The sequence below is a fragment of the Clostridium muellerianum genome (assembly GCF_012926525.1).
Lineage (GTDB): Bacteria > Bacillota > Clostridia > Clostridiales > Clostridiaceae > Clostridium_AM > Clostridium_AM muellerianum.
Map to the genome: position 1 here is coordinate 1 of NZ_JABBNI010000014.1, position 115,343 is coordinate 115,343.

102 protein-coding genes and 2 pseudogenes (1 of these 104 running past the window's edge) are annotated in these 115,343 nt (G+C 28.8%); 66 read left to right on the forward strand and 38 right to left on the reverse strand.

Translation table 11 applies throughout. The annotated features are described in order from the left end of the window. Positions 1 to 330: 330 nt before the first annotated feature. The gene (locus tag HBE96_RS07485; protein ID WP_169297140.1) at positions 331 to 2,043 is read right to left on the reverse strand and encodes a methyl-accepting chemotaxis protein; all 1,713 of its coding nucleotides are present in this window, start codon (positions 2,041 to 2,043) and stop codon (positions 331 to 333) included. A 622-nt stretch (positions 2,044 to 2,665) separates the two neighbouring features. On the opposite strand from HBE96_RS07485, the gene HBE96_RS07490 reads away from it, so the two are divergent. Genes HBE96_RS07490 through HBE96_RS07500 form a run of 3 tightly spaced genes read left to right on the forward strand, consistent with a single transcriptional unit; the run spans position 2,666 to position 5,390 of the window. Beyond that, positions 2,666 to 3,634, forward strand: coding sequence for a GntR family transcriptional regulator (locus HBE96_RS07490; protein WP_169297141.1), 969 nt, complete (start codon positions 2,666 to 2,668; stop codon positions 3,632 to 3,634). Between the two features lie 16 nt (positions 3,635 to 3,650). After that, the gene (locus tag HBE96_RS07495) at positions 3,651 to 4,334 is read left to right on the forward strand and encodes an epoxyqueuosine reductase (RefSeq protein WP_206154857.1); all 684 of its coding nucleotides are present in this window, start codon (positions 3,651 to 3,653) and stop codon (positions 4,332 to 4,334) included. Between the two features lie 33 nt (positions 4,335 to 4,367). Then, positions 4,368 to 5,390: a C40 family peptidase gene (locus HBE96_RS07500; RefSeq protein ID WP_169297142.1), complete on the forward strand. Its 1,023-nt coding sequence runs from the start codon at positions 4,368 to 4,370 to the stop codon at positions 5,388 to 5,390. Between the two features lie 390 nt (positions 5,391 to 5,780). Here HBE96_RS07500 and HBE96_RS07505 read toward each other — a convergent pair whose 3' ends face one another. The 4 genes from HBE96_RS07505 to HBE96_RS07520 are packed head-to-tail and all read right to left on the reverse strand — an operon-like array spanning position 5,781 to position 9,172. Beyond that, entirely contained in the window at positions 5,781 to 6,632 is an 852-nt protein-coding gene (locus tag HBE96_RS07505) for an ABC transporter permease (protein ID WP_169297143.1), read from the reverse strand. After that, positions 6,632 to 7,537 (reverse strand): ABC transporter ATP-binding protein, encoded by a 906-nt coding sequence (locus HBE96_RS07510; protein ID WP_169297144.1) that lies wholly within the window; start codon positions 7,535 to 7,537, stop codon positions 6,632 to 6,634. The genes HBE96_RS07505 and HBE96_RS07510 overlap by 1 nt, the downstream gene beginning before the upstream one ends. A 5-nt stretch (positions 7,538 to 7,542) precedes the next feature. Then, on the reverse strand, positions 7,543 to 8,640 hold the full coding sequence (locus HBE96_RS26835; protein WP_169297145.1) for a zf-HC2 domain-containing protein: 1,098 nt from the start codon (positions 8,638 to 8,640) through the stop codon (positions 7,543 to 7,545). Further along, a complete protein-coding gene (locus HBE96_RS07520) occupies positions 8,624 to 9,172 on the reverse strand; it encodes a sigma-70 family RNA polymerase sigma factor (protein WP_169297146.1) in 549 nt (182 codons plus the stop codon). Before HBE96_RS07520 ends, HBE96_RS26835 begins: the two co-directional genes overlap by 17 nt. A 380-nt stretch (positions 9,173 to 9,552) precedes the next feature. Between HBE96_RS07520 and HBE96_RS07525 the strand changes: the two genes are divergently transcribed. The 9 genes and pseudogenes from HBE96_RS07525 (at position 9,553) to HBE96_RS07565 (ending at position 16,900) form a co-directional block, all read left to right on the forward strand. Further along, on the forward strand, positions 9,553 to 10,554 hold the full coding sequence (locus HBE96_RS07525) for a sodium:calcium antiporter (RefSeq protein WP_169297147.1): 1,002 nt from the start codon (positions 9,553 to 9,555) through the stop codon (positions 10,552 to 10,554). 305 nt (positions 10,555 to 10,859) lie between these two features. Then, a pseudogene (gene larC / locus HBE96_RS07530) lies at positions 10,860 to 11,714 on the forward strand (nickel pincer cofactor biosynthesis protein LarC); the annotation flags it as partial. Positions 11,715 to 11,817: 103 nt separating this feature from the next. Beyond that, the gene (gene larE / locus HBE96_RS07535; RefSeq protein WP_169297149.1) at positions 11,818 to 12,618 is read left to right on the forward strand and encodes an ATP-dependent sacrificial sulfur transferase LarE; all 801 of its coding nucleotides are present in this window, start codon (positions 11,818 to 11,820) and stop codon (positions 12,616 to 12,618) included. Between the two features lie 195 nt (positions 12,619 to 12,813). After that, on the forward strand, positions 12,814 to 13,593 hold the full coding sequence (locus HBE96_RS07540) for an RNA polymerase sigma factor (RefSeq protein ID WP_169297150.1): 780 nt from the start codon (positions 12,814 to 12,816) through the stop codon (positions 13,591 to 13,593). Between the two features lie 95 nt (positions 13,594 to 13,688). Further along, the gene (locus HBE96_RS07545) at positions 13,689 to 14,135 is read left to right on the forward strand and encodes a DUF3795 domain-containing protein (RefSeq protein WP_169297151.1); all 447 of its coding nucleotides are present in this window, start codon (positions 13,689 to 13,691) and stop codon (positions 14,133 to 14,135) included. A 74-nt stretch (positions 14,136 to 14,209) separates the two neighbouring features. Beyond that, complete coding sequence (locus HBE96_RS07550; RefSeq protein WP_169297152.1) at positions 14,210 to 15,061, forward strand: pentapeptide repeat-containing protein; 852 nt, start codon at positions 14,210 to 14,212, stop codon at positions 15,059 to 15,061. A 105-nt stretch (positions 15,062 to 15,166) separates the two neighbouring features. Beyond that, complete coding sequence (locus HBE96_RS07555) at positions 15,167 to 15,694, forward strand: GNAT family N-acetyltransferase (protein WP_169297153.1); 528 nt, start codon at positions 15,167 to 15,169, stop codon at positions 15,692 to 15,694. Positions 15,695 to 15,946: 252 nt separating this feature from the next. Beyond that, complete coding sequence (locus HBE96_RS07560) at positions 15,947 to 16,387, forward strand: NUDIX hydrolase (RefSeq protein WP_169297154.1); 441 nt, start codon at positions 15,947 to 15,949, stop codon at positions 16,385 to 16,387. Between the two features lie 39 nt (positions 16,388 to 16,426). Continuing rightward, entirely contained in the window at positions 16,427 to 16,900 is a 474-nt protein-coding gene (locus HBE96_RS07565) for a GNAT family N-acetyltransferase (protein WP_169297155.1), read from the forward strand. Positions 16,901 to 17,029: 129 nt separating this feature from the next. On the opposite strand, the gene HBE96_RS07570 is transcribed toward HBE96_RS07565, so the two are convergent. Next, positions 17,030 to 17,641 carry a hypothetical protein gene (locus HBE96_RS07570; protein WP_169297156.1) on the reverse strand — a complete coding sequence of 204 codons (612 nt, stop codon included), beginning with the start codon at positions 17,639 to 17,641 and terminating at the stop codon, positions 17,030 to 17,032. Between the two features lie 408 nt (positions 17,642 to 18,049). On the opposite strand from HBE96_RS07570, the gene HBE96_RS07575 reads away from it, so the two are divergent. The 20 genes from HBE96_RS07575 (at position 18,050) to HBE96_RS07670 (ending at position 41,053) form a co-directional block, all read left to right on the forward strand. Then, complete coding sequence (locus tag HBE96_RS07575; RefSeq protein WP_169297157.1) at positions 18,050 to 18,595, forward strand: sigma-70 family RNA polymerase sigma factor; 546 nt, start codon at positions 18,050 to 18,052, stop codon at positions 18,593 to 18,595. Then, on the forward strand, positions 18,595 to 19,914 hold the full coding sequence (locus HBE96_RS07580) for a DUF4179 domain-containing protein (protein WP_169297158.1): 1,320 nt from the start codon (positions 18,595 to 18,597) through the stop codon (positions 19,912 to 19,914). Before HBE96_RS07575 ends, HBE96_RS07580 begins: the two co-directional genes overlap by 1 nt. Before the next feature lie 177 nt (positions 19,915 to 20,091). Further along, a complete protein-coding gene (locus HBE96_RS07585; protein WP_169297159.1) occupies positions 20,092 to 21,615 on the forward strand; it encodes a sensor histidine kinase in 1,524 nt (507 codons plus the stop codon). Between the two features lie 126 nt (positions 21,616 to 21,741). Continuing rightward, positions 21,742 to 22,644 (forward strand): glycerophosphodiester phosphodiesterase family protein, encoded by a 903-nt coding sequence (locus HBE96_RS07590; RefSeq protein WP_169297160.1) that lies wholly within the window; start codon positions 21,742 to 21,744, stop codon positions 22,642 to 22,644. A 275-nt stretch (positions 22,645 to 22,919) separates the two neighbouring features. Beyond that, a complete protein-coding gene (locus HBE96_RS07595) occupies positions 22,920 to 23,582 on the forward strand; it encodes a TetR family transcriptional regulator (RefSeq protein ID WP_169297161.1) in 663 nt (220 codons plus the stop codon). A gap of 19 nt (positions 23,583 to 23,601) precedes the next feature. Further along, positions 23,602 to 24,579 carry an EFR1 family ferrodoxin gene (locus tag HBE96_RS07600; RefSeq protein ID WP_169297162.1) on the forward strand — a complete coding sequence of 326 codons (978 nt, stop codon included), beginning with the start codon at positions 23,602 to 23,604 and terminating at the stop codon, positions 24,577 to 24,579. Between the two features lie 95 nt (positions 24,580 to 24,674). Then, positions 24,675 to 25,541 carry a DUF4037 domain-containing protein gene (locus tag HBE96_RS07605; protein ID WP_169297163.1) on the forward strand — a complete coding sequence of 289 codons (867 nt, stop codon included), beginning with the start codon at positions 24,675 to 24,677 and terminating at the stop codon, positions 25,539 to 25,541. A gap of 340 nt (positions 25,542 to 25,881) precedes the next feature. Continuing rightward, entirely contained in the window at positions 25,882 to 27,999 is a 2,118-nt protein-coding gene (locus tag HBE96_RS07610; RefSeq protein ID WP_169297164.1) for a M6 family metallopeptidase, read from the forward strand. Positions 28,000 to 28,612: 613 nt separating this feature from the next. Beyond that, positions 28,613 to 30,337: a ribosomal protection-like ABC-F family protein gene (gene abc-f, locus HBE96_RS07615; protein WP_169297165.1), complete on the forward strand. Its 1,725-nt coding sequence runs from the start codon at positions 28,613 to 28,615 to the stop codon at positions 30,335 to 30,337. 462 nt (positions 30,338 to 30,799) lie between these two features. Beyond that, on the forward strand, positions 30,800 to 31,729 hold the full coding sequence (locus tag HBE96_RS07620) for a DUF4910 domain-containing protein (protein ID WP_169297166.1): 930 nt from the start codon (positions 30,800 to 30,802) through the stop codon (positions 31,727 to 31,729). Positions 31,730 to 31,920: 191 nt separating this feature from the next. Continuing rightward, positions 31,921 to 33,069, forward strand: a complete 1,149-nt coding sequence (locus tag HBE96_RS07625; RefSeq protein WP_169297167.1) for an MFS transporter — start codon at positions 31,921 to 31,923, stop codon at positions 33,067 to 33,069. 92 nt (positions 33,070 to 33,161) lie between these two features. Next, positions 33,162 to 33,854 (forward strand): GNAT family N-acetyltransferase, encoded by a 693-nt coding sequence (locus HBE96_RS07630; protein WP_169297168.1) that lies wholly within the window; start codon positions 33,162 to 33,164, stop codon positions 33,852 to 33,854. Between the two features lie 267 nt (positions 33,855 to 34,121). Beyond that, positions 34,122 to 35,366, forward strand: coding sequence for a nuclear transport factor 2 family protein (locus HBE96_RS07635; RefSeq protein WP_169297169.1), 1,245 nt, complete (start codon positions 34,122 to 34,124; stop codon positions 35,364 to 35,366). Between the two features lie 29 nt (positions 35,367 to 35,395). Then, entirely contained in the window at positions 35,396 to 36,193 is a 798-nt protein-coding gene (locus HBE96_RS07640) for a class I SAM-dependent methyltransferase (protein ID WP_169297170.1), read from the forward strand. A gap of 17 nt (positions 36,194 to 36,210) precedes the next feature. Further along, positions 36,211 to 36,603 (forward strand): NUDIX domain-containing protein, encoded by a 393-nt coding sequence (locus HBE96_RS07645; protein WP_169297171.1) that lies wholly within the window; start codon positions 36,211 to 36,213, stop codon positions 36,601 to 36,603. Positions 36,604 to 36,692: 89 nt separating this feature from the next. Further along, positions 36,693 to 37,472 (forward strand): hypothetical protein, encoded by a 780-nt coding sequence (locus HBE96_RS07650; protein ID WP_169297172.1) that lies wholly within the window; start codon positions 36,693 to 36,695, stop codon positions 37,470 to 37,472. Between the two features lie 163 nt (positions 37,473 to 37,635). Continuing rightward, positions 37,636 to 38,196: a GNAT family N-acetyltransferase gene (locus HBE96_RS07655; protein WP_169297173.1), complete on the forward strand. Its 561-nt coding sequence runs from the start codon at positions 37,636 to 37,638 to the stop codon at positions 38,194 to 38,196. A 110-nt stretch (positions 38,197 to 38,306) separates the two neighbouring features. Then, positions 38,307 to 39,083, forward strand: coding sequence for a class I SAM-dependent methyltransferase (locus tag HBE96_RS07660; RefSeq protein ID WP_169297174.1), 777 nt, complete (start codon positions 38,307 to 38,309; stop codon positions 39,081 to 39,083). 159 nt (positions 39,084 to 39,242) lie between these two features. After that, entirely contained in the window at positions 39,243 to 40,061 is an 819-nt protein-coding gene (locus tag HBE96_RS07665) for a sugar nucleotide-binding protein (protein WP_169297175.1), read from the forward strand. Positions 40,062 to 40,351: 290 nt separating this feature from the next. After that, positions 40,352 to 41,053 (forward strand): 4Fe-4S double cluster binding domain-containing protein, encoded by a 702-nt coding sequence (locus tag HBE96_RS07670; RefSeq protein WP_169297176.1) that lies wholly within the window; start codon positions 40,352 to 40,354, stop codon positions 41,051 to 41,053. A gap of 861 nt (positions 41,054 to 41,914) precedes the next feature. Here the strand turns inward: HBE96_RS07670 and HBE96_RS07675 are convergent. Beyond that, complete coding sequence (locus HBE96_RS07675) at positions 41,915 to 42,472, reverse strand: nitroreductase family protein (RefSeq protein WP_169297177.1); 558 nt, start codon at positions 42,470 to 42,472, stop codon at positions 41,915 to 41,917. A gap of 755 nt (positions 42,473 to 43,227) precedes the next feature. Between HBE96_RS07675 and HBE96_RS07680 the strand changes: the two genes are divergently transcribed. From HBE96_RS07680 to HBE96_RS07700, 5 genes are read left to right on the forward strand one after another with little or no spacing between them, the layout of a single operon-like run. Further along, positions 43,228 to 44,397 carry an ABC transporter substrate-binding protein gene (locus tag HBE96_RS07680; protein WP_169297178.1) on the forward strand — a complete coding sequence of 390 codons (1,170 nt, stop codon included), beginning with the start codon at positions 43,228 to 43,230 and terminating at the stop codon, positions 44,395 to 44,397. 19 nt (positions 44,398 to 44,416) lie between these two features. Continuing rightward, positions 44,417 to 45,310 carry a branched-chain amino acid ABC transporter permease gene (locus HBE96_RS07685; RefSeq protein WP_169297179.1) on the forward strand — a complete coding sequence of 298 codons (894 nt, stop codon included), beginning with the start codon at positions 44,417 to 44,419 and terminating at the stop codon, positions 45,308 to 45,310. 3 nt (positions 45,311 to 45,313) lie between these two features. Continuing rightward, the gene (locus tag HBE96_RS07690) at positions 45,314 to 46,363 is read left to right on the forward strand and encodes a branched-chain amino acid ABC transporter permease (protein WP_169297180.1); all 1,050 of its coding nucleotides are present in this window, start codon (positions 45,314 to 45,316) and stop codon (positions 46,361 to 46,363) included. Then, positions 46,363 to 47,133 (forward strand): ABC transporter ATP-binding protein, encoded by a 771-nt coding sequence (locus HBE96_RS07695; protein ID WP_169297181.1) that lies wholly within the window; start codon positions 46,363 to 46,365, stop codon positions 47,131 to 47,133. Before HBE96_RS07690 ends, HBE96_RS07695 begins: the two co-directional genes overlap by 1 nt. After that, positions 47,126 to 47,839: an ABC transporter ATP-binding protein gene (locus tag HBE96_RS07700; RefSeq protein ID WP_169297182.1), complete on the forward strand. Its 714-nt coding sequence runs from the start codon at positions 47,126 to 47,128 to the stop codon at positions 47,837 to 47,839. The genes HBE96_RS07695 and HBE96_RS07700 overlap by 8 nt, the downstream gene beginning before the upstream one ends. Before the next feature lie 800 nt (positions 47,840 to 48,639). On the opposite strand, the gene HBE96_RS07705 is transcribed toward HBE96_RS07700, so the two are convergent. From HBE96_RS07705 to HBE96_RS07715, 3 genes are all read right to left on the reverse strand, one after another. Next, positions 48,640 to 49,350 (reverse strand): N-acetylmuramoyl-L-alanine amidase family protein, encoded by a 711-nt coding sequence (locus tag HBE96_RS07705; RefSeq protein ID WP_169297183.1) that lies wholly within the window; start codon positions 49,348 to 49,350, stop codon positions 48,640 to 48,642. A 110-nt stretch (positions 49,351 to 49,460) separates the two neighbouring features. After that, positions 49,461 to 50,939, reverse strand: coding sequence for a S8 family peptidase (locus HBE96_RS07710; protein WP_169297184.1), 1,479 nt, complete (start codon positions 50,937 to 50,939; stop codon positions 49,461 to 49,463). Positions 50,940 to 50,982: 43 nt separating this feature from the next. Next, on the reverse strand, positions 50,983 to 52,581 hold the full coding sequence (locus tag HBE96_RS07715; protein WP_169297185.1) for a hypothetical protein: 1,599 nt from the start codon (positions 52,579 to 52,581) through the stop codon (positions 50,983 to 50,985). 243 nt (positions 52,582 to 52,824) lie between these two features. Here HBE96_RS07715 and HBE96_RS07720 point away from each other — a divergent pair, with 243 nt between their 5' ends. Further along, complete coding sequence (locus tag HBE96_RS07720) at positions 52,825 to 53,814, forward strand: glutamate cyclase domain-containing protein (protein ID WP_169297186.1); 990 nt, start codon at positions 52,825 to 52,827, stop codon at positions 53,812 to 53,814. Positions 53,815 to 54,458: 644 nt separating this feature from the next. Further along, positions 54,459 to 56,357: a type I glutamate--ammonia ligase gene (locus HBE96_RS07725; RefSeq protein WP_169297187.1), complete on the forward strand. Its 1,899-nt coding sequence runs from the start codon at positions 54,459 to 54,461 to the stop codon at positions 56,355 to 56,357. Positions 56,358 to 56,479: 122 nt separating this feature from the next. On the opposite strand, the gene pepI is transcribed toward HBE96_RS07725, so the two are convergent. After that, positions 56,480 to 57,361, reverse strand: coding sequence for a proline iminopeptidase (gene pepI, locus HBE96_RS07730; RefSeq protein WP_169297188.1), 882 nt, complete (start codon positions 57,359 to 57,361; stop codon positions 56,480 to 56,482). A gap of 458 nt (positions 57,362 to 57,819) precedes the next feature. Here pepI and HBE96_RS07735 point away from each other — a divergent pair, with 458 nt between their 5' ends. Together HBE96_RS07735 and HBE96_RS07740 are read left to right on the forward strand one after the other, a co-directional pair. Continuing rightward, the gene (locus HBE96_RS07735; protein WP_169297189.1) at positions 57,820 to 59,589 is read left to right on the forward strand and encodes an HSP90 family protein; all 1,770 of its coding nucleotides are present in this window, start codon (positions 57,820 to 57,822) and stop codon (positions 59,587 to 59,589) included. Between the two features lie 26 nt (positions 59,590 to 59,615). Further along, positions 59,616 to 60,758 (forward strand): hypothetical protein, encoded by a 1,143-nt coding sequence (locus HBE96_RS07740; RefSeq protein WP_169297190.1) that lies wholly within the window; start codon positions 59,616 to 59,618, stop codon positions 60,756 to 60,758. Positions 60,759 to 60,909: 151 nt separating this feature from the next. Here the strand turns inward: HBE96_RS07740 and HBE96_RS07745 are convergent, their stop codons facing one another. Further along, complete coding sequence (locus tag HBE96_RS07745) at positions 60,910 to 61,869, reverse strand: hypothetical protein (RefSeq protein WP_169297191.1); 960 nt, start codon at positions 61,867 to 61,869, stop codon at positions 60,910 to 60,912. A gap of 419 nt (positions 61,870 to 62,288) precedes the next feature. Between HBE96_RS07745 and HBE96_RS07750 the strand changes: the two genes are divergently transcribed. Beyond that, positions 62,289 to 62,603, forward strand: a complete 315-nt coding sequence (locus HBE96_RS07750) for a hypothetical protein (RefSeq protein ID WP_169297192.1) — start codon at positions 62,289 to 62,291, stop codon at positions 62,601 to 62,603. 238 nt (positions 62,604 to 62,841) lie between these two features. On the opposite strand, the gene HBE96_RS07755 is transcribed toward HBE96_RS07750, so the two are convergent. The 5 genes from HBE96_RS07755 to HBE96_RS07775 form a co-directional block, all read right to left on the reverse strand. Further along, on the reverse strand, positions 62,842 to 63,624 hold the full coding sequence (locus HBE96_RS07755; protein WP_169297193.1) for an ABC transporter permease: 783 nt from the start codon (positions 63,622 to 63,624) through the stop codon (positions 62,842 to 62,844). Positions 63,625 to 63,629: 5 nt separating this feature from the next. Then, on the reverse strand, positions 63,630 to 64,424 hold the full coding sequence (locus HBE96_RS07760; protein WP_483416366.1) for an ABC transporter permease: 795 nt from the start codon (positions 64,422 to 64,424) through the stop codon (positions 63,630 to 63,632). Continuing rightward, positions 64,408 to 65,331, reverse strand: a complete 924-nt coding sequence (locus HBE96_RS07765; protein WP_169297195.1) for an ABC transporter ATP-binding protein — start codon at positions 65,329 to 65,331, stop codon at positions 64,408 to 64,410. Before HBE96_RS07765 ends, HBE96_RS07760 begins: the two co-directional genes overlap by 17 nt. Positions 65,332 to 65,593: 262 nt before the next feature. Next, complete coding sequence (locus tag HBE96_RS07770) at positions 65,594 to 66,553, reverse strand: sensor histidine kinase (protein ID WP_169297196.1); 960 nt, start codon at positions 66,551 to 66,553, stop codon at positions 65,594 to 65,596. Positions 66,554 to 66,556: 3 nt separating this feature from the next. Further along, entirely contained in the window at positions 66,557 to 67,252 is a 696-nt protein-coding gene (locus tag HBE96_RS07775; protein ID WP_169297197.1) for a response regulator transcription factor, read from the reverse strand. Positions 67,253 to 67,500: 248 nt separating this feature from the next. On the opposite strand from HBE96_RS07775, the gene HBE96_RS07780 reads away from it, so the two are divergent. From HBE96_RS07780 to HBE96_RS07790, 3 genes are all read left to right on the forward strand, one after another. Then, complete coding sequence (locus tag HBE96_RS07780; protein ID WP_169297198.1) at positions 67,501 to 70,578, forward strand: efflux RND transporter permease subunit; 3,078 nt, start codon at positions 67,501 to 67,503, stop codon at positions 70,576 to 70,578. Then, on the forward strand, positions 70,568 to 71,824 hold the full coding sequence (locus HBE96_RS07785) for an efflux RND transporter periplasmic adaptor subunit (protein WP_169297199.1): 1,257 nt from the start codon (positions 70,568 to 70,570) through the stop codon (positions 71,822 to 71,824). The genes HBE96_RS07780 and HBE96_RS07785 overlap by 11 nt, the downstream gene beginning before the upstream one ends. A 154-nt stretch (positions 71,825 to 71,978) precedes the next feature. Beyond that, on the forward strand, positions 71,979 to 72,446 hold the full coding sequence (locus HBE96_RS07790; RefSeq protein ID WP_169297200.1) for a MarR family winged helix-turn-helix transcriptional regulator: 468 nt from the start codon (positions 71,979 to 71,981) through the stop codon (positions 72,444 to 72,446). Positions 72,447 to 72,507: 61 nt separating this feature from the next. Here HBE96_RS07790 and HBE96_RS07795 read toward each other — a convergent pair whose 3' ends face one another. Then, positions 72,508 to 72,957: a MarR family winged helix-turn-helix transcriptional regulator gene (locus HBE96_RS07795; RefSeq protein WP_169297201.1), complete on the reverse strand. Its 450-nt coding sequence runs from the start codon at positions 72,955 to 72,957 to the stop codon at positions 72,508 to 72,510. Between the two features lie 91 nt (positions 72,958 to 73,048). On the opposite strand from HBE96_RS07795, the pseudogene HBE96_RS07800 reads away from it, so the two are divergent. After that, positions 73,049 to 73,312, forward strand: a pseudogene (locus HBE96_RS07800) (spore coat protein); the annotation flags it as partial. Between the two features lie 58 nt (positions 73,313 to 73,370). Here HBE96_RS07800 and HBE96_RS07805 read toward each other — a convergent pair. Beyond that, the gene (locus HBE96_RS07805; RefSeq protein ID WP_169297202.1) at positions 73,371 to 73,817 is read right to left on the reverse strand and encodes a DUF3788 domain-containing protein; all 447 of its coding nucleotides are present in this window, start codon (positions 73,815 to 73,817) and stop codon (positions 73,371 to 73,373) included. A gap of 275 nt (positions 73,818 to 74,092) precedes the next feature. Here HBE96_RS07805 and HBE96_RS07810 point away from each other — a divergent pair, with 275 nt between their 5' ends. From HBE96_RS07810 to HBE96_RS07830, 5 genes are all read left to right on the forward strand, one after another. Continuing rightward, positions 74,093 to 74,899, forward strand: a complete 807-nt coding sequence (locus HBE96_RS07810; RefSeq protein WP_169297203.1) for an MBL fold metallo-hydrolase — start codon at positions 74,093 to 74,095, stop codon at positions 74,897 to 74,899. A gap of 132 nt (positions 74,900 to 75,031) precedes the next feature. Then, positions 75,032 to 75,856 (forward strand): hypothetical protein, encoded by an 825-nt coding sequence (locus HBE96_RS07815; protein ID WP_169297204.1) that lies wholly within the window; start codon positions 75,032 to 75,034, stop codon positions 75,854 to 75,856. A 390-nt stretch (positions 75,857 to 76,246) separates the two neighbouring features. After that, positions 76,247 to 77,056, forward strand: coding sequence for a hypothetical protein (locus HBE96_RS07820; RefSeq protein ID WP_243186862.1), 810 nt, complete (start codon positions 76,247 to 76,249; stop codon positions 77,054 to 77,056). 148 nt (positions 77,057 to 77,204) lie between these two features. Next, on the forward strand, positions 77,205 to 77,858 hold the full coding sequence (locus HBE96_RS07825; RefSeq protein ID WP_169297206.1) for a response regulator transcription factor: 654 nt from the start codon (positions 77,205 to 77,207) through the stop codon (positions 77,856 to 77,858). Beyond that, positions 77,859 to 79,298, forward strand: a complete 1,440-nt coding sequence (locus HBE96_RS07830; protein WP_169297207.1) for a HAMP domain-containing sensor histidine kinase — start codon at positions 77,859 to 77,861, stop codon at positions 79,296 to 79,298. 164 nt (positions 79,299 to 79,462) lie between these two features. Here HBE96_RS07830 and HBE96_RS07835 read toward each other — a convergent pair whose 3' ends face one another. Next, entirely contained in the window at positions 79,463 to 79,669 is a 207-nt protein-coding gene (locus HBE96_RS07835; RefSeq protein WP_169297208.1) for a hypothetical protein, read from the reverse strand. Positions 79,670 to 79,789: 120 nt separating this feature from the next. On the opposite strand from HBE96_RS07835, the gene HBE96_RS07840 reads away from it, so the two are divergent. The 3 genes from HBE96_RS07840 (at position 79,790) to HBE96_RS07850 (ending at position 81,474) form a co-directional block, all read left to right on the forward strand. Continuing rightward, complete coding sequence (locus HBE96_RS07840; protein WP_169297209.1) at positions 79,790 to 80,641, forward strand: helix-turn-helix domain-containing protein; 852 nt, start codon at positions 79,790 to 79,792, stop codon at positions 80,639 to 80,641. A gap of 67 nt (positions 80,642 to 80,708) precedes the next feature. After that, positions 80,709 to 81,083, forward strand: a complete 375-nt coding sequence (locus tag HBE96_RS07845) for a VOC family protein (RefSeq protein ID WP_169297210.1) — start codon at positions 80,709 to 80,711, stop codon at positions 81,081 to 81,083. Between the two features lie 124 nt (positions 81,084 to 81,207). Further along, complete coding sequence (locus HBE96_RS07850; protein ID WP_169297211.1) at positions 81,208 to 81,474, forward strand: DUF3795 domain-containing protein; 267 nt, start codon at positions 81,208 to 81,210, stop codon at positions 81,472 to 81,474. A gap of 148 nt (positions 81,475 to 81,622) precedes the next feature. Here HBE96_RS07850 and HBE96_RS07855 read toward each other — a convergent pair whose 3' ends face one another. Next, complete coding sequence (locus HBE96_RS07855; protein ID WP_169297212.1) at positions 81,623 to 82,843, reverse strand: BTAD domain-containing putative transcriptional regulator; 1,221 nt, start codon at positions 82,841 to 82,843, stop codon at positions 81,623 to 81,625. A 526-nt stretch (positions 82,844 to 83,369) separates the two neighbouring features. Here HBE96_RS07855 and HBE96_RS07860 point away from each other — a divergent pair. Continuing rightward, complete coding sequence (locus HBE96_RS07860) at positions 83,370 to 84,416, forward strand: PocR ligand-binding domain-containing protein (RefSeq protein ID WP_169297213.1); 1,047 nt, start codon at positions 83,370 to 83,372, stop codon at positions 84,414 to 84,416. Between the two features lie 303 nt (positions 84,417 to 84,719). On the opposite strand, the gene HBE96_RS07865 is transcribed toward HBE96_RS07860, so the two are convergent. After that, on the reverse strand, positions 84,720 to 85,343 hold the full coding sequence (locus HBE96_RS07865; RefSeq protein WP_169297214.1) for a flavodoxin family protein: 624 nt from the start codon (positions 85,341 to 85,343) through the stop codon (positions 84,720 to 84,722). 178 nt (positions 85,344 to 85,521) lie between these two features. Between HBE96_RS07865 and HBE96_RS26645 the strand changes: the two genes are divergently transcribed. The 3 genes from HBE96_RS26645 to HBE96_RS07875 all read left to right on the forward strand — a co-directional run bounded on the left by HBE96_RS26645 (position 85,522) and on the right by HBE96_RS07875 (position 87,552). Next, complete coding sequence (locus tag HBE96_RS26645; RefSeq protein ID WP_281064335.1) at positions 85,522 to 85,653, forward strand: hypothetical protein; 132 nt, start codon at positions 85,522 to 85,524, stop codon at positions 85,651 to 85,653. Positions 85,654 to 85,725: 72 nt separating this feature from the next. Next, positions 85,726 to 86,193, forward strand: a complete 468-nt coding sequence (locus HBE96_RS07870) for a DUF6323 family protein (protein ID WP_169297215.1) — start codon at positions 85,726 to 85,728, stop codon at positions 86,191 to 86,193. A 6-nt stretch (positions 86,194 to 86,199) separates the two neighbouring features. Further along, positions 86,200 to 87,552 (forward strand): DUF6179 domain-containing protein, encoded by a 1,353-nt coding sequence (locus HBE96_RS07875; RefSeq protein WP_169297216.1) that lies wholly within the window; start codon positions 86,200 to 86,202, stop codon positions 87,550 to 87,552. A gap of 161 nt (positions 87,553 to 87,713) precedes the next feature. On the opposite strand, the gene HBE96_RS07880 is transcribed toward HBE96_RS07875, so the two are convergent. Then, positions 87,714 to 88,595 (reverse strand): LysR family transcriptional regulator, encoded by an 882-nt coding sequence (locus HBE96_RS07880; protein WP_169297217.1) that lies wholly within the window; start codon positions 88,593 to 88,595, stop codon positions 87,714 to 87,716. A gap of 103 nt (positions 88,596 to 88,698) precedes the next feature. Between HBE96_RS07880 and HBE96_RS07885 the strand changes: the two genes are divergently transcribed. Continuing rightward, on the forward strand, positions 88,699 to 89,694 hold the full coding sequence (locus HBE96_RS07885; RefSeq protein ID WP_169297218.1) for a YeiH family protein: 996 nt from the start codon (positions 88,699 to 88,701) through the stop codon (positions 89,692 to 89,694). An 88-nt stretch (positions 89,695 to 89,782) separates the two neighbouring features. Here HBE96_RS07885 and HBE96_RS07890 read toward each other — a convergent pair whose 3' ends face one another. Next, a complete protein-coding gene (locus tag HBE96_RS07890; RefSeq protein WP_169297219.1) occupies positions 89,783 to 90,682 on the reverse strand; it encodes a TSUP family transporter in 900 nt (299 codons plus the stop codon). A 442-nt stretch (positions 90,683 to 91,124) separates the two neighbouring features. Between HBE96_RS07890 and HBE96_RS07895 the strand changes: the two genes are divergently transcribed. From HBE96_RS07895 to HBE96_RS07910, 4 genes are all read left to right on the forward strand, one after another. Beyond that, positions 91,125 to 92,117 carry an acyltransferase family protein gene (locus tag HBE96_RS07895; protein ID WP_169297220.1) on the forward strand — a complete coding sequence of 331 codons (993 nt, stop codon included), beginning with the start codon at positions 91,125 to 91,127 and terminating at the stop codon, positions 92,115 to 92,117. A 370-nt stretch (positions 92,118 to 92,487) separates the two neighbouring features. Then, positions 92,488 to 93,750 (forward strand): gluzincin family metallopeptidase, encoded by a 1,263-nt coding sequence (locus HBE96_RS07900; RefSeq protein WP_169297221.1) that lies wholly within the window; start codon positions 92,488 to 92,490, stop codon positions 93,748 to 93,750. An 800-nt stretch (positions 93,751 to 94,550) separates the two neighbouring features. Continuing rightward, positions 94,551 to 94,763 carry a zinc ribbon domain-containing protein gene (locus HBE96_RS07905; RefSeq protein WP_169297222.1) on the forward strand — a complete coding sequence of 71 codons (213 nt, stop codon included), beginning with the start codon at positions 94,551 to 94,553 and terminating at the stop codon, positions 94,761 to 94,763. Between the two features lie 284 nt (positions 94,764 to 95,047). Further along, positions 95,048 to 96,589 (forward strand): transglutaminase domain-containing protein, encoded by a 1,542-nt coding sequence (locus tag HBE96_RS07910; RefSeq protein WP_169297442.1) that lies wholly within the window; start codon positions 95,048 to 95,050, stop codon positions 96,587 to 96,589. Positions 96,590 to 96,654: 65 nt separating this feature from the next. Here HBE96_RS07910 and HBE96_RS07915 read toward each other — a convergent pair whose 3' ends face one another. Beyond that, positions 96,655 to 97,278 carry an ankyrin repeat domain-containing protein gene (locus HBE96_RS07915; RefSeq protein WP_243186863.1) on the reverse strand — a complete coding sequence of 208 codons (624 nt, stop codon included), beginning with the start codon at positions 97,276 to 97,278 and terminating at the stop codon, positions 96,655 to 96,657. 324 nt (positions 97,279 to 97,602) lie between these two features. Between HBE96_RS07915 and HBE96_RS07920 the strand changes: the two genes are divergently transcribed. Beyond that, positions 97,603 to 97,773: a hypothetical protein gene (locus HBE96_RS07920; protein ID WP_169297224.1), complete on the forward strand. Its 171-nt coding sequence runs from the start codon at positions 97,603 to 97,605 to the stop codon at positions 97,771 to 97,773. Positions 97,774 to 98,061: 288 nt separating this feature from the next. Here the strand turns inward: HBE96_RS07920 and HBE96_RS07925 are convergent, their stop codons facing one another. After that, entirely contained in the window at positions 98,062 to 98,859 is a 798-nt protein-coding gene (locus HBE96_RS07925; protein WP_169297225.1) for a hypothetical protein, read from the reverse strand. Between the two features lie 288 nt (positions 98,860 to 99,147). Here HBE96_RS07925 and msrA point away from each other — a divergent pair, with 288 nt between their 5' ends. After that, positions 99,148 to 99,621, forward strand: coding sequence for a peptide-methionine (S)-S-oxide reductase MsrA (gene msrA, locus HBE96_RS07930; RefSeq protein ID WP_169297226.1), 474 nt, complete (start codon positions 99,148 to 99,150; stop codon positions 99,619 to 99,621). An 896-nt stretch (positions 99,622 to 100,517) separates the two neighbouring features. Here msrA and HBE96_RS26650 read toward each other — a convergent pair. The 10 genes from HBE96_RS26650 to HBE96_RS07975 all read right to left on the reverse strand — a co-directional run bounded on the left by HBE96_RS26650 (position 100,518) and on the right by HBE96_RS07975 (position 110,385). Beyond that, complete coding sequence (locus HBE96_RS26650) at positions 100,518 to 100,652, reverse strand: hypothetical protein (RefSeq protein ID WP_281064336.1); 135 nt, start codon at positions 100,650 to 100,652, stop codon at positions 100,518 to 100,520. A gap of 204 nt (positions 100,653 to 100,856) precedes the next feature. After that, positions 100,857 to 101,963: a DEAD/DEAH box helicase gene (locus HBE96_RS07935; RefSeq protein WP_169297227.1), complete on the reverse strand. Its 1,107-nt coding sequence runs from the start codon at positions 101,961 to 101,963 to the stop codon at positions 100,857 to 100,859. A gap of 246 nt (positions 101,964 to 102,209) precedes the next feature. Then, positions 102,210 to 103,310, reverse strand: coding sequence for a GerAB/ArcD/ProY family transporter (locus tag HBE96_RS07940; RefSeq protein WP_169297228.1), 1,101 nt, complete (start codon positions 103,308 to 103,310; stop codon positions 102,210 to 102,212). A 23-nt stretch (positions 103,311 to 103,333) separates the two neighbouring features. Further along, positions 103,334 to 104,437 (reverse strand): Ger(x)C family spore germination protein, encoded by a 1,104-nt coding sequence (locus tag HBE96_RS07945; protein ID WP_169297229.1) that lies wholly within the window; start codon positions 104,435 to 104,437, stop codon positions 103,334 to 103,336. 36 nt (positions 104,438 to 104,473) lie between these two features. Further along, entirely contained in the window at positions 104,474 to 105,595 is a 1,122-nt protein-coding gene (locus HBE96_RS07950) for a Ger(x)C family spore germination protein (protein ID WP_169297230.1), read from the reverse strand. Then, positions 105,582 to 106,679 (reverse strand): GerAB/ArcD/ProY family transporter, encoded by a 1,098-nt coding sequence (locus HBE96_RS07955; protein ID WP_169297231.1) that lies wholly within the window; start codon positions 106,677 to 106,679, stop codon positions 105,582 to 105,584. Before HBE96_RS07955 ends, HBE96_RS07950 begins: the two co-directional genes overlap by 14 nt. A gap of 2 nt (positions 106,680 to 106,681) precedes the next feature. After that, the gene (locus tag HBE96_RS07960; RefSeq protein WP_169297232.1) at positions 106,682 to 107,263 is read right to left on the reverse strand and encodes a Ger(x)C family spore germination C-terminal domain-containing protein; all 582 of its coding nucleotides are present in this window, start codon (positions 107,261 to 107,263) and stop codon (positions 106,682 to 106,684) included. A 50-nt stretch (positions 107,264 to 107,313) separates the two neighbouring features. Continuing rightward, positions 107,314 to 107,793 carry a Ger(x)C family spore germination protein gene (locus HBE96_RS07965; protein WP_169297233.1) on the reverse strand — a complete coding sequence of 160 codons (480 nt, stop codon included), beginning with the start codon at positions 107,791 to 107,793 and terminating at the stop codon, positions 107,314 to 107,316. Beyond that, positions 107,790 to 108,884: a GerAB/ArcD/ProY family transporter gene (locus tag HBE96_RS07970; protein WP_243186877.1), complete on the reverse strand. Its 1,095-nt coding sequence runs from the start codon at positions 108,882 to 108,884 to the stop codon at positions 107,790 to 107,792. The genes HBE96_RS07965 and HBE96_RS07970 overlap by 4 nt, the downstream gene beginning before the upstream one ends. 1 nt (position 108,885) lies before the next feature. Continuing rightward, positions 108,886 to 110,385 (reverse strand): spore germination protein, encoded by a 1,500-nt coding sequence (locus tag HBE96_RS07975; RefSeq protein WP_425350710.1) that lies wholly within the window; start codon positions 110,383 to 110,385, stop codon positions 108,886 to 108,888. Between the two features lie 386 nt (positions 110,386 to 110,771). On the opposite strand from HBE96_RS07975, the gene HBE96_RS07980 reads away from it, so the two are divergent. Continuing rightward, entirely contained in the window at positions 110,772 to 113,012 is a 2,241-nt protein-coding gene (locus HBE96_RS07980) for an ATP-binding cassette domain-containing protein (protein WP_169297235.1), read from the forward strand. A gap of 49 nt (positions 113,013 to 113,061) precedes the next feature. Here HBE96_RS07980 and HBE96_RS07985 read toward each other — a convergent pair whose 3' ends face one another. Both HBE96_RS07985 and HBE96_RS07990 read right to left on the reverse strand, forming a co-directional pair. Further along, positions 113,062 to 114,228: a hypothetical protein gene (locus tag HBE96_RS07985; protein WP_169297236.1), complete on the reverse strand. Its 1,167-nt coding sequence runs from the start codon at positions 114,226 to 114,228 to the stop codon at positions 113,062 to 113,064. Positions 114,229 to 114,581: 353 nt separating this feature from the next. Next, positions 114,582 to 115,343: the 3' portion of an aldo/keto reductase gene (locus HBE96_RS07990; RefSeq protein WP_169297237.1), read on the reverse strand. It continues 315 nt past the right edge of the window; the window shows 762 of its 1,077 coding nt (coding positions 316–1,077); the start codon falls outside the window, past its right edge; the stop codon is at positions 114,582 to 114,584.

Genomic DNA, 115,343 nt, shown 5'->3' on the forward strand with positions numbered 1-115,343 from the left:
ATAAATGAAAAATAATTATTATGAAAGCTGCGCTTTTAATATAATAGGGATAATAGTATATATGTAGACTGAAGTAAGAAGAAACGTTAAGCTGTATGAAGACTGATATATGTTGTGCAGGAACATTAGAACTTCTTAAATGAAGCGAGTGTTCCTGCACAACATATATCAGACGTAATACAGCTTAACGTTTCTTCGGTTACTTACGTCGCAATATGTTTATTTTACCTATTAAGCAACTATTTTTAATAACTCTTTTGGCTAACCTATAATTATAGTCTACATCATTTCTTTTTAAATGGGATCTATGACATAGTTCCAAGAATGTATTTAAATTTTAAATTTAGATACAGTATTTAACAACTTATTAGAACTTTCCCTTGCCAAAGTAGCTTGAGATATTACTTCTTTAGTTTTGTTTACTATAGTTGTTACTTTGTCATTAATTGTATTAGTGCCTTCAGCACCATTTGTAGTTGCAACCACTATTTCATTTAAAGTTTTTAGCATATTATCAATAAAGCCATATAATTCTTCAGAAGTAGTACTAAATTCAGTTGCTAAATTATCTACAAATGAGGCATCTTTGTTATATTGTTCTCCAGTTGTTACTAAGGATTCATAATCTTTTATAACTTTTGAGTCAATAAAGTTTAATACCTCCAAAGAGCCTTTTGAAAGATTTTCTACTGCTAAAATTACTGTTTTTGTAATTTTTTGAATTTCATTTACCTCATTATTGGATTGTTCTGCAAGCTCACGTATTTCATCTGCTACTACAGAAAAACCTTTACCAGCTTCGCCAGCACGAGCAGCTTCAATTGCTGCATTTAATGCTAAAAGGTTAGTTTGAGAAGAAATTTCTAATATAGAATCAGAAAGTTCATTAATTTTTGATACAATTTTAGAGTCTTGTACAGCTTTTTCTAATTTTAGTTTTGCAGAAGAATAAATTTCATGTGCATTCTTTTGTGATGAGAAAGTTATTTTTGTTAAATTTGCTGTTCTTTCATTAATTTCCGATGCCTTAGCAGCGCCTTCTTGTGATCTTCGGGCAATAGACTCAATTGCATTATTAATTTCGGAGGTAGATGCATTCATTTCTTCTGTAGAAGCTGCAGTTTGTTCCATTCCAGAGGAAATTTTCTCAGTAGTTGAAGAAACATCATTTATTTGATTATTTAGCACCTGTAAATGATCTGTTATTTCACTTATACTTTTTATAGTATAATTTGTGTTATTAGTTACTTCTATCATTATATTTCTAAGGGAAGAAAGAAATTTGTTAATTGATAAAGCAAGTTCGCCCATTTCATCCTTAGAGTTTATTTTAATTTCTTGTGTTAAGTCACCACCGTTTTCGGCCAAAATAATTAAATCCCTTTTTAGTGTATTAATTGGTTTGATGATACTTATTATAATAGGAATACCAGCTAATATGGTAAATATGAACGAAATAACTATCATGGTAATTAGAGCATACTTGGAAGAATTATAAAGTTTATTGGTATCTTCAATTGACATATTAGCTTTTTTAGTGTTATTTTTAACCAAATCATCAACATTACTTTTTAGTGCGTTATATATATCTGCACCATCACCTTTAAGTTCACTAAGTGCTAAAGCACTATTTCCACTATTACTAAGAGAGATAAATTTGTTTATGAATTCAATTGATTTTTTTTGATTACTTTTTATAGTGGCTATAGTTTTTGCATCATCGGTACTAGCAAAAGAACTTTCGTATTTAGTCAAATTTGTGTCAAGATTTTTAAAGCTTGTTTGTATACTATTTTCAGTATCTTTAGCTTTATCTGGAGAAGAACTGAAGATAATATATTCATATTGGTATTTTCTCTCTTTTAAAACCTCATTATTAATTGACTGAGCACATTGTAGTGCTGAGAGATTGTTTTTAGAGATTACGGAAAATTTACTATTCATTTTTCCTAAGGCACTTAGACTGTAAAGTCCTATAGATGCTATTACTATAATTAGTATAGTAAGCACAAGTATTAATTTTGTTTTAATGTTTAGTTTCATTGTAGCTCATTCCTTTCTGTTAAGTAGTTATTATTTATAAAACAGCTAGATTATTAATATTATCGGATAAAATGTAAAATTATCAATATAAATAAAATTCAATAAGTTTCAAAAGTGAAGGTTATTAAAGCAACTGGATACATGTATTCATTTAAGACCAATATAGGAAATAGGTTCATTATATGCCAACTACAGACTAATTATACATTGTTTTTGTTACAAATTTGTTACAGTTTTTAATGATCTTTTAGATAAATACATAAGATATTAGATTTGGAAACTAGTGATTTTTAGCTTAAAGTAAAAATAAAATTATCATAGAACTTAAATTACAATGCAAAATAAGATATAGACTTTATAAAAATTACTATTTAAAAAGAAATTTGCCTTGTTTTGATTTACCATAGCAGCACTTTAAAATCATTTCTCTAGGTGAAGAAAAAAACACAAATCTACATTATTTACATTGGAACTTTGCGGTGTTTTTGCAGTAGTTATTGGAAAATAGTATTGACAATGCTTAAAAATTCTATTATTCTATATATAGTTTAATAGTTTAGTATTAAACTATATAACAAAAATATCAATTATGGATAAATAAAAAGTAGAAAGGTGTACTAGAATGAAATTTTGTATTAATAAAAAAGTAGATTTTCCTATATATCAACAGTTAAAAGAACAAATAAAATACTTTTTATTAAGTGACATGTTACAAGCTGGTGAAAAAGTTCCTTCGCCAATAGAATTAGAAAAACTTCTAAAAATAAATCGTAATACAGTAATTTCAGCTTATAAAGAATTAGAAAAGGAGGGATTATTGGTGGGGAAAAGAGGACAAGGTACATATGTTTCTGACAATATTAATGACTATAATATTAAAAGACACAATAAAGAATTATTAACACTTGCGGAGGAAACTATAGAAAAAACAAAACAATTAGGTTTTAAACCAGAAGAATTGTTTACAGTAATTTTTAATTATACTGTTTTAGGAGTAACTGATTCAAAGCAACCATGTTTAAAGGCCTTGCTCACAGAAAGTGCTATTCAAGATTTAGAGTATTTTAGAGATGTTTTAATAAAAGAACTTGGCATTAATATTGATATCTGTCTTTTGTCAGAACTTCAAGATAACATAGATTCAGAGTTAGTAAGAAATTGTGATTTCTTCATAACAGGCTTTAATCATGTTGAAGATGTTAAAGCAATTATCGAGCCTCTAGATAAAGAAGTTATTGGGCTTATGGCTGCACCTCGTATTCATGCTTTTATGCGCATTGCAAAGTTAAATCCTGGTACAAAAGTTGGTATTGTATGTGGAACTACACATGGAGCTTTGAATATGAAAAAAGCAATTGAGGATGCAGGAGTTCAAAATATTACAATTATCACTTGTGGAGCCGAAAATAAGAAGCAATTGTTAGAGATGCTTCAAAAAGTTGATGTTGTTATAACCTCACGAGTAGCTTTCAACACTGTGAAAGCTTTGCTTCCGCAGCAAGTTCAGCTTTTAGAATTTTTTTCGGAACTAGATAGGAATGGCTTACAAATGTTAAAACAATACATTAATAATAAAGCAGCTTTAAAGTAAAAAGAAGGGATAAACAATGATTAATTCTAATGAAATAAAAAGTTTTTTATATGATTTAGGAGCAGACATATGCGGTATAGCTCCTATTGAAAGATTTAAAAATGCTCCAGAGGGGTTTCATCCAAAGGATATTTTTCCTGAATGTAAGTCGGTAGTAGTTTTTGCAAAAAGGGCACCATCAGCAAGTATGCTTAGTGGTAATAGAGTGGTATATACACAGGTTAATATCTCGATTTTTAAGGAATTGGATAGAATATGTGTAAATACATGCTGCTATTTGGATAAACTTCATGTGGGTGCAGTTATGATACCAGCAGATGATCCATATGAATATTGGGATAAAGAGAAAAAGCATGGTAGAGCTATATTATCCTTAAAACATGCGGGGGAATTAGCAGGCATTGGAGTTATAGGCAAAAATACTCTTTTAGTAAATAAAGATTTAGGTAATATGATGTATTTAGGAGCCTTACTTATAGATAAAGAAGCAGAAGGTGATCCGATGATAATGGAACAATATTGTTATGATAAATGTAAAATATGTATTGAAAATTGTCCTAAGAAGGCACTCAATGGTGTAACTGTAGATCAGTTATTATGTAGAAGTAATATAGCTGCACAATCAGATAAAGGAGACTGGTTGTATAACTGTAATAAATGCAGAACTTTATGTCCTAATGTATTAGGACATAAAAAATAATGTAAAATGTTTTTAACTAAGGAGGTTAAAGAATTGAATAAAAAAGCTTTGTCTGTTGTGATTGCTTTAACATTAGTAGCAACAATGAATGGAACTGTTTTAGCGTCACCATTAAGTGATAATCTACAAATAACTCAAGTTCAACAGCAAAAACAAGAATTAGAAACAAAAGTGGAAAAACTGGACAACCAGATAACAGAGATAATAAAGCAAATAGATGGTAATAAAAAAAGTATTGAAAAAACTACAGCTGATATAAAGTTAGCAGGACAGGAATTAGCTAATGCAGAAAGTAACATAAAGGGACAACAAGATGTATTTAATAAGAGAATAAGAACTATGTACATAAATGGAACAGATAGCTATTTAGATGTCATATTAGAATCTAACAATTTAAGTGATTTCATATCAAAAGTGGATACTATTAGAAAAATAGTAGGTTATGATGGAAAAATAATAAATGATTTAAAAGAAAAAAAGGATACAATAGCAAAGAAAAAAGAAGCTTTAATTAATGAAAATAATAAACTTTTAGCTTTAAAAGCAGATAATGAAAAGCAATTAGCAAGCTTTAATAGTACTAGAGGTGAGCAAAAAAATTTAATTGCAAGCTTAGATACCAAAGAACAAGCGCTTAAAGATGTAGATGTTAAAAGTCAGGTTGAAAAATATAGTGCATCTTTACCCACATTGTCAAGGGGAGCAGCATCATCAGCCAGTGCAATAGTTGCATATGCATCAACTTTCCAGGGTGTTCCTTATGCTTGGGGAGGAAATGGTCCAAGCTCCTTTGATTGTACTGGATTTACTTGCTATGTTTTTGCACACTTTGGAATAAGTTTAGAAAGAGTAGCTGATCAGCAACAGCAACAAGGAACTTATGTATCAAGAGACGAACTTCAACCAGGAGATTTAGTTTTCTTTGGATCACCAGCACATCATGTTGGAATATATGTAGGTGATGGATGTATGATTCATGCGCCACATACTGGGGATGTAGTTAAGATTTCTCCATTACATTCTGATTTTAGTGGTGGAAGAAGAGTATTGAAATAGAATACTATTATTAACTCAACTTTCTTTAAATTATAGATGACTAATAAAGCATATGATTACCAATCTGTTGTGATAAATGTGTTCCAATTTTTGTAAGAAGTTTAACTTCTTGCAAAAACTGGAACTTGTTTTGTTGGTATCAACTTAAAGTTCATTAACAATTGTATCGTTTTATTAAAAAATTTTTGAGTAAAGTAAATACCATAATTGAAGTAATTGACAGTTCGAATAAGATAAGGGACAGCTATATTTGTACAAATAAATCACTCCTTTAAAGAAACTTACCATACAATATATGTAGTTTTGATATTAGTGTTACTGAATATAAAAAGTATCGTCATTATATTTAAGTGGCGATACTTTTCTTAATTATGTAGCATTGTTTAAGTTTTACCCAATATCCTTTTTAGAAAATTTTTTAATACTCATAAATATAAAAAATACTAAGTATATACATACATAAATCATCATCCATACACTTGGTGAGGTGGATTTTCCTGGTATAGCGAAGCCTGATATAAGATTAAAGGAGCCTAAGGAAGCAAAAATAGTAGAAATCATTTTTCTGTAAATTACTTCAAAAGGGGAAATTAAACTTGAAATTATTCCAATAGTGGAAAGAGAATCATTATTACTATATGCGCCTATTTGTTCCATTACTCCACCAATTAGTCCAAATATATATATAGACATTATTAATATTCCGTTATTTAAGGTTTTAAATTTAGTGCTTCCATAAAGAGTTAGTGATAATATGGTTAAAGGCTGCAAAATAAAAAATAGGAAGCCCTTAGCTAGTGCTGCTACTCCAAAGGTTTCTATAATGGATATTTTACTTACAGTAGAAATAACAATTACTGCTATGTAAAGAATAGTACTGTATAAAATAGTAAGAATAGCTGTACCTAGGTATTTGCCAAGTATATATTCTCCCCTTTTAATTGGTTTTGTTAAAATGGTCAAAATAGTTCCACTTTCTATTTCAGATGAAACCATCCCTATAGACAGCATTATAGTTAGAAAAGCTGTAAGCATACTTGAGAAATAGAAACCAACTATAGAAATAGTTGAAGAAAGATTTACAATCATATCTATCATTCCGTTACTCTGATGCATATTCTTATTTATAAACTTAAAAATGATGGTTAAAAGGATAAGATATATTATAGTTAATATTCCTATGAAATGAAAAATTTTCTTTCTGTAAATTTCTTTAAAAGTGGAAAGTGCAATGATAAACATTAATTTTGACCTCCTTCAACAAGTTTTATAAATAGGTCTTCAAGACTATTTCTGTGTGGAGTAAGACCATAGAGTTTTCCTCCACTTGATATAATTAATGAAGCAATTTCATGTATTTCATTATTTTCCTTTACATGCATTTTAATATTTTTTCCGTCAAAGGTTACATGTTTATCAATTTTTTTAAGTTTATTTAAAATTTCATTATTTATATTTTCTACATGAATATCTAAAACAGTATTTCCCTTTAAAAGATCATTGATTTTTCCTTGTTTTACAATTTTTCCTTTACTAATAATAGCAGCACTATCACAAATCATCTCTACTTCGCTTAAAAGATGACTATTTAAAAATACAGTTTTATCCATACTTTTTAACTTAAGCATAATATCTCTAACTTCTTTTCTTCCTATAGGATCTAAGGCAGAAGTAGGCTCATCTAAAAAAAGAAGCTCTGGATCGCAAAGAAGAGCACTGGCAATTCCTATTCTCTGCTGCATGCCTTTACTATAAGTACCTATTTTGTTTTTTTCAGCACCTTTTAAATTAACAATTTCAAGAACTTCTTCTATTTTTGCAGAAGAAGTTTTTTTATTAAGTTTATATAATGAGGAGTGGAAAGACAGGAGGTCTAATCCTGTCATCCATTCCTGATATTTAAAAAGTTCGGGCAAATATCCTATTTTTTTTCGTGCGTTCATATCTCCAATAGGTTTTCCCAGCACCTGGGCGCTTCCTGAAGTAGGAAATAGTAGTCCCACAATGGTCTTTATAAATGTACTTTTTCCTGCTCCATTAGGACCCAGAAAGCCATAAATTTCACCTTGAGATACAGATATATTTATATCTTTACATCCTTTATTGTTTTCATACATTTTGGAAAGATTTTCTGTTTCAATTATCAAACTTATCACCTCATAGATTTTGTAATTTCTAGTAGTTCATTTTTGTCTATATTACCAGTAATATTAATTAAAACATTATCCTTAAGCATTAAAATGTTAGAATGCTTTTCTTCTTTATCATTTTGAAAGGTTCCAATAGCCTTGGTTCCATTTATATTCATTTCTTCAAACTTATTTCCTATATTAGGAATATAAAAAGTACTTTTCCAATCCTTCATAGATTTTAACTGTTTTTGCATATCATAGGGAAGTATAGAAAGATCTGAAAGAGCATTGAATATTTCATCAATGTTTGCTTCATCAGGTGAAACAATTTCTGGTAATTTATTTTCTGATATATATATTTTTTTATTAGTTTTAGGATCTTTATAGCTAATATCTATCTTTCCAGGCATATTTAAAGAAAAAGTTTTTCCATCTAAATCTTTAGGAAAAAGTTTTTTCCCGCCTAAAGATTTAAGAACTTGATTTATGTTTTCTACATTTAAAGTAAAATCCATTTTTGAAGGACTATCCATATAAATATCTTTGATATCATTTTGCGATATATTTTCAGGGGTCAATACTGTGAAGGACAATACTTTTTTGGCTTCATCCATGGTTGTATTTTTTTGTTCGCCGCCTTGGTATTTAATCTTACCTATTTTATCAATATTAATATCTGTCTTATGTTTTTCAAGTTCACTTTGGAGTTTTTTTACATCATCTAATGAAAGGTTTACTCCTTTAATATCATTTGCTCTAAAAATTGAAGCAGCATTAATAACTGCTGCTCTTATAGGTTTTACAGAAACACAAGTAGTTATAGCAAGAATTGCGCAAGCAGCAATGGCTACCTTTTTGTATTTTTTCATAATTTTAAATTCTCCTTTTTTCTCTTTTATTTTAATATTCTTATTTCCTGTTTTTATATGATTTATATTAAATTCTTCCTTATAATTTTGAAGCTTATCTACAGCAAAGCTATTTACAGATTTCAATTTCATATAAATTTCTTTACATTTCTTACATTGAAAAAGATGCATTTCTAGTTCTTCTATTTCAATATCACTAAGTTCTTTATCAATATATGCTTGAATGCTTCCTTCACTTAGACACTTCACTTTTATTCACTCCTTTTTCTAAATTTAAGTAGTTTTCCTTAAATTTTGTTTGTGCTCTTGATATAAGTGTACCTACAGAGTTTTTATGAACTCCGATTACCTCTGCAATTTCACTATATTTATATCCGGAAAACTTAAGAAGTAGACACGTACGATCTCTAGGTGAAAGCATATTTAGCACCTGTTTAGTTAAATCTACTTCACAATTATTAATTGCAACATCTTCAATTGAAATTACATTATCCATTTCTTTTTTATAAATCATCTCATTTTTTTCTTCATGAATTTTTTTATCTCTCATATAATTATAGGAAGCATTAGTAGAAACCATATTTAACCATGCAGCAATGTTGTCATGATCAGGTGGCGAATTATATAACTTCATAAATACCTCCTGTGTTAAATCTTCTGCTACATGCATGTCCCCAGTGAGGTATGAGATTCTTTTCAAGATGGTGTCATAATATTTTTTATATGCAGTTTTAAAATTCTGTTCCTGTTTTTTCTTCTTGAAATAACTAATAACACCCATATCTTTAATTGTCTTCCTCCCTCTTTGGTCAACCTTGCTTAAAAGCTTTTGATGAACATTCTAGAATATCTTCAATACCTTTTGTTAAATTTGGTATCTATAATATTAACACATAAGTACTAAAAGTTGTGACACGGATTAGAAAAATATTTATATTAAATTTTATTCAACGGTTAGAGCTAATTTATTGACACTATTAAGTGAATTTAGTATACTTTGTTAATGAAATACATAGATATATACAAAAGGGAGTAGTTTGATAGGTATTGTCAACATATTGGTGAGAAACCTGGCAATATCCACAAAAATGTGAAACGAGACTTTTGGCGTGTTTTTAATGCGCCAAAGGTCTTTTATTTTTTGGTTTAAGGAGGAAAAAGATGATAGTAACAATTTTAATCATGATATTTGCAGCACTTTTAATTTATTTTAGCTGTGAGCTATTTGTAAATGGAATTGAATGGGTAGGTAAAGTGTTTAAGATTTCTCAAAGTGCAGTAGGTTCAATTCTAGCGGCTTTTGGTACAGCCTTACCAGAAAGCATTGTAACATTTATAGCTGTAGTGTTTGGGGCAAATTCAAGTCAAAAGGATATAGGAGTTGGAGCAGCGTTAGGAGGTCCTCTTGTTTTGAGTACACTTGCGTATGCCATTGTAGGTATTAGTATAGTTATATTTAGTAATAGGAGAAAAGTTGGCAGTTGTATTAAGGTTAATAGCGAAAAACTAGCAAGAAATCAGGTTTGGTTTATGGCTATTTTTGTTTTTAAAATAGGATTAGGTCTTGTAGCTTTTTCGATAAAACCCTGGTTAGGACCTTTATTTCTAATAGCTTATGGAGTTTACTTTTACAAAGAAATGAATGCGGAAGCAGTTGCAAGTGAAGGAGAGCTGGAACCATTAAAATTTAGTCCTAAAAGTATAAATCCAAAGAAGGCTTTGATTCTATTGCAAACTATGATATCTCTTATATTTATTTTTATTGGTTCACAAGTGTTCGTACATAATTTGGATACATTAAGTGTTTTGTTTAGAATTCCACCTCATATTGTTTCATTGTTGTTAAGCCCAATTGCAACAGAATTACCAGAAACATTAAATGCACTTATTTGGGTAAGACAGGGAAAAGAGGATTTAGCTTTTGGAAATATTAGTGGTTCTATGATGATCCAGGCTACAGTACCAAGTGCATTAGGAATTATGTTTACTCCATGGATGCTGGATAATTCTCTTATACTTTCAGCAGTAATAACTTTTATATCTATCTTAGTTATATGGATAACCCTAAAAAGAAGATGTTTAACAGCTAAAAGGTTATCATTTAACGTTGTGTTATATACTGTATTTATTGCAGGAATAATTTTTATAAAAGGTACAATGTAATTTGATTTTCAAAGTCAGACCTTTATAGTTTATATTTAAACGATATATCGAATTTTATAGTATAATTAATGTATAGAAAATTTAAGTATAATATTATCTTTGCAAAATTACTAAAAGAATTATAGGGTGAAAATATTATATATACTTGACTTATATATTATATTATTTATATCATAATATAATTAAGTATGATAAATATGAAAATATTGTAAAGCATGAAGATTTTCTAATAAAGTGTAGTATATATTAAGGATTATTAAACATTGTACAAGATATTATTTAGCTTCAGAGGAGGAGTGATGGACATGAAAATATTATATTATGATTGTTTTTGCGGCATAAGTGGTGACATGAATTTAGCAGCACTATTAGATTTAGGAGTTTCTAAGGAATATTTAGTACAGGAACTTTTAAAGCTTAATTTAGATCAAGAATATGAAATAAAAATTGAAAAGGCTGCAAAATTAGGAATAACAGGAACTAGGGTAGATGTTATATTAAAACATGAATTAATTAATAAGGCTGAAGTCTTACATGACCATAATGATAACCACATTCATGAGCATGTTCATGAACAATGTCACAATCATAGTAACGAGCACAGCCATGAAAATCATGTGCATATTAATGAGAGTAATCATGAGCACCATCATAGAAACTTGAAAGATATAGAAAATATAATAACTTCAAGTGATTTAAAATGTAATGTTAAGAAGCTGAGCTTAGAAATGTTTACGAAGGTGGCAGAAGCAGAATCCAAAGTTCATGGAAAAACTTTATATGAAGTAAATTTTCATGAAGTAGGTGCTATTGATTCTATTGTAGACATAGTAGGAGCCGCTATTTGTTTAGATTATTTACAGGTTGATAAGATTATTGCTTCTCCAGTTCAGCTTGGAGGAGGCTTTGTTAAATGTGTTCATGGTATTATACCTGTACCAGCTCCAGCAACTGTTGAAATACTAAAAAATGTACCAGTTAATATTGGAAGAGTGCCTTTTGAAACAACCACACCTACAGGAGCAGCTATATTAAAAACTAATGTTAAAGAATTTACTGAAAAAATAGGTTTTTCTATAAAAAAGGTAGCATATGGAATAGGTCATAGGGATTTGGAGATTCCAAATGTTTTAAGGATTTACTTAGGTGAAATAGAAAGCATTTAAAAAGAAAGTTTTAATAGGCACTAGTAATGAAGAAGTGTAAAATAGATTACAAATAAGTTTTACATTGATGGTATGGATGAAAGGTGGAAGATATATTATGACAAATGATGCTAAATATAAAGAACTAATAAAATATCTTAAAAGTTTAGGAAAAGTAGTTTTAGCCTTTTCAGGTGGTGTGGATAGTACATTTTTACTTAAGGCATCTAAAGAAGCACTTGGTGATAATGTAAAAGCAGTGACAATTTTATCACCATACATTCCAAAGTGGGAAATAGAAGAAGCTAAAGAACTGGTTAAAGAATTAGGTGTTAAACATGAAATCATAGAAGCTCCAATTATTGATTCAATTAAGTTTAATCCAGAGGATAGATGCTATCTTTGTAAAACGGCAGTATTTAACATGATATTATCTATAGCTAAAGAGCAAGGATATAACTATGTAATTGATGGAACAAACTTTGATGACACAAAGGATTATAGGCCAGGTCTTAGAGCATTAAAGGAATTAGATGTAAAAAGTCCACTTTTAGAATGCAAATTAACAAAAGCGGAAATAAGAGCCTTTTCTAAGGAGTTAAATCTTAATACCTGGGATAAGCCGCCATATGCTTGTCTTTTAACAAGAATACCTTATGGAAATGAATTAAGAGAAGAAGATTTTATAAAGATTGAAAATGCTGAAAAGTATATGATGAGTATAGGGTTTAGAGCTATTAGAGTAAGATGTCATGGGGATTTAGCAAGGATTGAAGTAAGTAGAAGTGATAGAAGTAAGCTATTTAATGAAGAACTTTTAGATACTATCGCAAGTAAAATAAAAGAATGTGGATTTAAATATGTAACATTAGATTTACAGGGATATAGAGTAGGAAGTTTTAATGAAACTTTAGGATAGTTAAAATAAGTATAATCTGCATATAATGAAATAAAGTAATTGCTTCAAAATGTGAGCTTTTAACCACTGTTTTATCTATGATTACTATACCTATTACTATTTCATTAACAAATTTTCTTATGAAGTGATTTTATGTGCGTTTGAAGAAATTTTCGTGATATAATTAATAAAAGAATATAGAAATGAAGTGAATTTATGGATATAGAACTACTTATAAATACATATGGAACTTATGTTTTTAACTATGCTTTAAAATTGTCTTGTGATCCATATGTTGCAGAAGATTTAGCACAGGAAACATTTATTAATGCATGGCAGAAAATCGGAACTTTAGAAAATTCAGATGCAATTAGAGCTTGGCTTAGAAAAATATGTTTTAATAATTTTCTTATGAAACAAAGAAAAAATAATGGGTATAATGAATTACTTTATGAAGATATAAATCTTCTTGAAAAAGAAGAACATTTATTTGTGGACAATCTTCCCAGACCTGAAGATGAGGTAATTGTAGAAGAAGCAGTTCGTGATCTACAAAATGGCTGCTTTCTTGCTATGGTAAGGCGTCTTACATTACATCAGAGGATAGCATTTTCATTAGTTGATATGTTTGGATTATCATTAGAAGAAGTTTCAGAAATAATAGGTATATCCAAAAGTGCAACAAAAGGACTTCTTTATCGTGCTCATATGAACTTAGATTCATTTTTTAGTGAACATTGTAATATTTTAGATGTGAATAATCCGTGCAGCTGCAAAGCTTGGATTGAATTTTCTAAAACTCGAGAGAATTTACAAAAAAATTCTCATAAACTAATGACAAAGCTTGATTATACTAAATCAAATTATACTTTTAATAAAAAGGTACGTGGTAAGATAAACTTCTTGTATAAAAATATGCCGGATAGAAAACCTCAAAACCAGTGGTATGAAAAAGTTGTTAATGTAATAAATGAAATGTATATTAATAAAAATTAAATAAAATTTTTATATAAAAACGTGACTTTCTTCTTTTTACTGCATCTATATAAGTGAAAGAAAATATTTTTACGTAAGTAAAAGGAGGAATTGTAATGAATAACTATGAACAAGCTGTAAAAGATTTAGCTCCCTGTGGAAATGATTGCTCTAGGTGTGCAAGCTATGAAAACAGTAAAATAGTAAAATTAAGCAAAGAGCTTAATGAGAGTTTAGAGAACTTTGAAAATATGGCTAAAAAAACAAAGGATTTTATGCCTATATTTAATCACTATGAAGAATTTTTAGCTATTTTAAGGCACTTTTCGAAGGGAAGTTGCCCAGGGTGTCGTTTTAGTGATAAGCCTACCTGTCAATGTAGTATAAACACATGCCACAAAAAAGAAAAAGTAAATTTTTGTTTTGAATGCTCTAAATATCCTTGTAATCCTACAACATATAATGAATCTCTTTCTAGGGTATGGAAAGAAAATAATGATAATATGAAAAACAAGGGTGTAGATACTTTCTATGCTGCACAGAAAGAAAAACCAAGGTATTAATTTAATAATTGGAAATTATATGATATACTTTAAAAGTAAAATTTATTTATATTTTTTAATATGAGGTAATAAACATGATAGATATACATGAACATAAGATTAATAAAGAATTGAAAGTTAATTGTGAAAAATGTTTTGGACTGTGTTGTATAGCATTATATTTTTCAGCTTCTGAAGGTTTCCCCACAAATAAAGATGCTGGTAAACCTTGTATAAATCTACAAGCAGATTTCACTTGCGCTGTTCACAAAAATCTTAGAAGTAAAGGGCTTAAAGGTTGTACTGCATATGATTGCTTTGGTGCTGGTCAAAAAGTAGCTCAAGTTACTTGTGGTGGTCGTGATTGGAGACAGGACACAGAATTTGCTGAAAAAATGTTTCAGTCATTCCTTATTATGAGGCAGCTTCATGAAATGCTGTGGTATCTTAATGAAGCCTTTATGCTGCAAAGAGACAAACATATGAAAGAAAAGCTAAGTTTATTGATAGATGATACTGAAGGCCTTACCATGCTTAACATTGATGATCTATTAGTGGTAGATGTGGAAGAACATAGAAGCAAGGTTAATGCTTTGCTTAGAGATACCAGTGACATGATACGTGCTAAAGCATGCAGCGGAAGAAAACCTGCTTCAAAAGATAAAAAATCTAACTTTAGACCATTAGATTATTTTGGTGCAGACTTAAGAAAAACAAATCTTGTAGGTGCAGATTTGAGGGGAGCGTGCCTTATTGCAGCAAATCTTAGAGGAGTGGATTTAAGTGGAGCTGATTTCATAGGAGCTGATTTGAGAGATGCTGACCTTAGAGGGGCTAATCTTACAGATAGCATTTTTCTTACACAGGGGCAGATAAATACAGCTAAAGGGGATTCACATACAAAGCTGCCTGTGATGTTAGTTCTCCCAAATTATTGGTCAAAGTAATTAATTGTGATTTATATAAATTAGGATATTTTAGAATGTATATATGCATTCTAAAATATCCATTTTCATATTATATAATTAAGGTTGATTGGAGGGGATATACGCATGAATATTACTTTTGATTTAGGAAAAACCAACGATATTGATGAATTAGAACAACTTTATAACGATTTGAATGATTACCTGGCAAAGGGAGTAAACTATCCTGGATGGATAAAGGGAGTGTATCCTGTTCGTCAAAATGCAATTGATGGAGTTAAGCAAGGTAACCTCTATACAGCAAAACATAATGGAAAAATTATTGGTTCTATTATTTTAAGTCATGAACCTGAAACTGCATATTATAAAGCTAAATGGGAGTTTGAGTCTGACTATTCGGATATTTTTGTTGTACATACATTTGTAGTTCATCCGGATTTTTTGAAATGTGGTGTAGGCAAATCATTAATGGATTTTTCTATTGAACATAGCATTAAGGCACAAATTAAATCAATTAGATTGGATGTTTATGAAGGAAATATACCTGCCATTAGGCTATATGAAAAATGTGGCTTTAAATATATTGATACAGTTGATTTGGGCCTTGGAAGCTATGGTTTAAACTGGTTTAGATTGTATGAAAAATTACTGTAATATAATTTTTATGGTTATGTCCAAGATATATTATTCTTAGTAGGTTATAAAAAGCGGATATGAATGTTGAAATACATTTAGATAAAGGTAATTTAAAAACAAATTCTTAATATAAATAGTAAGGAACATCCATAGGTTTATGCAAAGTAGATCTATGGATATTATTTTATAATGAATATAAGATATAGACAAATAGTGTTTTACAAAAGTTTATGATAAGTGATTACAATTCAAAGGAGGGTAACAAAATATATGCTTGAAATAAACTTTTATGATTTGAATACCATAGAAGATAATAAATTATTGTTTGCCGTGATAATGGCAAAATACAATGAAAAGTGGATTTACGTAAAAGTTAAGGGGAGGAACACTTGGGAGATACCAGGAGGACATAGGGAAATAGGCGAAGATATTAATAAAACTGCTTCAAGGGAGTTATTTGAAGAAACAGGAGCAAAAAAGTTTAATATAACTCCAGTATGTGTGTATTCGGTAAAAAGTGATGAACCAATAGATTATACAGAATCTTTTGGACAACTATTTTATTCGAAAATAGAAGAGTTAGATAAGCTGCCTGACTATGAAGTAAGTGAAATTACATTAGTTAATACTACACCGAATAGCTTAACGTATCCTTTAATTCAACCATTTTTACATAATAAAGTATTGGAATTTCTTTATGACAAGAATTAGAAATATAATTATAGATGATTTCTTTAGAAAGGAGAAAACATGAATATAAAAAATATATCTACCGAAAATAGACAACAAGTGAATGATTTTATAAACTCTCATTGGTTTTCTACCAATATGGTTGTTAGAGGAAAAATAGTTGATATGACAACATTAGATGGCTTTGTCATATTTGAAAATGAAGCAATCATTGCATTAGTAACATATGAAATTAAAGATAATGAATGTGAAATTATGTCTTTAGATAGTTTAAAAGAAAAACAAGGAATTGGAACTATCCTTGTAAATAAAGTTAAGGAAATAGCAGTTAAAGCAAAGTGTACAAAAATAAAATTGATTACAACTAATGATAATATTAATGCCATAGCTTTTTATCAAAAGCGTGGATTTGACATGATGCGTATATATCGTAATGCTTTGGATATTGATAGAAAGATAAAACCGTCCATACCAATGATCGGAGAATTTAATATACCTTTAAAGCATGAAATTGAATTTGAAATGAGCTTGTAAGGTTAAGAAATATAATAAGTTAGCATTTGAGAACATGTAAAAAATCTGTGTAAATTTCAATATAGATATAATAGAAATATTTATCTATATTGAAGTTTGCACAGAATTATTTTTAATGAAAAGTCTAAGCTATTTATTCATTAACAATTCTTCTGAGTATGGTAGTGATTTTAATGAATTAATGAAAACCTCTCTCCATTCTGTAAGCTTATGATTTTTTCTTTGAAAGTACATATTTCTAAGCTCTGCATAATTAGTTACAATAGTTCTAGTTTGTTTAAAAGCACTTGGTAAATCCTGAACTATTGCTCTAAAAATAGTTTCCTTATCACTGGAGTTTTCCGTATTTTTATATTTATCTATCATATCATTAAGGTCATTTATTATATTAGTTCTATTTTCACTTTCAAAATCAAATTCAAAATCATCATAAGTTAATGGTCTCGAAGTAATTTTATGCATAGTACTTGTACTATTTTTTTCACAAAACTTGTAAGTATCAAACTCTTTCCACCAGTATAATGGAGCATTGATATCCATATATACAGTAATATATCTCATATACTTACTATGTTCTGTACCTGCTAATATTAATCTTTGCATAAGTCTTAAATCGTTAGTGCCTATTTCAATATTACCATTATAATATTGGCTATCAGATCTATCCCAACTATTCATAGGATTTCTCATCCCTCTTATGGCAGCTTCCCAGCCGAATACTTGTACTTTATCAATTTTCATTACGTTTCCTCCATATCCTTGCAATAAGTATATTTTTGTGTAATTTAGAAATGCTATTTCATTGTTTAAAATTTGCTATTTCATATTTTTTTAAAACTTTCAATTAACACAATAAATTTATTATAACATGAATTATTATTATTTTTTAATAATGTTTGAATTAATTTTTATGCTATTTAAAGTGCATATTTCTATTATTAATTTGATTTAATACATGTATATCTTTGAGGTAATAAAGAAAGAAAACTTACAAGTTTACTGTTATTATCCTTCTTTTTTTGGTTTTATTGTAGTACTATAATTGGAAAAGTAACAAATTTTCAATTATATATGTTAAGTTTTATCCGATAGATTTTATGATTATCTACGTTTATATAGATGAAGGTACCTTTAGAAAGGATGTATAAGATGATAAATAAAGACAATTTTATTGAAGGGCTAAGGCGTAAAGATTTAAAAGCTCTAGATTATTTAGTGGATAACTATTCTGATTTAGGATTAAAGGTTAGTTTCAGTGTTTTAAATAATAGGCAGCTTAGTGAAGAATGTACTAATGATGTTTTACTTAAGGTTTGGGATAACATAGCTTTCTTTAAGGGAAGCAGTGAAGATTTTGGTAAATGGTTTGCAGTTATAACTAAAAGACAAGCAATAGATGTACTAAGAAAAGAAAAAAGACATAGTAATAGCTTGGAATTAAAAGAAGATTTAGCTTATAGTACTTGTGATAATGTTTTTGAAGAAGTACATAAGAAGTTACAGGAAGAAGCTTTAAAGTCTAATCTAGAAATGCTAGATGAAGCTAGTAAAGAAATAATTGTTAGACGCTATTTAAAAGAAGAGAGTTTAGATGAAATAAGCGCTAACTTAGGAATAAATAAAAGTGCCATAAGCAATAGGCTTTTGAGAATTAGGAAAAAGCTAAAACACGTATTTATGGGAGGTAAATTATAATGGCAAATGATTTTATGAATATAGATTTAGAACACATAGATTTAGCAGAATATGATTCTATGAAAATAAGTTTTTCTAAGGAAGAAAAAGAAAATATAAAAAAGAGTTTAAGAAAAAAGATTACAAAGAGAAAAAGTAGGTTGAAAAGAAGTGCTTTAGGAGCTATAGCAGCTTCAGTAGCAATAGCAGCAGTGCTATTTTATAATGGAGGCAGTGTAGTAGCAAAGGTATTACCTGTATTTGATAAAATATATGTAGGTCTAGGATTTAAACCGGAGTATTTACCATCTTCTGCTTACATAGGAAAGACTTATGAAGAGAATGGTGTAAAGGTTACTTTAGAAAATATTGTAGTAACAAAACATGTTATAAAGGTGGCTTTAAAGACGGAGTATGGCGATAAGTGGTCAAAATCAAAGAAGCCTTTAGTGTTCTTTGGTTATAAAATTAATGGAGAAGCTTTAAAAACTGGTTCCTTTGGCGGATCAAAAAATATTGATAAAAATACAGAGCTTAAAGTTCTTAATTTTCCTGAAACAGATAGGGAGTATCCCAGCAAGTTAAACTTTAAAATAGAAGCCACTAGTGATGCTTTTAGTAAGTCATTAGTATGGGACATAAAGGGAGATTTTTCAAAGAATTTTGAGGAAGACATTGAGAAACAGGTAACTATGTCTAAGGATATAGGAATAAATATTAAGCATATTGAAGCCAATCCTTTTGGAGCTATTATTGGCAGTAACAAGTGGATGGATGGTTTTTATCTCAAGATAGATAATAAGATTTATCCTATATTTGGAGGAGGAAGCGGAAAGGATGACAATTTTTATACCTTTGTAGAGAATATAAATTACAATACTATTAAAGATTGTAATAACATTTCAGTTGTAAAGCATACTAAAAAAGAAATAAAAGATGATGTATTTAAGAATATGACAAAGGAAGAAAATATAGCGTACTGTGATAAATTAGAAAAAGAATTTGATAAACTTCCTAAAAAAGAGGATCAAGGCATAATTTATACAAAAGAAACTACCTTTAAGAATGGAAAAAAAGCTGAAATTTATAATGTGGAGAGAAAAGGTGGAAAGCTTCATGTCTATATTAAAGGTGATGATAAAAAACAGGTATTTAGTATGCTTTCACATTTATATACCAGCACAGGTATAGGAGTTCAAAGTATAGAGGACACTGGTGATGGATATTGCATAGAATTTGATGATATATCAAAGGATAAGGTAACAATTAAGATGGAGATTGGTATATTAGATTGTGATGGAGATTATAGTGAAGAAGAGTCAAAACTTATATTAAAATAGATTCAAGGATTTTGGTAATAAAAGCGTGAATGCAAGAGTATAAATTCATTCACGCTTTAATATTTACAAAAACATAGTTGAAGTATTATTATATATTGAATAGATAAAATTTTATATAAAGATAATAATATTTTAAGTACCATTAAGAGCGCTATTATATTATAAGGTTGTGATAAGATGAAAAAAGTGAGTAATTTGGTAAAAGGGAAAAGTTTAAGGTGGAAATTAGTATCTAGATTTATTTTAATATTAGTACTGCTTTTTATTATAATGGAAATATTTCAATATGTCACATTAGAACAATATTTATATGGAAGTAAAGAGCAAATATTAGATGCAAGATTTCATAATATGGATATAAAAACGTTAAAAAGCATAAAAACATCAAAAGATGTTATAGAAAATGCCAATAAACTTATTAATATGACTGTTGATACTAATATGGGTGCAGCAGTTATTGATGTAAATGGTAATTGCATAGCAAGCAGTACAGTTCAAGTTGGTAATAATAGACATAATTCAAATGATTCCTTAGATTTAGGAAGAAGAAGAGGTGAACCTGTATCAAATCCTTTATTATCGCAAAATGAGTATAAGGATTTGCTTAAACAAAAAGGAACCTTAGAAGGATATAGATTGGTTAAAGATGAAAATGGTAATCTACAAATAGTTGGATTTAGAAAGATAGGTAATATTAATTCACCTTTAGGAATAATACAACTAAGTTTATCAGCAAGTCCCATACAAGATTTAATATACAGGCAAGCATATATTTATATAGTAGCATCTATTTTAGTACTAATTATCGGAGCTATAATTGGAGGAAAGGTATTTAAATATACTTTAAATCCTCTATATAAAATGACAGATACTGTGGAGTATATTGATGTAGAACAATTAAATATGCGTTTACCAATAGATAATGGACAAATTGAAATAGATAGCTTGTCAATAGCTTTTAATAATATGCTTCAAAGAATAGAAAGTTCTTTTAATAAAGAACAAGAAATTAAGGAGCAGATGAGACAATTCCTTTCAGATGCTTCTCATGAATTAAGAACACCATTAACCTCTATACATGGTTTTGTTGAGGTATTATTAAGAGGAGCTGCTAAAGATGAGAAAAAACTAGATTTAGCACTAAATAGTATTTTAATGGAAAGTGAAAGATTATCAAAGTTAGTAAATGATTTATTAATGTTAAATAGATTAGATCAGCATATATCACAAAAAATGAATATAGAAGATTTAAGTGATATCGTCAAAGAAATCTCATCACAGCTTAATATATTAGCTAATAAAAGAAATATTAAATTTAATCTAAAAGAAAATATAAATGTAATTGCAGATAGAAACCAAATTAAACAGGTAATTTTTAATTTAGTACAAAATGCTGTGAGACATACAGATGAAAAAAAAGGAGAAATTGTTATTACTGTTGATAGGGTGTTAAACTTTTCAGAAGGTTATGCGATAATTAGTGTTAAGGATAATGGAACTGGAATTTCAAAAGAGTATATTAACAAGATTTTTGATAGGTTCTTTAGAATAGAATCACATAGGGCTAGAGCACAAGGGGGTTATGGATTAGGTTTGTCTATAGTGAAATCAATAGTTGATGCACATAATGGTAAAATTGAAATTGATAGTGAACCTGGAAAAGGAACAACTTTTTCTGTTTATATAAAATTAAAAGATTAAATTAAGATTTTGCTGTTATAATATATATCAAGAGATTTGCATAAATGTAGTCTGTGAATATTTAATTTTATTCATATATAATTTTTTTAATCATTACAACATTAAAGAATATACGGAGTTGATAAAGTGAAAAGTAAATTCTATAAAATTTGTTTAATTCTTGTGATTGTAATGTCAATTACTTCAATTAGCATTAGTGAATATAAAAAGAACTTACAAAAAAATAGTGATAAAACTATTTTAGTTAAAAATGTTTCCAATAAATCAGAAAATAATAAAAATTTTTTAAAAGATACATTAGAAGTTGAAAATGTGAAGGTAATTGCTCATAGAGCACAGTGTTTTGCAGAACCAGAAAATTCTTTAAAAGCAATTCAAAGTTCAATAAACTCTAAAGTGAATTATGCGGAAATTGATGTTCAAGAAACTAAAGATGGAGTAATAGTATTAATGCATGATAGAAATCTTAGAAGACTTACTGGTTTAAATAAAAATGTGGATGAAGTAAATTTCGATGAAATTGAAAAATTAAATATAAGAGCACCTTTTCATAAGGGTGGGGTGGAAAAAATTCCTACGTTAGATGAAGTGATTAAGAAAAGTAATGGCAAGTTAAAGATAATAATAGAAATAAAGCCTTACGGAAATACTGAAGATCTTACTAATAAAGTAGTTAAAATTATTGATGATAATAATTTTGTTAATCAATGCAAGGTTCATTCAGTAAATTATAAAATTTTATTGGATGTTAAAAGTTTAAATCCTAATATACAGACAGGTTATATAGTTAGCAGACCTATGAATAATTTAGATTCACTAAATGTAAATTTTTATAGTGTACAGGAAAATGCTATAAGTAGAAAAATGGTAAGTAATATTCACAGGAGAAATAAAGAGATATATGCGTGGACTGTTGATAGAAAAATGGACATAAATAACATGATAAAATTAAATGTTGATGGAATTATATCAGATAAACCTCCATTGTTATTAAAAATGAAAAAGGAGAATAAAGTTTACAAAATATAAATTAAAAAACGTTGTTTAACTAAAAATTCAAATTTTAGAAAGCTTATTTTATTTTACTAATAGATGTATTAAGACGATAATTTCCAAAGTTTAAAATTTTATTTAATAAACACATAAGATTTTCCTCATCGGGTACATTTACTTTTAATAATAACAACAAACAATATAACAATATTTTTATAAGTATTGTTATATTGTTTTTTTATTACAAATGTGGTATTGTTATTTTAAGATGACTGGTCAAAATAAAATAATTATATATTAGGAGGAAGTATATGCCTAAAGTTGGAATGGAACCTATAAGAAGAAGTCAAATAATTAATTCAACACTAGAGTGTATTTGCATGGTAGGAATAGAAAAAATGTCATTAGGTATGGTAGCAAAAGAAGCTGATTGCTCTAAGGGTGTTGTTAGTTACTATTTTAAAAGTAAGGATAATCTTATTCTTGAAGCTTTTAGAGCATTTTTAAGTTACTATAATACAAAGATAAACAGTGAAGTGAGAAAGGATATGACACCCTTTGAAATTCTTCAAATAGTTCAGAAAAATGCTTTGCCAGAGTATTATAACCTTAATAAGGAAGCTGAACTTAAATTAAATGTATCAGAAATTAATGGAGTAGAGTTGATGCATATACCTCCTGCAAAGAAAGCTAAATTATTTGTAAGTTTTTTTTCAAGAGTAATGATAGATACAAATTTACAGAAAGTTTTACAAGAAGTATATAAAGGTGATTTTAATGGAATTTCATCAATTATTCATTATGGAAATAAAGCTGGTGATTTTAAAGAAACAGATATAAATAAGTCTGCTTATGCAGTAATGGCATTGTATATAGGAATAAGTATGCTTAGAGTAGTTGGTTTTAAACCGGAAGAAGTTAATGATGATATTGATGTATTTTGGAGTGTTGTAAATAGCATGTTTGGTAAATGATGAAAGGAGAGTATTATTCATGTGTAAATATCTTATTCATTATTTTTCAGGAACAGGAAATACCTATCATATGGTTAAAACAATAGAAAGTCAATTAAGAAGTATGGGCTTTGAAGTAGATTTATTAAATATTGAAAAAGATAAGGATGTAAATTTAAATGATTACGAACTTCATATATTTTGTTTCCCTGTTTATGGATTTGGCACTCCTTCAATTATGCTAAAGTATATTTCAAAGATTAAATCTTCAAATGAATGCAAGGCAGTGGTTTTGTGTACCTCTGCTGGAGCTGAGGGGCAATCATTAAGTCACGTTAAACGTATATTAGATAAAAAAGGTTTTAAAGTGTTTTTCACAGATATGGTTGTTTATACTTATAACTTTACTCAAATTTTAAATCCACAAAGTAAAGAAGTAGAAGAACGAGCATTTAAAGATGCAGAAGCTGCCATAATAGAAATAACCAAAAGAATAGTTAACAATGAAGAAAGTTTTAAGAAAATAAATATTATAGCATTAACATTGAGCTGGGTTATTTTTATTATGTTTATTAATTTAGGAAGAAGGATTTTAGGTAAAACATTTATAGCAGATGATGCTTGTATTAATTGTGGTAAATGTGAGAAGGCTTGTCCAGCAAAAGTAATAAGTATGCATAATGGAAAACCTAAATGGAGTAGTAATTGTGAAAGCTGTCAAAGATGTATTAATACATGTCCTAAAAAATCAATTCAGTTATCTATAGTAAAGTTAGCTATTTTCATAATTTCAGAATTAGCACCAATTTTAATAATAATAGATATAAATAATTATATGTATCATTTACCTGTCATAATAAATATAGTCTTATATTGTGCAATGTTTGTAATAAGTACTGTTATAGCAAGTATATTAATTTCTTTAATGGAAAGGTTGCACATATTTAAAAAAGTATTTAACATTAGTTATACTAAAAGATATAGAAGAAATATAGCAAAAGGTTTTAATATTAAGTAAAGTTGATACGGTATTACAAGTATTTACTTGATATACATTTAATGGTGAATTAATGATTTATATAGTATAATTATGTGGGATAGGGGGAGATGGTTTTGGATAAAAATATGTTTAATGCAGAATGTGAAGATAGAATTAAGGTAGCAAAAGAAATTGCTGGTAAATGTTCATTAGAATATGGAAAGGAAATTATTATTGTTGGATCTGTTTCAAGGAATCTTGCAGATGAAAATTCTGATATTGAAATAGAATTTTTAGTAAACGATTTAATACCAGAAGAGGATAGAATTAATTGGATTAAACAAATAGAAGGAACAGATATATATTCATATGGTGCACCAATAGGGGACGGTTCAGTATGGATAATATTTAAGTACAAAGATTATTGGATTGAAGCAGGATGGCAAACTATTATTAGTATGAAAAATAACATAGATTCAATTGCAGTGGGTAAAGTATGTACTCATGATAAACTTATTCTTGCTTCAACATTTAGAGATGCAATTTCTATAAGAGATAATGGTATATTAAGAGATGTACAAGAGCAATTGAAGCTTTATCCAGAAAAGCTTGAAAAAGATATTATACTAAACACAATTAAACCTTGGACTATAGATTTGTCAATAGAAGCTAGAAAGATGCTCTCTAAAAGAGGGGACAAAATGCCATTTCTTGAAAGAATGATACCAGACATTCAAAAGATTTTGAGAATTTTATATGCAGTAAATAGACAGTGGGAACCAGATTGGAAATGGACAAAATATATAGTTAGTAATCTAAAGATAAAACCGGAAAACTTAGAAGAGAGAATAGATTCTATTCTATGTATAAAAGATACTAGAGAAAATTTAAATAATTGTTTTGAATTAATAAGAGACACATTATTTCTTATACCAAAAGAGCTTGAACTAGGTGATATAGTTTCACATATTATAAAAAATATTGATACTAAAATAGTTTAGAATATAATAAAGAGATGCACAACTATTTGAAATTGAATGAGCCTATATCTTTTTAGATTCTAACGAGTGAAACTATATGCCAGGATAAACAATTCATATGTATTTCTAATAGAAAAAGTGAATAGCTAAATCAATATATTATATTTTTTTATTGTATACTAATAAATTTATTATAATCCCTTAAACTTAGGTTTGTGGGATTTTTTTATACTGCTTTGAAATGCTTACGAAGAAAGTCAAGCAAATGGTAAAAAATGGTTGAAATCACAAGGTAAATAATGTAAAATTATAAATGAGCTGTATATTTTTATCACAACAGGTACAAAAAAGGAGGGGGAAAATGAATAAGAAAAAAATTTCAACACTAGTGCTTTCAGGTCTATTAGCTTTAGGCATGATAGTAACGAATGGAGCTAATCCAGTATCGGTAAAAGCCTCTACAAATGATAAATATAATACCAGTAGATATGGTGAAACATTAGATGTAGACCCAATACTTAAAGCACAGGACACCGATCCTAATGGTAGAGCCAAGGTGGAGCAGGACATACTTAACTCTGCAAAAGGTATTAATCTAAATGATACTTCTGCAGCTAAGGCTGATACAAGTAATCCTAATTTTACCTATGATGGAGGAACTAAGTGGTTTTTAGCTTATGATAATGTAAAAGGTGATTATCTTAAAAAATTTACATTAAGAAGTATAAATGATAAGGTTGAAGTTTGGGTAGCTGATGATTTAAGCTTTGGAAAAGGTGACAGTAGACCTGCACATGTAGTAAACCAGGAACAAGTAGATAAGCTTAAAAATGAATTTAGTAATAACATATTGACTAAAGATACGGAGTTCTTTGGTATGCCTAAATCAAGAACTGGTTCTAATGCAGTTTTACCTGGTAAGTTAGGACTTCCTAAGGATTATTATGTGCCTGTAGATGGAAAAGAAAGATTTATGATGCTTGTGGATAACTTTAAAGATGAAAATTATTATGATCCAAGCTATCCATTTTATGTTGCAGGTTTCTTCTCACCAACTTTTGCTAGTTACCTTGATAGAAATATAATTAACATAGATAGTGCAAAATGGGATCAAAGGTTAGCAAGTAATGATATATATGGTACAATAGCTCATGAATTCCAGCACCTAATTCATAATGATAATGATAATGGTGAGGAGACTTGGATAAATGAAGGAATGTCAGATTTTGCACAGTATTTATGTGGTTATGGTCATAATTGGGGACATGTAAATTATTTCTTAGACCATCCAGAAAATTCATTAGTACAATGGGATGAGTACTATAACTCAAAAACTGGTCCTGAAACTTTAGGCGATTATGGACAGGCATATTTGTTCCAATTGTATTTATATGATCACTTTGGCAAAGACTTTATAAAAGATCTTGCTAAAGATACTGATCATGGTATAGTTAGTATGAATAAAATGCTTGCTAAGTATAATACAGGAATAGACTTTGCTGAGTTATTCAGAAGATTTTCTGTAGCTGTTGCAATAGACAGCAAGGACCCTGGAAAAGGAATATATAATTTCAAAAGCATAGATGCAAAAGTTAATTATGCTGCAGCAAAAGAACATGAAAAATTAGGAGTTCCTGCTTGGGGCGCCGATTATATTAAATTAGACGGTGGAAAAGATATAAAAGACATATTATTTAATGGAGTTAGTTTTGTTCGTAATCCTAATCCTTGGCAAGTAGCAAATGATCCAAAAGGATCTTCGGATAAAGTTATATGGGGAAATAAAGTTGATGATAATGATAATAAGATAGCTTTTGAAGCTGATCTTACATCTGTAAAAAATGCAACTCTTAAATTCGATAATTATTATGATATTGAAGAAACATGGGATTACGGTATGGTTCAAGTATCTACTGATGAAGGAAAGACTTGGACTAGTCTAGCTAATAAGAATACAAGAAGTGAATTTAGTACTAACGGCAGAGATTCAATTAAGAAGAACTTACCAGGATTCACAGGAACTAATGGCAGTTGGAATCAAGAACAGTTTGATTTGACACCTTATGTTGGTAAAAAAGTGCTTATCTGCTTCAGATATATGACTGATGATGGTACTACAAAGCAAGGGTGGTTTATAAAAAACATATCTATACCAGAAATAGGATATAAAAATTCCTGCGATAATACCAACAATTTTGCTGATTTAGAAAAGATATTAGGTCAATATGCAGACTATCAGGTTACTTTTATTAATGAGAAACAAGATGCAGATAAAGTTACTAGAATGAGTTATAGAGTTAAATCTTTAAATCCTTTTAGTCTAGAGAGTAGTGATGCTATAAAATTAAAGAAATCCCTTACTGCTCATAACAATTATATGATAATATGGTATGCTGCTCCAACAGGTAAAAAGGGAGTTGCTGACTGTGATTATAAGATAATAAAGAAAGAACCAAAACAAAATAAGACAAATCATTAGAATTCAATTAGGCATCTGAAAGAAAATAACAATTTCAATATGCGACGTATACTTTTTGTAAGACAAGGACACAGGTTCCGCAGATAGTTTAAGCTATCTAAGGGTTCTGTGGACGCAGTATTACAAAAAGTAGACTAGCATATTGACTTGTTATTTTTTTGAAGGTGCCTAAAAACCTGAGATTTACTCAGGTCTTTAATTTTTTTTAATATGTATTTATTTTTATGAAAAGTTTGATATAATAAGTAGTATGAAAAGAAAATTTTGGAGGAATAGTTTGATGAAAATTAATGTTCTTAAATAATTCAATTTAATATTTGTGTAGAAGAAGTGTTATTTGTAGTTAGCTTTATTTAAGTCGCCTTCTTTTTCATTTTGAATTTTAAGAACAAAGGCATTATGTTAGACCTTCATATTTAACTAGTATATTAGCCATGCTCTTTAGCATGGCTTTTATTTTTAAGGTTGCAAATGGGCTTAGTGTTCAGTTGCAGCCTTTTTGTGTTAATTTAATAAAGAAATGTTTTAATAAAATGAAAGAGAGGACTAAAAAAATGAAGATTAAGAATTTTACACAAGTAAGAAATTATAATGAATTGATGGAGGAATTTTTATGGCAATATTATTATCCTGTAGAGAAATTAAAAAAGATTTTGGTGAAACAAATATACTAAATAATATTAGTTTTGATATTACAGTAGGAGAAAGAATTGGTCTAGTTGGTCTTAATGGGGCTGGAAAGACTACTCTGGCAAATATTATAGCTGGAAGAATGTATATAGATAGCGGCAATATTTGCTGGCATAAAAAGTCTGTTAATATAGGTTATCTTAAGCAGGAATCAGGGTATGTAGAGAATTTATTTGATGAAGGTAATATAAAAGATTATCTTTACACTTCAAGTATATTGGCTTTAAAGAAGGTTTGTGATTGGAATGATACAAAGCTTAAGAATTTAAGTGGTGGAGAAAAGACAAAACTTTCTCTTTCGCAAATATGGTCTAAGAATCCTGATTTTTTAATTCTCGATGAACCTACAAATCATCTTGATTATCAGGGTGTTAAGTGGTTGATTAAGGAACTAAAAAAGTATAAAGGTACAGTACTTGTTATTTCGCATGATAGATATTTTCTGGATGAATGTGTAACTAGGATTATTGAAATTGAGAATAATACCTTGCAGGAATACAGTGGAAACTATAGTTTTTACAGAGAAGAGAAAAAAAGAAGATATGAAAGTCAGCTTAATCAATATTTTAGGCAAGAAGAAATGAAAAAAAAGATTAATTATCAAATAAATACCTTGAAGAATTGGTCTGCTAAAGCTCATAGAGAAGCACCTGCAAAGGCAATAGCTGCTGGAAATAAAAAAGGTGGTAAAGAATTTCTTAGAACAAAGGCAAAAAAGATGGATATTCAAATAAAATCAAGAATTAAAAGACTTGAAAAGATTGAAATACAAGGAGTAGAAAAGCCAAAGGAAGAGAGCAAAATAGATTTTAAGTTAAAGTCTGCAGTGCTAAAAGGAAACAGAATAATTGAAGCTTCAGATATTGTTAAGGCTTTTGATGATAAGCTGCTCTTTAAAAAAAGTTCCTTTTATGTTCAAAGAGGTGAGAAGGTTGGAATTTTTGGAGAGAATGGCTGTGGAAAGACAACACTCCTTAAACTTTTAATGGGTATTGAAAAAGTGGATAAGGGAGATATATTTTTTAGCTCATCAGTAAGACTTGGATATCTAAGCCAGGATATTAGACATCTTGATATGAAAAAGAAGGTGCTGGATTACTTTGAGATTTATTCAAGAGAGCAAAGAAGAAAACTTCAAACCATACTATTTAATATGGGTTTTAGTGAAGAAATGCTGAAGCAATCTCTAGGATCTTTAAGCTTAGGTGAACTTACTAGGCTTAGAATTACAGATTTAATAATTAAGGAATGTGACCTTCTTATACTTGATGAACCACTTAATCATCTAGATCTTTACAGCAGGGAGAAATTAGAAGATGTGCTTGTAAACTACAACGGAACAATTCTTTTAATATCTCATGATAGATATATGATGGAGAGAATATGCAATAAGCTTTTAGTTTTTGAAAATAAAAAGGTTAGGAGACAGGAGCTTGGACTTAAAGAGTTTTTAGAAAATAAATATGTTTCTAAGAAGGATTGTCTAAAAGGGTTAAAGGAGAAAAAGATGCTAATTGAAAATGAAATTTCTTATGTATTAGGTGAGTTGTGTAAGCATGATAAGGGAACTTGCGAATATGTGGAAATGGATTTAAGATTTAAAGAATTAATTAATAGAAAAAAGGAAATAGAGGAATCTGAAAAGTAAATGCTAGATTTAATTATGGTGAAAATGTATCAAGTGATTCTTAGACTCAGGTGGAGTTTGCTTGTGAGGAATACCTCTCTACATCTGAGTCTTAGAAGAACTTATCCAGGCGCGTAGCAGTGCTTATCCACCACTTAAAGAAGATGGGGGTATTAGCAATGGTAGCGATCGGATAAAAATATTTCATAAATAATAAGTAAGGATAATACTCAGATAATGAGAATTATCCTTATTTTTTATTATTAGGGTATAGTAACTTAGAAAATCAAAAATATATGGAAATTAATAGAAAAGGTATTACTAAATATGGTATAATTGTAAGTGCTATAACTATAGGTGAAAATAAAATATAAATTAAAGATTACAAAAATTGGCGATATATATTAAGATAATGTAAAAATTCAATTGCTTAGTTAGGTAATATGGAAGAATTAAAAGATAAAATAAGGATGGTTTAATTGTATGTATAATAAAATGATTAAAAGAACATTTAATAGGAAAACATATATAATTTTAATAGTAATATCTTTATTAATATTTTCTCAGGTTTGTGAGGGGTGTAGTTTTTTTAATAACAAAGAAAAATTGACAGCTAGTAACAGTAAAAAAATAACCTTATCAGATGAAAAAACTATGATGGATACTATTAATTCGATATGTACTGTTAGTAGAGCAATTGGTTCAAGTGGTGAGAAAAAAACTTGTGAAGTTTTAAAAAAACAAATACAATCTTATGGATATGAAACTCAAGTTCAAATGGTTCCTTATGAATATCGTGAGCAAGATCAGGAAAAAACAGGAGAAAGTCAAAATTTAATTGCAATTAAAAAGGGTACTTCAAAACACAGTAAAGGTACAATTATTGTTAGTGCTCATTATGATTGTGAAGAAAATTCTATAGGAGCAAATGACAATGCTTCTGGAGTTGCTGTAGTTATGGAAGTAGCTAGGCTATTAAATAAATCATCTAATGATTATGAAGTACGATTTATTCTTTTTGGAGGTGAAGAATTAGCATCTACCGGTTCAAGATACTACATAAGTCAGTTATCAGATAATGATAGAAAAAATATAAAAGCCAATATAAACATAGATTCAATAGCACAAAAAGATCATGTTAACCCATGCATTTTTACAGTAAGTGGTAAGGGTAACTTTGCAACAACATTATTAAAAAATAATTCTAAAAATAAAGATATAATTTTAAAAAAAATGAATCGTGAAAGAAGTGATTATGTTGTATTTGATAAATGTGGAATTCCATCATTATGTATAGGACAAAGTTATGATGAAAATTTGAACATAAATGGACCACAAGATAAAATTTCAATTATAGATAAAACAAAACTTAAATTAGTTGCGGATATGATTATAACAGCAATGAGTAAGTAAATAGAAAACTTAAAATTACTATATATTTGGATATAATTAAATATATAGCAAAATAAGATTGAAAGAATTTAATATTTAAGGAGAGAAATAAATGTATAGACCGATTTAATACACAGTAAAGTTACAATATATTTTTTTAAAACCTTAAAAAAAAGGTTTTTTTGTTGTGTAATTTTGGAGGTGTATTAAAATTGAATAAAAAGGTCAACATTTATTTAATGTATACTATTATATTCTTACAGGGATTAGTTTTTTATGGTCCTGTTGCTACAGTATATAGACAAAATAGAAATTTATCTTTATCTAATATATTCATAATAGAGTCTATATCATGGATATTAATGATTGTTTTTGAAATTCCCTGGGGATGGTTTGCAGATAAATTCGGGTATAAGAAAACACTTGTTATTTCAAATTTTATATTCTTCATATCGAAAATAGTTTTTTACAAAGCTTATTCCTTTGAAATGTTCTTTTTAGAACGAGTGTTATTATCAGTATCTTTAGCGGGAATTTCAGGTTGTGACACTGCTTTGATATATTCATCAGTTAAAGAAGAGGAAAGTGAAAAAGTATTTGGAATATATAATGCACTTTCAAATGTCGGTTATTTAATTGCGTCAATTATTTTTTCAATACTGATTAAGAAGTCTATGGATAGTACTGCATTTTGGACTATTATACCCTATGCAGTAGCAGCAATATTAACTTTGTTTATAAAAGAAGTTAATGTGAAACGTGAAGAAAAAACTAGTTTTAAGCAAAGTTTATTAACTGCTTTAAAAAATAAAAGCATTATAATTTTAGTGGTTTCTTTTGCCTTAATAAATGAAGTGGTTCAGGCAGTTAGTGTATTTTTAAATCAATCACAATATTTGAGAAGTGGAATAAATATTAAATATTTTGGGGTATTAGCAGTTGTTATGCAAATAGCCCGATTAAGTTCATTTAAATCCTATAAATTTAGCAGTAAGTTGGGTAAAGATAGAAGTATTCAAATTTTATATATTATTATTGGCATATGTTGTACAACACTTGTATTTACAGCTAATGCTACAATAACTATACTTTCAATAATTATTATATGTGGCAGTGAAGCTGTAATTTATCCTATGATTTTGGAGATTGAAAACAGAAGTATAAATAATGTTGATAGGGCAACTCTTTTATCAGTATTTGCTGTGTTTGGGGATATAACTGCTGCAGGAGCAAATGTGATTATTGGGAAGACAGCAGATATTTCCGTATCATCATCATTTATAACTTGTGTAGTTATGTGTGTATGTGCTTATATATTATTGTTTGTTTATAAAAATGAAAGCAAAAGATTAAAAGAATAATTAGGTAAAGTAAAAGACACGAATTAAGCTATAACTTTAGCATATACTAAGGTTTTACAATAAGGAAACGTAGGTTTGAAGGTGAGGAAGTAATGAGAGATAGAGCAATTGTATATTTATCACAAAATCCACTGCTTCATATGGGAATGATTGAGGCAATACGCAGAAGTACATCAGATATATTGTATGCTGAAAATGATGGTGTGTTAATAAAAGAAGAAAAAAGTGGTGCATATATGATATCTGTGAAAAGTTTAAAAAAGGGTAAAGAACTGATAAAGCAAATATCAAAATGTAACCTTATAGTTGCACATCAAAAGTATATGGTGGATTGTATATTAAACAAATTCGGGCTAACTGAAAAAATTGAATGTGTTCAAGCAGTGTATATGGATAAAGTTAAGCTTTATATAGGAGAAGAATTAGAAATAAGGCAATTAGAAGAGAATCAAATAAAAGTAGTATTAGAACATTATGATAAACTATCTAATGATGAAATTGAGGAAATTTTGAGAAATGGAAGCTTGTTTGGTGGATATAAGGATGGCACACTTATAGGTTTTGTAGGAAATCATTTGGAAGGAAGTATGGGACTATTAGAGGTATTTCCTGAGTATAGGCATTTAGGATATGGTACAATACTTGAAAGTTTTATAGTAAACAAAACTCTTGAAAAAGGTTTGGTACCTTTCGGACAGATTGAAATAGACAATGAAAAATCAATAGCACTACAAAATAAATTAGGATTTAAAATATCAAAGGATAGATTATATTGGATGTATTAAAGTGGAAGATAAAAAACTTAAAATCTTATTAATATGATATGAGTTATAGGAAAAAGCGCTAATCTTGTGAGGATTGGTGCTTTTTTCTTTATTATCAGTTTTTGTGCGTATCAAAGAAAGTTAATGGAGAACATGGAAGTTAGTAGATGGAATCTAATAAAGTATGATATAATTGTAATTATAGGTAAAAACAGTAAATAAAATAAAGATACTAAAATTGAGCGATTTATTTAAGTCCTATACAGGGGGATAGGGAGGAGTTTAAGAATGGATAATTTTGGAGTACAGTATTCAAACAAACCACCAAGAATAACTTTTGAAAAATATAATACATTACAAAAGCATAATAAGGAGATTTCGGAGATTAAAGAAGTTCTTTGTAGATTACAGGCAGGATACACAAAAAGAGACATAGAAAAGATTGATGATTTTGTTAAAGAACTTTTTATAATGAAAGATGACACCTGTATTATTGGTACTGGAACAGGCGAACTGTTTTTAGGCATTGATCAAGTGAAAACATTGATTAAAAATGATTGGGAATATTGGGGGGACGTTAATCTAGATTTAGAAAATGTACACATTGATTATAAGAATGAAGTTGCTTGGGTTGCTACAACAGGTACAATTAGATATACTTTTGAAGATACACAAGAAAAGTATGATAATTATCTTAATTTTATCAAAAATAAGATTGAAAATCCTGAATTTACACCAAAGCAAAAAATTACCTTTATTAACTGGGTTTTGGCCTTAACATATCATCAACGTTTAGAGAAAAAAAGAGAATACTTATGGTCTTTACGATTAAGTGGAGTTCTCTTAAAATATGATAATAAGTGGAAATTTTCTCATATCCAATTTTCTATGCCAAAAGCAAATTTTCCTGATGAACGTTTTGAAAACTCTAAAGAATATCTTGAAAGTTATAATAAGCAGAATGAAATTGTAGATAAATACTTGGATAATCAGATAGATATAGAAGTAAAATCATTGATGATAAGTTTAGAAAAGGAGTTGGTTGGTCAAAAAGATATTTCAAGAGAATTGGTGAATAAATATTTTGTAACAGAGAATATTCCTTATATTATTGGGCCGGATAATCAGTGGTGTATTGGAATAGATCAAATAAAAGAATTTTTTTCTGTAAACAATAATTCTATTCTTTCCTTAGATTTAGAACATGCTATTGCTTCAAATCAAAGTGGAATTACATGGTTTACTGCTTGTGGTATATTAAAGCAAAACTTAACAGAGGATGAACTTTCTGCACGTGTTTTAGGTGAAATAGAAAGTTTGTTTCAATCGGATCTTACATCAAAAGAGAAACTCTTCGCTATACATAGAAGTGTAGCATATGTACTAAAAGAAAGCGCTACAGGTCAAGATTATACATGTCCTATTAGGCTTACAGCAGTAATTTCAAAATATATGGAAAGACTTGTTTTTCAACAGATTCATTTTTCATTTCCATTCTATTGGATATTTGAAGGGAAAATGGATAGTTTTTAAGTTGATTTTTCTTAGATAGGGGTGAATTTATGAATAATGTTGTAAGTTTTTATGAAAAGTATGATGAGGAAGCTAGACTTACTAGCAACAATGCAAGAAAAGTTGAGTTTTATGTAACGACTACTATTTTAAATCAATATATAAAAGGACATAGTAAAATTCTTGAATTAGGTGCAGGAACAGGAGTTTATTCCTTTTATTATGCAGACAGAGAAAATGATGTTCTTGCTACAGATATAACACCAAAGCATATAGGTATTATTAAGCAAAAATTAAGTAAAAGAAAAAATAGTATTAATCTATCTACAGAAGTTTTAGATGCTGCTAATTTAAGTAATTATAAATCCGAAAGTTTTGATGTAGTATTGTGTCTTGGTCCTATGTATCATCTTACTAATGCATTGCATAGGGAGAAGTGTATTAAGGAGTCTTTAAGAGTATTAAAAAAGAATGGTATATTAGCAATTGCCTACATAAACAAGCATTTTGTACTTAATACAATTATGACGAAAGATAAAAAGTTTCTTACAAATAATTTTATTGAGAAAGTTTTAAATACAGGTGTTATTAAAGAAGGACAAAAAGAGTGCTTTTGGACAGATGCTTTTTTTACAACCCCAATAGAAATGGAATCATTTATTACAAAACTTAATACTCAAATTATTGATCATGTTGGAACTGATGGATTAAGCCCATTCTTGAAAGATTTTGTAGATAATATGAATGAAAAGGAGTATTCTGTATGGCTTAACTACAGTTTAAATAGTTGTAGAGAAAAAAGTATTTTAGGAATGAGCAATCATGGACTATTGATATGTAAAAAGTAAATTTATGGAGGGTTGAAGTGGACACATATATAGGTTGTTCAATAATTATTTATGATAATGATAATAAAGTTTTAATAGCGAGAAGAAGTAGCACAAAGAAGAAATTCCCACTTATGTGGGAAACCATAGGTGGAGCATTGGAAAATAATGAAACAGCAGAAGAATGTATCCGTAGGGAGGTAATGGAGGAAATTAATTGCAACATCTTTGATTTAAAACTGTTTAAATATTATATTATAAATGAAGACAATAGATATATTTTGATTGTATATACGGGTAAAATAAATGAACAAATACAGCATAATTCAGAGATAGAACAAGTTAGATGGATTGATAAATTAGAAGTTGAAAAGTATGATTTTTGTGGGAATGATCTTGAAAAACTATTGGATTACTTCAGTATTAATTAACATATGAGAGATTGAAAATATTCTTATGTGGAAACTCATGTGCAATTTTTGTAAACTAAAACTTGTTTTAAAAGAGGGGGGGAATGATAGTGAAAGAAATTAATATCTATAAATTTGATAATAATGTGAAGGTTCATTATACAAAAAACAAGGTATCATTACATCAAGAGTATCGTGATAATATGGAAATATATTGGAAGTCATTGTTGAAAAGTGGTAAAAAATTTTTTAGAGGAGATGTTTTTACTATTACAAACATAAATTATCATGAACAAAGTATAGATATATATGTGGAATTGACTGATTATGCACACTTTTTATATACCTTGGATAGGGGTATGTTTGATGAGAAGGACTGTAGAGTAATTTATACTTCTGTATTGATAGAAACCTGTGATGGCAAGTTTGTTATAGGTGAGATGAATAGAGATACATTTGCTCCGAAAAAGCTGCAATTTGTAGGAGGTGGAATAGATAAAGATGATATAGATGGAGATTTGCTGGACTTAGAGCATAATATTCGAAAAGAAATTTTTGAAGAGTTAGGTTTAGATACATATGATAAGAATATTACAAAAGATTTTAGACCATATTTTTTAAAAGATGGAGGAAAATCAAATTTTTTATCTGCTGTTTTTAAACTTGATTTGTTTTTGAATGAAGTAGAACTTGTAGACAGATTTCATAAATTTAGCGAAGAATTAATTAGTCAAGGGATAAGTCCAGAATTAAATTCTTTGATATTAATCAAAGCGGAACAAAAATCAGTTGAGAATTTTATTAACAACGATTTAAGGGAAAAAGATGAAAATCTTATTCCAATATTAAAGGCAGCTATTGGGTTATATAACATTAAAAATCTTTATTAATGAAAAATTAGTTTATTAAAACAATGATAAGTCAAGCAATCTTATTAAGAAAAATGCTTTTGAATATAAAGGAATGGAAGAAGATTTTTACTGCTATGCAAGTGTAATTTAAGACGAAGATAATTTATATTAAGTGAATTATGAATTTTTAGGGGGAGTTTTTATGTTAAAACATACTGGAACAAAAATAATAGAAACTCAAAGGCTTATATTGAGACGGTTTAAAAATGAAGATGCTGCGGATATGTTTAATAATTGGGCTTCTGATGATGAGGTTACTAGATATGTTTCCTGGCAAACCCATAGTGACATTGAAGTAAGTAAAAAAGTACTTAAAATGTGGATTGATGAATATAGTAGCCAAGAAAATTATAATTGGGCAATAGAAATAAAAGAAAATGGAAGTGTAGTTGGTTCTATTGCACTTATGAATATAGACAATAATATTGAAAACTGTGAGATTGGTTATTGCATAAGTAAGGCCTTTTGGAACAAAGGGATAACAACTGAAGCTTTTTCTGCGGTGATTAATTTTGCTTTTAACGAAGTAGGGTTTGAACGTATAACCGGACGTCATCATGTTGACAATACAGCTTCTGGACGAGTCATGGAAAAGTGTGGTTTGAAATATGAAGGTACTTTAAGAAAGATACATAGGATTAATACTGGTTCACTAGTAGACTGTAAATATTATTCAATATTAAAAGAAGAATATGTAGATTAGTATAACAATGGTTATATTTTTGATTATTAATAAGTCATGCTTTTCTTATATTGATGAACAATTGTAATTTATAACGTAACTAATAATATGAATAGAGAGGTGTATATAATATGAGTAACTGGGCTGTAACAACAGAGGAAAGTAAAAAGAGATGGGATAAAAATGCTGACTTTTGGGATAAGAAAATGGGGGAACACAGCAATAAATTTCATAGAGAAATCGTTAGACCATCAACAGAAGAATTATTAGAGGTAAGTGAAGGTGAAGAAATATTAGATATTGCATGTGGCAATGGTAACTTTTCAAAAAGATTGGTTGATTTAGGAGCTAAAGTAACTGCGTTTGATTATAGTGTTAATTTAATAGAAAATGCTAAAAAAAGGTGTTCTTTATATTTAGATAAAATTGAATTTAAAGTTATAGATGCAACAAACTATAATCAGCTTATTGAATTAGGGATTGAACATTTTGATAAAGCTGTAGCAAATATGGCCTTAATGGATATTGCTGATATTGAACCGTTGCTTAGCGCAGTTTATAAATTATTGAAGCCAAAAGGAGTATTTGTATTCTCTATTATGCATCCATGTTTTCAATCACCTAAAATGAGAAAAGTTGTTGAAACAGAGGATTTAGGTGAAAAGGTAGAGACTAGAAATTCAATTCAAATATTTAATTACATAACGCCTCAATGCTATGAAGGTAGTGCAATAGTAGGACAACCAGTTTCACAATTATATTATCATAGGTCATTATCAGAACTACTTGAACAAAGCTTTAAAGCTGGTTTTGTAGTTACTGGTGTCAAAGAACCTGTGTTTAGCACAGATGAAATGGATTGGACGGAAATACCACCTGCACTTATTATTAGATTGAAAAAGTATTAAAGACTTATATGATTACAAATAAATTATATAGATTAAATTTAAATTATAATCTTCTTATTTGGCGAACTTATTAATATGATGTTATAAGTAGAAAATAATATAAAAAGAAAAGAGGTGAGTTTTAGTGGGAGTATTATAAATTCTCACTAAAGGTAGTCTATGAACAAGGTTTTAGTTATAGGTGGAAGCGGGTGTGTAGGAAAAGCAATAGTTGCTAAAATGAATAAATGTGATGAATTTGATGTTTATGCAACATACTTTAATAATCCAATTCCATTGAATGAAAATAAAAGCTTTAAACTAAATATTGAAGATGTTAATAACATAAATGATATATTAAACTTTCTAAAACCTAATATTGTAGTATCATGTTTAAGGGGAAATTATGATAAACAATTAATTGTTCATACAAAAATTGCTGAATATCTAAGAAAAAATCATGGTAGATTATATTTTTGTTCCACTACAAATGTTTTTGACAGTGATTTTAGCAGAGCCCATTATGAAGATGATTCGCCAAATTCCATTACTGAATATGGGCAATTTAAAATAGAATGTGAAAACATAATTACTGAAATATTACATCATAACGCTTGCATATTAAGGCTTCCTCAAGTTTGGGGAAAAGATTCTCCAAGAATGAAAGAGTTATTAAATCTACTGAACAATAATGAAAAGAGCATCGTTTATCCTAAGTTAATTATAAATACTATTACTGATGTAATGATAGCAGAGAAAGTATTTTATATAATTAAGTATGATTTAAAGGGGATTTTTCATTTAGCAGCGGAGGATGTAATTAACTATAAAGATTTTTATAATGAGTTAATAATAGGGTTAGGATTCAGTGAAGCTAGAATAGAAGAAAATTTTAAAGAAGAAGGGTACTTTGCAATATTATCAAAGAGAAATAATGGATTTCCTGATCAGTTAAGATTAACAAATAAATCGATGATTACTTATTTAATTAATTCATAGTTTGATATAGATTTTCGAATTATATGCTTTATGTACAATTAAAAAACATTTAAATTATAATAGTTAGGTGAAGCAGGATATTTAAAATATACTACTTTACCTTTGTTTTTAGTAAAGTAGTACTTAAATCTTTTTAATGAAAATTAGGTTGAAAATAAAAAGTTTAAGGAGTATAATACTTACTTTAAAAGTTAAATTATGTTTAATAATATAAATTCGTACAAATTTTTAAGCAAAGAAATTTTGAATTCTATTTATAAACAATTTTAATTGGAAAAGGGGATGTTTTCGTGTTTGAAGAAAGTATACAAAAAATATTAGATAACTTTATGATTGACTATTATGGAGTGGCAGATATAAGTGAATATGAAAGTGAAATTGTGAAATATGGAGGGGAGCTTGTAGCTGGATATCCAAGAGCTATTTCAATGGGAATTGTATTTCCATCTACTATTGTTGAACATTTAAATGATTGTAATAACACTGTTAAAATAGAATATGATCACTGTTATGAAGTTATAAATAATAGGCTAGATAATGTAGCTTCAATAATAAGTTCTTATATAAATAAAGAAGGATATAGGGCTCTGCCAATATCTGCAGCAGAAAGAGTAAATAGTGATTATATAAATGCAGCATTTTCACATAAGATTGCAGCAAGATTAGCTGGACACGGATGGATAGGCAAAAACTGTCTTTTAATAACACCAGATCATGGTCCAAGAGTAAGGTGGATAAGCATATTAACTGATGCACCATTAAGTGTTACAGGCAAAAAAATTGAGCAAAGATGTGGAAGCTGTATGGCTTGTGTGAAAATATGCCCAACTAAATCACTTCATGGTAGAAATTATAAAGAAGGTGAGGAACGTGAAGAAAGATTTGATGTGAAAAAATGTGATAAGTATTTTAATGAAATGAAAAATGATGAGAAAGTACCTGTATGCGGTATGTGTTTATATGTATGCCCTTATGGTAGAAAGAAAGATTAAAAGGGTGTTATTTAGTATATTTTAAAATAATATTTAGAATGAAACTTATTATGAAATGAAAAATTTTAGCTTTTAATTTATAATATTTAATTTTTTTCAGTTATTCATAAAATGTTAAAAAAATGTACATAAACATGCAACAAAAATTACACAAGAATGTAACAATTACTATATATAATAATGAGTATACTAAGGAAATAAAACTTAGAGAAAAAATAGAATATAATAAGTCCCCCTTATTATAGATATATTTTGTTTTAAATAAGCACTGGTGAATAACACTGGTGCTCATTTAATTTGACTATTTGTTTATTTACTTATGATACTTTTAATAATAATCATAAAAATTAAATAGAAATCTTTAAAAAACCAAAAAAGTATACAAGAATAGTTAAAGTAATTGCATAAATAAGTAAGGCCAGCAACTTGGGGTGTTTGTCTAAAGAATTTGTATTAAGTTTTTGAGAATTGACTTGTAGGAACCAATAAAAAATAAAAAGCGGACAAAAACTTAATAATAGGTCCAATCCTGGAATGGTATCAAGTTTTTGTAGTATATAATCTTGGATTGTAACTATAAAACTAATCATAATCCAAAATATAAAAGTGGAAATAACATTATATAAAATATATTCAAATAAATTCAAGTTCCTTTTATCATATTCAAATATCAATAAATATCCCTCACTTTATAATTCAATCTTTATATATTATTATTATGAGCATATATAAGAAATATGATATGAAGGATTAACTAGGGACAAAGTTTTTGTATGCAGCATGACTCTAATCATATATTAAATAACACAGATAGTAAAGTTAAAGTTTGTTTGCTACCTGTGTATAATTGAGTATATTGTTTTATTTGGAAAATATTAAAGGACTTTTTCTTTTTGGTGAAGTTAATTTAGTTTTCATATATCCCATACTCATAGGACAAACTAATTCGAAGTTTTCAGGCACGCCATGTTTTTCTTTAAATTCTTTTGTATTTAAAGTATGTTCTGCAAATCCAATCCAGCAAGTTCCTATGTTCATGCTATTAGCAGCTAGCATAATATTACCTGTTGCAAGGCTGCAATCATAAACATACCAATGAGATTCCGTATTTCCATAAATAATCAGTAAAGTGTTTGCACGATTAAAAATACTATAGCCTGGATTTTTTAACCAGTTCTCATACTGCTGTAAATAAGGGTATTTTTCAAGGTTATTAAGCAAATAATGTTTTGTCATTTCAGATAATGAGTCTATTTCATTTTTATCCTGAATGATTACAAATCCCCATGGTTCCATTCCAGAACCTGTTGCAGCTTTTGTTCCAAGTTCAATAAGATTAGTCAGGGTTTCTTTTGGTATTATATCATCGGTATAGGCACGAACACTCCTTCTACTGTTAATACATTCTAAAATTTCCATTTTTGTAATTCCCCTTTCATCATACGCGTTTTTTATTTTATATATCATTTTCATAATTTTAGATATATCACCTATTCTATCATTTTAATTTAATCTTTTCAAATTTGGATATATCACTAAAAATTTCTCATTTAAAAGTAAAGAAATTTTTAAAATTAAGTTAAGAGTTTTGCTTTTTTTTTAGAATTCATACAAAAATTATAAATATTTAAGATATAAAGTTCTCACTAGAACTGCAGAAAGTGTGATATATTACCAATCCATAAGGCGTGAACTTAATATCAATAGCTTTTATGGGAATATTAGCTTTATTAATGGCAAGGTTTACAGTGCTAATGAAAAATTTTTAAAAGTAAAAAGCAATTTGCAATTTCTTTGCAAGTCACGATTATTATTACATATGTGTATTCTATATGTACACACTTTTTGAACATTAAAACACAAAAAAATGAAAAAACAAGATATAAAAAATTCATTTTCGTTGACAGAAGAAAAATTATAATATACAATACAATATAAATAAATTGTCAATAAATAAAGGTGTTTCTTGACATAATGTTAAAACTTAAAGGCATTTATGAAAAAATGCATCAAAAAAATTGACAGAAGACATTCTAAAGACATTAAAAATGTTAAAGAAAACAAGAAGTGTATTGCATAAATTACATGCATTAATATTCAATACTGAGTTGTTTTCAAAATATATGTCTTTGTATGACACACATTTACAGCTAGAGTTAAGGAGGCTATTTATTATGAAAAAAAAGATTTCTTTACTTTTGATACTGGCAATGTCAACTACTTTGACATTAGCTGGTTGTACTCCTAAATCGGAAGCAAAAGTAAAAGTGGACAGCGATGTGGTGAAAATTGGGGTGTTTGAGCCAATGACAGGAGCCAATGCTGCAGGGGGACAGCTTGAAGTAGAAGGAGCAAAACTTGCAAACAAGCTTTATCCCACAGTACTTGGAAAAAAAGTAGAACTAGTTTTTGCTGATAATAAGTCAGATAAAGTTGAAGCAGCTAGTGCGGCTTCTAACCTTGTTCAGCAAGAAAGAGTCAATGCTATTATAGGAAGTTGGGGAAGTGGAAACTCCATGGCAGCAGGAGATGTTGTTGCAGAAGCTAAAGTTCCAGCGGTTGGAGCATCTTGTACAAACCCTTTGGTAACTGCTGGTAATGATTATTACTTTAGAGTTTGTTTCATAGATCCTTTTCAAGGTACTGTTATGGCAAAATATGCAGCACAAAAATTAAAGGCTAAGAAGGTAGCATTACTTCAAGAAGTTTCTAGTGACTATTCTGTTGGTGTATGTAAGTTCTTTACTGATTCTTTTAAAAAACTTACAGGAGATGATAAAGCTATTATAGCTAAGGCTAATTACAATACAGGAGATCAGGATTTTACAGCTCAGCTTACAAATATAAAAAATAGCAATCCAGATGTAATATTTGCTCCTGGTAACTTTACTGAAGGGGCATTAATTGTAAAACAAGCAAGACAGCTTGGTATAAAAACTCCCATTATAGGGGCAGATACCTGGGAAACTCCAGAATTTGTAGATATAGGCAAAGAAGCAGTTGAAGGTTCAGTTTTTTCTACTTTTTTTGCTAGTGAAAAACCTATAACAGAGGAATCAAAGAAATTCTTAGAGGCTTATAGAAAAGAATACAAAAAAGAGCCAGCAGCAGTTTCGGCTTTATCCTATGATGCTTATTTAGTAATACTGGATGCTATAAAAAGGGCTAACTCTACAGATCCAGTAAAAATAAGAGATCAAATTGCAAAAACTACAAAGTTCCCTGGAGCTGCAGGTGTAATTACTATAGACGAAAATAACAATGCTGTAAAAGATGCAGTTTTAAAAATAGTTAAAGATGGGAAATTTACTTATCTTGATACTATAAAATCAGATGAAAAATAATTAGGTGGTGAAAATTATAATGGACTTTACTACATTTATGCAACACTTGGCAAATGGAATATCACTTGGAAGTTTATATGCACTTATAGCTATAGGTTATACTATGGTTTATGGAATATTAAAACTTATAAATTTTGCTCATGGAGATATTTTTATGATGGCTTCTTACTTCGCGTTTTTCGCAGTAGCTACATTTCATCTTCCTTGGTATTTTGCTTTTATAATAGCTATAGCTTTAACAGGTTTACTTGGAGTTACAATTGAATTTGCAGCTTATAAGCCGCTTAGAAGTGCACCAAAATTATCTATACTAATTTCAGCCATTGGTGTTTCCTTCTTACTTGAAAATTTAGCAGTTGTTTTATTTGGGGGAAGACCAAAGGCATTTCCAACTCCAAAAATATTTACTAATGTAGTTAATATAGGTGGAGTTTCTGTCCAAAACCTTACATTTATAATACCAATAGTAACATTAATATTTTTATTTGGGCTATTATATTTAGTTAATAATACTAATGTTGGTATGGCAATGAGAGCAGTGGCTAAAGATGTTGATACAGCAAGACTTATGGGGATAAATGTTAACAGGATAATTTCTTTTACATTTGCTATAGGTTCAATGCTTGCAGCAGTAGGGGCTATGATGTGGTCTCTTAAATATCCACAAATAGTTGCTCTTATGGGCATGATTCCTGGTATGAAATGTTTTATTGCTGCAGTTATAGGTGGTATAGGTGATATAAAAGGCGCAGTTATAGGTGGATTTATTTTAGGTATTGGTGAAATTATGCTGGTTGCTTTTTGTCCAAGCTTAACTGGATACAGAGATGCTTTTGCTTTCATACTTTTAATAGTAATATTATTATTCAAACCTACGGGAATAATGGGCAAAAATTTAACAGAGAAGGTGTAAAATATGAAGGAGAGAAACAGAATTTTAAATATAGCATTTATTGCAACTGTATTTTTATTACTGCTTGCTGCAAATTATTTTCTAGACTCTTACAAGATTAGAATCTTAAACTTATGTGCCATATATACAATTCTTGGACTTAGTATGAATTTAATAAATGGTTTTACTGGACTATTTTCATTAGGACATGCTGGATTTATAGCAATAGGAGCTTATACAACAGGACTCCTTACTATGTCTACAAAAGTAAAAACTCAGAATTTCTTTATGGAGCCTTTAATAGCACCATTAAATAATATATCTATGCCCTTTATTGCAGCATTGATTATGGCAGGAATTATTTCAGCAATACTAGCATTTTTAATAGGTGCACCTGCTTTAAGATTAAAAGGGGATTACCTAGCTATTGCAACTTTAGGTTTTGCAGAAATTATAAGAATAGTTCTTACTAATGTTCAATGTTTAACTAATGGTGCTTTAGGACTTAGAGGTATTCCACATAAAACTAATTTATGGTGGAGCTTTGGAGCTGCGATAGTTACATTAATAATTCTTATTTCACTTATAAATAGTTCTTACGGGAGAGCTTTAAAAGCTATAAGAGAAGATGAAATTGCAGCTGAAAGTATGGGAATAAATTTATTCAAACATAAAACTATAGCCTTTACCACAGGAGCTTTTTTTGCAGGCATAGGTGGAGGACTTTTAGGGAACTTACTTGGTACTATAGATCCTAATATGTTTAAGTTTACCCTTACCTTTAACATACTGCTTATAATAGTTATTGGAGGAATGGGAAGTGTTACAGGTACAGTGATTTCAGCCTTTGTAGTAACAATACTTGGAGAGGTACTAAGATTCTTAGACATGGAAAAACAATTTACTTTTGGATTTATAAAATTCCAGGGTATATCTGGACTTAGAATGGTTGTTTTTTCTGTTCTGCTTATGGTTATAGTATTATTCTTTAGAAATGGAATTATGGGAACAAAAGAATTTACATGGAGTTCAATATTTAGAAGTAAACCTCTAAATGAAGGAGGTAACAAATAATGGCATTATTAAAAGTAGAAAATGCAACAATGCAGTTTGGTGGACTTACTGCGGTAAAAGATTTTAATCTTGAAATTAATGATGGTGAAATAGTTTCGCTAATTGGGCCAAATGGAGCTGGTAAAACTACAGCTTTTAATATGATAACTAATGTTTATACTCCTACAAATGGAAAAATAATTTTTGATGATAAAGATATTACTGGAATGAGACAGGATCTTATAACTAAGAATGGTATAGCAAGAACTTTTCAAAACATAAGACTTTTTAAAGACTTAACTGTACTTGATAATGTATTAATGGCTAATCATGTACATATAAAATCTAATTTTATTGAAGCTACCTTAAAGCTTCCAAAGTATAGAAGAGAAGAAAAGAAGATGCTTGAAAAATCTCTTTTACTTTTAGAAGAATTGGGACTTGAGGATTTAAGGTATGAAAAGGCTAGTTCTCTTCCTTATGGTAAACAGAGAAAGCTTGAAATAGCAAGAGCACTTGCAACCAATCCTAAACTTCTTTTACTTGATGAACCAGCTGCAGGAATGAATCCTACAGAAACAGATGAACTTACAGGTTTTGTTCGTGAAATAAAAGAAAAGTTCAATTTATCTATATTTATGATAGAGCATCATATGAATATGGTTATGGGTTTATCAGATAAAATACAGGTTTTTGAATATGGAATTACTATAGCTGAAGGTACGCCTTCTGAAATACAAAATGATAAGAAGGTTATAGACGCATATTTGGGGGTATCTGAAGATGATTAAAATAGAGGATTTAGTAGTATCTTATGGTGGTATAGAAGCGTTAAAGGGTATAAGCTTAGAGGTACCCAGTGGAAAAATAGTAACTTTAGTTGGTGCAAATGGAGCAGGTAAAAGTACTACATTAAAATCTATAGTAGGTCTTGTTAAGGTTAAAAGTGGAACTATAGATTATGAAGGATGCGATTTAACAAAGCTTAGTACTGAACATATGGTTAAAAAGGGCATAGCTTTAGTTCCAGAAGGAAGAAGAGTTTTTTCAGACCTTACAGTACTTGAAAATTTAAAAATAGGTGCTTATTCAAGAAAAGATACTAAGGGTATAGCAGAAGATTTAGAAAAAGTATATTCTCTTTTCCCAAGATTAAAGGAAAGAACCTGGCAGCTTTCAGGTACGCTTTCAGGAGGGGAGCAGCAAATGCTTGCCATAGGAAGAGCTTTAATGTCAAGACCTAAGTTAATAATGATGGACGAGCCTTCTCTAGGTTTAGCTCCTATAATTGTAAAGGAACTATTTGGGATCATACAAAAAATTAATAAAGAAGGTATGACAGTTCTTTTAATAGAACAAAATGCTAATGCAGCTTTAAAAATAGCTGATTTAGGTTACATAATGGAAACTGGAAAAATAACCTTAAAGGGTACAGGTAAGGAATTACTTAGTAATGAAGATATTAAGAAAGCCTATCTAGGAGAAACAGCAAAATAGATTAGCTTATTTGATAAATATTTTTCTTTTAAAGTGGTGAAAGTAGTGAGATACATTTTTAAATTTAAAATATATATTCTTTAATGATGGGTTTAATGAGGCTCGCTTCCACCATTGAAGAGGCTGTCGCATTAAGAAATTTACATACAATATATTGTTTTGAAGATTAGTGATAAACACAATATATTGTAGTATTTATTCTTAGTGCGACAGCCTCTTTTCTTGCATATAAATTACATAGGGATTAGAATAGTAGTATTGGAGAATTCTAGTACGATTTTTTGATTACAAATAAAATTTTAGTATTGTGAGATGAGCAGTGTCATAATTAGCTGAGTTTTTCACAGTAATAAATTAGAATAAGTATTACTAAGTTTAATTAAGGCTTGTGTAAACAAAAATTATGTATACGAGATAATGGCAATAGCTTTTTTTAAATAATGTCCAGTTGGCTAATATTTGAATATGATTTTCAGAAGTATTACTATTATTATCTTCAAATCATGCTTGCTCTTTTTGTTTTTAAAGAACCTATGCTAAAAATTATCCTGTTTAGGTAACTAAGTTGATTGGTATTATGAATTAAAATATCTTTTAAGTTTGTTATGGCAAACACATCTGCATCCATTTTCATAGTATTCCGAAAACACTTCTGAAACATTTAGTATGCAGCGTAAGGGTTCTAAAAAATCTTTAACTAACATATCTTGGTTAATGAGCCTTCTACAGGAGGGTAGAAATATAAAAAGCTATTACTATAGTTTTTTAAAGTAATAGCTTTTTTTGAATTATGAGTAATATTAATCTGCGTATTGAATTAAAGAATTTTTAAAAAATTCATCTATTCCATTAGATATCCCCTGTGCTATCTTGCTTTGATATTCAGATTTTGATAAATTAATATCTTCTTGTGGATTTGATAAAAAACCCATTTCTATTAGTACTACTGGCACATTACTCCAATTAAATCCTGTAAGATCATCTCTTGGAATAGTACCTTTTGAATTAGTATTTGTGTTTAGTAATACATCTTTTAATATTAGCTCAGCAAGTTTTTTGCTTTTTTCAAACTTATCTTTACTATTATTAGGACTTTCTTTAGCTGGATAAAGTAGTGATGTTCCATTTTGTGATTTAGAATTAGAACTGTCTGCATGAATTCTTATGCATATATCTGCATGAGCATCATTAGCAATTTTGGCTCTTTCAATATTACTTAAATTCACATCATTGCTTTGACGTGTCATTACTACTTCATAGCCTTTCAAAATAAGTATATCTTTAAGTTTATTTGATACTTTCAAGTTAAGTTCATATTCTTGTTGCTTTGTGATTGTACCTTGAGCTCCAGCTGAAACTTTTACTTTAGTTATATTAGAACCTGGAGCAATAGATTCCAATGCAAGATTAGGTTTTTTTTGGTGTCCTGGGTCAATGCAAATAACATGATTCATAGATCTAGAAATGACATTAGTAAAATATTCTTTAGGGTATCGGATATAGATAGACATAATGACCTCCTTTTATCATCTTGTATAGCACTTATTCAAGTATTATATTGCTAAGAACAGCCTGATATGAATTCTTTGACTATAAATTGCATTAAAGCAAATTCAGATTTTTACATCCATGCTACTGCGATTCTTTCATATTCATTCTCTCTGCTAATACTTTCAGCAACGACAAAAACTGTATAATAACCCGTCTTTTTAGGACTAAACTCAACAATTTCAATATTTGATCGCTTAGAGGTTGAACGTGCCACCTCTATTCTGTCGGGATCAAATATATAGAGATCAAGGTTTGCTAATTGTGGCTTAATGGGAATACCATCTGAGCCTATTCGATTTAGTTTCAGCCATGACAAACTGATACGTTTTAATGTTTCACTGTGCTGAACATCTATTACAAATCTATATGGGAATGCACTTCGATGATAAAAAAAAGTTTTATATTGCTTCTTTTTGATAATGTCAAAAGCGCCTTTTGCATCTACAACGCCGAAACCCTCTTTATTAGAGTAAAATGGACTTTCTGGATAGGTTCCATAATCATCAGCAGTACGATGTATGGTGCCAGCTGCCAATATAGCACGAACTGCTCCTACATCCCAGGACAATTCAGGCTGAATTTCAATCATTTGTGCTATTACACCGGTTACATGGGGAGCAGCGAAGCTAGTGCCTGAATTTTCACCTTTTATTAAGGGTGAGAAAATATTCGTACCCGGAGAGCATAAATCTGGTTTTAAAGCTGTGCCTTCCATTTCTTCATAGGCAGAATATATTGTTCCATCTCTCAATTGTCCCCATTTATCATCTATCCATTCAGATGTTCCTAAATCATCAATAGCTCCAACAGTCATTATATTGTAAGCCATGCCTGGATTGGTGATCCAATAGGTTTCCAGGGAACTGTGGTACGGACTATGGTATTCATACCTGTTATTTCCTGCTGATTTTACAAAGTGAACCTTGTAAATTACTGCTAAAGTATCCATCCAGCTAGCTAATTCAGTATAAGTCCCTAGTTCTTCTTTAGGATTCGCCCCTTCAAAAGCCGCACTAAAGTTAATAATATTACATCCTTGCTTTATAAGCCATTCAATACCTTTTCGAAACTGCTTTTCAGTTAAATAACGAGAATAATATAGTGTGGCATTTGGAACTATACCAAGTGTTTTACCTGCAATAATTTTTGCTACTAAGGTAGTATGGGGGCTTTTTTTCTCCAGAATATCCATGTTGGGATTAGATACAATATTAAGATGGCTTAGCTCTGGATCTTTTGTATCTATTTCATCTAATTCTAGGATTCCTATTTTAACACCTTTTCCTGTAATACCTGTTTGCTTCACTAAATCAGCCCGTATATTTTTCATACTTACCAAAGGATCTTCTGATGCTCTTGTCAGATATAAATTTTGTTTATAAATATCATCTGAAAATCTTTCTGATGTCGAAGGTAAATTAGATATAGCATATGAGACTATTGGGCACCATATTGCATTTTGCTCACAATATGAGCATATAAATTTACAGGGTATCATATAAGCTGAATTTAACTGCACTTTAGTGTTGTATATTTTTTTTCTGCTCATCTTTTTCCTCCTATTTAGAGAGACTTATAATAAATATTTCATATCAGCTTTTAGGAGTTGATAGTATGTTTCCTGTTTGAGCATCTACAAATATATTTCTTCCGCTTAAAGTTACTTTCCAGGCTAATGGTAGATTAGTCTGAACTTCTTTAAAAGATTTAGAGAAGTAAACCATTTTCTCATTTTGAAGAACTGGTGGCTGAGTAGTTTTCATTATCTGATGGTAATAATTTTCTGCAGCCAATATTGCAGCTTTGGAATCAACAGGTGGTTTGCCTACTTTTAATTTTTTAGACTTTATATCTCTCCACACTCTGAACATATAGGAGCCTCCATTATTATCAATCAGTACTTTTATAGAGTCTCCAGCAACGCCGTCTATTTCTAAACCATCAATCTTATGTTTAAAAATTACTATATAGCCTGTTACTTTATTAATGTTAGAGGTTGCGTCTTTTTCTTCTTGTGGTATTACTTCTGATAAAAAGGCATCATCAGGTAATCCACCGCCCTTCAACCTTACAAACTGTTCTGCAATCTTAATTGCGTCATCACTAGTACCTTTAAATTTATTACGATTTCTTACACCTTCATATATCATTGCACCGGAAGGATAGACATAAATATTAGCCTGTCCGTCAGTAAAGGTCTTTGCCTTAAAGAATTTATTTTCCTTAAATTCAGGAAATCCTGAAGTTAGGCCTTCTGCTAGATTTACAAAGTTCAATTTTTCTTGTTCAACTGAAACATCATAATAAGCTGAAATGGCTTCTGTAGTTGGTTCTTTAAATTGAATGATATCCGTTCCAGTAGATGTTATTCTTATTATATCGTTTAGTCCACGAACGTCTTTTGTAAGTCCTAGGGCTACCCCAATCATATAGTCATCTCTATTTTCTGAATGACTGATTATAGTCCAAGGTTCCTCATGAGAAGTATTAACAAATTCCCAGGCATCCAGCAATTTTTTAGGAGCTATGCCACCTTCGCCATAGCATTTTCCAAGAAACTCCTTAACAATATCATTATCTGTAATGTCACCAGAAGGTAAATTATAACCAAATACATGATGTGCACCATTACGTAAGATACGTCCCCAATCATTTATCCTCAATACATAACAAGTCATCATGAAAAAGATTTTAGTTCTAGAAAGCACATAAAAGTCTTTCCAACTTAGAAGCTTATTTACAGGATATAATGGGAATGTTCCATCTTCTGAGCCATGTCCTGAATGATACAAAATATCACTTGTACCTCCCGCAGCTAAAAAATCATTGGGAGTGACAGCCTCATCATAATGTTCAATTGCTATATCCCAGCCTTTGTTTTTTAAAAAGTTTTTAAAGGCTACTGCATCTCCATTGTCTAATTTATTACACCAATTATTTTCATATTTGCCTACAGCAGTTACAGTGAGAGTACCTTTAGGTGGCGCTGGCCTTTGAAGTTTAAAATCTCTAAATCGGCTAAAAGGACAATTAATCGGTAGCTGATAATATCTTCTACTACGTACATCATAAACCGGCATCATTGGTACCCAAATAGTTTGATGTAAAGGGTATTTTGGATGATTTTGATTTACTTTAATAGAATCATTGCGATATGGTACTATGCTAATATCATTATACCTAAAAGACATGTTTTTCCTCCTTACTTAACTTTTTTACTTAAACTGCTTTAATATACATATTGAGCTTATAAATTTATTTTATGAACGAAGCAGTGGAATGGTTCCATAAGTTTGTAACATATAAATTAGATAATGAATAGATTAATATAGATATGTTTTTTAGAGAGGAGGAGCTAGGTTACTTGTATCTAGCAATTAATTATGATTAAAAATACACCCTTGAACAAGACATCTTCTATTGATTTTTTTCAAATGCATAAGATTGGCGAAAGCTTGGACAAGATGATTAGTTATGATTTAACTGGAAGAGGAAATATTTTATATTTATACAATGAAGCAAGGAGGCTTCAATATTATCCACTTACAACGTATTGTGCTATTTCTTTAAAAAAAGTTATTAAACGTGGAAGTGTTGTTATAATTTTAACGGGTTTTCCTTCCATTACCTGGCTTATTGAAGGCCTAAGTGAAACTGATGGACCAGTAGGAGCTGCTGTACTTGCAAGAGTATTAGAGGAAGTATGGGGAGCAATTCCTGTAATTGTGACTGCAAAACAGTATATTTCTTACGTTAAGGCATGTATTTCTGCTGCAGGCTTAGTACCAACAGATATTAATACAGCACTTAATTCAAAAACTGCTAAAGATAGTGCGTCTGTTGCTGCAATATATCCTTTCTCAACAGATGTGAACATTGCTTCTGAAGCTGCGAAAGATCTTATATCAAAAATTAATCCTTCTGCTGTAATATCTGTAGAACTTCCTGGACCAGCAAAGGACGGAAAAAGCTATACTTTTAAAGGTCGAGAGATTCCTTCTTATTTATTTGTTCATGGTGAAGCATTGTTTGAGGCTGCACAATCCAAACATATTCTCACAGTAGGTTTCGGAGATGGTGGAAATGAGCTTGGAATGGGTAGTTTATATGCAACTACAGCTAGAACAGTATCTAACGGTAGTCTTATCGCATGTGTAGTCCCAGCAGATATTACTGTAGCAGCTTCTATATCAAATTGGGGTGCTTATGGAGTTGCTGCAGCTATTACGGCTTTAGAAAAAAAACCAGAAGTGATACAATACCTAAATATTGAACGCATAATTAGATGCTGTGTAGACGCTGGGGGAGTAGATGGTAATATTAATCGACCTGTGTATTCAGAAGATAGAGTACCAATGCATTTATCCCAGGCTGAATTTTCCTTAATGCAATTTTTGGTTAATGAGTCCTCCTCAGGGTGGTAGCAATATAAAAAGCTGTTACTATAGTTTTTCTAAAGTAATAGTCTTTTTTTAATTATAAATAATATTAATCATAGTATGAATTAAAGAATTCTTAAAAATTTTATATTGCTATTATAAGCAAGAAAGCCTTTAAATTTTATTCAAAATAAATGTATTGCGCTAATTTGATCATATTCTTTAAAAACTCTAAGATTTTATCATAAATAAATCAGGGAAAAATCACAAATATAATAAAAAAATATTGACATTTATTAAAAAAGTGTTATTATATTCCTAATAGTATAAATCAAACAAGAAAATGAACTTTTAATAATAGTTAGTTAAAAATAATTCTTAAAAGTTATGTTTACTATTTATATGAATATAAAATAAATAATTGATAAGGCAACGGTGTCTTAAGAAAGAAAAAAATATAATTTTTTCTTTCTTAATGGCACCTTTTTTTATTGGATTGAAAGTGAGTATTAAAAAAAATCATTGTTTAGTGTGAGAAACTAAAAGAGTCAAAACAATTTTTATAAAAGCATATTATATTAATTTTATTTTTATATAAAACAAGTAAAATGTATTATTTAAGGTCTATTTTAAAAAAATATTATGTATATAGTCATTTCTTTAATTATTATTTGTAGGAGGTAGTATTTATGTTTAAAGATCTAGTATATGTTATACCAAAAGAAAAACATTCTGAGGAGGATTTAAGGGATATATTAACTTCTCATTCTGAAATAAAGTTTGTATCCTTAATTGGAATAGATTTATCAGGAAATGATACTGATGAAAGAATTCCTATGAAGGTTTTTTTAGAAGATATTTCTGGTTTTATAAAAGGAGCAATTCAAACAGACGGATCATCAGTTGTTCTTCCAGGAATAGCAACATTAAATAACGCTAAAGTTGATATGATAGCTGATACAGATGTTAACTGGTTTGTAGATTACAATTTTGAGTTTATAGATGAAGAAACTAAAAAGCCAATAGGAACAGTAAGAATTCCATGTTTCTTAATACATGAAGGTAAAGCTGTAGATTCTAGACACATTTTAAAAGCTGCAACAACTTATGTTAAAGACACATTATTTGATTCATATAAGAAATATCCTGAGTTATTAGCTGCATATGGAGCTACATTTGATGATGTATCTGATATAATAGCTACAGCTGCTACTGAACTTGAATTCTGGGTGCAAACTCCTGAAGACAAAGCTGAAGTTCAAGAACTTTTTACATCTCAAGTACTTCAAGAACAATACTGGACTAGAACTAAAGGTATTGTAAGATCAGCTCTTGAAGAAACTTTATTGCTAATGGAAATGTATGGTTTAGATCCTGAAATGGGTCATAAAGAAGTTGGTGGAGTAAAGGCTCATTTAACTGATACTGGTAACCTTACTCATGTTATGGAACAACTTGAAATAGATTGGAAATATGCTGATGCACTACAGGCTGCGGATAACGAACTTTTTGTTAGAACATTAGTAAAAGAAACCTTCAGAAGATATGGGCTTGATGTTACATTTTTAGCTAAGCCCATTGATGGTGTAGCTGGAAGTGGAGAACACACTCATTTAAGTATTGCTTTAAAATTAAAGAATGGTAAAAGATTTAATTTATATGCTTCAACTGATAACAATTTCTTAAGTATATATGGATATGGTTCTCTAATGGGTATATTAAAGAATTACGAAGTTATAAATCCAATTGTGTCTGCAACTAACGATTCGTTAAGAAGATTAAAACCTGGATTTGAAGCTCCAGTATGTATAGTTACATCACTAGGACATTCAGTTGATGTTCCTTCAAGAAATAGAACTATATTATTAGGTGCTATTAGAGATCTTAACAACCCACTAGCAACAAGATTTGAACTTAGAGCTCCAAACCCATTTACAAACACTTATTTAGCAGTAGCAGCGTTATTTGTTACTTCAATTGATGGTATAAGCTATGCTATATCAAATAAGAAAACTGAAGCTGATTTACTTGCTGAACTTTCAAAGGCTGCTGGAGAAGAAACTGCATATCTTGAAAAAGATAGAGCTTATAGAAGCGAAGAAGATGTATTTGAAGATTACTCTGATGAAGAAAGATCAAGATTATTTGGTAAAGCACCAGCTACAATTTATGAAAATTTACTAGCGTTAGATAAGTATCCTGAAAAAGTTAATGTATTAAAATCTGGTGATGTATTTACAGAGGAAATACTTAACAGCTTCCGTATGGGTGTAGAGAGAAGATGGTTAACTGAAATTGACTCAAGAATAATTTCTAATTACAGTCATGAAATTAGAAGCTTTAAAAAACTTCATTGTGGTGAGCAAATTTTAGACCTTGATATAGCTAACTGGCAAAAAGTTAATAATTTGAGACAACATCTGTTAAAAGATACCTACTCAACAAAGAGTTTATTCACAAGTATAAGAGATGCTATAAATACTGGTGATTACGAAACTGTTTCAGAACTTCAAATTAAAATGGATGCTAAGATAGCTGAACTTAGAAGTTTATACAATGCATACAAGAATAACTTATTAGATATATAATTAAAGATAAAATAATATATGCTTTATAGAAAAAGCTGAATGATCTGCATTGGGACTTGTCATTCAGCTTTTTCATGTATTAATGAAGCTGTGAACTGGAAAGGCAGTTCACGCTGTGATAATTAGTCGTTTTTATTCAACCATTTATTAAGTATTTCTATATATTTTTCATTCTCTTCTACAAATGGCATATGGCGGCTGAACTCAAACAATTCCCATTCTGAATTAGGGATTTTGTCATACATTGTTTTTGCAACAAGCGGTGAACAGAGATCAAGTAAGCCACTAATGATTAAACAGGGTTCTTGGATATCTTCAATTTCCTTCATAAAATCAAAGTTCTTCAATGTACCAGATGGACTGAATTCATTTTGTCCCCAGGCAGTTATGTAAGCTTCTGTTCCAGCAACCTTTGGACGTCTTAGACATTCTGGTGAATCTGCTCCTACTGGCCCTGCACAGTGACGAAACATGAATTCTGCTTCTGCCTTCTCATATTCTTTTGAGGAATAATCACCAGATTGTTCTGCTTTCAAAATGGCATCTTGCATTTCCTGTGGAAGGTATGCAATTCTTCGACGTTGTTCTTTTTCCCATAGTGCAGCAGATGGTAAAGTACTGGACAGGATATAGCTCTTGATTCCTTCGGGTTTGTATTCACAAGCATATTCAATTGCCTGCATTCCGCCCCAGGATTGTCCTAATAAGTGAATTTCGTCAAGATCAAGGTGTTGACGTAACTTTATTAATTCTTCAATCCATGTCTTTGCACACCACAAGTCAGGACGGGAAGGTGTTTCTGACAATCCACACCCTAATTGGTCATACATAATAACTGCACGTCCATCTTCAGCAATTCTGTCAAGTACTTCAAAATAATTATGTGTAGAGCCTGGACCACCATGTAATAAAACCAACGGTTTCTTATTTCCTGTACATTCTCCCACTATACGATAGTAAGTTTTATATTCTAGATATGGTATATAGCCTTCAGTAATTTTCATACTCAACCTCCTTAGTTTTTATTTACATTGAGAACAGTAATTCATTTTCATGTTAAATAGAAAGCAGCTGTGGAATCTAATGATACATCATTGATTTAAATATACTGTTTAACTTGTTTATGTTCATTATCCCATATTAGTTATTAAATACAAGTATAATAGTATGCTTGTCTATAAATAATGTCAATTTACATATTGATTTTTCATTTAACAATTTAAATTTTTTATGATATATTTAACATTTAGATAATCAGCATGGAATACTTTTAATGACCAAAACTTATTTTACATTTTTGTATTATTTAAGTATGGAGATTAACTGTTGGTTAAATAGTTGAATTATTACACATATTATGCTAAAATGTGGCAAATGAAACTGCAATAAAAGATTATAAAAATTAAATAAGAAATGAACTAAGATAAAAGTATAAACAATGTTAATTTAATGGAGGATAGGCATGGAAAATAATAATTTTCAGGTGAATTTAGAAGGAATAATATCTTTACTTTCAGAGAACTTGTATAAGGACAAAAATGTGTTCTTAAGAGAGATACTTCAAAATGCAGTAGATGCAATAACCGCTAGAAAAAATATTAGCGATGATGAAAAAGATATAATAAATTTTGAACTTTTTGAAGATACTTTGGTGGTAGAGGATAATGGAATAGGTTTGTCAAAAGATGATATAGAAAACTTTTTATCTGTTATTGGACAATCTTCTAAAAGAAAAGAAATATTAAAAGGAGATTTTATCGGACGTTTTGGTATAGGGCTATTATCCTGTTTTATAGTTTGTGATGAGATTACAATTATAACTAAAAAATTCAATTCAAAAGAAGTATTTAAGTGGGTAGGGAAAAGTGATGGAACCTATGAAATGAAAAAACTAGATATAAAGATAAGTTTTGGATCTAAAGTATATTTGAAAGCTAAGGAGGGCGCTTCTAATTTCTTTATGCCAGAATATGTGTATAAAACACTAAATCACTATGGAGCATTTTTACCATATCCCATACTATTAACCTATAAAGATGAAGTAAAAATAATCAATAAGAATGCACAATTATTACTAGAAGCAAATCACAATTTTAATATATGGAAAGGCTTGGGAAAAGAAATATATAATGAGAACTTTTTGGATTGCATTCATATAACATCAAAAACTGCTAATATAAATGGTGCAGCATACATATTACCAAGGAATACAAGTTTGGTTTCAAAAGTAAAAGGAAAGATTTATGTCAAGGGGATGTTTATATCTGATCAATGCGATAAGATTATGCCAACTTGGGCATTTTTTACTAGACCTTTAATTAATGCTCAAAATTTAAGATTAACAGCTTCAAGAGAAGACTTTTATGAAGACAATGAACTTGAACTTGTAAGGAAGGAAATTGCAGAATGCTTTAAATCTTATTTCATGCAGTTATCTAAAAATAACCCTAAAAAACTTGAAGATATAATTAATATACATCATAACTCTTTAAAATTGATGTCTGTAGAAGAGGATGACCTTTACAAAATAATGATTAATTATTTTAAATTTAGTACTACTATGGGAAAGATGACTTTATTTGATATTTACAAAGAATACAAGGTTATTAAATATACTTTGAGCGTAGATGATTATAAACAAATTGAGAAGGTTGCTAAAGCTCAAAATATTTGTATAGTTAATGGTGGATATATAAATGACTCAGAACTTATTGAAAAGTTTAATTTTATTGTAGATAGATATGCTACAGAAGTGATTAATCCTAACGATATTTCAAATTCCTTTGATGAGTTATCCTTTGAACAAATAAATGAGACTCAGGATTTTATTATTTTTGCTGATAAAGTACTTAAAGCATATAGTTGTAGTGCTTCTATTAAAAAATTTAACCCAAAAGAAGTAACAGCTATTTATAATTTAAGTAACTGCACAAAAATGTTAAAAGAAATAAAGGAGAGTAAAGAAAATTCTGTTGCTGAAAATAATTTTATACTGGCTGAATTAGCATCTTCTTTTGAAAAATTATACCAAGAGGAAATGTCAGATTTATGTTTTAATTACAGTAACTTCATGATTAGAAAGTTGATTCAATGCAGGAATGATGAAGTAAAAAGGTCAGTTATTAATGTTATTTATGTACAAGCCCTTATGGCAGGAAATCATAAAGTTACTAAAGAAGAACAGGAGTTATTTTCAAATGGGATAAATAAATTAATGGATATGGCACTTTAAATGTGAAATTATTTAGGAGGTAAACAATGAATTATAAAGTTGAAATGGATAAATTAATTAATGCATCAGGAGATATATTATATGATAAACGTAATAGTGTTAGTTTAAATGACCTTGATTATGAGAAGGCTATAATGCTTTTGAAAAAGGCACATAAAATAGCAGAAGAAAATGGAGACATTCAAAATCAATTTTTTATTACTACAGAAATAATTTATGCTAGTGCGTTTATAAATAGGCAGCAAGAAACGATTTTGGACTTTATATGGTGTATAAATAATATGAATAAAATTACTATGTCGGATAATATAGCATATAATTTAAGCTGGAATTATAAAGTTATTGCAGATAACATATATAAATTCAGTAATATTTCTTTGGATAAAATCCAGTACATATTTGAAAACATGAAAAACTTTTATAAAGATAATAATATGAGTTTAAAACCTTATTATGATAATAAAATGTTTGCTGCTATGTGCGGCGCTTTTGATGAAAAAGAAATAGATTCACTTTATAAAGAATTTGTAGTCACTCGTGCAGATAGATCTTCCAATTGTAGGTTGTGTAATAAATATAGTAAAGCTTGTTATCATCTATATAAAAATGATGTGGATAATGCTTTGAAAGAGGCTAAAGAAATTTTAAGCAGCATAGGAAAATGTTCTACAGCTATTAATGGAGTACAATCTCATTTGCTGCTATATTTATATAATAAAGGGGATAAAGAGTTAGCAGAAAAATTTCATTTGTCATCTATAGCAAAGATTAATGGCGAAAAAGGGCATTTTAATTTTATATGGAATCACATTTTATATTTATCAAAGGTTAATATGGGAAAGGCGCTTAAGGTATTCGAAAAAAATTATAAGAATAGTTTAGATGGAAATAATTCCTTAGACAAACTTTATTTTGATTTTTCAGCGTATTTACTTTTTTCTAAAGTTTTAAAAGAAGGTGGAAGAAGCTTTAAAGCTAGAATACCTGTAAATTCACCTATATATATGGAAAGTGGTGAATATTATACAGAAAAAGTAGCTAGTCATTTTAAAGATAATGTGCTTAAGAGTAAGGAAGCTTTTGATAAAAGAAATGGAAATGATGTTATTTCAAGAAATTTAAATAGGATATTGGATCTATATAAGTCAGAAAAACTTGATGATTTATAATGAAAATAAAGGGATAATCTTTATGAAAATCCCTTTATTTTTATTTAAAATAGAATCAAATTTTTTTATTTGACAGAGTTTATATTTTCAAAATTATTTAGCGGGTTGACTGAATTTTATTTGAAATTTGATTAAATTAATGAGTTCTTTACTATATAACACAATTTAAAGAGGTTTTAAATTTTAAGCTGGTAGAACCATTTATTTGATCAATAACAGCATTCCATTTTTCACTAAGATATTTAACTTCATTTATTAACTGAGTTTGATCTACAGGATCAACAGAATTAGTATAAGATGCATCATTTTTTATAAAATTGTCATATAATGATGCTAAACTTTCTTTTATTTTAGCATCATTTTTTATATCAACATTTTTATAAAGGGTATCATATTGTCTTTTAGAGGTATGAAATGTATCTGTTTCATTTTGGAGAGAAACTAATGATTCTTTTGCTTTTTCTCTCCAACCACCAGCTATAAGAGCTGGATCTTTTGTGTTTGCAATAGCAGTTTCAAAATCTTTTAAGAACTTTGTATATCTATCAGTTAATTTGTCTGTATATTTATCCACTATTGAATTAAACTGCTCTTGATATTGTTTAGGTACAAGTTCTTGAGATATGTATTTTAGTTCCATATTAGTTTGGCTAATACGCATACCAAAAGTATTACTATCTTGCTGCTGACCATTTACAGATTCTGTTGAAGTAATTATGGCATTTCTAAGTGTTGTTTTTTGGTTATCGTTAAGTTCTGACATGCTATTTACGCAATTTTCAAAGTTATAATAGTCAAGAGGTCTACCTTCTCTGTTATTTACTACGACTTCGTACTCAATTGGTTTATTTTCAATTTCACTTAGATCTACTTTACCTACATGTTTCTTAGCCTCTTCAATTCCTTTTAGCTCTTCATTTGACAGATGAACACTTGCTCGCCCTTCAGAGGTGCTTAAATCAATACACTTAGAAGTATCTAATTTGTTATGTACATTATCTGCAATATTAACACTAGCCTTAGCCATTTTATCTTTTAAGCTAGCTATGCTCTCACCTTTAACACGTTTGCCCACTTCTGTATAATAATATGATGGAATATTTATTGACATGTTGTTCCTCCTCTTACGTAAAATCTTATAATTTTATATTCGTGTATTTTATGGTAATGTTTATATTAAATTTATAAAAATTTACTTTTTAAGATTAATGTATTACCTAATGTTCCTATGATTTTTAGATTGTGACTAGCAGATGGTGAGTTTCCAGCCGATACTACTATTCTTTATGATTATTCTGAGATTAAAGAATTGCATGTATAAGATTTAGCAGGATTATGCTCTATAATTGTTGATAAAATAGTTAAAATGCTGAGTTAGTTTAAATACAAATATTGATATTATGGAAACCGTTGTTACCTAAGATATAACTATTGTATAAATTAATAATCAGTAACTTTGTATAAAATCAGGACATATACTGGAATAGGCTAGATGTTGTTTTCTATAAAATTACACAAGGGGGATTAGATATGTATAGGAACGAAGTTTTTTCTACTGGAGTATTAGCTAAAAATACAGCTAATTATGCAGTAGCTAATATTGCCAATATAGGTACAAGAGAAACCTATGAAATTACTGTTGAAGTATGGGATTGGTCAAGCTATAGTAATCCTGCTAAATTACCTGTGTTAATTGGTCAAAATGAGCAGGTTGCATTTCCATATAAGCTTGAACCTAATCATTTAGCAGTTATGTACGCGAATATAGCTGCAGCTAATATTAAGTTTTATGAGATTCGTGTCATCTATCCTAGAAGTAAGGATATAGTAATAAAGTGGTACTAAAAGAAGTGATTTTTAATTATATTAGCTATAATATTAATAAAATGTCATTTATGTTTCATAATTGAGTATAAAAAAATAAGAATGTATTATTATATAAGATTTATACATTCTTATTTTTTAATAACCATTTAAGGAATTTAGTTATTTAATATTTAAATTTACTGTTCCTGTAAAATTATTGCCTTCAATTCCAATATAGTTTCCTTCAGCAGGTAATTCTATGGTAGCAGAATATTTATTACCATCCCTTTTTGTGTGCATATTTTGCAGTTTTTTTAGTAATCTTTTTCATTCCTATGGGATTTCCAGTAAAATGAATCAAAAGAATGGAAAAAAACAGCGAAGCTCCTATACTAAAAAAGTTCAACAATACATTCCAATGAACAGAAGAGTCATATCCCCTATACTGAATCATACCAAGACCTGCAGTAATTGGGCACAGATTTGCAAACAGCATATTTCCTGATGCTAACATACCAACATAACCATATACGAAGGATACAATAACACCTGCTAGAAAGCCGTTTGGTGAATAGCTTGTTATGATAATAATAGGCATAACAGCAAGGTAGAGAAAAAAATTAATAAGTGTGATTTGCCAAAGAGCTTGAACTACTAGTACTAAAGAGGCTCCAGGAAAATGTGCAAGTAGTTCTCCTATAATTATAAAAACAGTACATACGATACCAAGAAATAAGGATAATATTCCACACACAATCAATTTGCCTATAATAAGCTGCTTAAAGGAAATAGGAATTGTCAAAATATTTTTTAAAGTGTCATCCTTATATTCACGGGTTATAATATATCCAGCAATCAAAGTAATACACATTGGAAAAATGGTAGACATATTGTTTTTGATAACCTGTTCTATTAAATATCTGAAATCCCATACAGAACCATCCTTTGCCATAGAAGTAAATAAAGTTAACAATACTGAAAGGAGCATAAGTGCGATTCCAGCCCAAATAATGTTATATCGTTTCAGTTTCCAAATTTCTGTTTTTGCAATTCGCCACATTTTTATCACTCCTCCCACTTTTTATATAATACAATCATCAAGTATATAGAAATTACAGCCATGATTCCCAAAATAGTAATGATACAGAAGGTTGAAGGAATAAGCCATGATAGTTTAGATAAATTTAGTTTAATACCATGAGCTACCATATCACCTGCACTCCAGAATGTAGTAAGTGCCATTGGAATTAACCATAAGATTGATTTTGGAAGTATATCGTAAAGTGATGTAGCACTCATACTTAATATACTGTAAAATATGCACAATAAGATAGAGAAAATATATGTTCTGCTGAAATACACTACCAGTACAATGAGCGGCAATGTTCCAGCAGTTATAAAGATTCCCATTTCAACAGACATAAGTAATTTATATAGCATTCCATTTACTTTAAATACCACCATTCCACATAATGTTGTGGCTAATGTAGAAGCTAAACAAAAGATAATGCTGAATATAAACAATACCATAATTTTAGCAAAAACCATTTGTTCAATAGTAACTGGAATTGTCTTTAAGTTTTTGAAGGTATTACTGTCACGTTCCATAAAAAAAAGTATTGATGCAAGTATACCAATTATGCAAGGCAAAAGGAACTGCATTCCGAAAGCAAGTACATTATTAAATAATCCATTGAAAGCATCGCTAAGACCATCATATCGCTGCATACTTGATGGTTTAATGCTATAATATGTTATGGCAATAGGAAACAAGAAAGCTGCAGCAACTACCAGTTGAATAAATTTTTTTCGTTTCAGTTTCCAAAACTCGCATTTTATTAGTTTAAGCAATTCCAGCACCTCCAGTTACTTTTTTGAAGTATTCCTCTAAAGTATCTTCACAAAGATGGGATTCTGAAACCTCCAATCCATTTTGAATAAAAGATCGATTAATTGCTGCTTGCGGCAAGCTAGTGTCATAAAGTAAAATGTTATGATCGTCAACTACTCTAAAATTTTTACACTTAAATACAGATTCCAATATTCGTGCTGACTGTGAAGTATCTGAAACATCAAAGTGAATATACTTGCTGTTTTTCTCTTCTAATTCTTTAAGACTTTCTTCTTCCAGTAGTACACCATGGTCAATAATACCAATATCATCTGCCAAAAGGGAAATTTCCGAAAGAATATGGCTTGAAATAAGGATTGTTTTTCCTCTTACATTACATAAATCACGAATAAAAGTACGTACTTCAGCAATGCCAATAGGATCAAGTCCGTTAATTGGCTCATCCAAAATCAATAGCTCTGGATCATGCATGACAGCAAGAGCAATAGACAAACGCTGCTTCATACCAAGAGAATATGCTGAGAATAATTTTTTATCCTTATAAGGCAAACCAACTAATTTTAGTGAATTTTTAATTGAATCACTCTTAGGAATACCGCGTAATTCTGCAAAGATACGCAAATTTTCTGTACCGGTAAGATTAGGATAAAATCCTGGTGCTTCAATTAGAGAACCAATACGTGGAAGAATTCTTTTTTCATTTTTTCTAATATTTTTGCCAAAAATGAAAACTTCTCCGGAAGTTGGCTGGGTAAGATTTAAAAGCATTTTCATAGTGGTGGTTTTTCCAGCACCATTTCTTCCTAGCAGTCCATAAATACGTCCCTTCTTTACATGAATATTTAGATCAGCAACACTTTTTTGAGTGCCATATTGTTTAGTTAAATTTTTAGTTTCTATAACATAATCATTCATTTGTTCAAACCTCCTTTGTAGTTACAATAAAGAGTATAGCACGTGAACCTTGCATTAACCTTGCATTAGTCTTGCATAAACCTTGCTTTTTGAAAAAAGGTAAAAATTACAGCAAAGATGGGAATTTACTTATTAGTTTAGGCATATGAAAGAAAATAGCAAGTCAAAGATGTTAGTATATTTTGTGTCAGACAAGGAAACAGGTTCCGCTGATAGTTGTTCTATCAAAGGGTTCTGTTGACGCAGTATGACGCAAAATATACTAACATACTGACTTGTTATTTTTTTGAATATGCCTTAAAGGAAATTTTATAATAAATGATGTATATCTATCTAGCTCGCTGTGTACAGAAATTGTACCATTCATATTTTCTACAATTTGTTGCACAATTGAAAGACCTAAGCCGCTTCCTTTTTCAGATCGACCTTTATCGCATTTGTACAGTCGTTCGAAAATATGTTTAATATCTTCTTTGGATATTCCTTTTCCATTATCAGTAATACATATTTCAACTTGATTAAGTTTGCTTAAAACAGAAACTTCAATGTGGCTTGCATTGCTGTGTGTCAGAACATTTTGCACCAGATTATTGATAACACGAGTATATCCTTCTGAATCCACTTTTGTTATTATGGGTCTTTCAGGAATATCTATGTCATAGTTAAGCGCTTTTTCCTCGAAAATAGGTATCCAGTCTTTTAATATATTCCTTGTCAATTCTGAAATTTCAAAAGGCTGAATAGAAAAAGTTTCTTCATTAGAATTTAATTTGAACCAATCAAAAAGAACATCAATGTAATCTTTTAAATCATGTGCCTTATGTCTAGCTGTTTCTATATAAGTTTCTTGTTCTTTTCCCTGGACGATTCCTTTATGTATTGCATCTAAATAACCAATTAAAGTAGTTAAAGGCGTTCGTACATCATGAGAAAGGCTTGTCATAAGCTGTTTATTAGTTTCAGCAGCTTTTCGAAGAGAAGCAAGTTGCTTTTCATAACTATAAACAATATCATTTATTTTATAACAAATAACAGCAGTTATATCATTAGGACTTGCTAAAATTTTATGGTTTCCATTACCTGCTTGAATATCGTTTAAGATCTCTAAAATATTTTTTAATTTATTTTTTACTTGAAATAACTTCACTAAAAAGCTAAAAGCTAGTATAAGAGAGATAATTGTAATAACAGCAGCAAGCATTAACAAAGTAGAAGAATCCATTTACTATACCTCCTTATTAAATCTATATCCAATTCCCTTTACTGTCTGAATGAAAATAGGTTTGCTTGGATTTTTCTCGATTTTTTTACGAATCCTGCTTATAAGAGCCATAATATTGCTGTCATCATAGGCATAGGACTCACCCCAAACTTCTTCATAAATCTGTTTTTTTGTTAAAATTTTTCCTTGATTTTTTGCACAGTATAAAAGAATATCAAATTCTTTTGGTGGTAGTTCTAATGTTTCGTTATGAACCATAACAGTTCTGCTATCTAAATCTATTACTAACCCATCATAATCAAGCTTTGAAGCTTGTACACCAGCAGGATTGAAACGAGTATAACGTCGAATTAATGAAATGACACGAGCAATAAATTCATCCATGTCAAAGGGTTTTGTAAGGTAGTCATCAGCTCCAGCTCGGAGTCCTCGTATTTTGCAGCTGTTATCATTTTTAGAAGTTAACATAAGAATAGGAACACTGCTTTTTTCGCGTATTCTTTCTAGTGTTTCAAATCCGTCTATTCCAGGCATCATAACATCAAGAACAACTAGTTGGTATTCACTATTTTTAAGAGCAGATAAACCAGCATTTCCAAAGTGGCAGCAGTCTGCTTCTATATTTTCAGTGCTAACGCTTTTTTGAAGTAGTAAGCAAAGTTCTTTATCGTCATCTATAATTAAGATTTTGTTATTCATAGTTGTATTCTCCTTAAATTTTGTTTTATCATTCTCTTTTAATAATTATACGATTTTATAAATTTAACATCAATTTTTAAATTCAAATAGCACTAATGTTTATTAATATCTAATAAAAAACTATTGATTTCCATGTAAAATAATACTATAATTTAACCTATATTAATATTTAATACGCATTAAATATTAATATAGGTTAAAATGTAACGAACGTTAAATATTAACAACTTTATGCTAGGAGGATAAAAATGAAGATAACTGAAATATCTGTAAAAAGGCCAGCAGCAATGTGGATGGTAGTAATTTTATTAATTGCACTTGGTGTTTTTGGCTATTTAAAAATGGGAGCAAATTTACTACCATCTATGAATAACCCTGTTATAACAGTTAGTACAATTTATAGTGGTGCTGGTGCTGATGACATAAAAAAAGATGTTATAAAACCAATAGAAGATTCAGTATCAGGAATAAGTGGTGTTGATACAATTAGTTCAACAGCAAAAGAAGGTTATGGTACTGTTACAATAACCTTTAAATCCAGTGCTAATCTAAACACTGCATACTCAGATGTTCAAAAGGCAGTTGAAAATGCTTCCTCAAAACTTCCTGAAGATGCTAATAAACCTACTATACTTAAGATGGATACTAATGCTATACCAGTTTTAGCAATTTCTCTAAATGGAAATGTAAGCTATGATGAACTATATAATGAATCTGATATATTAAAACAGAAATTAGAAAAAGTCCCTGGTGTAGGAAGCGTAAGTTTAATGGGTGCTGATAAAAAGCAGTTAATGATAAAGCTTGATAAAACTGCTATGGAATATTACAGCATAAGCACTAATACTGTAATGGGCAAATTAAAGTCAGTTAACCTAAATGTACCTGCTGGTGAAATTAAGCAGGACAAGCAAGATCAAGCTGTTAGAGTAATTGGCCAATTTCACAGTATAGATGATGCTAAAAATATGTTAGTGCCTACAGCAAATGGAGGAAGTGTACGTCTTGGTGAAATTGCTCAAATAAAGTTAGAAGCACCAGATGCAACTACACAAATAAGATTTAATGGTAATAAAACTATGGCAGTTGTAGTTGGAAAGCAAAGTGATGCCAATGTAGTAGAAGTAGCAAATAGTGTAAAAAAGCAGTTAGAATCAATTAAAAAGAGTATCCCAAGCGATATTAAAATTGATATTGCCTTTGATACTACTACTTTTATTACTTCTTCATTAAAGCAAGTACAGCACAATCTTATAGAAGGAATTATAACTACTGCAGTTGTACTTTACTTATTCTTCCGTAGTTTCCGTTCTTCTTTAGTTGTTTTAGTTGCTATACCTACATCACTTATAGCTACCTTCTTTATGATGTATAAGTTTAATTTTACTCTCAATATGCTGTCTCTTATGGGATTATCCTTGGTTGTAGGTACACTGGTGGATGATTCTATAGTTGTAATAGAAAGCATACAAAGGCATTTAGGTTTAGGTAAAGATCCTATAAGAGCAGCTATTGATGGACGTGATGAAGTAGGAATGGCTGCTGTAGCTATAAGTCTTTGTGACATAGTTGTATTTGCTCCTATTTCTCTTATGTCTGGTATGATAGGGCAGTTGTTTAGAGAGTTTGGACTTACTATAGTTGTAGCTACAATATTTTCTCTTTTAGTATCTTTTACAGTTACACCAATGCTTTCATCTCGCATACTTAAAAGAGAAAGTAAAGAAAAAGAAATCAAGAAGGATGGCTTTTATAGCAAGGTTTTAGAAAAATATAAAAGTACTCTCATATGGTCTTTAGAACATAGAAAAAAAGTGTTATCTGCTGTTATTATCTGTATTGTACTTAGTGTTGCTCTTATACCAATGGGAATATTAAAATCTGAGTTTATACCTACAGCTGATCAAGGTAGTTTTACTATTGATCTTTCCCTTACGCCAGGTTCTACATTAAAGCAAACAGATGAAAAAATTACTCAGGTTGAAAAATATTTAAAGAATATGAAAGAAGTAAAAAGCTACTTTACAATGGTTGGCTCAAATGGACAAGGAAGTTCAGATAAGGCTACAGGTGAAATTATGGTTAATCTAGTTCCTAAAAGTGAACGTAAAAAAAGTCAAACCAAGCTAGCAACACAAGTTCGTGATTTTGGTAAAACCATGACTGGAGTAGATTTTACTGTAACAGAATCACAATCTGGTGGTGGAAGCAGTAAGCCTGTTTCTATCAGTATAAAAGGAGATGATCAGAGTACCTTAGAGGATTTATCAAAGCAAGTTGAAAAAATAGTAAAAGCAGTGCCTGGAGTTATTGATATAAGTAATTCTTCTAATATAAAAAGCAGTGAACTAAGAGTAAATATAGATAGTCTAGCTGCTGCACAATATGGAGTTTCATCATCTGATATAGGAAGCTCTGTAAGAACTGCTTTAGCAGGTACCAAAGCAGGAGTATATAGAGCAAATAATACAGAAAATGATATAACAATTAAATTTATGAATGGTCAGATAAAAAATGCTGAAGATATTAAATCTATAAAAATTACAAATGCATCTGGACAGCAAATACCATTAAGTGAAGTTGCATCAATTGTAAAAGCAGATAGTGCACCATCAATATCTAGAGAGGATAAACAGGATGTTGTTACTATAAGTGCAAATCTTCAAGGTAGAGTTCTTGGAGAGGTAACCAATGATATAAAAGCTAAATTAAAATCCTTATCCATACCTGAAGGTTACAGTATAAGCTATGGCGGAACTCAAAAGAATATGGCAGATTCCTTTAGTTCTCTTGGATTAGCCTTAGGTGCTTCACTATGTCTTGTTTATATGATACTAGTGGTACTTTATGAGTCTTTCTTAACACCAGCTATAAGAATGGTATCTCTTCCTTGTGCTATAATAGGTGCCTTTGGTTTGCTGGCGTTAACAGGACAAACTTTAAACCTGATGTCAATGATTGGTCTTATAATGCTTGAAGGCTTATCATCTAAAAATGGTACCTTATTAATAGATTATACAAACACATTAATGAAAAAAGGAATGAATTTAAAAGATGCACTTATTGAATCTGGTGTTACCAGGTTAAGACCTATAATAATGACAAGTTCAACAATGATAGTTTCAATGCTACCTGTAGCTTTATCCATGGGTGAAGGAAGTGAAATGAAGCAAAGTATGGCTATAGTAATTATAGGTGGTATGGTAGCATCAACTATACTTTCTCCAATAGTAATACCAGTGGTTTATACCTTAATGGATGATTTAACCAAAGTTGTATTTAAGAAAAAGAAAAGTCATAAGGAGGCTGTGAAGTATGAAGTTTAATATTAATGGTTTAAATAAAAAGAAGTTAATAGTTGGTGTAGCATTAATACTTGTTGTTATTGGGTGTGTTTCTATTTTGGGAAAAAACAAAAAAGCAGAAGGAAAGCAAGATGTTAAAAATGTAAAAGTAGAAAAAGTAGCTGTTGGTTCAATATCTACTGAGTTAGAATATGCAAGTAAATTAAATCCTACTGAAGAGGTAACGGTTTTACCTAAAGCTGGGGGAAAAGTGGCTAGTGTAAATGTAGATATAGGAGACAAAGTTACAGCGGGACAAGTATTGTTTACACTAGATGCAGCACAACTTCAAGCACAACTTCAATCTCAACAAGCAGCCTTAGCAGCTTCAAATGCTAATTTGGCTAAAACAAGTGATTCTGGACTTCAACAACAAATAACAGCTGCTGAGCAATCACTTCAAAAATCACAAATAGCCTATAATGATGCTCAAAATAACTATGATAAGATGCAGAAACTTTATGCTTCAGGGGCTATAGCTAAACAAGATGTAGATAATGCAAAAGTTAAATATGATAACTGTTCTGCAGATTTAAAGGCTGCTCAAGATAACTTAAATCTTATAGTTCAAAAGTCTGGTCCTCAATCTACACAAGCAGCAGCAGCTCAAGTAGCACAATCTCAAGCAGGCGTAAATGCTGCACAGATTCAATTAAATGATGCTTCAATTACTTCACCTATTAATGGAGTAGTATCTGCTAAAGATGTTAAGGTAGGTCAAATTGCTGGTGGTCAATCTGGTTCAGTTACTATAATAGACAGCAGCAGCTTTACTGCAGAAATAAGCGTACCAGATAAGGTAATTGGAAAAATTCAAATTGGACAATCTGTACAAGTAAGTGTAAGTGCATTAGAAAATAAAAAAGTAACTGGAGTAATAGATAAAATTAGTCCTAATTCTAGTTCTAAAGATAATTCTTATACTGTAAAAGTAAAAATTAGTAATTCAACAGGGGAACTTAAAGCAGGTATGTTTGCAAAAGTATCATTACCATCTGAAAAGAAAGATAATATACTAACAGTTCCAAATGAGGCGCTTAAAATTGAGAATAACGTAAACTACCTCTATTTAGCTGATAATGGAAAGGTTAAAAAACTATCTGTGGATGTTGGTATTTCTGATGAAAAAGTTACAGAAGTAACTGGAAATATAAAAGCAGGAGCAGATGTAATTGTAGAAGGACAAAATTTATTAAGTAATGGAGATAAGATTAATATAGCTAAATAGATATATATACTAACTATAGAAATACACTTACATTATTGAATATGTTGGCAAGTTCAGACATTACAAAGTAATATATTCTCTTAATAAAATGCGTTGATCTTGTAATTATAAAATCAACGCATTTCTTAAATTAAAATTATAAGGGGGAAAACATATGCGTAATAATCTTGTGGATGCATTAGCTGAAAATTTAATAACCTTCCTTCCAATGATGTTAAAAAAAGTTATAAGGCTTGATACGGTATATATTAAAAATCTTCCTCATACAGCACCCATTAAAATCCTTCCATTAAATCAATTAATGGTATTAGGAATTCTTCATGAAGAAGGAGGTTTACCAATTTCAAAACTATGTAAAAAGTTAACTATTTCTAGTCCACAAATGACAATTGTTATAGATAAATTAGTTGATTTAAATTTGGTTTACAGGGTTCATAATGAACAAGATAGGAGAACAATCAATATTAATATTACTGAAAAAGGTGAAGAATATAGTTTAGAAATATTAGAAATAGCTAAGGAAAATTTAAAGAATAAACTTATAAATTTATCATCAGAAGATTTATTAGTACTGTTAAATTCAATAGAAATTACTAAAAGTATATTTAAAAAACTGGAATAAAAAAACAGATGAAAGCGAGTCAAATATAAAGCTTTCATCTGTTTTTTTATTCCAGTAGCAATTAATATTCAGTTTTGCTTACATCTATATTTAATTTGCCTAATTTCTCATAAATGGAAGCTAAAGCTTCCAATTCATCAGGTTCTAAATAGGAAAGATAGCTTTTTAATACTTTGCGGCATTTTTCCTCAAATTTATTTAGTAAATTTCTTCCTTCATCTGTTATAGAAACTAATACAGCTCTTCTATCCTTTTCACCATGCCTTCGGCAAACTAATCCACTATTAGTCAATCTATCAATCATTGTTGTTATGGCACTTGGCTTAACTCCCATTCTTTCAGCTAAATCTGTAACTTTGAATGATTCTTTTTTTGATAATAAATCCAACATATTAAACTGTGTTTCAGTTATTCCAAATTCGGACAAGTCTCTAAGATTGTCTGCAATTTTTATAGTGGTATTCCATAATGCAACTTGTGCACGAGAAACATAATCTTCTTTACTTTTCATAAGTATTTTCCCCCCTGAACATCTATCTTGAATGATATAATGAAACAAATAAAAAGTCAAGAACTTACAATGATAGTATAACTTATAGCATGTGAATGACATAGAAGTGGCAACTGCATATCTTTTAACTTTAAAAAGAGCAGGAAGAGAATATGCATGGTCAGCAATGGAAGCAAGCAATCCAGGTGTAAGAGAATTTTTAAAGGATGCATTTACTATGAGTTGTAATCATGCTTATGAAGTGTGGCAATATATGGTTAAAAAAGGCTATTATCCATTAGAACCAGCATGTCAAACCACATTGGATACAATGGCAACTATATATAAAGAAGTTCGTGAACCTGCTTTAGTATAGAATAAAAAAAGATGCCTTAAATTGCGTTAATATGCATTTTAGGCATCTATTTTTGTAATCATATTGTAATGTTTTTCTTATTTGGCTTTTTCTTAACTTTTATCATTTCCATCAATTCATCTATGTACTTTTCATCTTCAATTCTTATTAACATCCATTTTCCATCATGATAATGCTTAGTTTCATTAAAAATTACATTCATATAATCGCTAAATTCATTCTTTCTATTTTGAAATTGTTCAATTTCTTTTTTGCCATATACAAGAACACAAGAAAAACAATTTTTTTCTGGAAACAATGATAAAAGTGTTTTTCCACTTCGTCTAAATCTTATTAATACTCCATAATTCTTTCCTCCATAGCATATTTCTTTATTAAAGTTATAATTTTCTTCAATGAAGGCAATTACTTTATCAAACTTTTTTACTTCGATATTACCAATAAAATTTCGTATTTCCTCATAAGTTGGTAATGGTTCTTTATTATGCATTCTTTCATAATCCATTTTTTATATTAAACCTCCTAATATATTATTATCTTACTTAATATAATAACAGTTCAATTGTGACAACAGTATGTCAGGATTAAATAATATCATTTACTATTTTTGTAGATATTTAAATATTATATTATAATGTATATATAATTGGAAGAATTGAAATATTTGTAGAGCAGTTATTTGTTTTTAACTATGAATTGCACAAATTGGTATTACTATATGAAAAATTGCTTATACCAATAGATATACTCTGATTGCAAAGTGAATTAGGAGGAAAAGTTATGAAGTTAAAAGTTTTGGTAGATAACAATACTTACATTGATCAGTACTATTGCGGTGAACCTGCTGTTTCATATTATATCGAAGATGGAGATACAAGCTTTTTATTAGATGTAGGATATTCTGATTTATTTATGAAAAATGCTAAAGCATTTGGAATAAATTTAGACAATATAAGCAATATTGTTGTCTCGCATGGACATGATGATCATACAAGAGGGTTAAAATACTATTTTAATGAAAATAATAAAAATAATATTTCTATTATTGCCCATCCAGATGCATTCAAAGAAAAAGAAATAGAAGATTTAAAAATTTGCTCTCCAATTTTAGAGAATGAGTTGAAAGAAAAATGTAATTTAATTCTTTCAAAAGAACCTATTAAAGTTAGTAAAAATATAACCTTTTTAGGGGAAATACCTGAAACAAGTGATTTTGAAAATAGAAAGCCTATAGGTAAACAATCTGTTTGCGGTGCTTTTATTGATGATTATGTAATGGATGATACTGCACTGGTATATAAAAATGAGAATGGCATTTATATTATTACTGGTTGTTCCCACAGTGGTATATGTAACATAATAGAATATGCAAAGAAAGTATGTAAAGATACTAGAGTATTAGGAGTTATAGGTGGGTTTCACTTATTTGAAGTTGATGAACAAGTTAATAAAACAATTCATTATTTTAAACAGAACAACATAAAAGAATTATATCCTTGCCACTGTACTTCGTTTATTGTTAAAGCAGAAATACATAAGGTTCTGCCTATAAAAGAAGTTGGAGTAGGATTAGAAATAAAATGGTAAATTGTTCATAGATTTTACAACTTGGTGACAAGTGAAGGATGGTTTTTACATATCTCTAATATATACTTTATATTGTAGTAAAGATGTTTTGGCATGCTAAACAGCTAAATACAATTTTGGAGGTATTCATTTATGAATAGAAAAAGAATATTAGTTTGGGCTTTAACATTATTAGTAATAGGAAGTGCTTCAGGAGTTACTTATGCAAGTCAAAAAAAGGATACTACTAAAAATGTAGCTGTAGTAGCAGAAAATAAAAGTAGTAGTAATATTAGACAACAAGGAACTATAAGCGATGAAGAAGCAATTAAAATAGCTACAGAAGCAATGAAAAGCTATATGGGAAAAGATTCAAGTTATTTTTCATCAACTAAAATATACAGGTCATCTGATGAAAGAAAAGTAGAAGAGGGACTTAGAAAAGAATATGCAAAAGAACATCCTGAGGAGGTAAAAAAGATTGAAGAATCAAAGAAAAAATTTGCTAAAGAGCATCCAAAAGATGCAAAAATAATAGCAGAATATGCAGCTAAATTAAAGAATGAGAGTAGAATAGATGTTTGCTTTACACCTAAAGATTTTGAAAAAAGTAAGGGAGGTTCAAATTTTGTTTCCATAAATGAAAAAAATGGTGAAGTAATAAATGTAACAGCTATAAATGATTTAGACGAGAATTTAAAACCTGCAATTGATGATAATAAAGTTAAAGATGCAACTTTAAGCTTTTTAAAAAAAATAGGGAAGAAAATTTCAGGTAATACTATAAGGGTTAATAAGGAAATTGATTTAGGAAGATTATTTATAGATTGTAAGCTGGATGATGGAAGAAATGCTGAAATTGAAATAAATCTTAGAGATTATTCTGTAATACATTATGAAATAAAGGATAATGATATTAAAACTTTACCTTGGATGCAAAAGGATAATGATAGTCAAAGAGAGATCAAAATTAATTAGTAAATAAAATTCTTAACAGCATATGGAACTTACTGGTTATTATTGAACGAAGAAATGTAGTTCTGTATAAAGTTAAAATGGAAATAGTCAGAGAGATTTTATTCAATCTGATTTTTTCCATTTTAAGCAATAGTGTTATTTCACATGGTCATGATGATCATACAAGAATATTCTTGCCACTGTACTTCTTTTATAAGCAGAAATACATAAGGTTCTGCTTATAAAAGAAGTTAGCGTAAGATTAGAAATAAAATGGTAAATTGTTTAGAAATTTTACAATTTAGTGACAAGTGAAGTATGGTTTTTACATATCTCTAATATATACTTTATATTGTAGTAAAGATGTTTTGGCATGCTAAACAACTAAATAAAATTTTGGAGGTATTTATTATGAATAGAAAAAAAATATTAGTTTGGGCTTTAACATTATTAGTAGTAGGAGGTGCTTCAGGAGTTACTTACGCAAGTCAAAAAAAGGATGTTACTAAAAATGTAGTAGTAACAGCAGAAAATAAGAGTAGTAGTAATGCTTTAAAACAGGGAACTATGAATGATGAAGAAGCAATTAAAATAGCTACAGAAGCAATGAAAAGCTATATGGGAAAAAATGCAAACTATTTTTCACAAACTAAAGTAGACAGATCAGCTAATGCCATAAAGGAAACAGAAGAGTTAAACAAGAAAAATCCAGAAGATGCAAAAAAATATGAAGAAATAGTGGAAAAATACTCAAAAGAACATCCAGAAGATGCAAAAGTAGAGGCAGAAAATATGGCTAAAGCAAAAAATGAGAGCATAATATATGTTCTTTTCACTCCTAAAAATTATAATGAAAATAAGATGGGTGAATATTCTGCTTCTATAGATGAAAAAACAGGTGAAGTACTAAGTGTAAAAGCTATAAATGACTCGGACAAGGATTTTAAGCCTGCAATTGATGATAATAGAATTAAGGATGCTACTTTAAGCTTTTGCAAAAAAATAGGAAAGAAAATTGAAGGTAATACTATAAAAGTAGATAAGAATATTAACTTTGGCAGGCTATTAGTAAGATGTGAGCTAGATGACGGAAGAGATGCTGAATTTGAAATAAATCTCAAGGATTATTCTGTAGTATATTATCAACTACAGAATATTAAGCTTTTGCCTTCTATGAAAAAGGACCTTAATAACCAAATTAGACAAATTAAAATTAATTAGTAAATAATGTTAAAGTGGAAATAATCAGAGAGTATATATTTAATCTGATTATTTTCACCTAAGTTAAATAATAGCTTATTACAAAACTAAGAAATAAAAAGCTCAAAAAAGTAAAATTGCAGATATGAATAGGAGAGACAAACAAACCATGATAAAAATATTAGTTGTTGAGGATGAAGTTCCAATAGCAAACTTAATAAAGCTGAATTTAAATATGGCAAATTATGAGTGTAAAACAGCTTTAAATGGAGAAGAAGCTCTAAAAGAAATTGAAAATAGCAGTTTTGATTTAATTCTTTTAGATGTTATGCTTCCTAAAATTGATGGCTTTACGCTACTTGAAAAGATAAAGCCTCTAGGAATTCCAGTTATATTTTTAACTGCTAAAACTTCTGTTACAGATAAGGTATATGGTCTTAGAGCTGGAGCAGATGATTATATAACAAAACCTTTTGAAGGTATTGAATTATTAGCTAGAATTGATAATGTTCTTAGACATTATAATAAAAACAATAATGTAATAAATTTTGAAGATGTAGAAATAAATTTAGAAGAAATGACAGCTAGACAAGCAGGTGAAGCTGTAGAGCTTACTTTAAAGGAATTTGAATTATTAGTGTTTTTAGTACAAAATAAAAATGTTGTATTGACCAGAGAAAAATTAATAGAAAAAATTTGGGGATATGACTATGTTGGAGAAACCAGAACTATAGATAACCATATACAAAAATTGAGAAAAAAGCTTAAGTGGAAGGATAAGATTAAAACTGTATTTAAATTAGGATACAGGCTGGAGGGTTAAATGAAATTTTGGGAGAAGATATTTTTATGCACCTTGGTTATATTTGAAATATTTTTTGTTCCTTCATCAATATATTTAATTAACAGCAATTTTAAACTAAATCTTAATACAGAAATTAATTCTGGAATAAGTGAGCAAAAGAGATTTTGTTCCTTTGTAGAATCAAATTTATTTTTATTTAAAATTCAAAAAGAGTCTAATTCTTACAAGACTGAGCTTGATAAACAAAGTATAGATTCAATGATTAGTACATATTTAAATAATTTTGGAAAACAGGATATATATATTGAGGTAATAGATAATAACAATAAAATTATTTTTACTAATTTAAGCATGAATATATCAGATAAAAGAGATGAACTTAATGTTCAGCTTAATAAAGTGAAATATATAATACGTGATATCAATGAAAAAAGTTATTTGTTCATAACTAAAAAAATAAATTTAGATAATAATTACTATAAAATTTCTTATGTTAAGGATGTTTCAAGTGTCTATAAAAATAAGAAATACTTGTTAAATCTTCTTTTAAAATTAAATATATTCGTATGTATAATTTTAGCTGCAGTAACTATAGCATTAAGTAAATTTATAGTAAATCCTATAAATAAATTAATTAGAACCACTCAAAAAATAGCTGCTGGAAACTTTAGTGAAAGAGTAAAGGTAATATCAGATGATGAAGTTGGATTATTATCAAAAAATTTCAATGATATGGCAGATGTTATAGAGGATAAAATAGGAGAACTCAAAATGGCTTCAAATGACAAACAGAGATTTATTGATAATTTGGCTCATGAACTCAGAACTCCATTGACTTCTATAATAGGATATGCTGATTTCCTTAGAACTACTAAGTATGATGAAGAAACTTTTATAAATTCATTAAGCTACATATATAGCGAAGGAAAGAGATTGGAAAAGTTAGCTTTCAAATTAATGGATTTAATAGTTTTGAGAAAAGAAGATTTTAAAAAGAAAAGTGAAAATACTTCTGAATTGCTAATTGAAATTAAAAATTCTCTACAGCCGAAATTAGAGGAGAAAAATATTCATTTAGAAATTTCGAATGAAGATTTAAATTTATTAATGGATAAAGAGTTAATAATGGTAATGATAACCAATTTTATTGATAATGCTATTAAAGCATCTAAAATTGGTGATAAAATATACTTAAAAGTGTATAAAGATAGTAGTTCTAATATAATACTAGAAGTTAAAGATAGTGGAATTGGTATTCCAGAAGAGGACATAGCAAAGGTAATAGAACCATTTTTTATGGTGGACAAATCCAGAGCAAGGGCTAATAATGGTGTAGGACTTGGACTTTCTTTATGTGCTGAAATTGCTAAAATTCATAATGCTAGGATTGATATAGAAAGCAAGGTTGGAGAGGGGACCACAATAAAGGTAATTTTTTGGAGAAAAAATATTCCATAAAAAAGTAAATAATGCTATAATGAATTCATATTTTGGAGATATGGCTGAGGCGTTTGTATATTTTTAGCTTATGTATTTATTCGATCGCTACCATTGCTAATACCTTCACTTTTCTAATTGTATAATATTTAGGGAAGTTTATAAGCTTCCCTGAAAAATAAATCTTATTCAGTGTAATCAGTTACAGTTTCAGTAGTTTTAGAAGCCCATTCTTTTTCTTCAGGAAAATTAGGAAATAATGAGTTTTTGTCATCTTCGGATGCACTTGCAGATTCAATAGTTATATTGGAAGAAGTTGATATTCCACGAGATTGTGATGTTGATGATGAATTTAATATTCTGTCATTTTTATTTGGATTATTCTTTTTCATAAAAACACCTCCAAATGTATTATGTACAACTAAATTCAAATTATTAATTGGGAAAATTTATCTGATGACGTATATAACTATACTATAATTATCAATATATTTGTGTGGGAGGAATAGAATTTGTTTTTTAATGATATTTTAGTAAAGAAGCATTTAAAAATAAAAGAAACACCTAACTATATATACATAGCTCCTCATCCTCTGCTTAGAAAATATATTGCACACTATACTATATTATTTCCAAACCCAAAGGAAACGGCAAAGTGCAGTGATAATATTAATGATTTAACTTTAATACCTGACTGCAGTGGTTGTATCATATATACTTATGAAAACAATGATTTTTCATTAAGACTTTGGGGTTCAACAACAAAAACAGTTATAGTAAAAAATGATGTGAACTTTAAAAAGATAAGATTCTTTATTGAGTTTGTACCTGGTGGATTACATGCTATTACTGGAATAAAACAATCAGAATTATGTGACATTCAAACAGAAGTAGATGAAGTAGACAAGTACTTATTCTGTGCATTAATTCATGCTATAGAAAATTCAAATGATATAGATGATATGGTTTCAAGGGCTGACATGATTTTTTTGAAAGCAGTAGAGAAAAATAACAAACAGCATGCAGTTATAGATTCTGTTTTAAAGAGAATTAAGTGTTCAAATGGAATATTGCAAGTGAAGGAATTGGCATTAGATGAATATATAAGTGAACGACATTTAAATAGGCTGTTTAATGAGTATATTGGGATAAATCCTAAAATGTTTTCAAGACTTGTAAGGGTAAATCATTCAATTAACATATTTAAAAAATTTGATTATAAGAATTGTTCAAATATAGCTCAAGTCCTGAATTATTTTGATCAATCACATTTTATTCATGATTTTGAGCAAATATGCGGTGTTTCTCCTAATTCATTTTTTAGAAACATGTCCGATTTTTACAATGAACCATTTAAATATTGATGTACAATAAATACTGCAAGAGGAATTTAAATAGAAAATTATTTATATATGGCGAAGGAGGTACAGTATGAAAAGGGCAATGATGCAAATTTATGTAAAAGGGAGTGGAGAGGCTGTAGAATTGTATTTAAAAGCTTTTAATGCCACCTTGGGTTTTAACGTAAAAAATTCTGACGACACATTTTATCATTCAGAACTTGATGTTTGTGGCCATACCTTAGCGGTAGCTGAGGCGAAGGATAGCATGGATAAAAGGATTACAGGCAACACAATGCAGTTTTGCTTTCATTATGGCAAAGGAAATGAGGATATGATTAAAAAGGCTTATGAGATACTTAAAGAAGGTAGTGAGATTCTATTTCCGTTAGGTCCTTGTGATTTTAGTCCATTGTGTACAGATTTTATTGATAAGTTTGGTGTTAGATGGTGTCTTTTTGTATAATTGATTCTACAGATTATGAGCATAACACAAAGGAGAGATTTAAATGAAATTTGTATGTCCACTTATAGCTGTTAGTGATATTGAAGCTTCAAAAAATTTTTATTTATAATTGGGGGATTAAAAAATGATAGAATCAAGATGTGGTATTTTATGCTCAGAATGTAAATATAGAGAACAAGTTAATTGTAAAGGTTGTGTACATATTGATAAACCTTTTTGGGGTAAGAGTTGTCCAATAAAATCTTGTTGCGAAAGCAAGGAATTTTTACATTGTGGAAAATGTAGTGATTTTCCCTGCGATTTGCTTAATCAGTTTTCATATGATAAAAAGCAGGGTGATGATGGAAAAAGGATAGAACAATGCAAAAAATGGGATTGCATATGTAAATAAAAAAATAATTAGAAAGTTTAAGGAACAAATCAATAAAAGAATATATGCTTAAATAGAAATCATAGGCTAAATAGGAACATAAATAGGTTTGAATTTGTATCAAACTATTTATGTTCCATGTTTTTTTTGTAAATGTAATTTATAATTGTTAACTGTTCAATATAGTATCATATAACTCTTTCGTAGCGGAACTTAACTTAATTCCTAATTCAGTTTTGTATAGCCGTTCTACTGTTTTATACTGCTTAATAAATGATGCTCTATCATTCATATTAAAATATAATTTTAAACACATTTTATTTGTATACTCATCTAAAGGATATATTTTTAAAATATTAAAAATAATTCTTTTAGCATCACTATAATTATTTGTTTTCATATAGTAATCTATTAATTTTTTTGCTAATTTGTGGTATTCTATAGAATACAGTTCTCTTTGGTAGAATAACCAGGCAAAATCGTTACCCTCAAGATAAGGGTTTTTATATAGTAAAAATGCCTTCTTATACTTTTTTATAGTATTCTCAGTTATATTAATGTCACAACTTAAAATAGAATGAAATTCTACAGTATCAATATATACATCAATAATAGAAAACCAATAACAACCATTTATAAATTTAATATCAAAGTTTATATTACATGAATTTAGAGTTTGCTTCATCTTATATAATGTAGTATGTAATCGATTGTTAACTTTATCAGGACTGCATTCTGGCCAAAGAGTATCGCAGATTTCCCATTTAGAAATTTCTTGCTCACGGTTCTGTAGTAAATATGCAAATAGTTCTTCAGATTTTTTTGTGCGCCACTTCACAGGAGAATTACTGTTATTTCCATAAACTAGTAATTTACCAAAGCAGTATATACGAGCTTTATAGATTTTTAAAAGGCTGTGAACATTACTAAATGGAGTTTGTAATTTATAATCAACTTTGTTATTAGGATTTTCCATGTAACTTATATCTCTTGTTATACCTAAAATACTTAAATTATTTTCTGATTTATTAAATATAAGATTAGTTGTGATTTTTACTTTTTTAATTGTGCCATCTTTGCAATATTGATCATAGACGTCAACATTCGGAAGGATATTTTCACTTCTAGCTCCATCTAAAAATTGATATAACATATTTATACAATGAGATTTTAATTTTTTTAGTGATTCAGGAGTAAGACAATCTTCAGGCTTTTCTTTTAATGATTCTTCTACAGTTAATCCTCTTAAATTAAAAATAGAAGGACTTATATATTTAAAACAGTTGCTTGCTAAATCGAATAACCATATGCATTCAACTGTATTTTCCGTAGTCAATTTATATTTTTTAATTAATTCTAAGTATTCTTCTTCATTGTTAAAATTATCCATACTCTTCACCTGTTTTTGTTGTTTTATTAAATAGTATTGACATATTGTAATTATGCTAAATTTTAAAGTTACTCCTAATATAATGAATAGTTTTAAATTGAAAATCTTTAATATAATCTAAAATTCTTATACTAATGAGAAAATCTTATCATAATGTACAATTTAATTTATTATTACAATTTGAATTCATACATAATCATAAATCCCATATTGAAGAATTGCAAGCATATTGCGACAAAATGTACAAAAGTTCTAGTATAAAATTAATATTTTATATTGTAACATAATGAGAAAAATAATTACAATAGGTAAAAATCAGAGGAAATAATATTAAGATATGTAGTAAAATATAAAAAATGGTCAGAATATGGTCAGTGCATATTGTTATAATAAATAAGTAAATTTATTAAGTTATGTATAAATATGAAATAAATAGATTAAGGAACATGTCCACATTTAGAAATATATATAATTTATCAAGCTTAATTAGATAATTTGAATTTATTATATTTTGGAGGAGTTATTTATGATAAAAATGATTAATGGTAATGATGTTGACTTAAATTTAATAGAGGTAAAGGATGTTATTAATGTTGATTTACTTCAAAAATTTCAAGATAATTTTGCAGAAAGTATGGACATTGCTAGTATAACTGTAGATATTAATGGAAATCCAGTAACTAAGCCAAGTTCTTATACAGATTTTTGTATGAAGTTTACCCAATCAACTAAGATTGGTAATGATAGATGTGCTAAATCACATAAAAGAGGCGGTGAAGAAGCAGCAAGAACAGGAAGACCATGTGTTTATACTTGTCATGCAGGATTAGTTGATTTTGCTGCACCTATAATAGTAGAAGGCAGACAAATAGGAACAATTTTAGGCGGACAAATATTAACTTCTAAACAAAATGAATCAAAATATAGACAAACAGCAAATGAAATTGGAGTTAATGAAGATGGGTATGTTGAAGCAGTAAATAAGATAAAAATTACTACTGAGAAAAGTGTAAATGCAGCTGCAGAAGTTTTATATGTTATTGCTAATGCATTATCTAAAATAGGATATGAAGAGTTGAAAATTAAAAATATGTCTCAGGTGCTTTCAGATAATTTTAATCAAATTTCAGCTACTATGGAAGAATTATCAGCATCTGCAGTTAATGTTACTAATAACCAGCATACTTTAAGTGAAGAAATAATTAATGTAAAAGATGTATCTATGGAAATTAACACAATACTTGATTCAATAAAAAGTATAGCAGATCAAACTAAAATGCTTGGATTAAATGCATCCATAGAGGCAGCAAGAGCGGGAGAAGCAGGAAGAGGTTTTGGTGTAGTTGCAAAAGAAATAGGAAATTTGTCTCAAAATTCTAAGGAAACAGCTTTAAAAATATCAAATCTAACAGGTAAAATACAAAAATCAGTAGATAAAACTACGGAATCTTCTACTGCTACATTAGAAACTACAGAACAGCAGTCTGCTGCAATTGAAGAAGTTACTGCAAATTTACAGCAGGTTACAGAACTTACAGATACATTAAATAGATTAGTAAATTCTCATAAGTAAATTAAAACTTTAGTAAGTTGAAAATTTAAATTCTGAATAATTTTTTCTTCAAATTAAAATAGTTTGCTAATAAGCTGTGTTATTCGTAGCAATGACTTAAATTAGTAGTAAATAATTTATCACAAATAAAATGTACTTGAATTAATACTTAATAAATATAGTATGGTGATATTAAAAAAGTATATGGACAAATAGCAATAAAAATTATTTTAGTTTTGCAAAGTAAAAAAAGCTGGAGCCTCACTAAATTTGAGACTTCAGTTTTTATTATTATAAATGTAGTTCTTCTTGGCTTTATTGATTTTAACGTATAAAACTAGTAACTGCTTTTGGTTCTTTTTCTGGCAGTTGAACTCCTGTTTCTTTACCAGCTTGAATAGATTTTAAAAGCCAGGCCATGTTTTTACCTAGTGTTCTCATGGTTTGCATTCCCTCTAAATCTTGTTTTACCTCTTCTGGAGTATTACCATGAACCATGTTCCAATATTGAGAAGATACAATAGGCATATTTGAAATAGTAAAATACTTATTTAATTGTTCAAAAGCTGCTGTTGCACCACTACGGCGGCAACTTACAATTGCAGCACCAGGTTTATATTGAAAGCAGTTTCCAGCAGTGAAAAACCTATCTAAAAAAGGAGTTATTTGACCAGAAGCACTGGCATAATGTACAGGAGAACCAAAGATAAAAGCATCAGCTTTTTTAGCTTTTTCTAAGGCAATATTTACAGTATCATCATTAAATACACACATACCATCAGTTTTAGAACAGCCTCCACAACCCATACAGCCGCGAATTGGCTTGTTTTCAACGTGGAAGATTTCAGCTTCAATATTTTCCTTTTCTAATTCTTTAGCAATTTCAGTTAAAGCTGTATAGGTACAGCCTTTATCTTTAGGACTACCATTAATAAGTAATACTTTCATTTTTACACCTCATTTTAATTGTATATATTAAGTATTTATACTATTAATATACAACAATATAATTAAAAAAGATAGAAGGCACCTAAAAGTACTATAGTAACTAAAAGGAAAGTTAGAAATAAAACATGTATTTTTTTTAATTGATGATATTAAAATACTAATAAGGTTGGTCTAGAAAATGACATACAAAAGGATCGATTTAGATTTAAAGAGTTGTGTAATTGAACTTATATTAGTTGAGAAATTTAGATTTCTAATTGCATGGAATGCATTGACAAAAAAGCATACAGATGTTACAATATATAAATAAACACCATATCATTTTAATTGTAACATATTTTAAAATAAAAGTCAATACTTTTTTTGAAAGGAAGTTTTAAAAGTGAAAAATTCTATTGATATATTTCAAAGCAATTCACTAGGAAAACAAGTTTTTAATGACATAATTAAGTGTAATGAATTTACAAGTGAATATGGGTTAAAGCTTTTAGAGGAAGATGTTAAAGAAATTATTAATACTAGAAATACGGCACTTGAGAAAAGTGGAAGAATAGAGTTTAATGGTCAAATTATAAGTAAAATTATTACAGCTTTTTGCGATTCACCATATATATCACAATATAATTATGGTGATACTATAAATCAACTTGTGGAAATTTTTTATAATTATAAAAATGAAACCCTAGATTATATAAGTGATGATGAGTTAATAGAGATTATGGAGGAAAAATTTGATAACTATTGTCAAGGATCCTTAGAGCTTTTAGAAGGAACGGTATTATATAAAATTGCTGATAATATAAGAAACGGTATTAAAGATTATACAAATCTTGATAATGAAAAGGATTGATGGGTTATGACAAGCGGTAATAGTATTGAAAAATATGATTGCTTTATAGGAGATAGTTTTAGCGAAGAAGATTTTTTTAAGGATATTTTAGCAAGTTGTTATCAAAAAAAACTTTTAAATGATAATGATTTAGCTAATATTTATTATGTAAGAATGGAAGTTTTAAAGGATAAACTAAAATATTATACAAAAGATGAGAGTAGTTCAGTTAGAGTAGAGGCAGCTGAAAGTATTTTGAAGTGCATTGATTATACCATAGGAATTTATTTAAAAACCTTTAATAATAAAGAACTTATAATAGAAGATCTAAAGCATACTAGCTTGTTCGATATGTTAAACAGGGGACAGGATCTAATTAATAAAAAGATATTACACAGCAAGAAACTGCTGCATGAAATTAAAGAAAGCAAGCTTCAAGTTGATAATTATTCATATAACGATACTATAGATTCTGGAATTTCATTATTTTTCAAAAAATATAATAGTTTTTTTGAAGCTCATGAAACTCCAGGTTCAATAGATTATCAGCTTTATATTGATGATATGAACTATATAGGTATTGAATATATATATAATTATGTAAGTACTTTAAACTTAGAAAATGAGTTTTGCAATAAATTTAATATTAGTGAAATTAATAAACTATTAAAAGCCTATGATAAAAATAGTGACTTGCTATTAATAAATATATTTGAATTAGCATTAATTAATTCATTAGGAGTAATAATTTGTAATAAGGATTTAAATAATCTTAATATTAATAGTTTGGACAGAAAATATATAAAAGGTAAGTTAGGAAAGTTGTCTCTAGAAGAATTACAAAAAGAATTATTAAAATATGCAAAAATATGCTGCGAAATTTTAGATATTAAAAATGAAGCACTAGCAGCTTATATTAAAATTTCCGTGTTAAAAATAGCTTCATTAATAAAAGAAAGTATAAAACTAAATAGATTAGAAACAGTATTTTTGTCCTTTAATGAGGAAAATGGAGATGAAATAATTCAATATACTGATGGTAAAAAGATGGCAAACTCTGAATTTAAAAAGTTAAGTGAAGAAATTCGAGAGTGTTCTATGACAGAAAACAAAATTCAATTAATTAAAAATAACATTAAGAGTTTGGAAGATTTATTTGATATGTTAAGTGCTGATTGTTTATTTGAAGATGAGTACACTATGTATTTTAAAAGCTTATCTAAGATGGAAATTGTTCTTTTGTCAAAGTATATATATGATTTAAGTTTGGAAAATGAATATGCAAAAGAATGGTATCAACAATTTAATAATTATATCTTAAGTTTAAGTGAAGAAGAACAGAGAAAAATAAAGGAGCTTGAAGAAAAAATACAGTTATAGGTAATCGGGTGATAGTCATTTCTATTGTATGTGATGAGAGTATTACAGATTGTAGCCATCTAGTGAAGAAGCAGAATCTCAGGTGATGAGGATTCTGCTTCTTTTTTATAAATCTATAGAGAAAGTGAGAATTGTTACTTATATGCTATTCTTTTAAAAAATTATTGAATAGTTTTATCAAAGGATAAATCTATGAAGCGTTTCATAATTTCTGTTAAATATTTGTTTTTATGATATATGATTTTAAACTGTCTTTTAAATTTAATACCTTTAACAGGTATTTCACAAAGGATACCAGAAGCTAATTCACTTTTTACTGAATGTCTAGAAATAACTGAAATTCCTAATCCTTCTGCAACTGCAATTTTAATAGTATCAGTATTATTACATGTCCAGGTGGGTTTCCATGTTAATTGATTTTCTGTCATTTTATCTTCAAATGTTTTACGAGTTCCACTTCCTTTTTCGCGGATAATAAATTTTTCTTTTTGAAGCTCATAAGATTCCACATAAGGAAGTTTTGCAAATCTGTGATTATCGCTGCAAATAAGTATCAGTTCATCATTCATAAATGGTTTACTTAAAATATCTGAATTTGTTGTTTCACCCTCTACAAGTGCTATATCAATTTCATCGTGAAGAAGCATTTTTTCAATTTTTTCAGTATTTTCTTCATATACAGTTATATCCGTTTCGGGATTTGATCTTTGAAAATGTGAAACAAGTTTAGGCAGCACATAAGCTCCAACAGTAACGCTTGCACCAATACGGATAGAACCATTTTGATACAAAGTTTTCATGTCATTTTCTAATTCTGTATTTAATTTAATAATGTATCTAGCATAGCTTAGCAGCTTTTCTCCTGCCTGGGTTAGGTAAAGCTTTTTTGATAATCGTTCAAAAAGATGTACATCATAGTGCTTTTCAAGCTCAGAAATTGCTTGACTAACTGCAGACTGAGACATAAAAAGTATTTCAGAAGCCTTAGTCATGTTCATTTTGTCACATACAGCAACAAATATTTTAAGATGTCTTAAACTCATAATTTTCTCCTTATACATTAGCATATACTTATGATATTAATTAAATAATAATATTTTACTTATATAACGTCAAGGTGTATTATGAAAAACAGGAGGAGATATTATGAAAAAAGTAATTAATAAGGTACCAGGAATTATACTTGCACTAATTATAGCAGTTCCGGCATGGCTGCTTGGGAATGCTTTCCCTATTATAGGCAGTCCTGTGCTTGGAATTTTATTCGGTATGATTTTAGCATTTTGGAAAAGGCCAAGCTATTATAACGAAGGTATAACCTATACCGCAAAGAAATTGCTTCAGTATTCCATTATTTTCATGGGATTTGGCATGAACCTTTTTAATGTTTTTAAAGTAGGAAAACAAACAATTATTTTAATGATGTTTACACTAACAGCAGCATTTATTACTGCTTATATTGTAGGTAAGTTATTAAAGATAAATGGTAAAACAGCAGCCTTAATTGGCGTTGGTTCTTCTATATGTGGTGGTTCGGCTATTGCAGCAACAGCCCCGGTTATTGATGCAAGTGAACAAGAAGTTGCCCATTCTATATCAACTATATTTCTTTTTAATGCAGTTGCAGCGTTTCTATTTCCGTTTCTTGGTCATTTATTCGGTATGAGTGATCAATGTTTTGGACTTTGGGCCGGAACAGCTGTTAACGATACTTCATCTGTAGTAGCAGCTGGTTATTCTTATAGCACTGCAGCTGGTAATCTTGCGGTTATAGTAAAACTTACAAGAACATTGGCAATTGTTCCAATTACGCTGGCTTTAGCTATTTATACTTCTAAAAAAGAGGCTAAAAGCAAACAAGGATCTTATAGTATAGGAAAAATATTTCCTTGGTTTGTACTTGGTTTTGCAGCTGCATCAGTAATTAGTACATTCATTCCTCTGCCAGTAATGTTTGTTAATTTTCTAGCACAGGCTGGAAAGTTTGTCATTGTAATGGCCATGGTATCTGTAGGACTAAATACTAATATTGTAGAACTTATAAAAAATGGTGTAAGACCAATTTTACTAGGATTTACATGCTGGGTAGTTTTAGCAATTACTTCACTTGGTATTCAGCATTTTGTAATGAGGATCTTTTAAAGAATTTAATAGTGAATTTTAAGATATGTATACATAAAAAGATATAAATAAAAGAACACTGATGGAAATCAGTGTTCTTCTATTTATATTATGCAGATTCTTCTGAATTATCTGTGGCTTCTACATTTTTGTTTGATTTAAAGGATTTAAACATTATGAATGATGTGTACAATACAACTGCTACAACTATCCACTTTAAAATATCAAGTGGAAGAGATTTAACAAAATAAGCAGCTATAAAAACTCCTATTGGACCCATAATGTTAACAGCTAAAGAAGTTTTAGGAGCATGAGCTTCTTCCTTTACAAATTTAACAGATGCAAAAGGAAGTAATATTGCGCAAGAAGCCATCATTATAGGGTAAGCTACTTTAGGACTCATTCCAAGTGCAAATACTAATGCCATACATGGAGCGTAAAGTCCTATTCCTAAAGTATTAAGTGCGCCAAATATAAAATTACCTATGATTCCGATTATAAGTTTTCCGCCTGTTAATCCTATAGCATCACCACCAACGGGGAAAAGCTTTAATTGACCTGCAATCATTAAAAGCGCTATACAAATAAGTGCAATACCCATAGCAGCTTGTACAGCTTTTTCGTTAAGTTTAGATATGATACTAGCGCCTACTACTGCTCCAGCCACAGCAGCTAAAAGCATACTTACTAAAGTTATAGGTTCAACCTGAACAACAGTTAAAAATATTAATGCTTCAACTATTGTAGGAATTGTAGCACCAACATTTAATGTACCTGGGAGCTTTTTATCACCTACAAGTTTAAAGTTTTTAAATAGGGAAGTTTCTATAGCAAAACTACCTATACCTAAAGTATCAAAAAAGTTTGCAACTGCTCCTATAAGTCCTGATGTAATAAAACTTTCATTTCCAAGAGTATTTTGGTTATAATGTTTCATGCAATCCTTTACAAGAACTGCAAAAAACACTATACCTGAAACAGCAATAACTCCTAATAAGATTTTTAACATAATAATTCCTCCTTTGTTGTTTTTGTACAAACTACAATAACCTAATTTTAAGGCTATTTGGCATACATTACAACAGTTATTTCGTTTTGAAATAGATAATAACATATTTATTTCAAAACAAAATGCATTATTCCATGGAATAAACTGTAAATCTAATAAATTGAAAGAATTTAATCAGTAAAACTAATTTACGAATGAAATTAATGCTTTATTTATAAGAAAGAGGTATAATACAGGGTGGGTTTATTAGATTTAATTATAGTAAGCAAAAACGTGCTATGGATTATTGAACTTTAAATATTATAAGTAAATATACATTTTTTATTCACATTGTTCATTTAATTTTAAAAAAATATAAACTTAATTAACTAATATACCATAATACTGTAACAATACTTTTATATAATAATAGACAAACATTATTACGCAAAGGAAGTTTAAGATGAATTTAAAAAAACACAGAAATTATTATTTTGATAATTTAAAATTGCTATTAATCATTTTGGTAGTTATGGGACATGTTATAGAACCATTGATTGGTTCATATAAGAATGTTAAAGAGTTATATATGTTTATATATTCTTTTCATATGCCTCTTTTTATTTTTGTTTCAGGATACTTTTCTAAAAATGTAAATGATACTAAAAAGTTTTTCCCTAAAATAAATAAAATTATTGTACCATATATTATTTTTCAACTATTGTATTCCATATTTAATATATATGTTCTTAAAACACAAAATTTTAAAATCACTTTTGCTTATCCATATTGGGTTATGTGGTATCTTCTTTCACTTTTTATGTGGACTATAATACTTCCATATTTCTCTAAAATAAAATATTCAATATTAATAGCATTGGTTGTATCTATAGTAAGTGGATATGATGATAATATTGGATACTATTTGAGCTTATCAAGAACTATAACATTTTTTCCGTATTTTTTAATGGGGTACTTTTGCAAAAAAGAGTATATTTACGCTGCAAGAGTATATATTAAAAAAATGTATGCAGTATTTGGATTATCAGTGATTTGGTTATTTATATATTTAATGAATTCCAAAATTGATTATAGATGGTTTTATGGAAGTTATTCATATTCACAATTAAATGGATTTGGATGTCCTAAATTTATAACGGAGATGTTAGTATATGTACTAGCAGTGATTGCATCTGTTTGTATAGTAGCTTTAATTCCAAATAAAAAGTTATTTTTTACAAAATTCGGGTCAAGAACTATGAGTGTATATATATTTCATGGATTTATTGTTAAGTTATTAGTTAAATATAATTTTTTTAATCATATTAGTTCATTTACAAGTGAAATACTTGTTGTTTTAATCTCATTACTCATAGTTGTAATGCTTTCTTCAAAAAAGATAAATGAAGTTACTAATATGATAGTCAGCCCTAAAATATTAAAACAAGCAAGTTGAAGTTAAGAACAGTTTTTTAGATATAGAAGTAACTAATTCAATATTTATATTAGTAAGGGAAAGCCAGTTTATTTATTGGCTTTCTTTTTATTTTAGATATATTATTTATCGTGGAACATTAGATCCTCTTATTCTAAAATAATTTAATTGATTTTATGCAGTAAATGATAAAATGTATATTGTATTTATTACAGAATATAATGTAATTGTAGTTTGTAGTGTAATTTGGAAATAAAAATCATCTTACTAATTATAATTAAAATACGTAAGTTTGAATATCTATATAAATAAATTACAAATTTAGTTATTGATAATGAGTAAAGAATTATAATTTATTGGTAAGCAATTTTAAATAGGGGAGATGGAAATTATGATTAAAGAATTTGAGTATACTTATATGAATAAATATTGGAATAACCAAATGTTTCAATGGTGTAATTATTTTGAAGAAGGAAAGTATGATCTATCAGGAGTAGATAATGAAATATTTAAAATTGTAATGAGATTTAACAAAATAATTAAACCTATTGATAGAAAATCAAAAGTAGCATGTTTAATAATGAATAGAGATTTAGTTGATAAAAGCCCTAAAGTTGCTAAATTAAGAAATTACATTGATAATAAAAGTAATTTTAACTATGATGTTTTACCCGAAGTTAAAAAGAATAGATATAATTATAAATTAGAGATGGCTTTAAGAATGAAAAATTATGTTTTAAATTTAATAAAAATAAGAAACAGTTCAGCAAAACAATTAGGATTTTCTTCTTATCCAGAACTTGTACTTACAACTGAAGAAATAGATAAAAGTAAGTTAATCCGTTTGCTAAATAAATATGTAGATGATAATTTACCAAAAGCATTAGATTTAATCAAAAAATATGATATTACTTGGGAAAGCTGGTTTTCTGATTTGAATAGAATAAGTTCAATTGATAACACATACAAGAATACTAATGTTATTAATCAGTTATTCGAAATTTTTGGCTTAAATGATATAAATAGCAGAATCCAAATAAGGTATATGGAAGATAGTTTTTCAGGTGTTGCAAGTGAAGTTTCACCTGGTGATATTAGAATAGTGGTAAAACCTATTAATTCTTTATTTAGCTTAACAACTTTATTTCATGAAATAGGACATGCTATAGCATACAATTTCAACAAGGAAGAAGGATTATACAAAATATTGCCTGCAAGTTATGACGAAGCAATGGCAGTAGTTATAGAGAACATTGCATCAAAGTTATTATTGAACGAATATGAACAGAAAAAAGTTGCTGAAATTGGGCTTCTCGAAAATACACGGTGTGCCATTAGCGCTTTATTTGAATTTGAATTATGGGGGAATATGAGTCAAGCAGGAGAATTATATATAAAGCATTATAGTAGATTGGGTTTTAAGATAAATAATCCGTTTATATGGGCCTCTGATACTTTCAGAAGTATTGATCCTGTATATATTCATAATTATGTTGTAGGATCAGTATTATCGGAGGCTTTAATTAATTATTTCATTAAGAAGTATTCTTACAACTATAGAGAATGGGGAAAATGGTTAATAGATAATATATATATTGATGGAAGAAAAAGAGCATTTAAAGAAAAGATAGAATCAGTTTGTGACTTGTTGTAGATAACAAAGATAAAGTTTATTTATTGCGATTTTATTAAGAAAGGTTATGATAATATATGTTTAATGCACAAGTTATTTGTACAATTGTATATTTTTTTATAATTGTATTTAATGTTATAAATTTATATAGGTTAATAACATCTAAGTCGCAGACAATGGCTGATTTAAGAACTAAAATAATGATAACTAAACAAAATACTAAAGTATTAATGTTTAGTTCTATTTTAAATATATTACTTATTTTTGTTAGTATTTTTTCTATATGGAGTAAATATCGTATTCTTTTCTCAATTATCAATCTTATCTTTATAATTAATATAAGTATTACGCGGTATGTGTTATATAGATTAAAATAGACAGTATTTATAAAGAGTTTGTTAGTTTTTTTATTAATTTTTTGTCAAGATTATCCTGCTTGCTTTTAAATAATCATCTCTATAAGTGTTTTTTTATGTTATTGCTCTTAAAGTTTAAAAATGCTAAAGCTAGTACTAGAAATATATAGATAAAAGAAGAAATTTAAAGTTAATTTTATATACAACGAATTTATAGTTGAAAAATATTACATATGGGGGTAAATCCAAGTTGTAGTTGCATCAACTTTATAATACAATATTTACATACGTGATAAAGGTTAATAAAAACCATTTTACAAAGTTACAAAGGGCTTTGCAAATAAATCAATAGATAGTGATTACAGAAGCTCCTTTTTATTAAAAAGGATGCAATAAGTTATTTTTAGAATATAATTACTATTAATTATTTTTCAATCATGTTTATAAATTTAGGAGGAGATTAAAATGGAAAAGAAACAGTATATATGTCCAAAATGCGGAGGCATGGAATATGAAGCTGACCAATTTCAAGCAACAGGGGGGAATTTTGCAAAAATATTTGATGTACAGAATAAAAAGTTTACTACTATCAGCTGCAAAAGATGTGGGTATACGGAATTGTACAAAGCAGAGTCTTCAACTGGATGGAATGTATTAGACTTTCTAATAGGTAATTAATTTATTAGAATAAATTAGCTTAATAGTTATGGCTGCTTTTGATTTTAATGTAGAAATAAAAAACAAGAATTTATTGTAACTAAAATGCTATTTTTATATAAGGAAAATATAAGTAAAATGTATCTAATTTCAGATTTAAATTAGATACATTTTATTTTATTGCTATGAAGTATTATTAACAATAAAAACAGATAGTTATTTTCAATTATGAGTTTTATATTTGTACTAAATTAGGGGGAATATATGATATAATATACAGGAACTGGTTTTTATGTAAGGAAGTGATGTGGGTGAAAAAAGGGTTAGGATCATTAATCAATATGTCAGTTATATTTTTTATTATAATTGCGCCTACTTCTGTACAAGCATCTGAAGTAAAAAGTACAATGAGAAACTATAATTATGACATTGAAGCAAATGTTTTAAGTAAAAAATATTATAGTGAAAATACTATTATAAAAAGTAAAGATATTTTTAATTCTAATGATAAATATCAAGTTAAAAAAATAGCTTTTTTACATAATAATTCTTGCAGCACTATAGAAGATGTAGAAGAATTAGCTAAAGATAATATTCTTAATGGAGATACAAATTTTTCAATACATTATACAGGAAATCTTTCAGATTTGGATGGTATATCAGATAAAATAAAATACTATACTGATTCATTTGATAGCTATAAAGCATACTCTATTAAAAACTGTACTGTAAGCCCTCATGGATACAATAAAAATGTGGATGTAGATTTTATTGTAGAGTATTTAGTAACCAATGATCAGGAAAGTTGGGTGAATGAGAAGGTTGATTCCATACTTCAGAATATAATAAGAGATTCTATGACGCAGGCTGAAAAAGAAAAAGCTATACATGACTATATAGTTGCAAACGTTGCTTATGATGAAACTGCTGCAAAATATAGTGCTTATGATGCACTACATGATGGAACTTCAGTATGTCAGGGGTATGCACTTTTAGCATGTAAAATGTTAAATAAGGCAGGCATAGAAAATAAGATTGTTTACGGATGGGTAAATGGAAGTAGTGAGAATAAGCATATTTGGAATTTAGTAAATTTGAATGGGAAATGGTATCAATTAGATTGTACATGGGATGATCCAATACCAGATGTTCCTAAACGTGTATGTTATGATTATTATAACTTAACTGACGATAAATTAGCCCAAAATCATGGTTGGGATAGAGAAAAGTATCCAAGAGCTTATACACAATATGACTTAAGTACTATTAATATACCTGTTAAAGCTGTAAAGCTTAACAAACATAGAATAACTTTAAAAATAGGGGAAACTACTTTGTTAGCTGCAAATGTATTACCATCTAACGCTTCTGATAATTTAATAAAGTGGAAATATGACAAGCAAGAAGCAATTTCTTTTGATGGTAGGATTATGAAAGGATTAAAACCTGGTGTAGTTTACATAAATGCAGTGTCGGATGATGGAAAATTTAAAGATACCTGTGTTGTAACAGTAATTAATGAAATTACAGATCAAGTAGACATGGATGATTCAATACAAATGCAAGAAAAAAATAATGTAGATAAAAATAAATCCTGGAAAATAAAATTCAATAAAAATATAGGGGCATATACAGCTAATAAAGATAATGTATATGTGCTAGATGAATTTAATAACAGAGTAGATATTAATGTGAAATTTGATGTGAATAGAGATACTTTAATAGTTAAACCTTTAAAAAGTTATACGTCGGGTAAAACTTATCACTTAATTATAAATAGAAGAATTTCTTCTGATTCAGGAAAAAAAATGATTAAACCTGTTGTGATGAAATTTACAATTGAGTAAAAAAACTGCTGCAGACATTATTTAGTGCAGCAGCTATTTTTGTGTTCAAAATAAAACTAGGTTATTTAAATACCACCATATTTTACTAAAATGTTATTAATTTTTTCATTTCTGCAAAGAGCTAAGGGAGTTAGACCTAGAGCATTTTTTGAATTTATATCAAACCCAAAGTTTAAAAGTACTTTTAAAAATTCTTCAAAGTGTTCATCAAGACAATTTATATAATCATCATGAAGAAGTGTATTTTCGTATTTATCTTTTATATTAATGTCTGCTCCATATCTAATAAGAAGATTTAAAAGCTCTACAGAATAGCTAAAACTGCAGTAAAATACAGGAGTTTTTCCAGATATATTAGTTGCATTAACTTCAGCTCCTTTTTCTAACAACATAGTTATTATATCAATATGAGGAGTTGCTCTTGCACAAAGTCTATGCAACGGAGTTTCTGAAAATTTGCTATGATGACTATTAATATCAACATTGCTATTTATTAAAAGTTCAATTGTTTTAAAATAATTATTTTCGCAATTATCAATTGCATAATGAAGTATGCTTTGAAGTTGAAAATTGGAATTAGAATTATTAGATTCATTTAAATAATCTTTTATCTCATCTATATTTCCTTTTCTAATGGATGTATAAATTGATTTATAATTTGAAGAAAATATATTGCTAAATATGCCCAAATTCATTTACCTCCTGAAAATTAAATATTTTAGTATACCTAAATGATTAGTATCTGCAACTTTCTACAATGATATTTTAACATATTATTATAAATGCTTAAATAAATAGTTTCTATTTAAAAATTTAAAAATAAAACTTGTAGTTATTAGTTAGTTCATTTAAATTGAATTAATCTTCTTGAAGGTAAGGTGAGTAGTATGCAGACACAACCACTAAAAACAGATGAATATAAATATAGATTTGGATACTTTTATGGATGAATAATATTAAGAGATGATGGTATTAAAGTTGTATGGGATAAAATAGATTTTACACATATGTAGTTGCACGGAATTGGACATTTAGTAATTGACAAAATTAAATTTGGAAATAGACATGAAGCTGTAAGTAATGTTAATAAAGCAAAAAAGTTATCATTAGAGATTATTGTAATGTTAACAGATATAAAAAATATGGCAACTATTATTAATAATAATAGTAAAAGTGTATTTTAATCTACAATAACTAAAAAAGTTTATATGATACTGTTTATGATAAATTGTATTATAATGAGCATAGTGTGAACTTTTTATTTTCTTATATTATTAACTTTTTATTTTGCATAAAAGATTCTCACAATGATGAGAACGTAAATAATTTGTATAAATTCAAATATACTTACGTTCCCAAATAGTTAGTCGTGCATAACAAATCACCCTTTGTTTTTTATTTAAAATACACTTTTGTACATAGTATAGTATTACCACATTTTATGTTACTATATAACTATAAATTAAAAAAAATTATGATTTTGGTATATTCCATCTTAATGAGTAAACTAATAACATTGGAGGGTTTGAAATTTCCCAATCTATTACACCATTATTATCAAAACTTTTTTCAAATTTATCTAATGCTATACGACTGTCTATAATGGGAAATATTTCAGCATTTGCTACACCTTCTCTATATTCTTTTGATATTTTAATTTTTAACCTGAGGTGTTTTGTTGGTTCTACGATAGTTGATGATATGGCTGAATTGGCTTTGTTTTCATTATCTTGTAATTCAAAAGTGAGGTGCAAATTTATTACATCACCTTTTCTATAGCTCCTACCAAAATGAACTTCAAATTGCTGAAAGGAGTCTCTTTTAGTTGTTAATATAATTGTATGATCTTTATTAGCACTACTAATTTTAAGGTTATCTCCACCAGTCCAATTATACTTATCATAGTATCTATCAATACTTTCACATAAAATTTTAAGTTTGATCTTTTTTTGATATATTATATGGTGCATATCTATATATTCATAAAAGCATTCCTTTTCTAGAAATATATATTTAAAGTCAGTTTTGGTATATACATTGTATATAGGACTATATTGTTTATATACAAGTAATCCCAATAAACCCACAGTTGCTGCAGCAATAATTGCGATTACAATTGCATAAGGTATCAAATATTTTACACTAGAAGCAAGAAGGTGGGTTAGTAATCCAGTAATCCCAGTAATCATAATAAAAAGTAAATACTTTATTATGTCATAGATTCCTTTGCTTAGAACACTTTCTAATATTTTTTTTAAACTCCGCAGCATTTCATAACCCCCGGAATTATATAGCTTTTACTATATGATATTCTTATTATTTTTTAAATATACCATTATACTGCAGGTATTCAACAAAAGAAAAAGGAATATCTAATTTTATAAAAGGAAAATTTAGAAACACTAAATGTTAACATTAAATTAGCCAAGTCTTGGGATAGAAAGATGGCTGTATCCATATACTAACTATAAAGAATAATATATTTTACAATATTAAGTATTTAAAATACTATAATATACTAATAAATTATAGTTATTATATATTAGGAGTGATTTGTAGTGAAAAAAATAATTTTATCAGGTGGATGTTTTTGGGGAATAGAGGAATATATGTCAAGGATTAAAGGAGTTATAGAAACAAAAGTAGGGTATGTTAATGGAACCAAAGAAGATCCTAGTTATGAAGAAGTGTGCAGGAAAGATACAGGTCATGCAGAAGCATGTTATATAATATATGATGAAGAGTTAATAAGATTAGAAGAGTTATTGTCTAAGTTTTGGCAAATAGTAGATCCTACTGTTGTGAATAGACAAGGTAATGATATAGGTCATCAGTACAGAACAGGTATATACTATACTGATAAAAAAGATTTGCCTGTGATATTAAGTAGTAAAAATGAGGAGCAGAAAAAATATTCTAAAAAAATAGTAACTGAAATAGAACCACTTTCATGTTTTTATGAAGCAGAGGAATATCATCAAAAATATCTTAAGAAGAATCCAGGTGGATATTGTCATATAAAGTTAGATTAATAAAAATCCTGTGTTTCAAATAAGCCTAGGATTTTTATTAAAGTTATTCAAACAATTATAGAAGTACTTTAAGAATGAGATTACTATAAGTATTTTTTACACTAGATAAATTTTCAATAAAAAACATGCCAGCTTTTGTAATGAATATATTAACTTACGGAGATTGAAAACTTGTGTAAATGAATATCCTTTAGAGAATGAAGAGGTATGCACTAACTTAATATTAAGAAATTTTAAAGATGCAATACATCTTATTGTTAGTTATATAATTTTAACATTAAAAATATAAAGAATATATTGACAAATTCCTCGCGCGAAATTATAATAACATTAAGATAACTAATTAGTTACTAAAAAATATTAACCAAAGTATGCTTTTAGTTTCTTGGCAAGTATTTGAAAACTAAAAGTAAATATAAAAGAGAAGAGGTGAGTCCACCAAAACAGTAGGTTAACCCAAATGTGTGATTAAATTAATTTTTAGATCAAGGTCTCAAGTTAAGTTTATTTTTAAAAATTTCTAACTCAGTAATTTTAGTTCTTAGTTTAGATTAAACTTATATGTCTTTTGTTTATTTAGAAGTTTAATAGTTAAGTATTTATTCTAAGTCAACAGGTTTAGTTTTAAGGATTTAGGTTAAAAAGAAAAAAATAGCATTAAGTTTAAGCAAATAAGAGTTAATTGTAAATGTATTGTAGAAAGTTTCTTGCTATAGTGAGGATTGAGTTACAAAGTTAATTAGTCAAATTAAATTGAAATATTTAGAGTCACATTTAGGAAAATGTTTAAGGTGATTATTATTTGAAAAATGAGTTCGTAAAAGGATAGAAACCAGAGTACCTAATTTAATAGTATAGGTAATCTGGTTTCTGTTTTGTTATTTTATTACTAAGGACTATTTGTTTTTGTGGGTATTATTTTTGCTAGTGGTATTATTGACATCATTTGATGAATTTATACTCGTACTATTACCCATACTTTCTATAGCCTTATTCATCTTAATGTTTTTATCCTTTTTATTTCTATTCATAAATTTAAACCCCTTTCAATAATAAAAGCTGCTAATGCGTATTCCATATACTTATAGGATTCACATATTATTTATGAATATGTATGGTGTTTTTTGTATTAGACATATTAAAAAATTAAAGAGTATCATTCACTTTAGAATATTTGTTCCAACAAATATTCCTATTTGTAATTATTTATTTTAATAATAATATCATAAAGTTGACTATATTGAGCTTTTTCTAGGAATTTTCAATTTTATAGCCTTTTCTATTTCTTCTAAGGTTGTTTTATCCTTTGGATCAATAAACAGACATGTGGAGCCTTCTTCTCCAGCTCTTCCTGTTCTTCCGATTCGATGTATATAGCTTTCTGCAGTTTCTGGAATATCATAATTGTATATATGAGTGACACCACTTATATCTAATCCTCTAGCGGCTACATCTGTAGCTATTAAATATTGAAAATCTGCATTTCTAAAAGATTTCATTATTCTTTCACGTTTTGATTGAATTAAATCACCATGCAACTTTTTACAGTCATATCCACGTTTATAAAGGGCTACTTCCAGGTCATCTGCTCTTCTTTTGGTTCTGCAAAATATAATAGCCATAAATGGATTATCTTGATTAAGTACAGTACATAAAGCATCCTGCTTTTTTCTATCAGTAGTTTCTACAACATACTGATTAATATTATTAAGTGTAACTTCATCTTTTTTTACAGACACTTCTATAGGAGTGTTCATATACCTATAAGCTAACTTTTTAACTTGAGAACTTATGGTTGCAGAAAAGCAAAGAGTCTGACGTTTTTTAGGGGTTTGCTTTATAATTGTTTCAATATCATTTTTAAATCCCATTAATAGCATTTGATCTGCTTCATCTAATACAAATGTTTTTAATTTATTAAGATTTATTGTTTTTCTCTCAAGATGATCTAAAAGTCTGCCAGGAGTTGCAATAATTAGATGAATGTTGCCTTTTAGTTTTTTTAGTTGGGAACCTATATCTTTACCACCATATGCTGCTAAAATGTTTATATCTTTAGCTTCTTTAAGTTTCATAGCTTCTTCTGTTATTTGAATAGCAAGCTCTCTTGTAGGAGTTACAATCAATGATTGAACTGCATCAACATCAGTTGATATATTTTCAAAAATAGGAAGCAAAAATGCAAGAGTTTTGCCAGTACCCGTTTGAGCTTCTGCTATAATGTCTCTTCCTTCTTTGATAAATGCAATGCTTTCTGTTTGTATTGCCGTTGGTTTTGTAATACCTATGCTTTTTAGTACTTTTGTTATGTCTTCACTAATACCTAATTCTTTAAAGTTCATTATTTTCTACCTTTCATTAATTAATCAGAGTTAAGAAATATTCAAAAAATAAATAGTCAGCATGTGAGTTTATTTTTCATAATATTTCATTTCACACGCCTAATAATAACATATTGATAGAATTAATACTAATATATAGTTAATTATTATACTATTTTATTATAAATATACTATCTTACTGAGCTAAAGAAATATATTAGAAAGTTTTAATGTATAAAATACTAATTATAGAAGCTAAAATTTATATCAAGAAATTTGTTTTGCCTTACTCAGTTTATCTTTTATAAATATCAATAAAGCAATAATTAATGTATACATAATGTTAAATAAAGTGACTTTAGGAATAATTTTGTCAATTAGAGCTCTTCTTTGAACTTCATTACCAACTTTTAAGCATATGTAAATTATAAAAGGAAAAGTAAAATAGTAAATCCTTTGCTTGGCTTTTATTTTTATCACATGTGTTAAAATAAAAGTAAATGCATAATATTCATTTGCTATAAGCTTAAATATGACTATACTCCATAAAAATAAAAACAATAGCCGAAAACTGTTTAGTACTGGTAAATTTGATCCTTCTGTTACCAATAAAACTGGCCATAATGCTTTAAAAGTAACTTTGTATCCTAAATAATATATACATATAAATGTTACCCAAATATAAATGACAATAGAAATAAAAGCAGCTTTTAAAACTATACCTTTAATTTTATTTTTATTTTTTATAATAGGATAAAATAAAAATATTGATTCCATTCCTCCATAAGCATAAGCAGATTTCAGACTCCCTTTTAAAATGTTTTTATATCCTGATCCTAGTATTGGAAGTACATTTGTATAATTTCCATATCTCAATGTCATTATTAGTGTCAATGCTAAAATAATTGAAAAATATAAAGCAGTCTTATTAATTCTTGCTAATACCTTTATTCCTTTGTAGTTTAAATAAAAAACTAATAATACTGTTGGAATAAAAATCTTTACTGGTGTTAAAAAAGGTGAAGTGTATACCCTAAAAACATTGCTTAATCCAGTAATAACAAGTATTATATATATACCAAAATTGAACATGAATAAAATGTTACATATTGTTCCTAGAATACTTCCTAAATATTTTTTACCTAAAATTAAAATATTCTCATTTGGATGCTTTTTTACATAATAGATAGATAATAGGGCTAGAATAAGGGGATGTAAGCCACCTACAATTACAGATATCCATCCATCCTGCTTTGCATCTTGTGTCACTGCATTGGGTAATGCTAAAATACCTACCCCTGTTATAAATCCTACTAATATTGCACTGCAATCAAAATCTTCTAGCAAGTTATTTTTAATTTTATCCATTTCCTTTTACGCTCCATGTAAATTTAGTAATGTCCTATTCCTATTTTATCAATTTTCACCTTTACATTTACTTTAATATTTGCATCACTAATTTCCTTATTCCAATCAACTCCACTTTCTCTTCCGTATTTAGCTGCACTATACATACCTAATTCCAACAAATCCATTTTATACACTTCCTTCATTTTATTTAAAAAACCATTACACATTTTTTCTATTTCTTGTGATAATAATTCTTCAATTTGTTTCTCTTTTTTCTTATCTATATCTTTATATAATGTATTTAACACAATATCACCCTGAAAAATCAAATCAATATTAAATTCATATACATCATCTTTCTTATTACACCTTACCTTTCTTTTAACTTTTGTATAATAGTTGATATATTCTTCAGGGCTTTGCTGCAGACTTAAAACTCCTTTACCTGATCTTAGTCTTAGCATATTCATAATTTTACTTTCTTCCATAGGTAGGATATATGCCATTTTATCTTTTTTAAATACTGCCATACCTGCAAGAACAATATCTGTATCCTTTAATTCTATGTAAGGAAGAACCAAATTTCTTCCTTCTGATTCAAGTATTGAATAAATATTTAAAAAAGTATATTCTTTAGGGAAAAAATTATAATTATTAGCACTTTTAATCATGCCTTCTATATAATCAGAAGAACTAGGATAACCTTTTACCATATGCGCTAGCAGATCTTCTGATTTTCCTTTACATACTACAATGTTGCTTCTATCATTAATTTGAGGGTTAGCAAAGCTTAAATTAACAAAATTTAATATTCCATAGTTTGCTGCTTCTTCGCCTATTATAACAATTCTTTGAACTCCTATTAAAAGTGGCTTATTGGACTTCAATTGTCTATCTTGTCTGGTTTCTGTTAAACTTTCAGCTTTTCCAGTTATATTTTTACTACTTTCCCCTTTTTGTTCTTTAAATTGATATACGCTAAAAGGAGCAACATACTGTACTTTAGAGTCTGCACCTTTTTTTATATCCAATCCAAAACCTGAGGATATATTAAACTCCTCCATAGGTGTTACCTGTAATTTTTCTGTATAAATAGAACCTATTATAACTACCAAAAGCAATATTGTTAATTTTTTTCTATTCATCCAGTGTCACCTTCTATTATTTTGATTGTCCTAGACTTAATACTCTCCTCTTCCTAATTTATCAATATGCACCTTTACATTCACCTTAATATCAGACTTAGAAACAATCTCATTCCAATCTACTCCAGTATCTCTTCCATACTTTGATGCTGCTACCCATCCTAACTGCAAACAATCCACTTTATATTCTTTCTTCATCTTATCCAAAAATCGATAGCACATCTCTTCGACTTTTTTTGCCATATCCTCTTCAAACTTTTCTATTACTTCTATTTTGCCTGACATATCTTTATATAATTCATTATTCACAATATCACCATTTAAATTTAAATTAATGATAAAGGTATATTTATCTCCACTTTTACTACATTGAACTTTTCTTTTAGTTTTTGCTGCATAATTCACATACTCTTTCGAATTTTTTTGTATAGTTAGTATTCCTTTGACCTTATTTTCTCGAAGTAAATTCATTATTTTTGTTTCATTCATATCTAAAACAACTCCAAGCTTATCTTTTTTAAAAATTGCCATTCCATCCATTTTAATTTCCTCTTCACTGATTTTTAAGTAAGGGCAAATTATACTTTTTCCTTCTGAATCCATTGATAGCATAGCATCTTTTATTGTATAATCTGCCGTAAAAAAATTAAAAGTCACTGAATTTTTAATCATATCGCTTATATATTCTCCAGAATTCTCATATCTCCCCAAATTATGTTTCAAATATTCTTCACCTTTACCTTTGCATACGGCTAAAAATGCATTGTCATTTATTACAGGATTCTTAAACACAATATCTATGACAGGTCTAATCCCATACTCAGCATATTTTTCATCAAGCAAATAAGCTTTTGAAAGTCCTAAAAAAAATTGTTTTCCTATTTTTTTTTGTCTTTCTTCTCTTGTTTCTCCAATAGTACTTCCTTTTCCGCTTTTTACTTCATTTTCAAGACTTTCATCTTCTTTATACATTTTTGAATTGGTAGTAATTATGTACAACATATCTGACTTTCCAATTTTATTTGCTCCAATTGCCACTCCAGCGGAAATATTAAAATCCTCTGCACTGTTTAATTTCATTTTAGGACCACTAAAAAGTATGAAAAAAAAAGTACAGCATAGAAAGATAATAAATAATGTATTCTTATTTTTTTTCATTTTTATCCTCCTTTTTTATCCATACTAAAGCTGCAATAAAGGTTATATAGATTAAATTATATACTGTGCTAACCATAGTAGTATACTGATCTATTTTATCCCTGCTAAGCATATCTCTATAATAAACCATGGTAATACTAATAATAATAACGGAAATAATCACATATATTAGTTCTTTGTTTTTTATCCTTTTAATATCTTGTAAGATAAATATGCATGCATAATAAAAAAGAGCTATGCTTTTTAATTCTATTAATATCCAAAAAAACACAAAAATATATCGGAGATTATTTATAACTTCAACTTTTATGCCTTCTATCACTGTAAAAAAACTCCATATTGTTTTCTGAATAATAGTAGTTCCCATGTAATATATAGATATAAAAGTAATCCATGTATATAAAGCGCAAACAATCCCTGTTGCTTTTAAAACTGAGCTCTTTATTTTACTGCTATCATTAATAAAAGGATAAATTAAAAATATAAATTCCATACAGGAATAATTATAAATAGAGCCCTTACTTGACTTTAAAATATTTAATAATCCACCTCCCAATATAGGGCTTACATTTAATAAGCTTCCCTGTTTTAAAATAGCAATAGAAGGAACTAGTATTCCTAATAAAATTAAGAAACTAAAAGAAGATATTTTTCCGAGAACCTTAATTCCTTTATTAGCAGCATAAGCTACAAAAATCAACAGAACTGAATAAATTTTTAAAAAGCTTATTGAAGGTAATGCATATGTTTTTAAAATAATTCCACCATCTGAAATTATAGAAGGAAGATAAATAAAAAAGCTTAGAAGAAAAAGAAAATTTAATACATTTCCTATAACATTTCCTAAATATTTTTTGCTAAGTACTAAAATATTTTCTTTCGGAAATTTTCCACTTACATATATAGCAATAAGTGCTACATATAAAGGATATACTGCTCCTATTATTACAGAAATCCACCCATCTTGTTTTGCAGAAGCTGTAACTGAATTTGGTAAACTTACTGCTGATATTCCAAACACAATTCCTATTAATATATAAGTGAATTCACTTGGAGTTAGTAGATTTTTCTTTTCTATATTCATTACTAATAATCTCCTCTACCTTGTGTATCTACCTTAACTTTTACGTTTACTTTAATTTCTGCATCAGACACTATTTTGTTCCAATCATTTTCTTTACGTCTTCCAAACTTTGCAGCACCTTCTCTACCTAAAGAGATACAATCTACCTTATATTCCTTTTGCATAATTTTAAAGAAAGCATAACATTGCTTTTCTATGTTTCTTGCCATATCTTTTTCAAATTGTGTTCTTTGACCTACATCCTTTGTTATTTCAGCATACATTTCATTGTTCACAATGGTACCTGTTAAGGTTAAATCAATACTAAAGACGTATTTTCCTCCTTGTTTATTGCATTTCACTTTTCTTTTACCACTTTCACCATAAAAATCAATATATTTTGTAGGGCTTTTTTGCAAAGACACTAATCCTTTTACATTGCTTTCTTTCAGTAAATTAAGTATCTTAGCATTTTCTACATTCATTTTAGCTATCATTTTGTCACCACTAAAGATAGCTAAACCCATAAGTTCTATTCCTTCCTCTGTTTGTTCAATATAAGGAAGAACTAAATTTCTTCCTTCTGCTCCTATCCTTACATACATATCTATTAACTTATAGTTATCAGAAAAGAAACTATAGGAATAGCAATTTTCTATAAGGCCGTATATATTTCAGCCGAACTATTATAGCCCTTTGCCTTTTGTTCTAAATAGTCCTGTGGCTTTCCTTTACATACTGCAACAAAAGCCATATCATTTATTTCTGCATTTCTAAATCTATCTTCTATCATGGTTTTTACACCATGTTTTGCATATTCTTCACTAATTAAAACTATTCTTTCCTCTCCCTGAACAACTTTCTTGTTTAACTTTTCTTGTCTTTTTTGAACTACTTCTCCTATGTTTGCACCTTTCTCTTCAACTACTATATTTGTTGTTGATCCATCAGATTTATACACATTTATACTCAAGGGTAGAATATATTCTATCATTCCTTCACTTTTTTTCTCTATATCATACCCAACGCCCGTAATCATATTTAATTCTTCAATAGGAAACCTATCTTGGCCAAGTAGAATAAATATATAAAGAAATATAACAATCATAATAATAAAGTATTTTTTCTTATTCAACGTATATCGCTCCTCTTGAAAAATGTAATTATAGCAATAATAGTTATATATAATACATTAAATATGACATAGACTTTTGTAACATATTCTGAAACTTGCTGTCTGTTTATCTCATTTCCATATTGAAACGTTACATATACAAATAAAGGATATATAAAAAGGTAGAGCTTTTTTATATTTATTTTTTTTATTAAATCTTTTAAAATATAAATACTTGCATAACAATTAATAGCACAAGCTCTAAAAGCAATTAAAGTCCATAAAAATATAAAAATATATCTATAATTATTAATTAGTGATATGGTTACACTTTCTGATACTAACAAAAAGGACCAATAGCTTTTGTTTACAATATCTGGGCCTAAATAATAAATAGTTATAAATGTAGTCCAAACATACATACTTATAACAATAAAAACACTTATGAGAGAGGAAGAAAATATCTTATTTTTCTCTTTCACAAAAGGGCAAATTAGTACCATTATTTCTGCTCCTGAATAAGCAAAAGCAGCAGTTATACTTCCTTGAAGTATTGTTCTTAAGCTTACATCAAATAGGGGGGGAACGTTTTCAATATCAGCAACTTTTAAAGCTGGTGTAGAGGATAACATAAGAATAACCATAACAACAAAAGTGATTTCACTAATTTTTCCCAATACTTTTAAGCCTTTATAGGAAGCATACAGAGTTACTAAAAATGTAATGCTTATCATCTTTAAAGGAGTTAGAAATCCAATTCCAAAATTACGCATTAAATTTATATAAATTTTTGGGCCCATTGTTGCAAAATACATGAAATATGTTGAAAAAATCAAGTTCAAAATACTTCCCAAAAGGTTCCCAAAGTATTTTTTACTTAAACCTAATATAGTATCATTGGGAAATGCTTTACTTACATATGTCCATATGATTACTATATATAAAGGATATATTCCTCCTATTGCAGCGGAAATCCATCCATCTTGATGTGCAACTTTTACAACACCGTTAGGAAGCGCAATAATACCCGTGCCCACTATAGTCCCCAAAGTAATACAAGCGAATTGACTTTTGGTTAAGAGATTTTGTTTTTCACTAGAGCTTCCTTCCATTTTATTCACTGCCTTTTCTCTTAAACTTATTTCTAAAATTCTTTTGCCTTATAGGGTCTTGATTTGGAATCCCCTCTGGTCGTTTGTTCATTTTCCACAATGGTGCTCGAATAAAAGTATCCTTCATATCACTTTTATGAAATTCTAAATAAGGAACACCTAAACTATCTAAAGAGAAAAGATGCGTTAAAATAAAAAACCATCCCACAGCAATTCCGAATATACCCATGATATTTGCCAGTATTAACATTGGAAATCGTAAAATTCTAATAGAAAGAGACATATCATAATTAGGAATTAAAAAAGTAGCTATAACTGTAATACCAACAACAAGTAATGTAGTAGGGCTTACTATTCTTGATTTAATTGCAGTATCTCCTATAATAATACCTCCTACTAAACTTAAGGTTTGGGCTATCTTAGTTGGAAGCCTAAGACCACCTTCTCGTAAAAATTCCACTACTATTTCCATAGCAACAATTTCTAGAAAAGGAGTCAAAGCAATTCCTATTCTAGATTGAACGATAGGTGTAACAAATTTTATAGGTATAAGTTCTACATTAAATTTTATCAGCGTTAAATATATAGATGGTAAAGTAATAACAACAAATGCTGATAATATTCTTAGAATTCTTACAAAAGAGGATATGATGCTTCTTTGTGTATAATCCTCCACCGCTTGAAAAAATTGCATAAATAGCGAAGGTAATATAAGAGCAACAGGGGAACCTTCTATTATAACTACTATTCTACCTTCTAAAAGGTTGGCAACTGCTATATCTGGCCGTTCACTACTTAATGCTTGTGGAAAAACCGTATATGTGTACTCTTCAATACATTCCTCAATATGACCTATTGAAAGTACACCATCTATATCGATGGAACTTATTCTTTTTTTTAATTCTTTGAGTACCCCTTTATCTACTATATTATCTATATAGATAACTGCTAATTCATTTTGCGTTCGTACTCCTACATTCAACAGTTCTATGGCCAGGTTGTTATCCTTTAATCTCCTTCGAATCTGAGAAATATTTGCTTCTAAATTTTCTACAAAGCCATCTCTTGGGCCTTTTGCTGCGGTTTCATTTATAGGCTCTGAAATATCTCGTATCATTCCGCCTTTGGTATCAACTATAATTCCTTCTAAAATGCCATTTATTAAGATTAAGCTGCTTCCTGTTTTAAGATGTTTTAATAAAACATTTAAATCAGCCTCTATCAATGTATTACTCATAGAAATATACCTTTTACAAAGATAATCTGATATATTTTCTTTTTCTGTTAAATTTTCTTGTATATGCATCATAAGTGGATTTAATATATCACGATTAAGAATATCTTTAGTGATAAGTCCATCTATATAAATAATAGCTGCATCTAAAAGCTTATCAATACCAATATAAAAGTGTTTTACTACTATAGGATTTTTATTTCCTAAACCATTCCTAATTAGCTCTATGTTTTCATTAAGATTTCCACTATTCATTAAAATCACCATATCCTTTTTTATGATAGCTATATACCTGGAAATATAAATTTAAAGAACTTTAAAATTTCAAATTGATTTTTATATATTGATTAGTTTCTGTTTTTTTATGTTAAATATTCTAAATAGGCTTATAAAAAGTAGATAGGAGTGACATTCTTTTAAAGATGGACTATTTATGAATATGTATGGATGATATGAAGAAAATTCAAATCTACTGTAAATAAAAAATTATATGTAATTCCAAATATGTGTTGACTCTCCCGTTACAGGAGAATGTATACTCATCATGTGGAACAAAAAGAATAAAAAATGAGTATCAATTCGAAAGGAGAGGATAGCATTAGTATTAGTCATTTGAAAAAATGTTACAAAGAGTAAGAAAGAAGGATTATTTTATGCATATTCATTTAAAAGGACTCAGACAAAATAATTTAAAAAATATATCTATAAATATTCCTAAGGAAAAAATTGTTGTATTTACAGGTGTTTCAGGTTCAGGAAAATCCAGTATTGTATTTGATACAATTGCAGCAGAATCTCAAAGACAGATGAATGAAACTTATCCAGCATTTATAAGAGGTAGACTTCCTAAGTATGAAAAACCTCATGTGGATTATATAGATAACCTTACAGCACCAGTTATTGTAGATCAAACAAAGCTTGGGGGAAATGTACGCTCAACAATTGGAACAATTTCAGATTTATATGCAAGCTTACGATTGCTGTTTTCAAGAATAGGAATACCAAAGATTGGAACTGCATCTTATTTTTCTTTTAATGATCCAAAGGGCATGTGTAAAAAGTGTGCAGGAATTGGCAAAGTTGCTGTAATTGATATGGAAGCCATGCTAGATAATAGCAAGTCATGGATGGAAGGCTGTGTAAAGGATTCTTTGTATGCACCTGGAAGTTGGTATTGGAAGCAGTACAAGGAGTCAGGAATATTTGATGTGGAAAAGCCTCTTAATGAATACTCCAGTGATGAATATAATCTTTTAATATATGGTTCAAGAGATGGAAAGAGTGAACAGGAATATCCTAAAATTGAGGGACTATATAATCATTATACTCGTTTATATTTAAAAAGGGATACCAGCAATATGAGTAAACATACAAAAAAGAAGTCAGAAAACCTTATAAAAGAACAACTATGTCCAGCCTGCAAGGGAAAACGACTTAATGAAGAAGTACTAAATTGTAAAATTAAAGGATATTCTATTGCAGATATGTGTGAAATGGAATTTGTAGAACTTTTAAGTGTACTTAAAACTGTTGATGATAAAAAAACAATTACAATAATACAATACATATGTAATGGTTTAAAGAGAATGATAGATATAGGATTACCTTATCTTCATTTAAATAGAGAATCTTCTACATTATCAGGAGGTGAAGCTCAACGTGTTAAGTTAGTTAGATATATGGGAAGTAGTCTTACAGGAATGACATATATATTTGATGAACCAAGTACAGGACTTCATCCAAGGGATGTAAATAGAATGAATCAGCTGCTAATAAAATTGAGGAATAAAGGAAACACAGTACTTGTAGTAGAACATGACAAAGACGTAATTTCTATTGCAGACGAAATAATTGATGTAGGCCCATGTGCTGGAAAAGAAGGTGGAAACATTGTATTTCAAGGAAGTTATAAAGAATTATTGCAAGCAGATACTTTGACTTCAAAAGCCATGAAAATAAATGTACCCCTTAAGGAAAAAGTTAGGAAGGTGCAGGGATATTTTCCTATTAAAAATGCAAAATTGCACAATCTTAAAAATATAAGCATTAATATTCCAAAGAATGTAATGACTATGGTAACAGGTGTTGCAGGTTCCGGAAAAAGCACTTTAATATCTCAAGTATTTGCTGAAACATATAAGGGAAATGTGGTAAAAGTAGATCAAGGACCAATAACAGCTACAAATCGTTCTACACCAGCTACATTTTTGGGTTTCTTTGATGAAATTCGAAAGCTATTTGCAAGTGAAAATGGAGTAGATGAAGGGTTATTTAGTTTCAATTCAAAGGGTTCATGTCCAGTTTGCAAGGGGAAAGGTGTTATTGTAACTGAGTTAGTATTTATGGATCCTGTTATAACAGAATGTGAAGCATGTAGTAGAAGCAGGTACAGTGAAGAAGCTTTATCCTACAGATATAGGGAAAAGAATATAGTAGAGGTATTATCTATGACAGTGGGGGAAGCACTAATATTTTTTGAAGATAAAAAGATAAGAAAGATTTTACAGGCAATGAAAGAAGTAGGCCTATCATATATGACATTAGGACAGCCATTACAAACATTATCTGGTGGTGAAAGGCAGCGCATGAAGTTGGCAAAGTATATAAACAAGAAAGGGAACATTTATATACTAGATGAACCAACTACAGGTTTGCACATTTCAGACATTAATAAACTGCTGCAGCTTTTTGAAAAAATGGTTGATAGGGGAAATACAGTTATTATCATTGAACATAATCTTGAAGTAATGAAACAAGCTGATTGGATTATTGATATAGGACCAGATGGTGGCAAAAATGGTGGTCAGGTAGTATTTGAAGGAACTCCAAAGGAGATGCTTAAGAAAGGCAATACAATTACAGCCAAGTGTTTAAGAAAAGAAATAGCTGGTTAAAAATAAGCAGATTTGAATTTTATTCAAATCTGCTATGTTTCTTAATAGGTTAATTACCTGTAGTTCCAGTTGATCCTCCACTAGATGTTTTTGGGTCTGTGTTTCCAGTTGATCCTCCAGTTGAGGTTTTTGAACCTGTATTTCCACTTGAATCACCAGTAGATGCCTTTGAATCTGCATTTTGGGTTGTCCCTTCAGTAGATGGCTTTGAATCTGTATTTTTACTTGTCCCTTCTGTTGATGTCTTGGAACCTGTATTTCCACTTGAATCACCAGTAGATGCCTTTAAATCTGCATTTTTAGTTGATTCATTATTAGCTGCTTTTGAATTTTCAGTTGATCTTTCATTAGATGTCTTTGAACCTGTATTTCCAGTTGACCTTCCATTAGATGTTTTTGAACTCGCATTTTTAGTTGATCCTCCAGATGAATTTTTAGCATCGGTGGATTGAGAAGGAACTATAGTTTTTTCATTAGAACTTGCTGCATTATTAGGTGTTCCTTTAAAATAAGATTTTGCTAAAACTCCAACAAATACAAGCAAAGCAAGAGAAACAACGACTATTATTCCTTTTTTTATTTTATTAGTTTTTTCATTTTTATAAGGTGTTTTTCTATTTCCTCTATTTAAGTTTCTCTCATCAATTAATGGTCTATCCATAATCATTGTAAAGTCATCTTTTTCATGATGAGCCATTGGCTCAGTTTTTTTGGGCGTATTAGACATTGAATTACTTATATTTTTAGGTATACTAAGCAACATATATAATAATCCATTTTGCTTTAAAGAGTCTATCTGCTTAAAGTTTTCAGGTGACCTGAGTATAATAGCAGGCTTATTCATTTTATATTCATTATCGGAATATACTGTAACCGAAAATTTATCATCCTTACTTAAAAAAGGAATATATATATCCAAAGTGTTATTATTTATTGAAGAATCAAATTTTAAACCCTTTGTTATTTTTGCATTTGTAAATCTTAAATTAGCTTGAGAACTTTGTATATATAGTGTTAGATCATGAATTGTCTTATTTGATACATTACTAATATTAACAGCATATGCACAAAGTTTTCTATTATTAATTCTTACAGGCATAGAACTTTTTATAGCACATAATATTCTAGGTGCTAAGTTTTTATAATACTCTAACAGTAAACCAGATATAAATGATATTATTATAGTTATAATTGCAGTCTTTATAATGTTTGCCATATTAATTTCGCTTCCTTACTTTTTAATTACCTACTAAATTATAAAGTAGATAGATATTTGTGTCAAACTTAAAAATTACTTATAATATGTCTAAAAATTTATATATATCACAAATAAAAATCTTATAGCTAAGATTTAAAATCAATACATATATTTTTTAAGATTTTCCGCTGCTAGCAAATAATATTTTGCTTTAAGGAGTATTGTAGGAAAGGCAATTCTTTCAATAATATTATGAAACTGAAAATTTTTAAGTTCTTAATATAATATATATGTATTGAGATAAAAATAGAAGATAAAGGAGTCACAGATATAAAAAACAATAGCCAAATTTCGTGCTTTTATTGATTAAGTTATATAATAGAGTTCCTAATATGTTTTTTTACCAATTCTTTTATCATTTGTATGGTTTCAGGTATATTTATTTTTTGAGGACATTTTTTTATACATGACATATCTGTACACTTTTTACATAGTTCAGCACTTTCCTTTATATTGAGATCAAGTTTTCTAAGAGCCCAATAATCCTTACCAAGAAAATAGTAATTATATTGTCTAAAAATTATATGTATTTTAGTGCCATATATGCATTTGCATTTTTGACATCTGTCACATAGAATTGGAACAAAATTTTTTTCAAGCACTGATATTACTTGTGAAAAAGTAGGACAATTATAATCTTCAGGTTCTTTTAGCATTGCTGCATCCACTTGTTCATCAGTTCCTATACCTATTAATGCACTTGATATAGGATATGAAAGCACACCAGACAAAAGAGTTTTAATAGGGAAGAAGGCTGGAAGTATTCCTGCTGCATATACTTTATTTAAAATGAATCCTTTTTGTTTAAATAAAGGTTCTAATGCTATTCTATCAAGCATGCCTCTTTCAAGAATGTTTCCACTACCTTGAAGCACATCTACTCTCTTGTCTTTTGCACCTCTTAACAGTATGTCATAATAGTGAGTAGCAATTCCTGTAAATTTAATTTTACCTTCTGCTTTAAGTTCATTTAAGGCATCCATAGCACCGTATTTTCCAAAGGTAATATCTTCATTTTCTTCATCTACCTGATGTGCAAAATAAATATCTGCAAAGGTATCAAGATTTTTACA

What these genes read in the sequence shown, in the direction of transcription:
- HBE96_RS07875 (WP_169297216.1), top strand. Translation starts at nt 86,200, where the DNA reads ATGACAAGCGGTAATAGTATTGAAAAATATGATTGCTTTATAGGAGAT.
- HBE96_RS07675 (WP_169297177.1), bottom strand. Translation starts at nt 42,472, where the DNA reads ATGGAAATTTTAGAATGTATTAACAGTAGAAGGAGTGTTCGTGCCTAT.
- HBE96_RS07610 (WP_169297164.1), top strand. Translation starts at nt 25,882, where the DNA reads ATGAATAAGAAAAAAATTTCAACACTAGTGCTTTCAGGTCTATTAGCT.
- HBE96_RS07945 (WP_169297229.1), bottom strand. Translation starts at nt 104,437, where the DNA reads ATGAATAGAAAAAAATTAACAATATTGCTTTTGGTAGTTATAATAGGT.
- HBE96_RS07635 (WP_169297169.1), top strand. Translation starts at nt 34,122, where the DNA reads ATGGATAATTTTGGAGTACAGTATTCAAACAAACCACCAAGAATAACT.
- HBE96_RS07695 (WP_169297181.1), top strand. Translation starts at nt 46,363, where the DNA reads ATGGCATTATTAAAAGTAGAAAATGCAACAATGCAGTTTGGTGGACTT.
- HBE96_RS07820 (WP_243186862.1), top strand. Translation starts at nt 76,247, where the DNA reads ATGAATAGAAAAAAAATATTAGTTTGGGCTTTAACATTATTAGTAGTA.
- HBE96_RS07655 (WP_169297173.1), top strand. Translation starts at nt 37,636, where the DNA reads ATGTTAAAACATACTGGAACAAAAATAATAGAAACTCAAAGGCTTATA.
- HBE96_RS07715 (WP_169297185.1), bottom strand. Translation starts at nt 52,581, where the DNA reads ATGTCTTTTAGGTATAATGATATTAGCATAGTACCATATCGCAATGAT.
- HBE96_RS07705 (WP_169297183.1), bottom strand. Translation starts at nt 49,350, where the DNA reads ATGTCTATCTATATCCGATACCCTAAAGAATATTTTACTAATGTCATT.
- HBE96_RS07955 (WP_169297231.1), bottom strand. Translation starts at nt 106,679, where the DNA reads ATGAATATAGAAAAGAAAAATCTACTAACTCCAAGTGAATTCACTTAT.
- HBE96_RS07950 (WP_169297230.1), bottom strand. Translation starts at nt 105,595, where the DNA reads ATGAAAAAAAATAAGAATACATTATTTATTATCTTTCTATGCTGTACT.
- HBE96_RS07850 (WP_169297211.1), top strand. Translation starts at nt 81,208, where the DNA reads ATGATAGAATCAAGATGTGGTATTTTATGCTCAGAATGTAAATATAGA.
- HBE96_RS07710 (WP_169297184.1), bottom strand. Translation starts at nt 50,939, where the DNA reads ATGAGCAGAAAAAAAATATACAACACTAAAGTGCAGTTAAATTCAGCT.
- HBE96_RS07560 (WP_169297154.1), top strand. Translation starts at nt 15,947, where the DNA reads ATGCTTGAAATAAACTTTTATGATTTGAATACCATAGAAGATAATAAA.
- HBE96_RS07905 (WP_169297222.1), top strand. Translation starts at nt 94,551, where the DNA reads ATGGAAAAGAAACAGTATATATGTCCAAAATGCGGAGGCATGGAATAT.
- pepI (WP_169297188.1), bottom strand. Translation starts at nt 57,361, where the DNA reads ATGAAAATTACTGAAGGCTATATACCATATCTAGAATATAAAACTTAC.
- HBE96_RS07810 (WP_169297203.1), top strand. Translation starts at nt 74,093, where the DNA reads ATGAAGTTAAAAGTTTTGGTAGATAACAATACTTACATTGATCAGTAC.
- HBE96_RS07755 (WP_169297193.1), bottom strand. Translation starts at nt 63,624, where the DNA reads ATGTGGCGAATTGCAAAAACAGAAATTTGGAAACTGAAACGATATAAC.
- HBE96_RS07750 (WP_169297192.1), top strand. Translation starts at nt 62,289, where the DNA reads ATGTATAGGAACGAAGTTTTTTCTACTGGAGTATTAGCTAAAAATACA.
- HBE96_RS07975 (WP_425350710.1), bottom strand. Translation starts at nt 110,385, where the DNA reads ATGGTGATTTTAATGAATAGTGGAAATCTTAATGAAAACATAGAGCTA.
- larE (WP_169297149.1), top strand. Translation starts at nt 11,818, where the DNA reads ATGACAAATGATGCTAAATATAAAGAACTAATAAAATATCTTAAAAGT.
- HBE96_RS07680 (WP_169297178.1), top strand. Translation starts at nt 43,228, where the DNA reads ATGAAAAAAAAGATTTCTTTACTTTTGATACTGGCAATGTCAACTACT.
- HBE96_RS07495 (WP_206154857.1), top strand. Translation starts at nt 3,651, where the DNA reads ATGATTAATTCTAATGAAATAAAAAGTTTTTTATATGATTTAGGAGCA.
- HBE96_RS07725 (WP_169297187.1), top strand. Translation starts at nt 54,459, where the DNA reads ATGTTTAAAGATCTAGTATATGTTATACCAAAAGAAAAACATTCTGAG.
- HBE96_RS07555 (WP_169297153.1), top strand. Translation starts at nt 15,167, where the DNA reads ATGAATATTACTTTTGATTTAGGAAAAACCAACGATATTGATGAATTA.
- HBE96_RS07860 (WP_169297213.1), top strand. Translation starts at nt 83,370, where the DNA reads ATGATAAAAATGATTAATGGTAATGATGTTGACTTAAATTTAATAGAG.
- HBE96_RS07690 (WP_169297180.1), top strand. Translation starts at nt 45,314, where the DNA reads ATGAAGGAGAGAAACAGAATTTTAAATATAGCATTTATTGCAACTGTA.
- HBE96_RS07900 (WP_169297221.1), top strand. Translation starts at nt 92,488, where the DNA reads ATGATTAAAGAATTTGAGTATACTTATATGAATAAATATTGGAATAAC.
- HBE96_RS07685 (WP_169297179.1), top strand. Translation starts at nt 44,417, where the DNA reads ATGGACTTTACTACATTTATGCAACACTTGGCAAATGGAATATCACTT.
- HBE96_RS07895 (WP_169297220.1), top strand. Translation starts at nt 91,125, where the DNA reads ATGAATTTAAAAAAACACAGAAATTATTATTTTGATAATTTAAAATTG.
- HBE96_RS26650 (WP_281064336.1), bottom strand. Translation starts at nt 100,652, where the DNA reads ATGAATAGAAATAAAAAGGATAAAAACATTAAGATGAATAAGGCTATA.
- HBE96_RS07660 (WP_169297174.1), top strand. Translation starts at nt 38,307, where the DNA reads ATGAGTAACTGGGCTGTAACAACAGAGGAAAGTAAAAAGAGATGGGAT.
- HBE96_RS07795 (WP_169297201.1), bottom strand. Translation starts at nt 72,957, where the DNA reads ATGAAAAGTAAAGAAGATTATGTTTCTCGTGCACAAGTTGCATTATGG.
- HBE96_RS07985 (WP_169297236.1), bottom strand. Translation starts at nt 114,228, where the DNA reads ATGGCAAACATTATAAAGACTGCAATTATAACTATAATAATATCATTT.
- HBE96_RS07580 (WP_169297158.1), top strand. Translation starts at nt 18,595, where the DNA reads ATGGCAAATGATTTTATGAATATAGATTTAGAACACATAGATTTAGCA.
- HBE96_RS07940 (WP_169297228.1), bottom strand. Translation starts at nt 103,310, where the DNA reads ATGGATAAAATTAAAAATAACTTGCTAGAAGATTTTGATTGCAGTGCA.
- HBE96_RS07550 (WP_169297152.1), top strand. Translation starts at nt 14,210, where the DNA reads ATGATAGATATACATGAACATAAGATTAATAAAGAATTGAAAGTTAAT.
- HBE96_RS07855 (WP_169297212.1), bottom strand. Translation starts at nt 82,843, where the DNA reads ATGGATAATTTTAACAATGAAGAAGAATACTTAGAATTAATTAAAAAA.
- HBE96_RS07880 (WP_169297217.1), bottom strand. Translation starts at nt 88,595, where the DNA reads ATGAGTTTAAGACATCTTAAAATATTTGTTGCTGTATGTGACAAAATG.
- HBE96_RS07785 (WP_169297199.1), top strand. Translation starts at nt 70,568, where the DNA reads ATGAAGTTTAATATTAATGGTTTAAATAAAAAGAAGTTAATAGTTGGT.
- HBE96_RS07890 (WP_169297219.1), bottom strand. Translation starts at nt 90,682, where the DNA reads ATGTTAAAAATCTTATTAGGAGTTATTGCTGTTTCAGGTATAGTGTTT.
- HBE96_RS07910 (WP_169297442.1), top strand. Translation starts at nt 95,048, where the DNA reads ATGTGGGTGAAAAAAGGGTTAGGATCATTAATCAATATGTCAGTTATA.
- HBE96_RS07835 (WP_169297208.1), bottom strand. Translation starts at nt 79,669, where the DNA reads ATGAAAAAGAATAATCCAAATAAAAATGACAGAATATTAAATTCATCA.
- HBE96_RS07505 (WP_169297143.1), bottom strand. Translation starts at nt 6,632, where the DNA reads ATGTTTATCATTGCACTTTCCACTTTTAAAGAAATTTACAGAAAGAAA.
- HBE96_RS07595 (WP_169297161.1), top strand. Translation starts at nt 22,920, where the DNA reads ATGCCTAAAGTTGGAATGGAACCTATAAGAAGAAGTCAAATAATTAAT.
- HBE96_RS07665 (WP_169297175.1), top strand. Translation starts at nt 39,243, where the DNA reads ATGAACAAGGTTTTAGTTATAGGTGGAAGCGGGTGTGTAGGAAAAGCA.
- HBE96_RS07565 (WP_169297155.1), top strand. Translation starts at nt 16,427, where the DNA reads ATGAATATAAAAAATATATCTACCGAAAATAGACAACAAGTGAATGAT.
- HBE96_RS26645 (WP_281064335.1), top strand. Translation starts at nt 85,522, where the DNA reads ATGACATACAAAAGGATCGATTTAGATTTAAAGAGTTGTGTAATTGAA.
- HBE96_RS07570 (WP_169297156.1), bottom strand. Translation starts at nt 17,641, where the DNA reads ATGAAAATTGATAAAGTACAAGTATTCGGCTGGGAAGCTGCCATAAGA.
- HBE96_RS07720 (WP_169297186.1), top strand. Translation starts at nt 52,825, where the DNA reads ATGCATAAGATTGGCGAAAGCTTGGACAAGATGATTAGTTATGATTTA.
- HBE96_RS07815 (WP_169297204.1), top strand. Translation starts at nt 75,032, where the DNA reads ATGAATAGAAAAAGAATATTAGTTTGGGCTTTAACATTATTAGTAATA.
- HBE96_RS07825 (WP_169297206.1), top strand. Translation starts at nt 77,205, where the DNA reads ATGATAAAAATATTAGTTGTTGAGGATGAAGTTCCAATAGCAAACTTA.
- HBE96_RS07775 (WP_169297197.1), bottom strand. Translation starts at nt 67,252, where the DNA reads ATGAATAACAAAATCTTAATTATAGATGACGATAAAGAACTTTGCTTA.
- HBE96_RS07490 (WP_169297141.1), top strand. Translation starts at nt 2,666, where the DNA reads ATGAAATTTTGTATTAATAAAAAAGTAGATTTTCCTATATATCAACAG.
- HBE96_RS07540 (WP_169297150.1), top strand. Translation starts at nt 12,814, where the DNA reads ATGGATATAGAACTACTTATAAATACATATGGAACTTATGTTTTTAAC.
- HBE96_RS07865 (WP_169297214.1), bottom strand. Translation starts at nt 85,343, where the DNA reads ATGAAAGTATTACTTATTAATGGTAGTCCTAAAGATAAAGGCTGTACC.
- HBE96_RS07970 (WP_243186877.1), bottom strand. Translation starts at nt 108,884, where the DNA reads ATGGAAGGAAGCTCTAGTGAAAAACAAAATCTCTTAACCAAAAGTCAA.
- HBE96_RS07925 (WP_169297225.1), bottom strand. Translation starts at nt 98,859, where the DNA reads ATGCTGCGGAGTTTAAAAAAAATATTAGAAAGTGTTCTAAGCAAAGGA.
- HBE96_RS07520 (WP_169297146.1), bottom strand. Translation starts at nt 9,172, where the DNA reads ATGGGTGTTATTAGTTATTTCAAGAAGAAAAAACAGGAACAGAATTTT.
- HBE96_RS07585 (WP_169297159.1), top strand. Translation starts at nt 20,092, where the DNA reads ATGAAAAAAGTGAGTAATTTGGTAAAAGGGAAAAGTTTAAGGTGGAAA.
- HBE96_RS07700 (WP_169297182.1), top strand. Translation starts at nt 47,126, where the DNA reads ATGATTAAAATAGAGGATTTAGTAGTATCTTATGGTGGTATAGAAGCG.
- HBE96_RS07780 (WP_169297198.1), top strand. Translation starts at nt 67,501, where the DNA reads ATGAAGATAACTGAAATATCTGTAAAAAGGCCAGCAGCAATGTGGATG.
- HBE96_RS07885 (WP_169297218.1), top strand. Translation starts at nt 88,699, where the DNA reads ATGAAAAAAGTAATTAATAAGGTACCAGGAATTATACTTGCACTAATT.
- HBE96_RS07770 (WP_169297196.1), bottom strand. Translation starts at nt 66,553, where the DNA reads ATGGATTCTTCTACTTTGTTAATGCTTGCTGCTGTTATTACAATTATC.
- HBE96_RS07575 (WP_169297157.1), top strand. Translation starts at nt 18,050, where the DNA reads ATGATAAATAAAGACAATTTTATTGAAGGGCTAAGGCGTAAAGATTTA.
- HBE96_RS07740 (WP_169297190.1), top strand. Translation starts at nt 59,616, where the DNA reads ATGAATTATAAAGTTGAAATGGATAAATTAATTAATGCATCAGGAGAT.
- HBE96_RS07620 (WP_169297166.1), top strand. Translation starts at nt 30,800, where the DNA reads ATGTATAATAAAATGATTAAAAGAACATTTAATAGGAAAACATATATA.
- HBE96_RS07830 (WP_169297207.1), top strand. Translation starts at nt 77,859, where the DNA reads ATGAAATTTTGGGAGAAGATATTTTTATGCACCTTGGTTATATTTGAA.
- HBE96_RS07485 (WP_169297140.1), bottom strand. Translation starts at nt 2,043, where the DNA reads ATGAAACTAAACATTAAAACAAAATTAATACTTGTGCTTACTATACTA.
- HBE96_RS07935 (WP_169297227.1), bottom strand. Translation starts at nt 101,963, where the DNA reads ATGAACTTTAAAGAATTAGGTATTAGTGAAGACATAACAAAAGTACTA.
- HBE96_RS07805 (WP_169297202.1), bottom strand. Translation starts at nt 73,817, where the DNA reads ATGGATTATGAAAGAATGCATAATAAAGAACCATTACCAACTTATGAG.
- abc-f (WP_169297165.1), top strand. Translation starts at nt 28,613, where the DNA reads ATGGCAATATTATTATCCTGTAGAGAAATTAAAAAAGATTTTGGTGAA.
- HBE96_RS07600 (WP_169297162.1), top strand. Translation starts at nt 23,602, where the DNA reads ATGTGTAAATATCTTATTCATTATTTTTCAGGAACAGGAAATACCTAT.
- HBE96_RS07790 (WP_169297200.1), top strand. Translation starts at nt 71,979, where the DNA reads ATGCGTAATAATCTTGTGGATGCATTAGCTGAAAATTTAATAACCTTC.
- HBE96_RS07960 (WP_169297232.1), bottom strand. Translation starts at nt 107,263, where the DNA reads ATGTATGTAAGGATAGGAGCAGAAGGAAGAAATTTAGTTCTTCCTTAT.
- HBE96_RS07545 (WP_169297151.1), top strand. Translation starts at nt 13,689, where the DNA reads ATGAATAACTATGAACAAGCTGTAAAAGATTTAGCTCCCTGTGGAAAT.
- HBE96_RS07640 (WP_169297170.1), top strand. Translation starts at nt 35,396, where the DNA reads ATGAATAATGTTGTAAGTTTTTATGAAAAGTATGATGAGGAAGCTAGA.
- HBE96_RS07745 (WP_169297191.1), bottom strand. Translation starts at nt 61,869, where the DNA reads ATGTCAATAAATATTCCATCATATTATTATACAGAAGTGGGCAAACGT.
- HBE96_RS07630 (WP_169297168.1), top strand. Translation starts at nt 33,162, where the DNA reads ATGAGAGATAGAGCAATTGTATATTTATCACAAAATCCACTGCTTCAT.
- HBE96_RS07980 (WP_169297235.1), top strand. Translation starts at nt 110,772, where the DNA reads ATGCATATTCATTTAAAAGGACTCAGACAAAATAATTTAAAAAATATA.
- HBE96_RS07845 (WP_169297210.1), top strand. Translation starts at nt 80,709, where the DNA reads ATGAAAAGGGCAATGATGCAAATTTATGTAAAAGGGAGTGGAGAGGCT.
- HBE96_RS07525 (WP_169297147.1), top strand. Translation starts at nt 9,553, where the DNA reads ATGATAGTAACAATTTTAATCATGATATTTGCAGCACTTTTAATTTAT.
- HBE96_RS07765 (WP_169297195.1), bottom strand. Translation starts at nt 65,331, where the DNA reads ATGAATGATTATGTTATAGAAACTAAAAATTTAACTAAACAATATGGC.
- HBE96_RS07735 (WP_169297189.1), top strand. Translation starts at nt 57,820, where the DNA reads ATGGAAAATAATAATTTTCAGGTGAATTTAGAAGGAATAATATCTTTA.